Here is a 96,258-nt window from a genome sequence, read left to right as displayed (position 1 = left end):
CGGCGCGGAAGCTGGCGGTGGTCTCGAGCGTATCGAGCCGCGCCGCGCGCCAGCGGTAATACAGTTCCATGTGCGTTGTCAGGAAGGCCCCGTGCTCGCCCAATGCGGCCGTGTAGGCGGTCCACGCGGACGCGAGTGCAGCATCGACCTGCATGTCATCCTGAACCGTTACGTCCAGTTCGCTGAATGGCACCAGCGGAACCCCCGCCTCGCGCGCAGCCTGGTACATGTGCAGCAGCGGAATCTGTGACAGAAGCGCCGCCTGTTTGCCTCGTCCCTTGCCCTGATCGCCGGGAGCATAACCGCCGCCGACGTCGGAATGCACGCCGGGGTAATACACCTCCTCGATATTGCCCTGCAGCCGCGTCACCGGAAAATTCATGCGCAATTCGTGGGCCGAGATGAAGTGCCGTCCGGCGTGCACGCAATCCGGCAACGGATCGAGGAGCCGGTCCGCCCACCACCAGTGTCCGTCGAATACCGCACCGGGCAGCGGCAGGGTGCTCGCAATTGAGGCCGAGCCACCCACGCTCGCCACCGTGTCGAACACGCCCAGAAAGCTGATGCGTGCTTGGATGCCCGCAAGGCGTCCCGCCTCCAGCAGTTCGTCGAAGAGATGGCAGAACGCCACCGCCTCCGCGGCCCCGCGCGAGAAGCCGAAGACCGAAATGGTCAGCGAGGGAATTGTCGGTTTCGGCGTCGCGACGAGCGCCGCCTTGAGCCGTGCGAGGTGCGGGGCGAACCACTTCCGGTGCGTCATCACCGTCACCGGGCCTTTGCCGTTGCCCCGTTGTTCGATGCGGCCGACTTCACCGCCGTAGGACTGGGCGAATTGGCCGGCTTGGTCGTCCTTGTATAGAGGACGTTTATATACGGCACGGTGCACTGCATTAATTATCTGCAACAGTCCAAAAATTATTCTGGACTCCCCACCCGTGGCGAACCTCTTGCCGCCAGCGGTCTCGGTGAGCTCACCGATTTCCTTGAAGGGTGTCCCGACGCCGGGGATGTAGTAGGAGAAGTAACCGCTAGTCGGCTTGTCGCCGGGAAAGGCGCGAAACAGGCGTACTACATTGCTGTGACAACACTCGTCGGGCGCGAGTGGCTTGCTCGCCATCGGCGCGGGGATCTTCGTCCTCGGGTCGGGTAGACCGATCCGCTTGCCTTCCCGGTCGCGTTCCTGATTGTTGTTGGTGCCATCGAAGAACACCCCGACCTGCACCGGGATGCTGCAGGGGGCGTCGGAGGCGCTATCGCAACTCGCAAGCGCGATCGCGGAGTGCCCTTGCGCCGAAGGCTGAAGAACGGTCTCGGCGGGAAAGGGGGCGTTGGCGGGCGGCGCTGAAATCATGGTCGATCATTTGGGAGCGGTTGCGGTTGCCGGCTTTACCGGACGTGGTATCGGGTGATCGGGGTGTATTGGATCAAGGCTCGTGACCACGACACGCACACCGTCGTCCGGAAAGAAGTGCATGTAGATGCTTCCCGGTTCATCGTACTTCTCGATCTCGACAACCTTTTCCTTCACGACGTGGGTACGCCCTTCGGGCATATCCCAGCGCACCAGCACCTTCATGCCGGGAGACCAGACGCGCGGGATCGAGGTACAACAGATGTTGGCAATGCCGGCGCCCCAGGCGGGCATGTTGCCGCCGCCCGAGCCATCGACTGTCGCCGAGTAGATGTATTTGCCGGTGTGATTGACGATCCCCACCTGCGCCGTCGCGGTCGGGCTTTCCTTTTTCGCCAGCACGGCGCAAGCGTTGAGGAGCAGCGCGCACGCGAACACAAGCATCCATTTCATGTCGATTCGTCTCGTTGTTGCCGGGTTCAGGTCAGGGTTGCGTGAGCACGGCGGAAGCGGATGCCGCACCCGCCGTTGGCGTGTTCGGTCTGGGCATCCTCGGCAAGGCGGTGGCGGGCCGGTGCCTGCGTGTCCTCGTCGATGCACCAGCCGAGCCCCACTTCGGCGGGCGGGTCTCGGCGAGGCAGGCCGCGACGTCTTCGCTCCAGTGCCAGGCGGGTTGCGGCGGAGAACAATGCAGTCATGACAGGTAGAGGAGAGACCGGGCATCGATCCGGAGCGAGAAGATCCGTCCTGCGGGATCGGGCTGGCTACGGGCCGGGAGCCGCGTCGCTTGCAAAGTCCAATATCATATCAGGCGGGACCCGCTTGCAGAGTCGCAATCGTCATCCGATAACCCCATTGGCATTGCCGCGGAGTCCGGCGATGCGCAGAATCGTGCGACGGCGGGCCCTAGCGGATTGTCAGCCTGCCGATCCAGCGGCTGTCGGGAGCGATCTCGGTGCGTTCGGCGGGGACGAAGGGGGCCACGGACGCCTCGGCGGGCGGCGCGGCGATCAGATTGAGATCGACGGATTCGGCGGTGCCGACGATGCCTTCATCGGTGATCCGCATGCGGTAATAGAGTCCATTCCACAGGCGGGCGCCGAATTCCGCGGGCGTCTTGTAGAGGAACAGCAGCGCGTGTTCCAGCCACGACAGGTCGTTTTGCGTCACCGTCGCGGGATTGGCATACGGGTAGGGCACGTGGCACAGGATTTCCTCGCTGCCTTCCAGGCACTTGAACTCCTTCATCGAGAGGAAAAAATCCTTGAATGGTTTCTCGTCGAGGTGCAGAGTGAAACCGGTCCGGTCACCCTGTGGCTGGAACGTCACCGTCCCGATGGGAATCGCTTGGCCATCGCGGGTGTGAAGCGCCACGGTGCGCGTTCCCGTCATGTCCCAGGCGGACGCGGTTCCGGGCAGCGCGAGCGCGAAGCTGCTCAGGGCGATTGCGGCAAGCTTGTGCGATAGCGGATGCATGGGTGCTCCTCCAGTGCCGGGGATGATTGACCCGCGCTTCATGCACGGCCGCCGACGATCTCGAAGCGCCGCGAACGCCAGTCGAGCACGGCGGTGCGCATGTGCATGCTGGCGGCAAGGTCGGGATATTCGCGGCGGATGACGTCCGCCGCGAAGTCCGACAGGAAGCGACTCTTCAATTCCGCGCGGGCGCGGTCGACGCCGATCTCGTCGTAGGGCACCGAGGCGAGCAACAGGAAGCCGTCGCCGGGCACCCGCCCGGCAGCCATGTTGGCCTCGATGATGCCGGCGGCGCGGCCGATCGGTTCGGCAAGATTCGGACTGTAGGGGCCGATGATCAGCGCGATGTTGGGCGTGTGCAGGAAGTCGAAGCCGCGGCCCAGGCAGATCATCCATTCGCGGTGCTCGATGTCGAGCGTGCGTTCGTCGCGCCGGACCTGCGCGCGCACCGTCGCAATGTGCTCAAGGTTGCCATGCAGCAGCGGCAGCAGATCGGCACGCATCTGCGCGGGCATGTCGGGCAGCAGCGCCGCGAGCCGCGGTTCGAGCGTGGCGCGGTCGTCGCCCGACAGCGCTGCGAGGTCGAGGGTGTCGCCGTCGCGACCATGCAGGATCAGCGCGTCCTCGTCGGTTTCGAAGCCGCACACGAGCGGATACACGGTCGCATGCCCGGCGCCGAAGATGTACTCGACCTGCCTGCGGATCGCGCAGGTGTGCGCGATCGCCGCCGCCGTGTCATAGGCAAAGCCGGCACAGCCGCGCAGCGGGTCGCCCGTCGAGAAATGGTAGGTGATCAGGAAGATCACGCGCCGACCGCTGCTCACCATGCGCTGAACGTGGTGCGCGAGCACTTCGCCCAGATGCGGCCAGCCCAGGTCGAACATGCCACCGAGATTACGGAAGGGCATCAGGATGCCGACCGGGGTATTGGTCGCCACCGGGATGTTGATGCGCCCGTCCATGCACTTGAGCACCGCGATCGCGGTCGGGTGTTCGGACAGGTAGCGCTCGCGCGCGAGCCAGGCCTCGGGGCTGCGGAAATTCGCGCCGTGCCGGTCCGCCAGCTCGAACAGCCAGTCGATGCGCTGCTGGATCGGTTTGCCGTGGATATCCATCCGCCCCCCGCGACCTGCGCTGCGAACTCCGCACCCTGGTGGCACCAGCGCGTCATCGACATCCGTCGCCCGCTCGTCGCCTGCGCGCCTGTAGCGCCAGTCTAGCGGAATCGGCCCGGCGCCCACGAGGATTTCGCGACACCCCGTGCCGCCCTGGCGTTTCGCCAATCAAGTGCTAGCGTGAAGCATCGGCGACCGCCCGCGCGGTCGCGACGGCCCGCCCCCCTTGATCGGCTCGGCGGTTTTTCTACCGGGGTCCGCCCCCCGGCGACCGGACACAGAAACCGGCACGCGCTGACGGACTCCGTTTCGGCAGCGGAAATCATGAACAACCCCCAACTCGGATTGAAATGCGTCAAGGTCGTGGCACTTGCGGTGCGTGATGTCGCTCGGGCGAGCAACTTTTATGGGCAGACGCTGGGTCTCACACGGGCGAGCGGCGGCAGTGATCAGGATCAGGTGCCGGTGGAATTCGAACTCGGTGGCACCATGCTGATGCTGAAGGACAGCTGGTACGGCATACCGACCGCCGAACCGAACCCGCGCATCACGCTGGAATGCGCCGATGCGCGCGCGCTGGAAGCCGCACTGCGCAAACTCGAGGTGACGATCTCGGACGCGGTCGAGCGCTACGACGGGAGCCACTTCGTCGGCGCCTTCCTCGACAGCGAAGGCAACAAGCTGTGGTTCTGCTCGGCCGCTTAGGCCAGATCCTTTGCGGGCGTCGCGTCAGTCGTCGGCGTCGATGAAATCGAGCACGTCCTTGACGAAGCGCTCGCGCTGCCACTGGTGCGGCGCGTGGTCGACGTCCTCGTAGATGTGTAGCAGCGCGTTCGGGATGTTGTCGCGCACGTAGTGCGCGGTGCGCGTGTGATAAAAGTTGCTCGCGCCGCCGTAGACCAACAGCGACGGGATGTCGATCTTCTCCAGCACGTCACGGTAATCGGCCGCGGCGAGGCTGGTCCAGCAGTCGATCAGCGGCTGGGGAGCCATCTCGCGCAGGCGCTGGCGGGCGGTCTCCATGCTGTCGCCGTTTTCCAGGTATTTGCGGCGCGCGCGCTCGTTGAGGCTGTGGCCGACGAGCCGCAGCACGCCTTCGGCGAAATCCTGCTGCAATTCACGCACGAAGGCGGCATTGCGCCGCTCGTCGAAGTCGCCGTAGATGCCGTTGGACCAGTGCTCGTCGGTGAGAATACGCGGCGACTGGTCAATGATGACGACCTTGCGCAGACGGTCGCAGCCGAAGTCGTGGATGTACTGCCACAGCGTCAATGCACCCATCGAGTGGCCGACCACGATTGCATCACGCAGCTGCCAGTGCTCCAGCATCTGCTCCAGGTCCCGGGCCATGCGCGCGGCCGTCGGCACGGTCGCGGACTTCAGCGGATGACCGCCGTGGCCGCGTGCATCCCAGCGGAACACGCGGTGGCGCGCGGCAAAGGCATCGATGAAGGGGTTCCAGTCGCGGTGGCTGGCGGTCCATCCATGCAGCAGCACGAGAGGCGGCCCGTCGCCCTGGATCTTTACATGAATACGCTCGCCGTCGTCAGTGCGGAAATGGTCCATCGGAATGCCGGTCCGGTAGTTGTGCTGCAGCGCAGTATAAGCGGCCGCGGACCCCTTCGGCACGCGAGAGCGAGCCTTACCACCAGTGCCAGGAGCTGGGCCAACCGTGATGTGGCCACCGGGAAGGAAAGCGCGAACGGTAGGAGTACGGGTAGGCGTAGTAAGGAAATGCCGGATATCCGTACCAGCCCATCGTCCTGCCTTCATGCGGATAGACATAGGTGCGGCTGGTACGCACGACCTTGCCGTCGATGAAATGCACGTTGAACAGGGTGTAGATGCCGGGGCCGTCGTTGTAAATGTTCCAGTCCCAGACCTCCTCCCCGCTCAGCGAAAAGGTCTGTACCGAGCGATGGCGACCGAGCAGGCGCGACACTTGCTCGCGCGTCATGCCGCGTTCGACGCGCACAAGATTCTCGTAGGCCAGCGCATTTTCCTGACGCACCACGATGCCCGAGGCATCCACCGTGACCATCAGCGTGGTGTCGCCGTATGGCTGGGTCGAGTATTCGAGCGTGGTCGTACCGTCGTCGTTCTTCCAGCGCATGACCGGCTCGCCATGCACGGCCAGCGCCTCGGCCTCGTTCGCGAGCGGACGCATTTGCCGCATGCTCGCGCAACTGCCCAGCAGCACGAGCATCGCCAGCAGCGCGACGCCGCGCCCCCACTTTCCGATACCCCGTTCGAGTGCTGGCTTCACGACGCTTACCCTCGATATTCCACGTTCCGGCTGGTGCGCACCACGCGTCCGTCGTCATTGAAATGGACCGAGAAGAACACCGGATCGCCGCCCGTCGGCTGCGACGCGATGCGCCAGTTCCACACCGTTTCGCGGCTCAGTTCGAACCGCTCCCGCGATCCCGGCGCACCCAGCACGCGGCGCACTTCGTCACCATTCATACCGGCTTGGATACGCGCGAAATTCTTTTCGTTCAACACCTGCTCGACCGCACGCAGCACATTGTCGGGACCGATCGTCATCATGTAGCACTCGCTGCCCTGCGGCTGGCGCGAGTACTCCCAGGTCACCGAACCATCCTCGTTGTGCCACTCCACGGCGGGCGGGCCGAAGCGCTCGCGGACTTCCATCGCCGTGGACACACCGGGCTTGAGCTCCTGCAGATTGAAATAGTCGCAGGCATTCAGGCCGAGTGCGGCAAGCAGGTTGCAGAGCAGCGCGAACAGGCGTTTCATGGGTCGATTTCTCCTCGATGCTGGCGCCCCGCCGCATGAATTCCGAGGCACGGATTTGGCGCGCACAGCGCGTGGGCTAGAATCGCACCATTCCGGCGCGCGAAGCAATCGCGGCCCGGTGAATGTGTGCAAACATGCGGAGACTGCTAATGAAAAAGACCCTGATCGCACTGGCGCTTGCCGGTGCCAGCCTGTCGGCTGCCCACGCCCAGACCGTCGTCAAGATCGGCCATGCCGGCCCGCTCACCGGGCCGATCGCCCATATCGGCAAAGACGGCGAGAACGGCGTGCGCTTGGCACTGGAAGACGCTAACGCCAAGGGCGTGACCATCGGCGGCCAGAAAGTGCAGTTCGAACTCGTCAGCGAAGACGACCAGGCCGACCCGCGCACCGCCACCACGGTCGCGCAGCGCCTGACCGACACCGGCGTCAAGGGCGTGGTCGGTCACGTCACCTCGGGGGCGTCGATTCCGGCCTCGCGCATCTACGAACAGGCCGGCGTGCCGGTCATCACCCCGTCATCGACCAACCCGAAACTGACCCAGCAGGGCTACAAGGTCACCTTCCGCGTCATCGCCAACGACCTGCAGCAGGGTGCGGCGATGGCCAAATACGCGGTGCTGAACCTGCAGGCCAAGAAGGTCGCGATCATCGACGACCGCACGGCCTACGGCCAGGGTCTCGCCGACGCCTTCGCCGACAGCCTGAAACAGCAGGGCGTGCAGGTGGTGGGGCGCGAGTTCACCAACGACAAGGCCACCGACTTCACCGCGATCCTCACCAAGATCAAGGGTCGCACGCCCGACGCCGTGTTCTTCGGCGGGATGGACGCACAATCCGCGCCGATGCTGCGCCAGATGAAGCAGCTCGGCATCACCGCGAAGTTCCTCGGCGGCGACGGCACCTGCACCGGCGAGATGATCAAGCTCGCCGGCGAAGCGATGAGCGGCGATACCTATTGCACCCAGGCTGGCATCCCGATGGACAAGATGCCGGGCGGCGCACAGTTCAACAAACGCTTCAAGGAACGCTTCAAGGCCGACGTGCAGCTTTACGCGCCGTACAGCTACGACGCGGCGATGGCGCTGATCGAGGCGATGAAGGCGGCCGGCTCGGTGGAACCGGCGAAGTACCTGCCGGCACTGCAGAAGCTCAGCGTACCGGGCGTGACCGGCACGATCGCGTTCGACAAGAACGGCGACATCCGTGACGGCGGCATCAGCATGTATCGATTCCAGAATGGCAAGTGGGAAGCGCTCTGAGCGACTCCGCCGCCCCCTGCCCCGGATGCACCGTCCCGGGGCATCGGGGCTAAATCGGGAACTCTCATGGGGCGCAATGACGCCCCAATTTTTTGGCAAGCTGCGATGTCAGGGACTTTTTTACCCATTCACGCAAATTTTGACCTCCTATTAGGGAAATCCATTACCTGGCATGAATTGTGCAGAGCATCATTGTCACGAATGCTCGCCAATTCCGGCAAAACCCCGCATCACCTATGGGGATTTGATGTCCGCACGTCATTCGCGATACCGAATGGGTCTCTGTGACGGGGACTGCCTTGCTGCATTGCAAAAGCGGCAAATTTACGTCTCCGACGCCCAGCTCACGCACCGCGAGTGGTTTTTGGGCAGAATACGCGGACTTTTCAGCCCGGGAGCCTGCACTTTGGTCATGGCTCGCGGTGCGAATGGAAAAGCGGCATCACGTGCAGCATCCTGACGGCCCGTCGGCGCTCACAAAGACCGACGGTGGCGTCCAGGCACTCAATCGCACTCAATCGATCTCGCTGGAGGAGAAAACATGAAGAAAACCGTCGTCGCACTCGCCATCATGGGTTTTGGCCTGTCCGCTGCCCAGGCGCAGGAAATGGTCGTCAAGCTCGGCAGTGTCGCACCGCTGACTGGCACCATCTCCCACCTTGGCAAGGACAATGAAAACGGCGCCAAGCTCGCGGTGGAAGATGCCAACGCCAAGGGCATCACCATCGGCGGCAAGAAGGTCAAGTTCGAGCTGATGGGCGAAGACGACCAGGCCGACCCGCGCACCGGCACCACCGTCGCGCAGCGTCTGGTGGATGCGAGCGTCAAGGGCGTGATCGGCCACCTGAACTCCGGCACCACGATCCCCGCCTCGCGCATCTACAACCAGGCCGGCGTACCGATGATCTCGCCCTCGGCGACCAACCCGACGCTGACCCGCCAGGGCTACAAGGGCGTATTCCGCACCATCGCCAACGACGTGCAGCAAGGCGGCGTGCTCGGCAAGTTCATCGCGGGCCCGCTCGCAGCGAAGACCGTCGCGATCATCGACGACCGCACCTCCTATGGCCAGGGGCTCGCCGATGAAACCGAGAAGGCGGTGAAGGCCGCCGGCGGCAAGATCGTCGCGCGCGAATTCACCAACGACAAGGCCACCGACTTCAATGCCATCCTGACCAAGATCCGCGGCGCCAAGCCGGATGTGATCTTCTTCGGCGGCATGGACGCGCAGGCCGGCCCGATGCTGCGCCAGCTGAAGCAACTCGGTGTCGACACCAAGTTCGTCACCGGCGACGGCGGCTGCAGCCCGGAAATGATCAAACTCGCAGGCGAAGCGATCGGTGAGAACGCCTATTGCTCGATGGCCGGCCTGCCGCTGGAAAAAATGCCGGGCGGCACCGAGTTCCGCAACCGCTACAAGGCACGTTTCAACATGGACGTGCAGATCTACTCGCCCTATGCCTACGACGCCGCAATGGCGATGATCAAGGCGATGCAGGCGGCCAACTCGGTCGAACCTGCCAAGTATCTGCCGGAACTGAAGAAGAGCAACTTCCAGGGTGTGACCGGCACCGTCGCCTTCGACGACATCGGTGACATCAAGGATGGCGCGGTCACGATGTACCAGTTCAAGGGCGGCAGCTGGGCTGCGATGTAAGGCTGCAAGTCATTCGGGCTCAACGGCCCGAATGACCCCACCGGGGGTTGCGATCAGCCAACACGATCGCGCCCCCCTTTTTTGTGACCCTTGCGACACGTAACCTGATGTATCTTCCCCCTCCCTCCGACCCGGTCGCCACATACGCGCCGGGCCAGCCATGCGCGCGAACCACGCGTTCGGCACCTGCGCTTCAACTGCGGGGCGGTCCCACGACGGCCACGCCGCACAACCCGCCCCTGCGCGGCTTCGACCCGACATCCCGAGGGTAAATATGGAAATCTTTCTGCAACAGCTGGTTAATGGCCTGGTAGTGGGCAGCGTGTATGCGCTGGTCGCCCTCGGCTATACGATGGTCTACGGCATTCTCGGCCTGATCAACTTCGCCCACGGCGATCTCGTCATGGTCGGCGCACTGACGGCGCTGCAAACCATGATGTTCCTGATGGGGGTTGCGCCCGGCATGTCGCCGGTTGCCATGCTGACCCTGTCGCTGCTGGTGGCAATCCCCGTGTGCATGCTCCTCGGCTTCACGATGGAGCGCCTCGCCTACCGACGACTGCGCAATGCGCCGCGGCTGGCCCCGCTGATCACCGCGATCGGCGTGTCCTTCCTGCTGCAGACGCTGGCCATGATCATCTGGGGCCGCAACTATCACACCTTCCCGCAACTGATCTCGACGACCCCGGTCCAGCCGATCGAGGGCGTTTTCGTCACCCCGATCCAGATCACCATCGTCATCGCCTCGGCGATCATCATGGCCGCGCTGATCCTGCTGGTGACCAAGACCAAGCTCGGCCGCGCGATGCGCGCCACCGCCGAAAACCACCGCGTCGCCGCGTTGATGGGGGTCGACACCAACATGATCATCGCGCTGACCTTCGTCATCGGTGCGGCCCTGGCCGCCATCGCGGGCGTGATGTACGCCAGCAACTACGGCATTGCGCACTACGGCATGGGCTTCATGCCCGGCCTCAAGGCCTTCACAGCCGCGGTGCTGGGCGGCATCGGCAACCTCGGCGGCGCGATGCTGGGCGGGGTCGTGCTGGGCCTCGTCGAGTCCTTCGGCGCCGGTTACATCGAGCAGATGACTTTCGGCTTCCTCAACTCGTCCTACCAGGACATCTTCGCCTTCATCATTCTCGGCCTCGTGCTCATCTTCAAGCCTACCGGCCTGCTGGGTGAACGCGTGTCCGACCGGGCCTAACGCGGGAGAACCGAACCATGAACGAACTCGCACTGGCCGTCCCCTGGCTGGGCAAACGCAACCCGCAGGCGGCACGCTGGCTGGTCATCGCGCTGGCGATCGGCGCGCCGCTGATCGCCATGGCGTTCGGCCGCACCTGGGTGCGCGTGCTCGACTTCGCGCTGCTGTACATCCTGCTCGCGCTGGGCCTGAACCTCGTCGTCGGCTTCGCCGGCCTGCTCGACCTCGGCTACATCGCGTTCTACGCGGTCGGCGCCTACACCTTCGCCTTCCTCTCCTCGCCGCATTTCGATGTGCATCTGCCGATCTGGGTGGTGCTGCCGCTGGCAGCGGGTTTCGCGGCGACCGCAGGCATCATGCTGGGCTTTCCGGTGTTGCGATTACGCGGCGACTATCTCGCCATCGTGACGCTGGGCTTCGGCGAAATCGTGCGCATCTTCATGAACAACCTGAACTACCCGGTGAACATCACCAACGGGCCGCAGGGGATCAACGCGCTCGATCCGATCATCCTGTTCGGCTGGGATCTGTCGCGCAACATCCAGGTCACCGAAGAGGTGTCGATCAATTCGCTGTTCCTCTATTACTACTTCTTCCTCGCCTGCGTTGCCGGTTCAATCATGTTCATCCAGCGCCTGCAAATCTCGCGCGTGGGCCGCGCGTGGGCCGCGATGCGCGACGACGAACTCGCCGCCAAGGCGATCGGCATCAACACGCGCAACATGAAGTTGCTGGCGTTTTCCCTCGGCGCAACCTTCGGCGGCCTTTCCGGCGCGCTGTTCGGCTCGTTCCAGGGCTTCGTCTCGCCCGAATCGTTCTCGCTGATGGAATCGATCGCAGTGTTGACGATGGTGGTGTTCGGCGGCATGGGCAACGTGGCCGGTGCCATCGTCGGCGCGCTGATCCTGTCCGCGCTGCCCGAGATCCTGCGCCACCTTGCGGTGCCGGTGCAGCAGGCGCTGTTCGGCCACGTGCTGCTCGACCCCGAAGTTCTCCGCATGCTGCTTCTGTCGCTCGCCATGATCCTGATGATGCTGCTCCGCCCCGCCGGCCTGATTCCGGCCAACGCCAAGTATTCCCATATCCGGCACCTGAAGAGCAAGGGGGTCGCCCAATGATCACCCTTCTCGAAGCCCGCGGCATCGGCAAGCGCTTCGGCGGCCTGCAGGCCCTCTCCGACGTGTCGCTGACCATCGGCAAGGGCGAGATCTACGGTCTGATCGGCCCCAACGGCGCCGGCAAGACAACCTTCTTCAACGTGCTGACGGGTGCCTACACGCCGGACGGCGGCGAGTTCATCTTCAACGGCACGGTGCTGCCCTCGGGCAAGCCGCATCTGGTGGTCGCGCAGGGCATCGCGCGCACCTTCCAGAACATCCGCCTGTTCCGCGAGCTGACGGCGCTGGAAAACGTCATGGCGGGCCATCACATCCGCACCAATGCGACGGTGTGGGGCATCCTCACGCAGAACAAGCACACCGTCGAGGAAGAGCGCCTGACCACGGAGCGCGCCTACGAGCTGCTCAAGTACGTCGGCATCGAACGCTTTGCCACCGCGACCGCCAAGAACCTGTCGTACGGCGACCAGCGGCGCCTCGAAATTGCCCGTGCGCTGGCCACCGAACCCCAGCTGCTGGCGCTCGACGAACCCGCTGCCGGCATGAACGCCACCGAAACCGGCCAGCTCAAGCTGCTGATCGACCAGATCCGCCGCGACGGCATCACCGTGCTGCTGATCGAGCACGACGTGAAACTGGTGATGGGCCTGTGCGACCGCGTTGCAGTGCTCGACTTCGGCCGCAAGATTGCCGAGGATGTGCCTGCCGTGGTGCAGAAGAACGAAGCCGTGATCGGCGCCTATCTGGGCGGAGGCCACAAGAATGCACACTAATCCGCTTTCCCCGCTGCTGCAGCTCTCCGGCGTGCAGATCGCCTACGGCGGCATCCAGGCCGTCAAGGGCATCGATCTCGAACTGTACCGCGGCGAACTCGTCAGCCTGATCGGCGCCAACGGCGCCGGCAAGACCACGACACTCAACGCCATCGCCGGCAGCCTGCAACTGGCCCACGGCGAAATCCTATACGAAGGCGAGAAGGTCAAGACGCTGCCCGCGCACAAGCGGCTGCGCCGCGGCATCGCGCTGGTTCCCGAAGGGCGCGGCATCTTCACGCGCCTGACGGTCGAGGAAAATCTGCGCATGGGTGCGTATTCGCGCAACGACAAGGCCGCCATCGAGTCTGACCTGGAACGCGTCTACACGATGCTGCCGCGCATCAAGGAGCGTCTGGCGCAGGTCGCCGGCACCCTCTCCGGCGGCGAACAGCAGATGGTCGCGATCGGCCGTGCGCTGCTGTCACGACCCAAGCTGCTGCTGCTCGACGAACCATCGATGGGGCTCGCACCGCTGGTGGTGGAGAAAATCTTCGAAGTCGTGCAGTCGGTGGCGAAGGAAGGCGTGACGATCCTGCTCGTCGAGCAGAATGCCAACCTCGCGCTGGAATTCTCGCAGCGCGCCTACGTGATGGAGTCGGGCAAGATCACTCTGAGCGGAACCGGCGCGGATCTGCTGACCAATCCGAAAGTGCGCGCGGCGTATCTGGGCGAGGTCGACGAGGCCGTCTGAGCCCGTCGCAGCCATCAGCCGCTCGCCCGAGGAACGGGCGCGGGACGGACGGTCCCGCGCCCGTTTTCCGTTTACGCGTCGGCAACAATCCTCGAACGCTGTTCCCCGAGACCGGCGATGGCGAGCCGCAGGCGGTCGCCGTGGCGCAGGAAGCGCGGCGGACTGCGCAGGAAACCGCTGCCCGGCGGCGTGCCGGTGAGGATGACGTCGCCGGGCAGCAGGGTCATGAAGTCACTGACGAAGGCGACGATGTCGGCGCATGGGAACAGCATGTCGGTGGTGCTCGCCGCCTGCATGGTCTCGCCGTTGAGCGTCAAGCGCATGTCCAGCGCCTGAGGGTCGGCGATCTCGTCGTGCGTCACCAGCCAGGGCCCGAGCGGGCAGAAGGTGTCGCAGCTCTTGCCCTTGTCCCACTGCGGGCCGCGCTCGAACTGGAAGGCGCGCTCCGACACGTCGTTGGCGACGCAGTAGCCGGCGACATGCGCGAGCGCCTGCGAGGCCGGCACCCGGCGCGCACGCCGGCCGATGACCAGCGCCAGTTCCACTTCCCAATCCCCTTTCACCGCTCCGGGCGGCAGGCGGACGGGGTCACGCGGGCCACACAGCGCGCTGGGCGCCTTCATGAAGAGGATGGGTTCCGCCGGCAGCACATGGCCCGACTGGGCGTGTTCGCGGTAATTCAGGCCGACGGCGACGATCTTGCCGACGCCGGCGACCGGCACGCCCAGGCGCGGCCGGCCGGGAACCCGCGGCAGGCTCGCCGGCGCCCGGCGGCGCAGGGCCGCAAGGCGCGCAGGCGCGAGCGCCGCGCCGTCGATGTCGTCGACGTGCGCAGAGAGGTCACGCAGGCGGCCTTCTGCGTCGATCAAGCCGGGGCGTTCGCGACCGCGCGGGCCGTAGCGGACCAGCTTCATTCGGTGGCCGCGGGCCAGACATGGCTGCCGCCGGCGTTCATCGCGAGATTGCCGCCGTCGACCGGAAGCAGCACGCCATTGACCGCCCGCGCCGCCTCGGAGGCAAGGAAAATGGCCGGTCCGACGTAGTCCTCGGGATCGAGCAGACGCCCCTGCGGCAGCCCGGCGAGGATGCGCGGCAGCACGTGATCGCGGAAACGCGGCGTCTCGAGGTGCGCACGCAGGCCAGGCGTCAGCGTCTGCGCGGGCAGGATCGCATTCACGCGGATCCCCGCGCCGCCGTACTCGACCGCCAGCTCGCGCGTCAGCTGATGCACCGCCGCCTTGGTGCAACTGTACGGCAACGCGCCGCGCCCGAGCGCCGATTCGCCGGCATTCGAGCCGATGTTGATGATGCTGCCGCACCCCGCCACCAGCATGCGGCGCAGCGCGGCCTGGCAGCACAGGAAATAGCCGGTGAGATTGACCGCGAGCATGCGCTCCCAGTGTTCGAGTTCCAGTTCATGCGGGCGCACGCGCGAGGGGAAGGCGAAGGGGACGTTGACGAGGAGGTCGAGACGCCCGCAGTCGCGGTCGACGGCCGCGAACAGCGCCTCGATCTGTGCCGCGTCGGCGATGTCCGCGATCTGTGCGAGCGGCGGCGGGCCGATGGCGGCGAGTTCCGCGGCGGTGACCGCGAGCCCGTCGGCATCGACGTCGGCAATCGCGACGCGCGCGCCGGCCCGCGCGAGGCCCAGCGCGATGGCGTGGCCGATGCCGCCGTTGGCGCCCGCACCGGTCACCAGCGCGCACTGGCCGTCCAGATCAAACCGTGGCAAGACTGCGCTCGCTTTCGCGGACGGTTTCGTACTCATCGGCAATGCCCTCATGTGAAGTTTGCACCAGCGCGACCCGCCCGCTCGCGCCATCGATGACGATGCGCGCGCCGTCAGGTATGAGTCGCGTGGCGTCGCTCAGCGCGATGGCGGGAATGCCCGCCTCGCGCGCCTGGCAGGCGCTGTGTGCGAGCAGGCCGCCGACCTCGACGATGACCCCGGCGACGACGCGGAACAGTGGCGTGACGCCGAGATTGGCCGCGCGCAGCACAAGGATTTCGTCGCCGCGCCAGCCGCCGGCGGGCAGCGGCGCGCCGGCTTCGAGCACACGCGCGACGCCGGACACCCGCCCCGGCGACAGCGGTGCGCCACCCCAGCCCCGCCCCGCGCCAGCGCCGGACAGCGCGGCGGGCATGCCGATCGCGTCGAGGCGCGAGCCGAACACCACATCCGGCACGCAACGCAGCCGCGCCGCCAGCCGCGCCAGCGCATGCTCTTCGGCGCGCCGCTCGGCCCGCCGGCGCAGGCCTTGCGGATCGCGTAGCGCCGCCGGCAGTTCGCGCGGGTACAAGTGGAAGATCAGATCCTCCGGCCAGCCGAGTTCGGCCGCGACGCGCAGCACGCCGCGGCGGATCAGCGCGTAGACTGCGGTGTAGTGGTGCTTGATGGTTTCGCGCAGCGGCAGCAACTGCTGGGCGTAATGCAGCGCTTCGATAAGGTCCGCCTGCTCGTCATCCGCCATGCCGGCATCGCACAACCGCCGCGGCAGCGCCGCCTCGGTCGCCGCACGCTCGGCCCGCTGGCGCGCGAACTCGGCCGCCGGATGGCGCCCGCTCGCGGCAAGATTGTCGAGCTGCGCCGCCAACCGCGCTGGCTGTTCGGCGAAGCGCGGTTCGGATAGTTCCAGTTCGTTGTCCGCACAATGGCCATAGGCCTCGAGATACGCGGCCTGTGTGCGGCGCCCCGGCGCGACTTCTTCGAGCCACAGCGCCTGGCGCGTCACCAGGCTATCGGGCAGGCCCGACAGCAGGCGTGCGCACAGCGCCTCGCCCTCGTTAGCGCCGAGCCGGCGCACGAGTTGCGTACGCAGCTCGGCGGCGAAATGGAAGCCCAGGCGCGCCGCGACGACGAATTCGACACACGGCCCGGCGCGCAGGAAATGCATCAGCCGAGCGATGCCGCGCACGGTCGCCTGCGGATCGGCAGCGTCGCCGACATCGAGCTTGAGCTTCGCGGGAACGCCCAGGCGCGGCGCAATCTCTCCGGCGTAGCGCTGCAGGAAGTCGCGTGCCGCCGCGCGCATGCCGCCTTGGAATGTCGCCCGCGCCTGCGCCGCTTCGCCATCGAGCTCGTCCTGGCCGTAGAGGCGGATTTCCGGGTAGTTCGCGAGCGACGGGTCGGCCGCAACGCGCGCGAGGTAGTGCTGCACGTCGGGCGCGGTGCCGTCGTCGAAGGTCGCCGCGTCGGCCTCAAGGTTGAAGCAGGCCTGCCCGGCCACCCGCTCGTACAGGTGATCGACGCAGCGCGGATCGAAGCGGTAACCCAGACGCCGGCGCCCGCGCACGATCGCGCCGTGGCGGCCGGCGAAGAGGTCGCGGAACAGGCCGAAACTCATCACCGTCGGCGTCGGCAGCAGTTCGCCGATGTTGCCATTGCTGAGCACCAGTTCGCTACCGCGCAGGACGCCGCGGCGGCGCAACTCGGCGAACTTGCGCGCGAGGCGCCGCCGTTCGCCGGCGAGATAGCGTTCCAGCCCGCGCCCACCGGCCGACCGTGCCGCCACCAGCGGGCGCGACTGCAGGATCCACGCACCGCGCACATCGATGGCGAATTCGACATCCTGCGGCGCGCCGAAATGGGTTTCCGCACGCAGCGCCAGCTGCGCGATGTCGCGCGCCTGCTGCGGCGTCAGACAGGCCGCGCGGACGCGCTGCGCGCGCACCACGTGCATCCCGCCGACCGCCAGCGCGTACTCCTTGGCTACGATGCGCCGGCGCAGCAGGCGGCCGCGATGCGACAGCACGAAGCTGTCGCCGGTAACGCGCCCCGCCGCGAGCGGCTCGGCGAGCCCCCACACCGCGTCGATATGCACCTCGTGGCGGCGGTCGTCGAGCGGCGCACGCGTGTAGGCGATGCCCGCCGCGATCGCCGGCACCAGCTGCTGCACAAGGATCGCCAGCGCGCCATCGTCATGACCGAGGCGCCGGCGGTAGTCCGCCGCCGCCGGTTCCGACCACGACGCGAGACAGCGCTCCACCGCGGTCAGCAGCGCAGTCTCGCCGCTGACCGCCAGTTCGCTGGTGTAGATGCCGGCGTAGCTCGCGCCGTTGCCATCCTCCTCGACCGCGGAACTGCGCACTGCGACGCAGCCGCCGAGTTGCCGATAGGCGTCGAGCAGCGCCGCCCGTACGGCGTCGCGCAAGGCATCGCCGGCGTGCCACGCGGCAAGCGCGCGGGTCGTTAGGCAGAAGCCCGGACTCACCGGAAAGCCCGCCTGCAAGAGCAGGCCCTGACGCAGTGCCTTGTTGCCGACGAGGCCGCCCTCACCCGCCGCCACCGCGGTCAGATCGCGGATCCAGGCGCTCGCACCGTGTGCGCTCACGCCAGGACCTCCACCCGCCCGGCGCGTTCGGCACCAAGGATGCGCGCGTCGTCGCGATGCTCGCGCTCGCCGCTCCAGCGCGCCTTCAGCTCCAGCCATTCGGGCGCGAAGGCCTCGACGCGGCCTTGCCCGGCGAGCAACGAGTCGAGCACGCGGCGGTAGAAGCCGACGATGTCCGCGACGACCGCGGTGCTGCGCTCGCGCCCCGGGATCTTGAAGCGTTCGACCCCCATCGCGACGTATTCGGGCACTTCCCACAGCAGCAGCTCGGGGCTGCTCTTCAAGCGCGGCGCGTCCGGGTGGAGCTGCCCGCCGGCGGTCAGCGCCCACTGGCCACGGCAGATGCGGTAACAGCTGCCGCCGCGCGCCGCCGAGCCGAGGAACACATCGCGGTCCGCCTCGTCGCGCACATGCTTCACGTGGAAATAGCTGCTCGAATAGCAGCGCCCGGGGCAGATGCGGCCGCGATGCGGATTCTGGAACAGGAAGGCTTCGAGCTTCATCGGACTGGCGGCGCGGATCTGCGCGGCCTCTTCGACGCCCCAGCGGTACGGCAGCACCACGTAATCGGCACCCAGTTCATCGTAGAAACGCACGTCCTCGACGTTGAACACGCCCGCGGTGACGCTGACATGCACGTCGAGGCCGGGAAACTGCCGGCTCACCAGCGGGATCAGGCCGGGATCGCAGAGCATCACGCCGCCCGCGCCCATCGCCGCAAAGGCCGCGACCCGATCGAGAAAGAGGCCCACCTCGTGGGGCGCCGGCATCACGTTGATGGCGATGCGCACGTCCTTGCCGTCGCGCCCGGCCTCGGCGATCAGCTCGGCAATCTCGCCGTCGTCCAGTTCGTCGCTCGCAGGCCGGCGACTCCAGCCCCGCGGGCCGACATAGACCGAATCGGCGCCGCGCGCGAACGCGGTCACCGCCATCTCGAGGGTGCCACCGGGGGCCATGAGTACCGTCATCATTCACCTCAATCCAGAAAGCCCGCGGCGAAGATGCCGCCGGGTAGTTCAAAGCGCGCGGCGCCCGGCGCCAGGCCGGCAAGCAGGCCGGCGAGCGTGCCGAGCGTGTCGGTCATTCCCGGCGCCCACGGCGGGCCGATGCGCGCCAGCCATTTCTTGCGCAGGGCTTCCCCGACACCGTCGTCCGAGTCCCACGTGACACCGCTGACACGGCACCACAAATCCGCATCGGCGCGCAGGCGTACGGCAGCGTCCGCCACCGAACGAGCGAAGGCGCGGACGAGTTCCGGCTGCGCCGCGAGCATCGCGTCGCGGAAGACGAAGAAGGTCGACGGCGCGGCCGCGACGCCGCCGGGCAAGCCGTTCAGCAGGTCGACCAGGTCGCACACCTCGACGAAATCGCCGTTCGCCACCTGGGCCGGCACTTGGTGCCAATACAGCAGCGCAGCATCCACCTGCCCGTCCTGCAAGGCCTGCCGCAGCGCGGTTTTCGAGCCCGTCGCGACGCACTGCGCGTGCACGGCGGGATCGAAGTCGTGGTGCTGCCGGCACGCCGCGCGCAGCAGCAGCCAGTTCTTGTCCTGCGCATGCACGACGCCGATGCGCCGGCCCTTCAGGTCCGCGAGGCTGCGCAGCGCGCCGTCGCGGGGCGCCACCAGGCCGCCGAAGATCGTCCCGTAGGGGGCCGCGGCCGCGAGCGGCAAACCGGCGGCGCGATGGCGCGCGAGCGACAGCCAGTCGGTATCGATGAGATCGACCTCGCCGGCGATCAGGCGCGCCTCGGTGGCCTGCCGCCCGCCGCGCATGCGGTCGTCGCCGAGCTCCAGCGCGAGCCGATAGCCGTTGGCGCGATCGAGGCCGCCGTCGAGGATCGCGCGCATCAGCCAGCAGCCGCTGCCGGTCGTCTCGAAGGCCGCGCGCAGCGTCGGCAGTCTGCCGCGGCGATCAGGTCGCATCTCAGTTGGCATAACTCGCGGCCCGGTCCATCAGCGTATCGACGCGCCGGCTCTTCTCGCGCACCCAACGCAGGCGCAGTTCGGCGAGTTCCCCGGCGTGGTGATCGAGGTCCGTCGCACCGCCGATCACCTCGTCGATGGCCTTGCGGTAGAAGCGCACCAGGTCGCGGATCATGCCGACCGGCCGCTCGCGCCCCGAGAGCTTGAAGCAGCTCACGCCCGCGCGCACGAAAGCCGGCAGTTGCGCCAGCATCAGACGCGCATCGCGGCGCAGCTTCAGTTCGAGCGGCGCCTCGCCGGGCACGCCGAACTCCCAGCTCGCCTGGCACACGCGGTAGCATTCCTTCGCGCCGCGGTTGGCGCTGCCGTGGAAGTCGCGGCTGCCTTCGACCTCGAGCCAGTCGCGAAAGCGCAGGTAGCTGCTCATGATGCATTTGCCCGGGCACAGCTTGCCGGTCTGCACCGTCTCGAACAGGAAGGTTTCCAGACCGATGTCGCTGGTCGCGCGCACCGCCTCGATCTCCGCGACGTCCCAGCGGTAGGGCAGGATGATCACGTCGGCGCCGGCCGCGCGGTAGAACGCCGCGTCCTGCGCGTTGCTGATGCCGCTGCCGATACTCACGTGCAGCACGGTGTCCGGGAGCCTTTGGCGCAGCGCGCGCATCAGGCCGATGTCCGTGACGATGAAGCCCGATGCGCCGATGTCGGCGTAATGCTGCGCCTTGTCGACAAAGCGGCCGAAGTCGAAGGGCGTCGGAAAGGTGTTGAGCACCACGCGCAGTTCGGCTCCCCGCGCCCGCGCATAGTCGGTCGCCTCGCGGATCGCGCCATCGCTCATCTCCGACTCGTAGGGCCGGCGCGAGAAGCCGAGCGGCCCGACGTAGATGATGTCGGCCCCCTCATCGACCGCCGCGCACGCCATCTCCAGCGAGCCGGCCGGGGCAAGCATGCGGGTCATTTCCAGGCCTCCCGCCGGGCCGCCCCGAGGGGCGTAGCGGGGAATTCGCGAAGCACTGCTTCGCGCCCGCGGAGCGGGACCGGCTGTGCAAAGCCGGCCCTCCTCGAACAAAGTGAGCGTGGGGGCATCACACTCTCCCGAAGTAGCGCTGACCGGCGCCCTCGAAGTAGTAGCCGTTGCACAGGCCCTCGCGCGCGAGGCCCGCCAGGGTCGCCAGCGAAGCGGTGGGATCCTCGGCGTCCTTGCCGCAGAAGGCCCGCGTCAGCGCGTCGCGGTAGATCCCCCCGACCGCCGCCGCGTAGCCGTGCGCCTCGCCCTTGTTGTGCACGTAGAAATGCTTCAGTCCCATGCCCGCGAGCATGGCGGCGTGCTCGACCATGCACAGGTCCTTGCCCGACAGCGTCATGCGCCCGGTGTCCTTCAGCGACCAGTCGGCGCGGCTGCCGTCGCTGCGCCCGCGCTTCAACCAGTGCTCCTGGGTGCATTGGTAGGAGCACGTGCCGTCGCCGCACGCACCCGACTGGGCGCCATCCTCTTCCCCCTGCTCGCTGTGTTCGAGGATGAAGCAGGTCTCCGAGATCACCAGCGGAATCTTGCCGTGCACCGGGACGAGCACTTCGATCTCGGCGTTGTCCGCGATGTAGCGCACTTCGTCGAGCGATAGCTCCGGGTTCGGATAGACGCGCGTGACGCCGTATTCCTTCAGCACCTTCGCCGTCTCGTGGGTATACAGGTTGCCAAACACGCCCAGGTGGATCGGCAGCCGGCAGCCCTTCTCGCGCAGCATGCGCAGCAGTCCGAGGTTATGCACCTCGAAGGCGTCGAACGGCAGTTCGAGCGCGGCGTCGACGAGGTCCTCGACCCAGCCCAGATCGCTGTTGCCCGGCACCGCGTACAGCCGCAGATAGGCCTTCTGGTCGCGCGCCTTCACGAGTTCCAGGCCGGCTTCGAGCAGCTCGGGGTGGGAGCTGAAATTGTTGGGATAGTCCGGGCAGGAAAAGTCCCCGAGATACAGCGCGTCGTAGGCGGAAAAGCCCCCCTCGCGCAGTTCCTTGAGGTTGCCGACGTCGGTGGATAGTTCGAACATGTTGTGTCTCCTCACAGGGGGGTGGCGACGGTGCGCCGCGATTCGTCGATCGCCTGGCGCAGCAGGCGGTTGTCGCGTTTGCCGCGCTCGGTCATCCAGCGCCCGCGCAGCGTTTCCAGTTCCGACGCGAAGACGCTCAGGTCGGGGTGGTCGGTTTCCAGAATCGTGTCGACCGCGCGCCGATACACGCGCACGATGTCGCGCACCAGCGCCGTCGAACGGTCGCGGCCCGGCACCTTCAGGCAGTCCACGCCGGCCGCCAGATAGTCCGGCAGCTCTTCGAGCCACAGCGCCGGATTGGTCTTGATCGTCATCGGCGCGCGGAAGTCGACCTCGTCGACGTTGAAATTCCAGTCGGTCTGGCACACCCGCAGACAGTCGCCGCCGCGCGACGCGGAGCCGAAGAAGTGGTCCTTGCCCTGCGCGTCGAGCCAGCGGCGGAAGCTGAAATAGCTGCTCATATTGCATTTGCCCGGGCAGATCTTGCCGCCCGACGGCGTCTTGAACAGGAACACCTCGATGCCGACGTCGCCCGCCTGCTTGATCTGGCGGATCTCCTCGACCGACATGCGGTACGGCAGTACCACGTAGGTCGCGCCGATCTCGCGCAGGAAGCACACGTCCTCGTAATTGGTGATGCCGCAGCCGACGCTGGAGTGAATGTTCACCTGCGGCAGGCGCTCCTTCACCAGGCGCATCGCGCCGATGTCGCTGATCATGAAACCCTGCGCGCCCCAACCCGCGTAGCGCTCGACGCGCTCGACGAACATCGGCAACTCGGTGGAACTGGGCAAGGTGTTCACGACGATGCGCACCTCCTTGCCGCGCGCCAAGGCGTAGTCGATCGTGCGGTGGATCTCGTCGTCGTTGAGTTCGTCCTGCGCGCCGCGCCGGCTCCACCCGACCACGCCGACGTACACCGCATCGGCGCCCTCGTCGAGCACCGCCTGCGCCATCTCCAGCGTTCCGCCGGGGGCCATCATCATCACCATGTCACTGCTCCTTCAGGCCGGGATCGCTTCCCGGCATTCGTGGTCTTCGCGGATCAGCTCGCCCAGCGCCGCAAGAAAGCGCGCGTTCTCCGGCGGCAGCCCGACGCTGACGCGGATGTGGCCGGGCAGGCCGTAACGCGCCATGCACTTCACCGCCACCGCGCGCGCCGCAAGGCGCGCCAGCGCGTCGCGGGGGCCGCGCAGCAGCACGAAATTGGCCGCCGACGGAATGAAATCGACACCCAGACGTGCGAGCCCCGCCATCAGCGCCTCGCGTTCGCGCGCATTGGCGGCGACGCTGTCGGCGCGATGGCGCTCGTCGGCGAGCGCCGCCACCGCCGCCACCTGGGCCAGCGTGCCGACGTGGTACTGCGGGCACAGCGCCGCCAGTTCTTGCGCCATCACTGCCGGCGCGAAGCCGTAACCGACACGCAGTCCCGCAAGTCCTTCGACTTTCGAGAGCGAGCGCAGCACGATCACGCGTGCGCCGCGGCGCACGTCGGCACACGCGTCGATCAGTTCCTGGGCGCCGGCGTAGTCGCGATACGCCTCGTCGAGCAGCAGCCACGCGCCCTCGGGCAGCGCATCGCGCAGCCGCGCCCAGTCGGATGGGGACATCAGCGTGCCGGTCGGGTTGTGCGGCGAGGCCACCACCACCAAGCGGGTCGCCGGCGTCAGGCGTTCGAGAAAGGCCTCCACGCGGTAATCGGCGCCGGTCAGCGGCACCGGTATCACGTGCGCCCCGGCACGTCTGGCCGCCGATCGGTAAGCAGGAAACGCCGGATCGGGAATCAGCACCTCGCCGCCCCCTGCGGCGCAGCGGCGCAGCGTCAGGTCGATCAGCTCGCAGGCACCGTTGCCGATCACGATGTGCGAGGCCGGCAGGTCGAGTCGCTGCGCGAGCGCCTCGCGCAGCGCGTCCGCCCCAAGGTCCGGATAACGGTGCAGGCCTGCCAGCGCCTGCGTGATTGCCTGAACTGCCTGCGGCGACGGGCCGAATGGATTTTCATTGCCGGCGAGATCGGCAAACTGCACGGCGAACGGCGGGTCGCTGTCGCGGTCGGCGGCGCGATCGGTGGCGAGACGAGCGGCGTAATAGCGCCGAATCGACGCCAACAGCGCCACATCGGGCGCCGCGATCGCACGCGCCGAGCCGACCCGCGCAAACGCCTCGTCCAGCGTCAGCCCCGCGCATTCATGCAGGAAACACGCCGCCAGCGCCGGCGAACGCGAAATGCCCATCTCGCAGTGCATCAGCACGCGGTGCCCGGCCGCCGTGCGCTGCGCGAGAAAATCCACCACCTCGCGGATCGCCGCGTCGGGCAGCGCCACCCGGTCGGCCACCGCCACGCTCAGCTGCACGCCGACGTCCCGCGGCCGTGCCAGCGGCGCCAGCGACAGCAGCGTATCGACGCCCGCCGCACGCAATGCGGCACCATCCTCCGCATCGGCACGGCCGCCGATCGCCAGCAGCGGCGTCACAAAATCCATCGCATGAACCTCCGGGTTGCACTTGCCAACATGTCGATAGCCTAGGGCCACGATGGCAAGCGCAACACCGACGGATCATGAAGTGGGTGTCATGATTTTCTGCATTTCCATATCGATAACATGGTTATGGGGATTGCCGCGGCGATCACGCGGACGCAACGGGGTCCCTTCAACACGGGAGCGGCAGGACGGAGAAACCCGCTCGTCCCTCCCCTGCGACGCCTGCGCCTCAGGCCGTAAGGCCCGCCTGCGCCCGGCGCCAGCGCAAGAAGGCGAGCCCGCCGACACCCAGAAAGCCCGCCATGCCGGCCGCCAGCGTCAGCGGCGAATGCCACAACAGCGGCGCGAGCACCCCGGCCGTGACCGAATTGATGCCGACCTGCAGAAAGCTCTGACAGCTCGACGCCAGGCCGCGCCGGGCAGGGAATAGATCCAGCGCGAGCAGCGTCAGGCTGGGCATCGACAGCGACATGCCGAAGGTGTACAGCACGATCGGCGCCACCGACCAGGGCAAACCCGGCGGCAGCACCGCCGCAATCAGCACGTTGCACCCCACCGCGACGGCCATGATGGCGAAGCCGACGGCGATCGTGCGCGCCGGGCGCCAGTGCCCGGCAACCCGTCCCGACAGCGCCGAACCGCTCACCATGCCTGCCACCGCGGGGATGAACAGCCAGCCGAACTCCTGCTCCCCGAGCCCCAGATGCGTCATCAGAAAAGCGGGCGCCGACAGCACGTACAGAAAGAAGCCGTTGAAGTTGAATGCCACCGCCCCCGCCAGCAGCACGAAGGCGCCACTGCCGAGCACCCGCGCGTAGGCGCGCCACAGCAGAACCGGATGCAGCGGGTGGCGCGCCGCATGCGGCAGGGTTTCGGGCAGGAAGCGCCACGTCAGATACACCAGCAGTCCGCCGAAGGCGGCGAGAAACAGGAAAATCGCGCGCCAGCCCGCCAGCGTCAGCAGCACCCCGCCAATCAGTGGCGCAATCGCCGGCGCAATGGCAAAAATCAGCATGACACGCGACATCAGGCGCTGCGCGTGGGCACCGTCATGGAGGTCACGGATCACCGCGCGACCGACGACCATGCCGGCCCCGCCGCTTGTGCCCTGCAATGCCCGCCCAAACCACAACCACTCGATCGTCGGCGCCAGCGCGCACACCAGCGAAGCCAGCGCAAACAGCGCCATCGCACCGAGGAGCACGCGTCGGCGCCCGAAACGGTCGGCCAGTGCGCCGTGCCACAACACCATGAAGGCAAAGGTCGCCATGTAGGCCGTCAGCGTCTGCTGGATCTGCAGCGGCGTGGCCGACAAGGCCTCGCCGATGGCCTGGAAGGCCGGCAGGTAGGTGTCGATCGAAAACGGTCCGATGGCGGCGAGCGCGGCGAGGACGAACGCAAGCCAGGGGGGTGAAGCAGGCATTATCGGGGGTCTCTGGGGTTCGCTGCATCGGTATCGCGCCGCAGGCACCCGATCCGCAGCGCGCCCAAACTCCAGGCCGTGCCGCGTTAGCGTGTATCCAGACCGCGCCGATACTGGATTGCCTCGGCCAGATGCGCTGTGCCGACGCACTCTGCGCCAGCCAGGTCGGCAATCGTCCGGGCAACCTTCAGGATGCGATGATAACCCCGCGCGGAGAGGTTCAGCCGCCGGATCGCGTGATCGAGCAGCCCCTGCCCGGCGCTGTCGGGCGCGCACAGGGTATCCACGCGCCCCGGCGCGAGACGGCTGTTGGGCTCGCCCTGCCGCTCGCGCTGCCGCGCCCACGCACCGGCGACACGCTCGCGCACCACCGCGCTCGGCTCCCCGGCGGGGCGTCCCAGCATTTCGGCATGATCGAGCAGCGGCACCTCGATGACGATGTCCATGCGATCGAGAAGCGGACCGGACAAGCGGCCACGGTAGCGCGCCACCTGGTCGGGCGAACAGCGGCAGCGCCCGTTCGGATTCCCAGAGTGTCCGCAGGGGCATGGATTCATTGCCGCGATCAGCTGGAAGCGCGCCGGGAACTCGGCCCGCTGACGCGCGCGCGACACCGTCACGGTGCCGGTTTCGAGCGGCTCGCGCAGGGCTTCAAGGACGCGGCGATCGAATTCCGGCAGCTCGTCGAGGAACAGCACGCCGTGGTGCGCGAGGCTGATCTCGCCGGGCCGGGGATTCGCACCGCCCCCCACCAGCGCCGGCGCCGACGCCGAGTGATGCGGCGCGCGGTAGGGACGCCGGCCCCAGCGCGACGCGTCGAACGTGCCTTCGATCGACTGGATCGATGCGCTCTCGATTGCCTCCGCCTCGTCCATCGACGGCAACAGGCCGGGCAAGCGGCGGGCAAGCATCGACTTGCCGGTGCCGGGCGGCCCGAACATCAACAGCGAATGCTGTCCCGCCGCGGCGACCTCCAGCGCGCGGCGCGCCTGCAACTGCCCCTTCACTTCCGCGAGGTCATGTTCGTTCGCCACCGCTTCGGCTGCCGGCGGAGGCGCGCGACGCGCGAGCGGCGTGTGACCATTCAGGTGCGCGCATACCGCCAGCAGGCTGTCCGCGGGCAGCACGCTGGCCTCGCGGGCGAGTGCTGCTTCGTCCGCATTGACGGCCGGCAGCACCAGAGCGCGACCGGCCCGCACACTTGCGAGCGCCATCGCGAGCCCGCCGCGTACCGGGCGCAGGCTGCCGTTGAGCGACAATTCGCCGACGAATTCGTGTCGTACGAGCGCGGCCGCATCGACCTGGCCGGAGGCGGCAAGAATGCCCAGCGCGATCGGCAGGTCGAAGCGGCCGCCTTCCTTCGGCAAGTCGGCGGGGGCGAGGTTGACGGTGATACGACGCTGTGGAAATTCGAACTGCGAGGTTGCGATCGCTGCGCGCACGCGCTCGCGTGCCTCACGCACCTCGGTGTCGGGCAAACCGACCAGGTTGAATGCAGGCAGGCCGTTGGCGAGGTGGACTTCCACCGTCACTTCGGGTGCATTCAACCCGGCCAGCGCGCGGGTGCGTATGAGAGCCAGCGACATCGATACCTCCGGAATGGACTGAGCTCAGTCTACCGGAGGCACGTTCAATGACAAAAGACTAAATTCGGAACCGGCGGCAAGTCCGGCCGGTGTGGCCCGTCGATCGAACCCGTTCAGTCGGCGTCGCGTGCGGTGCGGGCGCGGACCAGCTCGGACTCGAGCGCGGCGACGCGCTCTTCGAGTTCGGCCAGCTTCTGGCGCGCATGGGCCAGCACTTCGCGCTGCACGTCGAATTCCTCGCGCGTCACTAGGTCGAGCTTGCCAAAGGCGCTGCCGAGCATGGCCTTGGCGTTCTTTTCAAAATCCCGGGCGGGATTGCTGTTGGCGAGCTCCGAAAGCTTCGCACCAATGTCGTCAAGGAAACGGGGACCAGCCATGGCGGCGCCTTAGAGGGACGGTGAATGACGCAGCAGTTTACCACGGGTCATTTCCCGACGACGACGCAGTGCCGGACTGCACCATATGGGGGGCACAAAGCGAGCCCCTGGGGAGCCGCGCACCAGGCTTGACAGCTTACGCACCAACTTAGTGCATCTTGCAGCATCACATCTGCTGCAGGTGCACACCCGGAAGTCTCACGGCGCGCCACCTTAAAACTCTTTCTGCTTACAAACCAATACATTACTGAAGTTTTTCAGCGCTTGGCACGGCACGTGCAATGGGGTGATTGCCAGACATATAACACTCAAGGAGCAAACCATGTACAAGCGCACCGTCGCCACCGCCGTTCTCGCAGCCCTGCCGATGCTCGCATCGGGTACCGCCCTTGCCGGCGACAGCCCCTTCGCCGCCAACGTGTCCCTCGTTTCGGACTACGCCTACCGCGGCATCAGCCAGACTGACGAGAAGCCGGCTCTGCAGGGCGGTTTCGATTACGCGCATTCGAGCGGCCTGTATGTCGGCGTGTGGGGCTCGAACGTCTCGTGGCTGAGCGATCTGGAGCGCGGCACCGACGAGAATTCCGGCAACAGCCTGGAACTCGATGTCTATGCCGGCTACAAGGGCGCGGTCGGCGATTTCGGCTACGACGTCGGCCTGCTGCAGTACGTCTATCCGGGCGAGCTCGACTCCGGCTGGCGCAATACGATCGGCCTGAAGCACCCGAACACGCTGGAAGGCTACGTCGGCCTGTCGTGGAAGTTCCTGTCCTTCAAGTACTCGAACTCGCTGACCAAGCTCTTCGGCGCCCCGGACTCGAAGGGCAGCCAGTACTTCGACCTGACGGCGGCCTACGAGGTCATCACCGGCACGACGCTGAACGCGCACTACGGTCGCCAGAGGATCACCGGGCCGGCCAAGTCGTACGCGGACTGGAAAGTCGGGGTGAGCCAGGCCGTCGCCGGCCTGACCGTCGGCCTGCACTACGTCGATACCGACATGAAGGACAAGAGCGACTTCGACGCCGACGCGCGCTACGTTGTCAGCGTCAGCAAGGCCTTCTGAGCATGCACCGCCGCGGGGCACGCGCCCCGCACGATTGAAAGGAAACCATCATGAAATTCGTCACCGCGATCATCAAGCCCTTCAAGCTCGACGAAGTGCGCGAAGCCCTTTCGGCGATCGGCGTGCAGGGCATCACCGTCACCGAGGTCAAGGGCTTCGGCCGGCAGAAGGGGCACACCGAGCTATACCGGGGCGCCGAATACGTCGTCGACTTCCTGCCCAAGGTGAAGATCGAGGCCGCCGTGCGCACCGAGTTGCTCGACCAGGTCATCGAAGCGATCGAGAAGTCCGCCGCGACCGGCAAGATCGGCGACGGCAAGATCTTCGTCTTCGACCTCGAACAGGCGATCCGCATCCGCACGGGCGAAACCGGTACCGATGCGCTGTAAGGGAGAACAAACATGAAAAAAATACTTGCAGTCTTATTCACGCTCCTGGCTCTCGGCTTTGCCGGCCTGGCCAGCGCCGAAGACGCGCCGGCGGTGACCGCGGTAGCCGACGCCGCCGCAGCCGTCGCCGAACCGGCCGCGGCGCCGGCGCCCACGGTCAACAAGGGGGATACCGCCTGGATGCTGACCGCCACCGCCCTCGTCGCCTTCATGGTGATCCCGGGCCTGGCGCTGTTCTACGGCGGCCTCGTGCGCTCGAAGAACATGCTGTCGGTGCTGATGCAGGTGTTCGTGATCTTCTCGCTGATGATCGTGCTGTGGTTCGTCTATGGCTACAGCCTCGCCTTCACGGAGGGCAACGCATTCATCGGCGGACTATCCAAGCTCTTCCTGAACGGCGTCACGGTCGACTCGATGGCCGCCACCTTCAGCAAGGGCGTTGCGATTCCCGAGTTCTCCTACATCATCTTCCAGGCGACCTTCGCGGCGATCACGCCGGCCCTGATCGTCGGCGCCTTCGCCGAGCGCATGAAGTTCTCCGCGGTGCTGCTCTTCATGGTGCTGTGGTTCACCTTCTCCTACCTGCCGATGGCCCACATGGTGTGGTACTGGGCGGGTCCGGATGCCTACACCGACGCTGCCGCGGGAGAAGCCGCCGCTGCGACCGCAGGCTTCCTGTTCCAGAAGGGTGCGCTCGACTTCGCCGGCGGTACCGTGGTGCACATCAACGCCGCCGTCGCGGGCCTGGTGGGCGCCTTCATGATCGGCAAGCGCATCGGCTACGGCCGCGAATCGATGGCCCCGCACTCGCTGACGCTGACCATGGTCGGTGCCTCGATGCTGTGGATCGGCTGGTTCGGCTTCAACGCCGGCTCCAACCTCGAAGCCAACGGCCTGACCGCGCTGGCCTTCCTCAACACCATGGTCGCCACCGGCATGGCGGCGATGTCGTGGATGACCGCGGAATGGCTGATGAAGGGCAAGCCCTCGCTGCTGGGTGCGGCTTCCGGTGCGGTGTCCGGGCTGGTCGCGATCACCCCGGCCTGCGGCTGGGTGGGTCCGATGGGCGCGATCGTGATCGGCCTGCTCGCCGGCGTGATCTGCCTGTGGGGCGTCAATGGCCTCAAGCGCATGCTCGGTGCCGACGACGCGCTCGACGTGTTCGGCGTACATGGCGTCGGTGGCATCCTCGGCGCGCTGCTGACCGGCGTGTTCGCGAATCCGGCCCTCGGCGGCGTCGGGGTGTACGACTACGTCGCCAACTCGGTCGCGGCCTTCGACACCGGCGCACAGGTCACCAGCCAGTTCTGGGGCGTGGTCGTCGCGATCGTGTGGTCGGGTGTCGTGTCGGTCGTCGCCTACAAGATCGTCGATCTGCTGGTCGGGCTGCGCGTGCCGGAAGAAGAGGAACGCGAAGGCCTGGACATCACCGCCCACGGCGAAACGGCCTACCACTACTAACAATAGGCATCACGGCCGGTCCGTCCTGCTCTTAAGGCCGGACTTGTTGCGGGCGTCCCCACGGGGGCGCCCGTTTTTTGTTCACCGCGTGCTGCATATCCGACCGGCAACCGTCTGTGACCTCGGTTCCATAGCTATTACGAATTACTTAGTAAGCTGAAAAGCTGATTGCGCAATTTTCCGTCAGCATCCAGCCGAGGTTTTTCATGATCCGCATCCTGTCCCGCATCGCCGCCGCCACGCTGCTTTCCTTCACTGCCGTTGGCGCGCACGCCATCGACAATCCTACCAGTCTCGCCGGCGCCACCGTCGTGAGCCCCGAACAGGCCCGCGACCTGCAGGCAAAGGGCGCGGTGATCATCGACGCCCGGTCAGCGGCCGAATACGCCGAAGGCCATATCGACGGCGCCATCAGCGTGCCGTACAAGGAAAAAAGCGAGAAGAAGCCGGACTTCGACCCCGCCGTCGACAGCGTAGACCTCGGCAAACTGCCGGGGGACAAGGCGACGCCCATCGTCACCTACTGCAACGGTCACGACTGCTGGAAGAGCTACAAGCTGTCGATTGCCGCCATGAAGGTTGGCCACACCAAGGTCAACTGGCTGCGCGACGGCCTGCCGGGCTGGAAGGCGAAGGGCCTGCCGGTCAAGTAATTCGCTGCACTGCCGTAACCAAGGCTGCGCCCCCACGCGCAGCCTTTTTTTTCGAGGAATACCAATGCGCCCGACATTTTCGCTGAAGGCAAAACTCTATGCCCTGGCGGCCTTTGCCCTCGTGATGATCGTCGCCATCGCGGCCATGCTCTTCTACGGCAACGCGTCCTCCACCGAGGCGCTACGCCGGGTGTATGAAGAGAACGTCATCCCCCTGCGCAAGATCCAGACGCTGAGCGACCAGCTCGGAGAGGTGCGCTTCCGCATCGCCGGCGTCATTACCGACCAGATGCCTGCGCCGGGCTCGCGCCGTCACCTCGCGGAAGTGCGCGAGGCCCTACCCCAGTTGTGGTCCGACTACCGCCGCATGACCGCGATCAGTGCAGACGAAACGGAAGAGCAGGCGCTGACCGCCACGCTCGCGGAAGGCCTCGCCGGGCTGCCCAGGCTCTTCGCCACGCTCGATACCGCCTACTCTTCAAGCAACGACAAGGAACTCCTGACCGGGATCCTCGAGGACGACTGGCCGCCTGTCATCACCAGCGTCTCCAAGCCCCTCGCGGAACTCATCGCCCTGCGCACTCAGGAGGTGGAGCAGGTATATCACGAGGCCGCGCGCATGGAGCGCGAACTGAACCGGTATGCCACGGTTCTCGTGGGCGGCGCCGTCGTGCTGCTCGCGCTCTTCACCACGCTGATCATCCGCGCCATCACGCGCCCCGTCGCGGACGTGCAGCGCGCCCTGGCGCAGGTCGCGCAGGGCGACCTGACGGCCAAGAGCACGGTGCTCAGCGGCGACGAGCTGGGCGAAATGGCACGCGCCATCAACGCCTCGCTCGAGACGCTGTGCGGTACGCTGGCGCAGGTACGGCACGGATCGGACCGCGTCGCCGACGCCTCGGACAACGTGCGCACCAGCGCGCAGGATATCCACGACCGCGCGCAGCAGCAGTCCGACGAGGTCATGAAGATGACGGCCGCGATGGAACAGCTCACCGTCTCCGTCGGCGAGATCTCGACCGGCTCGGCGCAAGTGTCCGACGCCGCCAACAGTGCCCATGCGGCGGCCGAACGCGGCAGTCAGCTGATGCGCGAGAGCCGCATGGCAACCGAACGCGCCCAGCATGCCTCGGCCGAGGCGACGCAGGCCGTGAGCGCCCTCTCCAGTTCCATCCAGCAGATCAACGCCATCTCCACGGTGATCCGCGAGATCGCGGACCAGACCAACCTGCTCGCGCTCAATGCCGCCATCGAGGCCGCGCGCGCAGGCGAAGCGGGGCGCGGCTTCGCGGTGGTGGCCGACGAGGTGCGCAAGCTCGCGGAGCGCACCGGCCATAGCACGGCCGAGATCTCGAACATCGTGCATACCGTGGAGCAGCAGGCCGCCTGCGCGGTGCAGGCGATGCGTGCGGTGGACAGCGACGTCGCCGAGGACGCCGACAAGATCGGCCAGCTCGAAGCGGCATTCACGCAGATCGTCGACGCTGCACAGCGCGTTTCGGCCCTGTCGGAAGATATCGCGCACTCGACCAAGGAGCAGCGCATCGTCGCCGAACAGACCGCCAACGGCATGGAAGCCATTTCGCAAGCGGTCGAGCATACCAGCGCGACCATTGCACAGATGGCCGCTGCGGCCGACGATTCGGCGCACACCGCAGACTCCTTGCGTCAGTTGGTGAGCAACTTCCGCACTGCCTGAGTCAAACGGTGACCGAGCGGCGGGCACCGCCGTCCGGTCACGTTCAGCGGAACACGATCGTCTTGTTGCCGTGCGTCAGCACGCGGCCTTCGAGGTGATAGCGCAGGCCGCGCGCGAGGACGGTCTTTTCGATGTCCTTGCCGTAGCGCACCATGTCCTCGACCGAATCCGAGTGGTCGATGCGGATCACGTCCTGCTCGATGATCGGCCCCTGGTCCAGCTCTTCGGTAACATAGTGGCAGGTCGCGCCGATCAGCTTGACGCCCTTCGTCCAGGCCTGGTGATACGGCTTGGCGCCGACGAAGCTCGGCAGGAAGCTGTGATGGATGTTGATGATGCGCCCGCGGTAGGCGGCACACAGCTCGGGCGACAGCACCTGCATGTAGCGCGCCAGCACGATGGTTTCACCGCGCACTTCCTCGACGATGCGCTGCACTTCGGCGTACGCCGACGCCTTGTTGTCAGCGGTGACCGGCACATGGTGAAACGGGATGCCGTGCCACTCGACGAAGCCACGGAAGGTGTCGTGGTTCGAAATCACGCACGGGATCTCGATGTCGAGTTCCTTCGACTGCCAGCGTGCGAGCAGATCGTAGAGGCAATGCTCCTGCTTCGACACCAGCAGGACGACGCGCTTCTTCACCGCCGAATCGGTGATGCTCCAGTCCATCTCGAGTTCATCGGCCAGCGGACGGAAGCGCTCGCGGAATTCGGCGAGGTGGAAAGGCAGCGACGCGGCCTTGATCTCGATGCGCATGAAGTAGCGCCCGTCGACTTCACTCTCCTTGACGTCAGCGCGCGGCGCTTCGGCGTGCAGCGAGGTTTCGAGAATCCAGCCGCGGTGCTCGGCGATGAAACCGGACACGCGCGCGACGATGCCGACGCGGTCAGGGCAGGATGCCGACAGGGTGTAGAAGCGTTCGCGATGCATGATGCCTTCCCGTTCAGGCAACGCGGGCGAAGGCCTTGTCGATCTCGCGGCGCAACTCCGCGTAGCTGCGGGTCACCGGGAACTGCGGGAATTCGCGAATGACGTTCTCCGGCGGGTGGAACAGGATGCCGCCATGCGCCTCGCCAAGCATCGCGGTGTCGTTGTAGGAATCGCCCGCGGCCACGACCTTGAGATTGATTTCCTTGAAGCGCTTGACCGCTTCGCGCTTCTGGTCGGGCATGCGCAGGCGATAGCCGACGAGCATGCCGTTGGCGTCGGCGACGAGCGAATGACAGAACAGCGTCGGCCAGCCGAGCTGCTTCATCAGCGGCTTGGCGAATTCCTCGAAGGTGTCCGACAGGATCACGACCTGATAGCTTTCTCGCAGGTCGTCGAGGAAGTCACGCGCGCCGGCCATCGGCCCCATGCTGGCGATGACGTCCTGGATGTCCGGCAGACCGAGTTTCCGTTCCGCGAGGATGTTCAGGCGGTACTTCATCAGCGTGTCGTAGTCGGGCTCGTCGCGCGTGGTGCGACGCAGTTCGGGGATGCCGGTACGCTCGGCAAATTCGATCCAGATTTCCGGGACGAGCACACCTTCAAGGTCGAGACACACGATCTGCACGGCGATATTCCTGTAACGGCGATAGGGCAAAGGCGGAATTCTAGCAGTCGCCGGGCACCCGATGTGCCGCCACCGCCTTGCATGCGCCGAATGCCAAAAATTTCACACCCGCCTGGGGGAACCAATCCGCGCAGCGAGCGGTCTGGGTTATATCGCCCTATAATGGGGCTGTAAATGCGTAACCCTTGACCCCTGATGGAGGTCATTTCCCGGGGCTGCTTCGGCAGCCCCGTTTTTCTTTCCAGGATGCCCGGTTCAGGTGGCGACCAGATTGCGCACGCGCAGGCCTTGCGCCGCAAAGTGCGTCAGCAGCTCGCGCTGATGATCGGAATCGCGCGTTTCCATCTGCAGAATCACTTCGGTCATGCCGACCGCCACGTGCAGCTCGCCGCGGCGATGTTCGACGTGGCGCACATTCATGCCGAGCTCCGCGACGGTCTTGAGCAGGGCCAGGAGCTGTCCCGGCGCGTCGGATATCATCACCGCGACGCACATCAACCGCCCGCTGGAAGCCAGACCGTAGTCGATCGAGCGCCCGACCAGGGTCATGTCCACATTGCCGCCGGAAATCACCGCAACAACGCGGTCGTCCGGGCGCAGCGCGATCTTGCGCTGCATCAGCGCCGCCAGCCCCACCACGCCGGCGCCCTCGCCGATCGTGCGGGTGCGCTCCAGCAGGGTGACGATGGCTTCGGCAATGGCGTTGTCGTCCACGGTGACGATCTCGTCGACGTAACGTGCGATCACCTGGCGCGTGAGCAGCCCGGGGCGCTTGACCTTGATGCCGTCGGCGATGGTGTGCGCGCCGGGCGGCACTTCCTCGATCGAGCCGTCACGCAGGAATGAGCGCCACGGGGCGACCGCCTCGGTCTGCACGCCGATGACGCGAATCGCCGGATTCTGCAGCTTGAGCGCCAGCGCAATGCCGGAAATCAGCCCGCCGCCGCCGAGCGGCACGATCGCGACGGTCATGTCGGGGGCGTCTTCGAGCATTTCCAGGCCACAGCTGGCCTGCCCGGCGATGACGTCCCAGTCGTCGTAGGGATGCAGGAAGGCGAGATGTTCTTCGGTCGCCAGGCGGCGCGCCTCGTCGGCCGCGACTTCGAGGTTGTCGCCGACCAGCCGCACCTCCGCCCCGAGTTTGCGGCAGGACTGGATCTTGGTGAGCGGCGCATTGGTCGGCATGACGACCACCGCGCGCAAGCCGCATAGCGCGGCCGCGCGCGCCACGCCCTGCGCGTGGTTGCCGGCGGACGCGGCGACCACGCCGGTCGGCGGCACCTCACTGTCGAGCAGGCGGGCGATCTTGTAGGTCGCCCCGCGCAGCTTGAACGAACCGGTACGTTGCAGATTCTCCAGCTTGAGACGTAGCGGCACGCCGAGTTCTTCGGACAAGGGATCGTTCTGCCATTGCACCGTGCGCAGCACCGCGTCGCTGATGCGCGCGCGCGCGGCGACGAGATCGGGCAAAGCGAGCGGCAGGGGCGCAGCGGCCATGGCATGTTCTCCGAGGGCAGGGATCGGTCGCCCGACGCGGGCAGCGCATTACTGTACGGGCAAAGCGCCGGTTCTGGTAAGCGTTGCGTCTCCGACCACCACGCACGGCCCACTGCGCGAAACCGACCGGGGGACGGCGGCCACCCACCCCGGAAAGCCCGTTCAGTCGGCCGGCATGGCCTCCAGCGCCTCGGAAATCTCCAGCCAGCGCAGCTCGGCCTCCTCCACCCAGGTCGCGAGTTCGCCTTGGCGCTTCAACAGCGTCTGCAACTGCGCGGTTTCGGCGCCGGTATACAGGGCGGGGTCGGCGAGCCGCGCGTCGAGCAGCTTCTTTTCGCCGTGCCAGGCGGCCAGCTTCTTTTCCAGCTGGTCGAGTTCCTTCACCAGCGGACGACGCGCGGAGAGGCGCGCCTGGCGTTCGGCGGCGGACTGTTCGCGGTCGGCCTTGCGCGCCGCCTTGTCGGCAGTCCGGTCGGGGCATTTCGCCGCTTCGCTCGCCTGCGCGCGGCGCTCGGCGAGCCAGTCGCGGTAGTCGTCGAGGTCACCATCGAAAGGCTGGATGCGGCCCTCGTCGACGAGCAGGAAGCGGTCGCAGGTCGCACGCAAGAGCGCCCGGTCGTGCGACACCAGCACCATGCCGCCTTCGTAGTCCTGCAAGGCCAGTGTCAGCGCATGGCGCATCTCGAGGTCGAGGTGGTTGGTCGGCTCGTCGAGCAGCATCAGGTTGGGCCGTTGCCAGATCATCAGCGCCAGCGCGAGACGCGATTTCTCGCCACCCGAGAAGTTGCCGCAGGGGGTCGCGGCGCCGGTGCCGGTGTCGTTCATCACGTCGCCGCGGAAATCGAAGCCGCCGAGGTAGTCGCGCAGTTCCTGTTCGCGCGTGCGCGGGTCGAGGCGCGTCAGGTGCTGCAGCGGCGACTCTTCCGGGCGCAGGGTTTCGAGCTGGTGCTGCGCGAAGTAACCGATCGCCAGGCCCTTGCCTTCGGTGCGACTGCCCGCCGCCAGCGGCAACTGGCCGGCGAGCAGCTTGATCAGCGTCGACTTGCCGGCGCCGTTGCGCCCGAGCAGGCCGATCCGCTCGCCGGGGCGCAGCGTCATGCGCACGCGGTCGAGCACCCGCCGTTCGCCGTAGGCCACCGCAGCGTCCTCGATCTGCAGCAGCGGATCAGGCGCTGCCGTGCCTTCGCGGAAGCTGAAGCTGAACGGGGTGTCGATGTGTGCCGCGGCGATGCGCTCCATGCGCTCCAATGCCTTGATGCGGCTCTGCGCCTGGCGCGCCTTGGTCGCCTTGGCGCGGAAGCGGCGGATGTAGTCCTCGATGTGCGCGATCTCGCGCTGCTGCTTTTCGAACATCGACTGCTGCTGCGACAGGCGCTCGGCACGCTGGCGTTCGAAGTCCGAATAACCGCCGGTGTACAGCGTCAGGCGCTGCGACTCGATATGCGCGATGTGCGTCACGCAGGCGTCGAGGAATTCGCGGTCGTGCGAGATCAGTACCAGCGTGCCGCGATAGTCGCGCAGCCACTGTTCGAGCCACAGCACGGCGTCGAGATCGAGGTGGTTGGTCGGCTCGTCGAGCAGCAGCAGGTCCGAGCGGCACATCAGCGCCTGCGCAAGGTTCAGGCGCATGCGCCAGCCGCCGGAGAAATCCGACACCGGCCGCTCCACCTCGCCGGGCAGGAACCCGAGGCCGTCGAGCAAGGCGGCCGCGCGCGAGCGTGCGGCGTAACCGCCGATCTCGTGCAGGCGCGCATGCAACTCGCCGATGTGGGCGCCATCGTGCGCCGCTTCGGCGGCCGCCAGGCGCGCTTCGACATCGCGCAGCTCGCCATCGCCGTCGAGCACGTATTCGATCGCAGGCTTCGCCAGCGCCGGCGTTTCCTGCGCAACGTGCGCGATCTGCCAGCCCGCGGGGATTTCCAGATCCCCCTGGTCCTGGTGCAAAACGCCGCGCAGCATGGCGAACAGACTGGACTTGCCGGAGCCGTTCGCCCCGGTCAAGCCGACGCGCCAGCCGGGATGGATCTGCAGCGACGCGGCGTCGACGAGAATTTTGGCGCCCCGGGCGAGGCGGAGGTTGCGGAACTGGATCACGTCAGCGCATCAATGGGTAAAGGCGTTATTCTACTCACCCCTAATCTGACAGACGCCGAACATCGTGCCCCGCCTCCTGTTACTGCTGCTCGCCCTTCTCAGCGGGCTCGCCACCGCGGCCGATTCCGCACCGGACGCCGACCCCGAACTGGAACGCGCCGCGCGCCTGCGCGATGAGGCCAAAGTGCTGCGCACACAGGCCGACGACACGCTCGCGACGAAGCTGCCGGCCTGCTACGAGCGTTTTCTGGTCAACCGCTGCATCAGCAACGAGAAGGAAGCACGCCTCGAAACGATCCGTCAGGCGCGCGAAATGGAAATCGAGGCCAGCCGCATCGAACTGGCGCAGAAGCAGCGTGCCGCCGCGGCGAGCGGGCGCACCGCCACCGACGCGCCGACCCAGCCCGCCGCGCCGACGCCGCCCGAGGCGTTTGCCATCCAGCCCGACCCGACTGCCGAGGGCACGCGGCGCCAGCGCGAAGCCGACGCTGCACGCGCCACCGCAGCGCAGCAGACCGAACGGCAGCAGAAGGACGCCGAAAAGGCCAGCGCGCGCGCGAAAGCCGAGGCCGAAGCGGCCGAGCGTGCCGCCGCCGCCGAACGCGACCGCGCACGCTACGAGGAACGGATGCGCAAGCGCGAAGCGGACAAAGCCAAGGGAACTGCCAACTGAAACGGCGCAGCCCGCTCACGCGGCGCGGGCGTCTGACGACTCAACGCAGCGCCCAGGCGAGCGCATCCTCGAGGCGGTCGTTGCCCCAGAACAGTTCCTCGCCGACACGGAAGCTCGGTGCACCGAATAGTCCCAGTTCGCTCGCCCGCTCGGTCTGACGGCGCAGCGCGAGCTTGTTTTTCTCGCTGACGGCCGCGGCCAGCAATTCCTGCGCCGGCAAGCCGAGCCCGGCGAGGATTTCGGCAATCACCACGGGTTCCCCGATCTCGCGATCCTCGGCGAAATTGGCGAGCATCACCGCGCGCGAGAACGCCGCCACCCAGCCCGGCTCGACCCCCAGCAGCGCCACCCGCGCGGCGAGCATGCCGTTGCGCGGGAAGCGGCTGGGCATGCGGAAAGGCAGGTCGTATTTGTCCGCCAACCGTGCCAGATCGCGCCACATGTAGCGTCCTTTCGGCGGGTAGATGTTGAACGGCGAATCGTTCCAGCCCATCGCCAGGAACACCGGCCCGAGCAAAAACGGGCGCCATATGACCTCGACGCCCGCCTTTTCGGCCAGCGCATCGATGCGCATCACCGACAGATAGGAATAGGAACTGGCAAATTCGTACCAGAATTCGATCTTGGGGCGTGACATGTCGCGGCACTCCAATTCGCTTGACGGTCTGTAGCACTTTAGCCGATCCGGGGCGCGCATGCGCCCCGCCCACTCACGCCACGCGATGCACGCGGACCCGGCCGGCCAGCGCGGCGCACACCCGACTGCTCGTGCGCGGATCGAACCACCCCACCAGCCGCCGCATCCAGCCCGTCTGCAATGCAGTCGTCGCAGTTCGTTGCGTCGATCGCAGGATGAATTCCGCCCCGTGCGAAGTCGTCATCACGACCCCCGAAGCATGCGACAGGGTGAAGGACTGACTCGGATTGAGCACAATGTCGCGGCTGTCGCCATCCTGGGTCAGCCACACACTGCCTTTGCAGGCGATGACTTCGACGCCGAGAGCCTGATCCAGAACCATCGTTTCGCGTGGTGCCAGCACCATCCGGGTGATTTCCGAACGCGCATCCATGATGAACTCCTTAAACGGCGATTTCGGATGCACATCGTGCATCTATCCGTACCGCCATGACTGCAGTATCGTCATAAAATACTGGTCAAACAAACGGCAAATGCGCATCCAAAGCATGCGTAAATATCATGCATACGCAACTTTCCCACCTCCCGCCGCTCGACCCGCTGCGCGGCTTCGTCGCCGCGGCGCGGCATCTGAGCTTCACGCGCGCCGCCGAAGAGCTCTTCCTGACCCAGTCGGCGATCAGCCGCCAGATACAGACGCTCGAAGCGGCACTGGGGGTGCCGCTGTTCGTGCGTGGCATCCGCCGTCTTGCGCTGACGGCCGAGGGTGCGCGTCTGGCCGCTGCGGCGGAAGGCTGGCTCGACGATTACGCCGCGCTCGCCGACACCTTTCGCCAGCGCGGCCCGCGGCCGGTGACCGTCACTGCCAGCATCGGCATCTCCGCGCTGTGGCTGGTACCGCGACTGTCGCGCTTTCAGGGGCTCCACCCGGATATCGACGTGCGCGTCGCGGCGAGCAACCGCATGCTCGATCTCGCACGCGAAGGCGTGGACCTTGCAGTTCGCTACTGCGCCGACCGCGACGCCCCGGCCGGCGCCGAACGCCTGTTCGGAGAATCGGTGGTGCCGGTGGCGAGCCCGGCACTCGCCGCACGTCCGCTCGACCGCGATACGCTACCCGAAACCGTGCTGCTCGATTTCGACGATCCCCGCTATCCGTGGTTGCGGTGGAACGACTGGCTGGCGGCGATGGGGCTGGACAAGATCCGACCGCGTGCGGTGCTGGTCTTCAACCACTATGACCAGCTGATCCAGGCAGCCGTTGGCGGCCAGGGGATCGCGATCGGCCGCGCCCAGTTGCTCGACCAGTTGATTGCCGACGGACGCTTGAAGCTCGTGGGCAGCGGCCGCCGCGAGATGACCGGCCGCGGCTTCTGGCTCGTCACCGCCCCCGGGACACCACGCCCCGAAGTCGCGCGCTTTGCGGACTGGCTGCGCACCGAGGCTGCTGCAACGGCGTGAAGCGGAGATGGCGGCGTGATTGTGTCCCCGCAGCCATTGCTGCGGCGAACCGGTCAGTTCGCGGACGGCGGGCGGTTGGCGATCCAGATACCCACGCCAACCAGCGCCAGTGCCAGATAGATCGCCGGCGTCAGCGTCTCGCCGAGCAGCAGCGCGCCGGCGAGCACGCCCATCACCGGCGTGAGAAAGGAAAACGACGACAGGCGCGTCGCGGGGTACTGCGAGATGAGCCAGAACCAGGCCACGTAGCTCGCCGAGGCGACGATCACGACCTGGAATGCGAAGCTCGCCCATACTGCCGCGGAGGGCGCGAAGACCCCCGGCTCGCCGAAGAGCAGCGACAGCGACAGCAAGGCCAGCGCCGACACGCCCAACTGATACAGCAGGGTTTTCTCGGCCGACGCGCGGGCCAGCGGGCTGACCTTCACGGTCAGCGTCGTCGCGGCCCACGCCACCGCGGCGAGCAGCATCATCAGGTCACCGATCCAGGCCTTCCCGGCCGGTCGCAACAGGCTCTCGCCGAACAGCGCCAGCACTCCGGCGAAGGCCAGCGCCATGCCCGCCCATTGCGCTCGGCGCATGTGCTCGTGGGGCAGCAGCCAGACGGCACCGAGCGCGACCATGAAGGGGGCGGTATAGAGGAAGATCACGCCGCGCGACGCGGTGGTGTATTGCAGAGCACCGAAGATCAGCGCGAACTCGGCGGCGAACAGCAGGCCGGCGAGCAGCCCCGGTGCGAGCGTGCCGTCGGCCTCGCGCAGCTTCACGCCGCGCAGCTGCGCCCACGCCAGCACCAGCAGGGTCGCGCCGAGCGAGCGCAGGCCCGCCTGCCACATCGGCGAAATGCCGGCGTTCGCGACCTTGATCGCGACCTGCTGCAGACCCCAGATCGTGCACAACACCACCATCATCACGATGGCGAGGCGGTCGAGGTGCGGACGATTCGGCGGCACGCGGGCTGCCGCCTCAATCCACCACGGTCACCGGCGCGCTGCCGGAGGGAAACTGCAGGCGCCCGCGCAGTTCGCGCGTCACCTCGATGTGCCCGTCCGCTGCGACGCGCAGCGCGTGCTCGATGCCGTAACGACGGGTGTATTCGCGCCAGTTGTCACCGGCGATGAAGGGCGGCTTGCTGGCGGCGTCCGACAGCGTGCCGGCGCCCTCGCGCGGCGTGATCAGCACCGTCAGCGACTGCGTCGCGTCGGCCGGACCGCCGCTGCGCGGATCGAGCAGATGCGAATAGCGCTTGCCGTCGAGTTCGAAATAGCGCTGATAGTCGCCGGAGGTGCCGATCGCTTCGCCGTCGTAGAGCGGCAGGGTCGCCAGCGGCTGCGGCTCGCGCGGGTGCTGCAGGCCCAGGCGCCACGGCGTGTCGCCCTTCTTGCCGAGCGCCATGACGTTGCCGCCGATATTGATCAGCGCATTTTCAATGCCCTTGCTGCGCAGGATCGCCACCGCGCGGTCCAGCGCGTAGCCCTTGGCGTAACCGCCGAGGTCGAGCTTGACGGCAGGATTGCGGCTTCCGACCTGGTTTCCCGTGATCACCAGATCCGACATGCGCGGACTTGCCTCCAGCACCGCCTGCAATGCCGCAGGGTCGGGGCGGCGCGGCACGAATTCGTCGGCATGGAATCCCCACATTTCGATCAGCGCGCCCATCGCCGGGTTGAACAGCGAATTACCCAGTTCGGACAGGCGCTGCGCGTCGGTCAGCATCGTCGCGAGTTCGCCCGACACGGTCGCAATCTCGCCGCGCGCGATCGCCGCGTTGAGCGTCGTCAGTTCGGACGGCTCCCAGGCGTGATACGTGCGATGCAGGCGATCGAACTCGCGCAGCACCGCGGCCATCGCCTCGTCGGCCAGTTCGCGCGATTCCCCATACACGGTCAGATCGACCCGCGTACCGAACACGTAGGCTTCCTGGCGGTGCAGTTCCGGGCGTGTGCAGGCCGCCATCATCACGGCTAACAAGAAGACCAGCAAAGCCGCGGCACAGCGGCCGGCGATTCCCCGCATGACCATCAGATGCAAGCCTGTTCGAGCTTGTCGACGAACAGCGCCGCAATGGAAAAACCGGTCTGCGCCTCGATCTCGACAAAGCAGGTGGGGCTCGTGACGTTGATTTCGGTCAGATGCCCGCCGATCACGTCGAGGCCCACCACCAGCAGGCCGCGCGCCCACAGAATCGGCGCGAGGCATTCGGCAATCTCGCGCTCGCGCGCGGTCAGCGCCATCGCGACGCCGCGCCCGCCGGCGGCGAGGTTGCCGCGCGTCTCACCGGCCTTGGGAATGCGCGCCAGCGAATACGGCACTACTTCGCCGCCGACGATCAGCACGCGCTTGTCGCCCTCGGCGATCGCCGGCAGGTAGCGCTGCGCCATGATGGTGCGCACGCCGTCGTGAGTCAGCGTCTCGACGATCACGTTGCGGTTGGGGTCGTCGGCGCGCACGCGGAAAATCTGGCTGCCGCCCATGCCGTCGAGCGGCTTCAGGATCACGTCACCCAGCTCGTCGATGAAGGCATGCACGTCGACCGCATCGCGGGCGACCAGCGTGGTCGCAATGAGCTGCGGAAATTCGCAGATCGCGAGCTTTTCCGAATGGTCGCGGATCGCACGCGGATCGTTGAACACGCGCGCGCCGCCGGCCACCGCGCGCTCCAGCAGCCAGGTCGCGGTGACGTACTCGAAGTCGAACGGCGGATCCTGGCGCATGATCACGGCGTCGAAGGCGGTCAGTGGCAGCACCGCCTCGTCGCCGGCGACATACCAGTCGTGATCGTCGTCGGTCGGGCTGATCGCCAGGGCGCGCGCGGCGACGACGCCGTCGCACCAGCTCAGCGCCTCGCGGCGGATCGCGAACACCGAATGTCCGCGCGCCGCCGCGGCGCGCATCATCGCGATGCTGGAATCCTTGTAGGCCTTGAGCTTGTCGAGCGGATCGAGGATGAAGGCGAGTTTCAGGCTACGCGACATGGGGCTTGCTCATGACTGGCTCAGGCCACCATATCGGCTTCGGCCGGCGCGGTTTCCTCTATCTCGACCGATGCCGCGAGCAGCGCCAGGCGCGCCACCACACCATAAGCGTAGAAGCGGTTGGGCGCGGCGTCCGGTGCCTGACGGCAGTCCGGCAACGAGCAGCAGGTCTGGAACGCGAGCGGCTTGAAGTGCATGCCCGGCGCATTGAGATTCTCGTCGCGGCCACGCTCGGTGTGCACGCGGTAGAAACCGCCGACGACGAAGCGATCCATCATGTACACGACCGGTTCGGCAACCGCGTCATCGACCGTCTCGAAGGTATGCACACCTTCCTGGATGATCACTTCCTGCACCTGCAGGCCTTCCTTGACGACGCTCATCTTGTTGCGCTGGCGGCGGTTCAGGCCCTTCACCTCGGACGCATCGCGTACCGTCATCACGCCCATGCCGTAGGTGCCGGCATCGGCCTTCACGACCACGAAAGGAGTCTCGTCGATGCCGTATTCGCGGTACTTCTCGCGGATACGCTGGAGGAGGCTGTCGACCTGCACCGCGAGGCACTCCTCGCCGGTACGCTCCTGGAAGTTGATCTGGCCGCACACGCCGAATTCCGGGTTGATGCGCCACGGGTCGATGCCGATCACGTCGGCGAACTCGCGCGCCACGCGATCGTAGGCCGCCGCATGTATCGACTTGCGCCGCACATGCCAGCCGGCGTGCAGCGGCGGGATCAGCCACTGTTCGTCGAGCCCCTTGAGGATCGGCGGGATGCCCGCCGACAAGTCATTGTTGAGCAGGATCGCGCAGGGATCGAAGCCCGCCAGCCCCACCCGTGCACCGTGCCGCTCCAGCGGCTCCAGCGTCAGCGTGCTGCCGTTGGGCAGCTCCAGCGTCATCGGCGCGGTCACTTCGGGCAGCAGCGACCCGACGCGCACGTCCAGGCCGGTGAGTTGCAGCACCGACACCAGCTTGGCGACGTTCTGCAGGTAGAACAGGTTGCGCGTGTGGTTCTCGGGAATCAGCAATAGCTGCCGCGCATCCGGGCAGATGCGCTCGATCGCGTCCTGCGCCGCCTGCACGCACAGCGGCATGAAGACGTCGTTGAGGTTGTTCCAGCCACCGGGAAACAGGTTCAGATCCACCGGCGCGAGCTTGAAGCCGGAATTGCGCAGGTCGGTCGACGCGTAGAAAGGCGGCATGTGGTCCTGCCACTGCGTGCGCATCCAGCGTTCGATCTCCGTGGCATGGCCGAGGAAGCGCTTCTCCAGTTCCAGCAAGGGGCCGGTCAGCGCAGTCGTCAGATGAGGGACCATAAGGATTTTCCCGGAAAAAACGCCGCAGACGGACGCGCTGCGGCGGATGATTTGGCACCAATATTACCTTACTCCGCGCCCACACCGCTCAGACCGCGGCGAAGGCGCGAAAGTGCTCCGGCAACGGCGCATTCTCGAGACTGCGCTGGGTGAACAGATAACGGCCATCGCAGACAAACCCCAGATCGCCCCAGTCGACGGCGTTCAGCGCGTCGCGCAAAGCTGCCAGATCGACATCCGCGCGACGCGGAAACACCGCCAGCACCGAACCGTCGTAATGCGGGCAGTCGTGCAGGAAGAACGGTCGCGCCTGACGCGTGCGGCCATTCACATAGACGCGCGGGCGCTCCGACTGGTAGTAGCCGCGCCCCCAGTGCCACCAGTTGCGCTCGTCGAAAGCCTGCACGCGGCGGGCGATCAGGCGCGATTTGTGCGGCAACAGCGCTGGCGGCGGCGCGTCCGTCGGCTCCACCCACAGCATGCGCCGGGTCTTGCCCGTCTTCACCGTCGCCGAACACACGAACTCGCGATTGCCGGCACGTTCGTCGGCATACAGGTCATCCGCACCCGACACCGCCCCGACCTTGACGAAGGCGACGTCCGACAGGCGCAGCGGATAATCGCCGTGCGCAAACATCAGGTGACCGGCGCACTCGATCAGATGGCGCGTTTCCCACGCCGGCGCCGCCAGCGCATCAGCGAGCCGGTCGCCGACGCCGATCTCCGCATAACGCATCGAGCGCTCGAAACAACCCTTCTCGAAGCGCCAGATCAGGCAGTTCGGCACCGCGTCGTCGAATACCCGCGCATCGCCCAGCTCGATCGCATCGGTGATCGTCCCGCTTGCCATCATCAGCCGGTTGAGCTTCACCGCGGACGTCACTTTCAGGAAGTCGCGCGGCGTGATGAAGATCAGCTCGCCACCTGGCGCCAGGTGGCGCAGGCATTTCTCGATGAAGAACAGGTAGAGATTGGAGCGCCCGTCGAAATGCTCGGCCTGCAACAGCACACGTGTCGCGGCCGGAATATCCTGGAAGCGCACATAGGGCGGATTGCCGATGATCGTGTCGAACCGCTCGGCTTCCCGATACGCGAAGAAGTCCTCGTTCAGCGCCCCCGGCGGGCAATGCGCGGCGTCGAACTCGATCCCGACCGCCCCCGGCAGATGACGCAGAAAAGCCCCGTCGCCGCACGACGGCTCCAGCACGCGGCCGCGATTCCTGCGCAACGCGAGCATCGCCTGCACCACCGCCTCCGGCGTGAACACCTGGCCGAGCGCGGCAACGTCGCGCAAGCCGAGCTCGATCTGCGCGCTCACGCGATGGCTCCGGCCACGCGCATCGCACGGCGAGCCTCGTAAAACGATACGCAGGGGCAGGTCATCGTGATGTATTCGTCTGGAGCGAAGGTCTGGGCCCGCGGAAGATAAACCGCGCGGGGATTGCGTGCAAACTTGGCATTTTTTCGAGGTGACGTGGTCTCGCAACTGACTATTTCGTCCATTTCCCGCGCAACCGGGGCGGGTCGGAAGGTTGTCGAAGAATTTTACAGTGCAGCAGAGAGATACATCATGCTTATTGCGGAATTGTTCCGATACAAAGGGATATATGACATGGCTTGAAATATGCTTTGTTTTCATTGACATATTTTCGAACGAGCCAGTTCCTGTATTCCTACAAGAAGAAGATCATGATGCCACAACCAAAAAGACTGACTTGCGCCGCCCTTGCGGCCATCCTCGCGGCGATCGTGCCGTCCGCCGCCCATGCACTGCTGCTGACCGACATCGAAAGCCTCGGCAGCTACGCCGGTCTTGCCACGGTGACGGTCAGTCGCAGCGGCCCCACGCCTGCCGCGACGGCGTCGGGCACGGTCGCAGCGATCAGCGGGACGACGACCTTCGTCATGGCGTGGACGGGCGGCAGCACCGATTACGCTTCCCCGTTCGCCGCCCTTTCCGGCGACCCCCTGTTCGCAATCGACTTCGGTTCGCTGCTTGCGGGAAGCGCACCAGTGAGTCTCGGGCGGCATGTATTCGAGCTTTCGCTCGACCCGGCCGACGTGGATCTGGGTGCGCTGAACCTCACCGGACCGTCCCTTGGCGATCTTGCCGGACTCCTCGCACTTGCCGAGGGCGCCAACGATCGCGCCAGTTGGACGGACGAAGTGCGCCAGGGGATCTTCAGCGCGACATACCACCTGTTCCTGTTCGACCTTGCCGGAGGGACTGGATCATCCAGCGAACTCGCACAACTCGAGCCGAACGTCTCGGTAACCGCTGTGCCGGAGCCCGGTCTGCTGGCCCTGATCGGCGTCGGGCTCGCCGGGCTCGCTGCAAGCCGTCGCCATAAGGCGGTCTGACAACTGCCACGTCGTGGGTCGTCCGGCACATGAGGTCGGGCGGTCCTCTCGTGGCGCGGCGTGCGTGCGCCGAACCTTCTGCGTCTGAATTGCGTCGAAATGCCAAAGCGGGGGCACTATAGGCATGTCGGCCGTTGCCGCGCATGACGTACCCGAGAACGGCAAGGCAAGCATGAACCTGTCAGCAATGGACGCCGCAGAACTGCGCGACGCGCGGGATCTTCTGGAAAACCCCGGACTCGCCGCGAAGATCAGCAACCTGATCGGATCGCCGATCGAGCGCGGATTTGCGATGCTACCGCAGAGCTGGAGCATGGCCGTCAACGAAGCGACCCGCCAGGCCATCGAAAAGGCGCTGGATGTCGCGCTGCGCACGCTCGCTCACGACCACCTGCAAAAGCCGTCCAATATGTGGCACAAGCTCGCCGTCGGCACGACCGGCGCAGCCGGCGGCGCTTTCGGTCTCGCGGCGCTGGCGATCGAGCTGCCGCTTTCGACCACCGTGATGCTGCGTTCGATTGCCGACATCGCGCGCAGCCAGGGCGAAGACCTGCACAGCCCCGAGGCACGACTACAATGCGTGCAGGTACTCGCCCTGGGCGGGCAGGCGCGCAGTGACGATGCCGCGGAAACGGGTTATTTCGCCGCACGCGCCGCGCTCGCGAAAGCCGTATCGGAAGCCGCGAGACACGTCGCGCAGCATGGCGCTGCCGCCACGGGCGCGCCGGCAATCGTGCAGTTGATCACGCAGATCACATCGCGCTTCTCGATCAATGTGTCGCAGAAGGTCGCCGCACAGGCCGTGCCGGTGATCGGCGCCGTCGGCGGTGCAGTGGTCAACACGCTGTTCATCGATCATTTTCAGGACATGGCCCGTGGTCACTTCGTCGTGCGCAGGCTGGAGCGCCTGTATGGCGCGGAGGAAATCAGGCGGGTTTATTCGGGCTTCTAGCCGGGGAGGAAGCAATGGTGCTGCGCATTGTGCGACTGGGCAGCGCGAGAGCCGAGCATGAGGGCCTGCGGATCGGCACCGTCCGCAGACCGCCGCGGGGCGTACCGAAGGCCGACTACGCGTCGCAGAACTGGTACGACGTCTGGTATCCGAACCTGGCGCCGAGCGTCGAAACGATGAAACTGGCGCAAGAGGCCACGACGACGCAGGAATGGCAGGCCTTCGCCAGGCGCTATCGCGTCGAGATGGGCACGCCCGAAAACAGCCGCACACTCGACGTGCTCGCGGCATTGTCGCATCACGCGGATTTTTCTGTCGGTTGCTACTGCGCCGACGAGACTCGCTGCCATCGATCCCTGCTGCGCGAGTTGCTGGTCAGCAAGGGAGCGAAGCTCGAACCTGCGGCAGTTCGCCGGGAAGACGATCGCGAGGATGCGTTCCGCTGAAACAATAAAAAACCCACCTTGCCCTGCTGCTTCGTGCAACAGGACAAGGCAGGTCTGAACGCGTGTCCGGTCTTATCCCTCGAATACCCAGAAAAGGAGATACGCAAACATCGCACCACCCAACACAAACCATGCATATACAGCTGCGGGCCAACGAATCCTGTTGAAATACGTATCGTTGATCCGCCGATGTGGGGTAGCCGCCGGATCGACAGCCAGTCGCCGGCGCTCTTCCGTCGTCAAGGGCGTGTCGTACTTGGGATAGCCTGTGGCGCTCATCCGTTTAACCTCCTTGCCTGCATCCCAGGCGACGACCGAGCGCGGAGCACACGCTCAATTCCAGTATAGGTCGTCACCCTGTTCCCGCAAGCGCGGGGGTTAGTTGAGTCCCCTGTCAGGCCACCCACCGGTCGCCAAGAGAACACGTCATGACCCACCACACCGCGGAAAACGACAGCCGCCTCCTCGCCCTGATCAGCGTCACCCTGATCGTGCTGCTGATCGTTTCGGGCATCCGGCCCTATGACCATGCGACATGGGCGCTGGAGGTGCTGCCGGTGTTCATCGCCCTGCCGGTGATGTGGGCGACCTATCGGCGCTTTCCGCTGAGCACCCTGCTCTACGTGTGCATCTTCCTTCATGCCGTGGTGCTGATCGTCGGCGGTACCTACACTTATGCACGGGTTCCGTTCGGCTTTCAGCTCGCCGAATTCTTCGACTTGAGCCGCAATCCCTACGACAAGATCGGGCACTTCTTCCAGGGCTTTGCCCCCGCGCTGATCGCGCGCGAGATCCTGATCCGCGGTGCCTACGTGCGCGGCACGCGAATGCTCGCGTTCATCGTGGTCTGCATCGTACTGGCGATCAGCGCCACGTATGAGTTCGTCGAGTGGTGGGTGGCGCTGGCGCTCGGACAGGGCGCGGACGAGTTCCTCGGCACGCAGGGAGACCCGTGGGACACGCAGTCAGACATGTTTCTCGCGCTGATCGGGGCGGTCACGGCGCTGCTGGGATTTTCGCGCCTGCAGGACCGGCAGATCCGGCGTCTGCGGGATCCCGCGCGCACCCCCTGAACCGTTCAGGGGGGCGGCCCGGCGATCCGTCAGGGCACAACTATTGCACTGCAACATATGCCCATATGATTTAATCGCAGTCGGCCGGGATGTACAGCTCGCGCATTGCATTGCCCGGCATGAGACGGCACTCACCGCAACAATCTCGAACAGGAGCAATTCATGGACTTACGCGTGGACTCCGCGCATCAGACCGCCGAGCACGCTTTCGACTCGGGCCTGTACTGCGCAGAAAGCGTCGTGCGGGCGCTGGCGCGAGCACAGGGCGAGGAGTCGGAGCTGCTGACACGGATTGCGACGGGTTTTTGCAGCGGCATGGCGCGCACCTGCGGTCCCTGCGGTGCCTTGAGTGGCGGCATCATCGGCATCGGGCTGGCGCTGGGACGCGCTCAGGCGGGTGAGCCGGTGCAATCGGCCTACTCGGCAGTGCAGACCTTCATCGGTGACTTCGAACACGCGTTTGGCGCGCGCAACTGCGACGCGCTGCTCGGATGCGATCTCGGGACCGCCGAAGGCCAGGCAATCTTCAGGGAGCGCCGACTGCACGAGCGCTGTCGTGAATTCACCGCCCGCGCGGCGGAGCTGGCCGCCGGGGCGATTGCGCGCCACGCCGCGGTGGAGAGGGCGCTGACGGCGTAGGCGCGCCCGCTCCGGCATCGGCAAACGCGCGGTTTGCGCGCCGTGCCGGCGGCCTATCGGGCCAGTTTTGCGAGTTTTGCCAGGTACGCGCGAATGCGCTTCGCATTCGCGCCGACATCGCTGAGCCCGACACGCGACACGGAGCGCACGTCGATCCGGCTGCCACTGCCCGCGGGCGTGATGCGCACCACGACGTCGTCCTTGAAGCCGAACCAGACGGTGGTCGCCGTCGCTTCGATACGGCCGGCGTCTGCATCCTGCGCAGTCAGCTCCCAACCCATCCCTTTGGCTGCCGTGACTGCCCGCGCAAACGCCGCGGGCGGTGCCAGCGGCACGATCAGCGGCTGGATGTCGGGATACGCGAGGCGCTGCGCTTCGGCGACGTCCATGTTGCGCTCGGTCACCGCATTCGCCGTCTCGCCACGCCGCGCGAGCGCCGCGACGAAGGCCGGTGGATCTCCGGCATCGGTACTGATGTCGTGAATTGCCGGCAACGTTCGCGCCTGCTGGAGCCAGTACGCGGGAATCGCCGCAACAGCGAGTCCGAGCACCAGCGCGCCAGCGAACGCTCGGGCCTGCCCGGCCCTGAGCTTCGGCACCAGCAATCCGACCAGCCCCACCGCTGCCGCGGCAAGGCCGAGGAACGCGGCCCACTTCAGCAGCTGGAAACCGACCGGGAACGGCCACAGGCCGAAACGCGTGCCGGAACCCGAGACGAACATCGCCATCGCGGCAAGCAGGGCGACGGCTAGCGTGAGATGGGACGATTTCATCAAGGCCGCTTCCCCTGTATCAGTTTCCGTTCCGGCACCGACTTACTCGATGTTCTGGACCTGTTCGCGCATTTGCTCGATCAGCACCTTCATTTCCATCGCGATGCCGGTGATCTCGGTCGCGGAGGACTTGGAGGCGAGCGTGTTGGCTTCGCGGTTGAGTTCCTGCATCAGGAAGTCCAGGCGCTTGCCCGCGGCCCCGCCGGCCTTGAGGATGCGTTCGACTTCGTCGAGGTGTGCGGTGAGGCGCGACAGTTCTTCGGCAACGTCGATGCGCTGGGCGAACAGCGCGACTTCCTGGCGAATGCGGTCTTCGTCGAGCGAGGCGACGGCGTCGCGCAGGCGCGCGGTGAGTTTGTCCTGATATTCGGCGACCAGTTCGGGCATGCGCGGCTGCGCCTGGGCGACCAGTTCGCGCATGCGCACGAGGCGCTCGCGGATCATCGCGGCGAGCTTGTCGCCTTCGCGGCGGCGCGTGGCGACGAGTTCGTCGAGCGCGGCCTGCGCGAGTTCCAGGATCGCCGGCTGCAGTTCGTCGAATTTGACGCCGTCGTCGGCGAGCATGCCCGGCCAGCGCAGCACCTCGGCCACCGACATGTGGGCCGCATCATGCATGCGGTCGCGCACGCGGGTCTCCGCCTCGCGCAGCTGCTCGAGCAGCGCGGCGTTGAGCGCCAGGCTGCGCGGCGCAGCACCGTTGGTCTGCAGATTGAGGCGACATTCGACCTTGCCGCGGGTCAGACGCGCGGCAATCCGCTCGCGGATCGCCGGCTCGGCCTGGCGCAGTTCATCGCCGATGCGGAAGAACAGGTCGAGATAGCGCGAATTGACGCTGCGCAGTTCAAGATTGAGACTGACGCGCCCCAGGTCGCGGTTCTGCACCGCGAAGCCGGTCATGCTGTGGATCATGAATAGTGGTCTCCGGGAAGCTGCCGCGATCATTTACACTGCAGGCCCCACACAAAAAAATGCCGTGGAAAGCCGGATTCCAGCCTTCCCCCTAAATGCCGCCGCAAACCAACTGCCCTCTTCCCGCCGGCTTTCAGCTGGATCAGTACCGAATCGAGCGGCAGCTGTCACTCGGCGGCTTCTCGATCGTGTATCTCGCGCACGACCAGGAAGGCACGCCGGTCGCGATCAAGGAATATCTGCCCAATTCGCTGGCGCTGCGCAAGGACGGCGAGCTTGAACCGCAGGTTCCGGAAGAGAATATGCCGGCCTTCCGCTACGGCATGAAGTGCTTTTTCGAGGAAGGCCGTTCGCTTGCGAAGCTGATGCACCCGAACGTGGTGCAGGTACTCAATTTCTTTCGCGCCAACGGCACAGTGTACATGGTGATGCAGTTCGAGCGCGGGCGCACGCTGCACGACTATATCCAGAAACACCGCGGCGAGGTGAGCGAACGCTTCATCCGTGCAGTGTTCACCCGCATGCTGAACGGGCTGCGCGAGGTGCATGCGCACAAGCTGCTGCATCTCGACATCAAGCCGTCGAACATTTACCTGCGCAACGACGGCACGCCGGTATTGCTGGATTTTGGCGCGGCGCGGCAGACGCTGGCGAGCGACCAGCCGGTTCTCAAGCCGATGTACACGCCGGGTTTCGCCTCGCCGGAGCAGTTCAGCCACCGCGACGCACTGGGGCCGTGGAGCGATATCTACAGCGTCGGCGCCAGCCTGTACGCGTGCATCGCGGGTACGGCGCCGCTGCGCTCCGACGAGCGCGCCAAGCGCGATACCCTGGCGCCGGTGGGCAAGACGCATGCGTCACAGTATTCCGAGCAGTTGCTGCAGACGGTGGACTGGTGCCTCAAGCTGGACCCGCTGTCACGCCCGCAAAGCGTGTATTCGCTGCAGAAGGCATTGATTCGCAGGGAAGAAGGCGATGCCGTGCACGCCGGTCTGTTCGCGGACCTCGGCGCACGGCTCAAATCCTTTATCGGACGCACATGAGGAAGCGGCGGTGAAGTTCACGATCTACCAGGAAAGCCGCATCGGCCGGCGCAAGACCAACCAGGACCGCCTGGCCTATTGCTATTCGCGCGACGCGTTGCTGATGGTGATTGCCGACGGCATGGGCGGGCACCTGCATGGCGACGTCGCGGCACACATCGCCGTGCAATTCATCACCGAAGCGTTCCAGCGCGAGGCGCGACCGACGCTGCACGATGCGTCGCTGTTCCTGTCGCGCGCGCTGACCAACGCCCACAACGCGATCCTCGACTACGCCTTCGACAAGAACCTCGAAGAGGCGCCGCGCACCACGGTGGTCGCGTGCATCGCCCAGGACGGTTTCGCGCACTGGGCGCACGCCGGCGATTCGCGCCTGTACGTGCTGCGTCAGGGCCAGATCGCCGTGCATACACGCGACCATTCGCGCGTACAGCTGATGATGGATCAGGGCCTGATCAACGCCGAGGAGGCCGCCCACCACCCCGGGCGCAACCGCGTGTATAGCTGTCTCGGCGGCAACCACCCGCCGCAGGTCGAATTCTCGAAGCGCCTGGCGCTGCGCGACGGCGACGTGATCGCGTTGTGCACCGACGGGGTGTGGGGCCCGGTACGCGACGCCGGCTTGCTGGAAGGCCTGGCCGGCGAGGACATCATGACGGCCGTGCCGAAACTGATGGATCGTGCCGAACAGATCGCCGGCGCAACCTGCGACAACCTTTCGATGATCGCGATGCGCTGGCACGACGACACGACGCAGCCGCACGCGGATGCGGTGTCGACCCAGACGATGGCGCTGGACAATTTCACCACCCAGCTCGAAAGCTTCGAGCGCACCCATGCGCCCGCGACCGGTTACGACATCACCGACGACGACATCGAAAAGGCGATCGACGAGATCAACGCCGCCATTCACAAGTTCAGCAAATAGGAAGTCCACATGCGCCCCAGCCAACGCCGGCCCGACGAACTCCGTCAGGTCAGGATCACCCGCAATTTCACCTGCCACGCCGAAGGCTCGGTGCTGGTCGAATTCGGCGCCACGCGCGTGCTGTGCACCGCCAGCATCGAGGACTCCGTGCCGCCCTTCCTGCGCGGCAAGGGCCAGGGCTGGCTGACCGCCGAATATGGCATGCTGCCCCGCTCCACCCACACCCGCAGCGCGCGCGAGGCGGCCAAGGGCAAACAAAGCGGACGCACGCAGGAAATCCAGCGCCTGATCGGACGCAGCCTGCGCGCAGTGGTGGATCTTTCCGCGCTGGGCGAGCGTCAGATCATCATCGACTGTGACGTGCTGCAGGCCGACGGCGGCACCCGCACCGCGGCGATCACCGGTGCCTGCGTCGCGGTGCATGATGCGATTGCGACGCTGGTGGCCAAGGGCAAGCTCGCTGCCAGCCCGCTGCGCGACTTCGTCGCCGCGGTGTCGGTCGGGATGTATCAGGGCAAGCCGGTGCTCGATCTGGACTATGCTGAAGATTCGGACTGCGACACCGACATGAACGTGGTGATGACCGGTGCCGGCGGCTTCGTCGAAGTCCAGGGCACCGCCGAAGGTACGCCGTTTTCGCGCGACGAACTGAATGCGCTGCTGGCACTCGCGGAAGCAGGCATCCGGCAGTTGATCGACGCGCAAAAGGCGGCGATTGCGGAGCAGTGACACGATGAACAAGCGTCTCGTACTCGCCAGCAACAACCCGAAAAAAGCCGTCGAAATGACGGCACTGCTGGCGCCGCTGGGCATCGAGGTGGTGCCGCAGTCGGCGTTCGACATTCCGGAAGCGGATGAACCGCACCACACTTTCGTCGAGAACGCGCTGGCGAAGGCGCGCCATGCGGCCGCGCTGAGCGGGCTGCCGGCGGTCGCCGACGACTCCGGGCTGTGCGTGACGGCGCTCGGCGGCGCACCCGGCGTGCAGTCGGCACGCTATGCCGGCGAACCGAAATCCGATGCGCGCAACAACGCGCTGCTGATCCAGCGGCTCGACGGGTTTAGCGACCGCAGTGCGTTCTTCTACTCGGTGGTGGTGTTGGTACGCCATGTCGACGACCCGCGCCCGCTGATCGCGGACGGCGAGTGGCACGGCAGGATTCTCGGCGCCCCGCGCGGCGACGCCGGCTTCGGCTACGACCCGCTGTTCTACGTGCCGCAGATGAATCAGACGGCGGCCGAGCTGGATGCGAAGCTGAAGAACACGCTGAGCCACCGCGGCGCGGCGATGCGCCATCTGCTGACGCGCCTGGAGTCGCACCCGCTGTGAGCGAGCGTCGCATCATCCCGCTCGCGGTCGCACCGGCCGCGGGCGGCAGCCCCGCCGCACTGCCCGAACGCCCGCAACTGAAGGCCTCGCCGCCGCTCGCGCTGTATGTGCATTACCCGTGGTGCGTGAAGAAGTGTCCGTACTGCGACTTCAACTCGCACGCGCTGCGCGCCGGCGGCGGCGACATCCCCGAACAGGCATATATCGACGCGCTGATCGCAGACCTCGAAACGGCACTGCCGCAGGTGTGGGGCCGCCGCGTGCACTCGGTGTTCATCGGCGGCGGCACGCCGAGCCTGATGTCGGCTGCCGGGCTGGACCGCCTGCTCACCGGCATCCGCACGCTGTTGCCGCTCGACCCGCTGGCGGAAATCACGCTCGAGGCGAATCCCGGCACCGTCGAGGCCGGCCGTTTCCGCGACTATCGCGCCGCCGGCGTGAATCGCCTGTCGCTGGGCATCCAGAGCTTCAACGACAGCCATCTCGAGCGTCTCGGCCGCATCCACGGCGGCGACGAGGCACGCCGCGCCATCGACACCGCGTTGGCGCACTTCGAGCGCGTGAACCTCGACCTGATGTACGCGCTGCCCGAACAGTCGCTCGCCGAGGCCCTCGCCGACCTCGACACCGCGCTCGCGTTCGGCGTGAGCCACCTGTCGGCCTATCACCTGACGCTGGAACCGAACACGCCGTTCGCGCACAGCCCGCCGCCGCTGCCCGATGCCGACGCCTCGGCCGACATGCAGGATGCGATCGAGGCACGCCTCGCCGCGGCCGGTTTCCGCCACTACGAGACCTCGGCCTTCGCCCGCCCGGGCCAGGAATGCCGCCACAACCTCAATTACTGGGCTTTCGGCGACTACCTCGGCATCGGCGCCGGCGCGCACGGCAAGCTCTCGAGCCACGAAGGCATCGTCCGCGAGATGCGCCACAAACACCCGGGGCGTTATCTCGAAGGCGCACAGAAGGGCGATTTCGTGCAGGAACGGCGCGACGTCGGCGTCGCCGAACTGCCCTTCGAGTTCATGATGAACGCACTGCGCCTGACCGACGGCTTCCCGCGCCGCCTGTTCGCCGACCGCACCGGCGTGCCGCTCGCCGCGATCGAGGCCGAACTGGCCGACGCGCGCCGGCGCGGCCTGATCGAGATCACCGCCGACCACATCCGCCCGACCGAACAGGGGCGGCACTTCCTCAACGATCTGTTGACGCTGTTCCTGCGCGACTGATACCTACGAAACTACGGCGCCTCGCACAGGCAATGCCCGTACAGGTGCTGCGGGTCGTTCCAGCGCAGCAGCTCGGCGGCCTGGGCCTGCACGCCGGCAAGCAGCTGCTGCAGCGGCGAATCCACTGCGGGGCTGAGCGGCGCGGCGACCGACAGCAGGCGCCGCAGCAGCAGGTGTCCGAGATTCACGTCGGACTCCGGCCACACGGTCTCGAAGCGCTCGAGTCTTGCGCGCCGCGCGGCGGCGGCGATGGCGTCGTCGAGGCCGCCGAGCTGGTCGACCAGACCGAGCTTGTCCGCCGCTTCGCCGGTCCATACGCGGCCGCGGGCGATCGGGTCGACTTCCGCGACGGGCATGCCGCGTGCGGCGGCGACCGTTTCGAGGAAGCGCCGGTAATTGTGGTCGATGCCGAGTTGCAGCGCCTTCGCGGCCTCCGGGGGAAGCGGGCGGCGCGGGTCGAAGGCGCCCGCGAGCGGGCCGGTGGCGACGCCATCGACGGTCACACCGAGCTTGTTGAGCGGTTCCGCGAGTTCGGGAAACAGCGCGAAGATGCCGATCGATCCCGTCAGGGTTTCGGGGCGCGCCCAGATCTCGTCGGCGCCGGCCGCGATCCAGTAGCCGCCGGACGCCGCCACCGAACTCATCGATGCGACCACCGGCTTGCCGGCGCGGCGCGTGAGCTCCAGCTCGCGGCGAATCACTTCGGACGCCCACGCGCTGCCGCCGGGGCTGTCGATGCGCAGCACCAGCGCCTTGATGCGCTCGTCCTCGCGCAGGGCGCGGATCTGCTGCGCCAGGCTGTCGCCGCCGACCGAATCGGCGTCGGCGCCGCCGTCGATGATCGTGCCCTGCGCCACCAGCACCGCGACACGGTCGTCTTGCTGCGGGCGCGCGGCGCGCACCGCGGCGAGATAGTCGTCGAGGTCGACGCGCAGGAAGTCCTTGCCGTCGTCGCTGGCGCCCACGCGCATCTTGAGCAGCTCGCGCCACTCGTCGCGCTGGCTGATGGTGTCGATCAGGCCCGTCTCGCGCGCCGCGCGCGCGGTGTCGCCCGCACTGGCGGCCAGCACGCCGGCGTAGTCGTCCACATAGCGCGCGAGCGTTTCCGGGGCCAGCTTGCGGCTCGCGGCGACGCGCTCGCGCAACACGTTCCACAGTGCGTCCAGCAGGTCGCGCGAGGCTTCGCGGTCCTCGTCCGACATGCCGGTGCGCGTGAACGGTTCGCTGAAGGATTTGTACTCGCCGACGCGGAACACATGCACCTTCACACCCAGCGAATCCAGCGCGCCCTTGAAATAGCTGACGTTGCGCGCGAGGCCCGGGAACAGCACGAAACCATCGGGCGCCAGATGCACTTCGTCCGCCGCGCTCGCGAGGTAATACTGGCCTTGCGTGAAGCGCTCGCCGCGCGCCAGCACCGGCTTGCCGCTGCTTCGGAACGCAGTGATCGCCTCGCGCAACTCGGAGAGTTTCGACAGCCCCGACTTGCCGAGTCTGTCGGTCTCGATCACCAGCATCTTGATGCGCGCGTCGTCGCGCGCGGCATGGATGGCTTCGAGCAGGTCGTGCAGCGCGGTCTGCGCGACGGGCACGCCGCCGGAACGGATCAGCCCGAGCGCATCGTCGAGCGTGCGCCGCTCGACCAGCGCACCGGTCGGGCGCAGCACCAGCGCCGCGCCGTCCGGGACCGACGGGGCCGGATACAGGACGAACGCCAGTATTGCCGCCAGCAGGATCAGGAAAACAAGGTTGACCACGACGCGGCGCAGCGCCTCGATGGTGCGCCCGAGTCCCGCGAAGAACCTGCCCACAGAGCTCCACATGCGTTTCACCTTGGTTCAGATCATCCTGCGCGCCGCCGGAACACCAGATCCCACACGCCGTGCCCGAGCTTGATGCCGCGGTTCTCGAACTTGGTCAGGGGCCGGTAATCCGGGCGCGGGGCAAAGCCGTCAGCGGTATTCTCCAGCGCCGACTCGGCGGAGATCACCTCCATCATCCAGTGAGCATACTCCTCCCAGTCGGTCGCGCAATGCAGGTAGCCGCCGGGCGCCAGACGCGAAGCGATCAGCGCGACGAAATCGGCCTGGATGATGCGCCGCTTGTGGTGGCGCTTCTTGTGCCACGGGTCCGGGAAGAACACATGCACACCGGCCAGCGAGCCTTCGGGAATCATGTCGCGCAGCACCTCGACGGCATCGTGCTGCATGATGCGCAGGTTTCCCAGGCCATTTTCCGCGATCAGCTTGCACAGGCTGCCAACGCCCGGGCCATGCACTTCGATGCCGAGGAAATCCTTGTCCGGCAGGGCCGCGGCGATCTTCGCGGTGGTCTCGCCCATGCCGAAGCCGATCTCGACGATCTTCGGCGCGCGGCGGCCGAATGCGGCGTCCAGGTCGAGCGGCGCGATGCGGTACGGAATGCCGACTTTCGGCAGCGTCTCTTCCATGTGGTGGTGCTGCGCCACCGTCATGCGCCCCTGGCGCAGCACGAAACTGCGAATCGAACGGCTGGAAAAGCGCGCTTCCGGGTCGGTGACCGGGGACGGGGAGGACGCTGCGGAGGGGTCGGCGGCGTCCGGCGAATTTGAGTTCGATGCAGTCATGGGTTCCGGAATGGCAGCGGCCCGCGGCGTGGCACCGCGGGCGGTCCCGCGGCAGCGGGTGAGAGGGTGGAAAATCGCGAGAAACGCCCCGTCCGCGGCGCACGGTCGCCGACGGAGGCGAACGCGGTTCAGGTACCGATCAGGCCGGAGGTCGGTGAACTCGGATCGGCGGAATAATGCTTGCGCGGCATGCGCCCGGCGAGAAAAGCCTCGCGCCCCGCCTCGACCGCCTTCTTCATCGCGCTGGCCATCAGCACCGGCTGCCTCGCGTGCGCGATCGCGGTGTTCATCAGCACGCCGTCACAGCCCAGCTCCATCGCGATCGCCGCATCCGACGCGGTGCCGACGCCGGCATCGACGAGCACCGGCACCCTGGCCTGGTCGATGATGAGACGCAGGTTCCACGGGTTCAGGATGCCCATGCCGGAGCCGATCAGCGACGCGAGCGGCATCACCGCGACGCAGCCGATCTCTTCGAGCATCTTTGCCTGGATCGGGTCGTCGGCGCAGTACACCATCACCTGGAAGCCGTCCTTCACGAGCGTTTCGGCCGCCTTGAGGGTTTCCGGCATGTTCGGGAACAGGCTCACCGGGTCGCCGAGCACTTCGAGCTTCACCAGCGCGTGGCCATCGAGCAGTTCGCGCGCGAGCCGCAGCGTGCGCACCGCGTCGTCGGCGGTATAGCAGCCGGCGGTGTTCGGCAGGATCGTGAAGCGCTCGGGTGGCAGCACGTCGAGCAGGTTCGGCTCGCCGGCGTTCTGGCCGATGTTGGTACGACGGATCGCGACGGTGACGATCTCGGCGCCGCTCGCGTCGATCGCCTCGCGCGTCTCATTGAAATCCTTGTATTTGCCCGTGCCGACGAGAAGGCGGGAGCGATAGGATTTGCCGGCAATCACCAGGGAGTCGTTCATGTTCGACCTAGAGGAATTCGGGTTGATAGATGGACAATGCGCGTCCAGGGCCATGGACAATCCGCGGGCGCCGCAGTTGCGCAAGCTCAGCAGACGCGCGCAATCGCAACACGGCTGACTCAGCCGCCGCCGACCGCGACGACGATCTCGAGGCGGTCGCCATCGGCCAGCAGCGTCTCGGCGTGCCGTCCCTTCGGAACGATCTCGCCATTGCGCTCGACCGCCAGGCGCTTGCCCGCGAGCTGACGCGATTCGAGCAGCGCATGCACCGTTAGCGCCTGCTGCAGGCGTTCCGGTTTGCCGTTGATGATGAGCTGGATCATGCTGATTCTGTCGGGGATCAGGGGATCAAAATCTTACCACGCCCCTCTGCCGCACTCGCGTATCGCCCCGCGCCCGACCGAAGACCTGCCGCCGCCACGCCGATGCGCATTGCGCAGCGCCGCCCCGATCATTAGAATGGCGCCTCTGTCGGGCCCCTGCGGCCCGCATCGCGGGCGTCGTATAATGGTAATACCCTAGCTTCCCAAGCTAGAGCCGTGGGTTCGATTCCCATCGCCCGCTCCACATCGAATTCATCCAGGCCCTTGAGCTGGAAGCAAAAAGCCAACCCCTGCGGGTTGGCTTTTTTGTTGTCGGGTCTGCATCTGGTCCTTGGCGAATCCGGCTGGATCAGGAAGCCGCCGAGGACCACGGCGCCCCGCCAGAGACCGAAACAGAGGCATTATTCCGACAGACGCAGCGCCTTGCTATGCCCTGGCGCCCTTGGCACGGCCGGCGAGCTTGCCGGCAAGAGTCACCGCTAGCAGCGCCAGTGCCCCGCCGATGATGCCGACCACCGCGTCCAGCGCCATCGCGACAAAACCGCCCACTGGCGCGGCCTGCGCGGCAAGGAGTTCGATGCCGTGATGGACGGGCGGGATGCCGTGGCTCAGGATGCCGCCGCCGACCAGGAACATCGCCGCCGTGCCGATCACGCTCAGCGCCTTCATCAAGCGGGGGGCGGCGAGCAGCAGGCCCTGGCCGATGAGGCGGGCGGTGGCATGGCCTTTCCGCAGCAGCCAGGCGCCGACATCATCCATCTTGACGATGCCGGCGACGAGGCCGTAGACGCCCACGGTGATCACCAGCGAGATGCCCACCAGCACCGCGACTTGCGAACTGAAGGGCTGGCCGGTGACGGTGCCCAGGGCAATGACGATGATTTCTGCCGAGAGCACGAAATCGGTACGGATCGCACCCTTGATCTTGTCGGCCTCGAAGGCGACCAGGTCAACCGCGGGATTGTCGACCGCGGCCAGTTCCTCGGCCTGGTGTGCGGCATCCTCGGCGGCGCTGTGCAGCCACTTGTGGGCGAGCTTCTCGACGCCCTCGAAACACAGGTAGAGGCCGCCGAGCATCAGCAGCGGCGTCACCGCCCAGGGCAGGAAGGCGCTGATCAGCAGCGCCGCCGGGACCAGGATCGCCTTGTTCTTGATCGAGCCGACCGCCACCGCCCACACCACCGGCAACTCGCGCTCGGCTCGCACCCCGGCCACCTGCTGGGCATTCAGCGCGAGATCGTCGCCGAGTACGCCGGCGGTCTTCTTGGCAGCGACCTTGGTCATCACCGCGACGTCGTCCAGCACGGTCGCAATGTCATCAATTAACGCAAGCAGGCTGGCTCCAGCCATAAATGATCCTTTCAAGTCCCGAAAATACGAAGATTTCCTCGGCCGACACTGACCGAGCGATGAATTTCTGCAGCGGCTCCGCCAGCTACCGCAAGGTGCAGGACAAAATATAACCGAAGCCCGCGCCCGCCGATTTAAAACGCATGACATGGAGACCATGGTGATTGCCTGCCACGCGCGGGCCGCCAGTTCGGTGCGCGGTTCCAGGGCGCGGCACCGGGCGACTTGCCGTCGCACCGGGCGAGCGCTTTTGGCCCTACACTCATGGCACATCGCGCCACCGCAGGCCATATTGAACGCGTCGCGCGACTCGCCCACCGCTCATGTAGAAACGAACGTGCACACAGATTTCAGCGAAACCCCCTCGGCGCTCGCGCCGCTTCGCGGGCCGGTGTTCCGCATGTTGTGGCTCGCCTGGCTGGCGGCGAACGTGACGATGTGGATGAACGAGGTCACCTCGGCGTGGCTGATGACCTCGCTGACCGACAGCGCCTTCATGGTCGCGATGGTGCAGGCGGCGTCGACGCTGCCGGTGTTCGTGCTCGGCCTGCCGAGCGGCGCGCTCGCCGACATCATCGATCGTCGGCGCTACTTCGCCGCGACGCAGCTGTGGGTGGCGCTGGTCGCGCTGGTGCTCGGGGGGCTGGCGCTCGCCGACGCGCTGACCGCGCCGCTGCTGCTGGCGCTGACGTTCGCCAACGGCATCGGCATGGCGATGCGCTGGCCGGTGTTCGCGGCGATCATCCCCGACATCGTGCCGCGCAGCGAACTGCCGGCGGCGCTGGCGCTGAACGGCATCGCGATGAACATGTCGCGCGTGATCGGGCCGGTGGTCGCCGGCGCCTTGCTGGCGAGCGCCGGCAGCCCCTACGTGTTCCTGCTCAATGCGATCCTCGCCGTGGTCGCCTTCGCGCTGATCCTGCGCTGGCGCTCCGAACCGCGGGTCAGCACGCTGCCGGGCGAGCGCTTCGTCGCCGCGATGCGGGTCGGGCTGCAGCATGTGGTGCAGTCGCCGCCGATGCGTGCAGTGCTGGTGCGCATCTTCCTGTTCTTCCTGCAATCGACTTCGCTGAGCGCGCTGTTGCCGCTGGTGGCGCGCGACGTGCACAGTGGCAAGGCCGGCACCTATACCGCGCTGATGGCCGCGATGGGCGGCGGGGCGATCGTCGCGGCGCTGCTGCTGCCGCATCTGCGCCAGCGGCTCGGGCGCGAGGAATTCGTGCGCTGGGGCACCATCGTGCATGCCGCGTGCGCGGCGGCGGTGGTGCTGGTGCCGACGCTGTGGCTGGCGCTCCCGGCGATGTTCATCGCGGGCATGGCGTGGATCGCCACCGCCAACTCGCTGACCGTCGCCGCCCAGATGGGGCTGCCGAACTGGGTGCGCGCGCGCGGCATGTCGATCTACCAGATGGCGCTGATGGGCGGCAGCGCCGCCGGCGCCGCGCTGTGGGGCTATGTCGCGAACCTGACGACGGTGACGGTGAGCATCATGGTGGCCTCGGTGGTCGGGCCGATCGTGCTGCTGATGACGCACCGCCGCGTCGCGGTGGGGGCGACCGACGAGGATCACAGCCCCGCCGCCGTCACGGGGCGGATGCCGCCGCCGGAGATCGAGATCCGGCCCGACGAGGGGCCGGTGATGGTGACCATCGAGTACCTGATCGACCCCGCGCGGGCGGCGGACTTCAACACGGTGATGCAGGACACGCGCCGCGCGCGGCTGCGCCAGGGGGCGATGTCCTGGGGCCTGTTCCGCGACACGACGCGGCCGGAGCGCTACATCGAGTATTTCCTCGACGAGAACTGGATCGAACACCAGCGGCGCATGGAACGCTTCACCGCCGCCGACGTCGGGCTGCGCGAGCGGCGGATGGCGTTTCACGTGGGCACCGAGCCGCCGCAAATCCGACGCTACGTGGGCGAACCGGTCAGCTGACGCGGCGCCGGGGGTCGGCGTCACGTCAGCGGCGGCTCGGACTATTTGGTCGACAGCCGCTTCACGCCGGCGACGAAGCGCGCGAGGGTGTCCGACAATACGCCACGCGGAATCGTCACTTCGATCAGCTGGAAGCGCCCGCGCGTCGCGATGGCCTTGGCGAGCGCGGCCTGCAGTTCGGCGCGCGTCGACACCCGGACGCCATCGCCGCCGAGGGGCCCGGCCATCTCGGCGAAACCCCAGTGGCCCAGGTCATTGAACGACGATTCGGGCTGGAACGTGCGCAGCATTTCCCAGCTGGCGTTGTTGAACAGCAGCACGATCGGATCCCAGCCGTAGCGTTTACAGTTGCCCAGCTCCCAGCCGGTCATCTGGAACGCGCCGTCGCCGACCAGGATCAGCGGGCGCTGCCCGCTGGTCGCCTGCACCCCCAGGCCGGCGGGTACGCCGAAGCCCATGGTCGCGTAATAGCCGGGGGCGACCAGTGCCGTCTGTTCGATCTCCATCGCAGTGAACAGGCAGTCGCCCATGTCGGAGGCGATCGGCAGCCGGCCGTGCTCGGCAAAGAGGTCGTTCACGGCTTTCGCGATATCGGTCGGCGTGATGCTGGCGTCGTCGGCTTCGAGGCCCTTCGGATAGTCATGGGGTGTGACGGCGAAGGTCTTGTTGCTGCTGCCGACGCGGTCGAGCATCTCATCCACCAGCGCGGCCAGCGGAATGCTCGGGTAGATGTGGTAGCCGAGGGTCACCTGGCCGTTGTGCGCCTGGATGGTCTTGCGCAGGTCGATACGGCTCTCCGACACCGCGAAATTGGTGTCGGAGATGATCTCGCCGAGCAGGAACAGGCCGTCGGAGCCCTCGACCAGCTGCGTCACTTCGGGCAGTCCGGCCACGCCCATGTAGGTGCCGACGAGCGGCGCATCGGCGTCGGTGAGCAGGCCGCGGCCCATGAAACTGGTGACGACGGGCAGGCCCAGGCGGCGCGACAGTTCGGCGACCTTGTCTTCGAGCTTGTAGCGCCGCACTTCGACGCCGGCCATCAGCACCGGATGCTTCGCGACATCCAGGCGCGCGAGGATCTCGTCGACACAGGCATCGAGCGCCTCGCGGTCGAGCGGGCGCGGGGCCTCCGCCACGACCGGCGCGCACGGTTCGCGCACCATGTCGCGCGGGATTTCGATATACACCGGCTCGGAATTGCGCAGGCAGCTCGCCAGCACGCGCGCGATGTCGGCCGGCGCGCGCGCGGCGTCGTCGAGCCGCACCTGGTCGCAGGTGATCTCGCGGTAGATCTCCAGTTGCGAGTCGAGCGTCTTCGCCTGGTGGTGCAGCAGCAGCCCGGAACTCGCCTCGCGCTTGCCCGGCCCGCCGGACAGGATCACCACCGGCGATTTCTCCGCGTAGGCCGCCGCGACCGCGTTGACCATGTTGAGCGCGCCGGCGCCGTAGGTGACCGCGGCGACCCCCAGCCCGCAGCTGACCCGCGCGGTCGCATCCGCGGCAAAGCCGATCGCGGGTTCGTGCGACAGCGTGTACAGCGGCAGGATGGCCGACTCTTCGATGATGCGGAAATACGGTAGCGCGAAGTCGCCGGGCAGTCCGAAGATTTCGCGGGCGCCGTGCGCCTTCAGTGCGTGCAGCAGGGATTCGACCAGATTCACGGGGTGCTCCTCGACTCGACAATGGATAAGATTATCGTGCTCACCCGATGCAATATGTGTTCGTTATGCGCGCATAATTGGCGCTTGTTTGCACTTTTCACGCGTAAAAACCGATTACCATGCATCAAATCGTCATCGACAAATTCGACCTGCAGATCCTCGCCGCCCTGCAGCGCCGAGGCAACGCCACGAACAGCGCGTTGAGCGAGGAAGTCCATCTGTCGTCCTCGCAGATCAGCCGCCGGGTCAATCGCCTGGAGCAGAGCGGCATCATTTCCGGTTATGCGGCGCTGCTCGACCCGGCAGCGATCGGGCTCGGCGTCTCGGCGTTCGCGCAGGTGATTCTGGAGCGGCACGGGGAAACGTCGAGCGACGCGTTCGAGCGCGCCGTGGCGGCGCTGCCCGATGTGGTCGAGTGCTTTTCGGTCAGCGGCGATGCGGACTATGTGTTGCGCATCGTCGCACCGGATCTCGCGGCGTTTTCCGAGCTGATGATGAAGCGCATCCTGCGTCTGCCGGGTCTCGCGCACATCAAGACCAACATCGCGCTGAAGCGCGTCAAGCACACCAACGTGCTGCCGCTCGAGCACGTCAGCCGCGCGTCCCAGCCCCTGCAGCGGGTGCAATACTCGGACAGTTAGCGGCCGCCGGCGCGGGATCGGCACATCGCGCCGGCGTTCGCGCGTCTTACATGGCCGAGCTGATCACCCCGCATGCCAGCCGTGCGCCGGAGTTGCCGGTGGGCTGGGTGGCGAAATCGTCCGCTGCGGCGTGCACGATCAGGCTCCGGCCGACGATCTTGTTGTCGCCTTTGCCGACGATCGTGAGGCCATTGACGATGGTGCGGAGCTTGGCGTCGCCATTGGCATCGGCAACCAGCATCGGCAGGTCGCCCAGATGGTGGTCGGCCTTGTCGGGGTGGCCGTGCGCTTTGCCGGTCGGATTGAAGTGTCCGCCGGCGCTGGTTCCGTCGGGTGCGGAGCAGTCCCCTTTTTCATGCACGTGAAAGCCGTGACCGCCCGGCGCCAGGCCGCTTACGTTCGCATCGACGAGCACGCCACCGTCAACTTCGGTCAGTTGCACCTGGCCGCTGACCTTGCTGCCCTGGGTCGGGGCGAGCGTGATCTCGACTTTGGTGGGGCCGTTAACCCCCAGGCTGCCGCATCCGGCAAGCAGCAGGGAGGCGAGCAATGTCGGGATGAGGGGTCGAATCGTCATTGTGTGCGTTCCTTTCTTGAATGGAGGATGTCACGCGGCCAGCCGCGGTGCCGGCCGGCTGCAAATTCATCATGGCTGACAAGTGCCGCGAATGAAAGCGGACTTGGTCAGCCCCCCCGTGGAAAGGTCAAGCCTGCATGGATACGGCGCCTTCCGTCGATGGCCGCGGCGAGGGCCCGGCGCTGCGGCGCGCGGCGACGAGTTCCAGGGCGGCGGCGGCGATCGCGTCGGCCTGTGGCACGAAGGCCTGCTCGAGGGGCCACGACGCGGGTGCGGGAGCGTCGGGGCCGGTGAGGCGGCGCACCGGCGCCTTCAGGGCGCCGAACGCGTGTTCGCCGACGAACGCGGCGATTTCCGCGCCGACGCCGCACAGACGGCTCGCCTCGTGCACGACGACGACGCGGCCGGTCTTGCGCGCGGAGGCGAGGATCGCGGCCTCGTCGAGCGGTTTCAGCGAGCGCAGGTCGATGACTTCGGCCGAGATGCCGCGCGCGGCGAGGGTTTCGGCGGCGGCGACGCAGTGGTGGACGGTCTTCGCGTAGCTGATCAGGCTCACGTCGCGGCCTTCGCGCAGCGTCGCCGCGCGGCCGAGCGGCACGAGCACTTCGCCCGCCGGGACTTCGCCCGCCTGGTAGCCGAGCGCGAGATCCATGAAGAACAGCACCGGGTTGTCGTCGCGGATCGCGGCCTTCAGCAGGCCCTTGAAGTCGGCGGCGGAGGATGGCATCACGACCTTGAGGCCGGGGCTGTGCACGAACCAGGCTTCGAGGTTGTGGTTGTGCTGCGCGCCGACCGTCCAGCCGGCGCCGCTCATCGCCATCACGACCATCGGGAACTTGAACTGGCCGCCGGAGAGGTAGCGCAGCTTGCCGGCGCTGTTGACGATCTCGTCCATCGCGAAGCACAGGAAGGGCGCGAACAGCAGGTCGACGATCGGGCGCAGGCCGGTCGCCGCGGCGCCGACCGCGGTGCCGGCGATGATGCCTTCGGCGAGCGGGGTGTTGCGCACGCGCGCGGCGCCGAACTCGGCGACAAGATTGGCGCGCTTGGTCGCGACGCCTTCGCCGAACATCAGCACGGCGGGATCGCGGCGCATTTCCTCGGCGAGCGCCTGCGAGATCGCTTCATTGACGGTAATCACGGACATGACGGGGATCTCCTTATGCGTAGACGTCGGTGACGAGTTCGGACAGTTCGGGGAAGGGCGAGGCCTTGGCGAAGGCGACGGCTTCGTCGATCGCGGCGTGCGTGCGCAGCGAGATGCGTGCGAAGCCGGCGTCGTCGAGGCGCCCGTCGGCGCGCAGGCGCTGCGCGAGGAGCTCGATCGGGTCGCGCGCGCGCCATGCGGCGAGTTCGGCCGGGTCGACGTAGGCCTGGTCATCGGGCTCGTAGTGGCCGCGCGTACGGTAGGTCAGCGCTTCGAGGAACACCGGCTTGCGCGTTGCGCGGATGCGGGCGACGGCGGCGCTGGCGGCGGCGTGTACCACCTCGACGTCGTTGCCATCGACAGTGTGCGCCTCGATGCCGTGCGCCGCGGCCCAGGTTCGCACGTGCTCGACCGGCATCGTCTCGCGCCGATGCACGAAGGCCTGCCACTGGTTGTTCTCGCACACGTAGAGGATCGGCAGCGACCACATCGCGGCGAGGTTCAGCGATTCGTGGAACACGCCTTCGCAGGCCGCGCCGTCGCCGAAGAAGGTCGCGACGACGCCGTCGTCACCGGGCTTCATCGTGCGCGACAGCGCGACGCCGGTGGCGAGCGAGAGTTCGCCGCCGACGATGGTCGAGGTCAGCACGACGCCGAGTTCGGCCGCCGAGATGTGCAGCGAGCCGCTCTTGCCCTTGCAGTAGCCGGTGCGCTTGCCCAGCACCTCGGCGATCAGGCGCCCGGGGTCGGCGCCGCGCGCCAGCAGGTGGCCGGCGCTGCGATGGTTGGTGAGGATCTGGTCGCGTCGCGCGAGCGCCCGCAGGACGCCGACCGCCGCGGCCTCCTGCCCGACCGAGGTACAGGTGCCGGGCGCAGTGCCGCCGGCGGCAATGCCCGCGACGGCCTCCTCGTAGGCACGGATCAGCATCATGGTCTCCAGCATCGCCAGCGGGGACGGGTCGTGTTCGGCTTGTCGCATGAGTCGCCTCCATGTGTTGAATGGATGTCCCGAAAGTGGCCGGGAGCGGCGTGCCGGCCGACGGGAATCGAGGCGGCGGGCAACGCGTGGAGGCACTCTAGGTCAGCAAGAGGCGTCCGGCGCACCGCGCGCGGCGGCTTAAGCGACTCTTAGGATTTGCTGAGCAAAGATTTAGGAAAACCGGGCCGGGAGGGGCGCGCGCCGTCCCTGGCGCGTCATCGTCGTGCTAACCGCAGGCCGGCGTCGGGCGCGGACCGCCTGCGCCCACCTCGACGAGCGTCAGCGGACGGCGCGTCGTCAGCAGCAGGCGGCCGCGTCCGGCTTTTTCGAGGCGCACGCAGGCATCGCGCTCGTTGAGTCGGCGGCGCAGCAGGATCAGGCGCGCTTCGAGGTTGTCGCTGACGTCGGGCAGGCGGATGCGCGGATCGAGCCGCAGTTCGCGATTGCTGAAGGTGCTGCGCCCCGCTTCCGCATGGTCGCGCACCAGCGCCCAGAAGATCGAGCCGGCGACGCCCTTGATCAGGTAGTCGTCGTCGAGAAAGATGCTGTCGTCCTCGGCGTAGTGGCGCACGACGAGCGGCGAACCGTCGACCGGGCGGGCCTGCGGCTCGGGAGCGATCGCCTCCTCGTTGAGTTCGCTCGCCTGTTGCAGCGACAGCATCGCGGCGCCGAGCTGGCCGGCGAGCGCGACGAGCGCGTCCTCGTCGTCGTAGCCGAAGCGCAGCTCCTGCGGGCTTTCGACGTAGAGCACGCCGAGCAGGCGGCCGCAGGCGCGGATCGGCACCGCGAGCTGGCTGCGGGATTCGGCGAGGCCCGGCAGCGGAATCTCGGTTTCGAGCGCGTCGGCGAGGCCGCTTTCCTCGGTCGCGGCGCGGATCGCGCGGCCGTAGGCGTACTCGAGCGTCATGTATCCGATGCGGATCGGGGTCGCCTCGCGCGCGGCGACGCCGATCACGCCCTGCCCCAGCGGGATCTCGGAGCCGACGCCGGAGTGTTCGTAGCCGCGGCTGGCGATCGTGTACAGGCGCGTGGCGGAACCGTCGAGCAGCAGCACCATCGTGTGGCGGATGTCGAAGTGCGTCTCGAGGCTGGCGAGCGTTTCGGTGAGCAGCGTATCGAGTTCGCGGCAGCAGGCGATGCGTGCGGCGGTCGAGCGCAGCGCGGCAAGCAGGCTCGCGCGCGGCGGCGGCGGGGCGAGCGCCGGGCCGGGCACGCGTTCGACGTCGACGACGCGGTAGATGTCCGAACCGAGCAGGCGGAACACGCCACTCATGCCGGTATGCGAGGCGATGCCGGCGAGCCGCGCCTTCATGCGTTCGAACAGCGGCCCCGCGGTTTCGGTGCGCAGGTAACGCAGCTGCAGGCGGTAGCGCTCGGCGGTGCGCGGGTGCGTGACGATCAGGCGTGCGTTGGGGTTCTCGAGGATGTTGCGCCGCGTGGTGTTGAAGAACTGCCAGGACAGCGCGACGTGGTGGCCGTCGACGTACTCGGTCTGCGACAGGTAGGCGACGTTGGGCATGCCGTCGGCCGAACAGGTGGCCATGATGCCGGGCACCGCGCCTTCGAGACATTCGCGGATCGCGTCGAGCCGCGGCCTCATCATGCACCCCCCAACGGCGCGCCGGCCTTGGGTCCGGGGGTCTGCGAGAAGGCCGCGTTCGGCGTGAAGCTCAGCGCGACGAGCTCGCCGGCACTGCTGTCGATCAGCGTCTGCACGAACAGGCCGCTGTAGCCGAGCGCGCCGAGCTCGGCGGTGAAGGCGTCGCGGTAGCGCGCGATGATCTGCCTGTCGCCGGCGGCGAGCGACTCGATGAGGGCGTCGCCGCCCTTCAACTGGACGGTGCGGTGGCTGTGCGGCTCGCTGAAAACGACCGCGACGTGACGATTCGCGCGGATGTCGTCGAGCAGCTCGCGCGACTGTTCGGCGACGACGAACACGCTGACGCGCGAGCGATCGTCGGCGATGCGGCAGCCGACGGCGCGCGTGAGGTTCGGCAGATGCCCGGCATTGCGCGAGCCGACGCTGATTGACACGCCGGCCGTCGCAAGGAAGGCCGCGAGCTCGGCGTCGATCAGTGCGCCGGAAACGGAACTGGACGGGTCGGACATCGCAACGCATCAACGATTGGAACCGCAGATCGCCCGTGGCGACACGAACGACGGGCGCCGGCCACTCCCCCGGCGCTCCAGATCAGTATAGATCGTGCCGCTGGCGGCGCTCGCCTGCCGGCGGCACGTTCAGAAGTTGTAGGTCATGCCGAATTCGATGAAACGGGCGATCCTGCCCTCTTGCGAGCCGAAGGCGTTGCCGGCGCGGAAGGCCGCGAGGGTGGTGGTGAATTCCAGGCGCGGGGATTCGCGGAACGCGACGAAGAGGTCGATTTCGCGGCCGAGATCGCGGCTGGCGCCGGTCGGGTCGCGGTCGAGCCGGCTGTCGGCGAGGCGGCTGCTGGCGCGGCGCTGGCGATAATCGTGCAGCACCAGGTCCACCGAGCTGTTCTCGAGGAATCGCAGGCTCAGGCCGAGCGAGCCAACGGTCAAGTTGGACAGTTCGGGGCGAAACAATTCGCCGTAGTAGCGGAAGCGCTTGACGCCGCCGAAGCGCGCCTTGTTCTCGTGCAGGCCGGTCTGGCGGAAGGCATGGTCGACATCGTCGTCGGGATCGCCGTCACCGGAGCCGCTGGCCCAGCCCAGCCACAGCGTCGGGCGCGCCTTGCCGGGCAGCGACCAGCGCACGCCGGCATCCCAGGCGCTGCCGGCGACGCGCTGGCGCCGGTTGCGGTCCACGAGCACCTGTTTGCTGTTCACCTCGTCGAAATCGCTGCGCCATTCGGTCCCGTGCACGCGCGCGAGATCCACCCAGTAGCCGAAGCGGTGGCCGCCGTCGCTGCGTTCCTCGCCGATTGCGCGCAGGCCGAACCAGTCGAGGTCGGCGTCGGACGCGTCGGCGCGCCGTTCGCGCAGGATGCGGCCCTGCGCCGGGCGGCCGGAGTGGTCGCGCGCGAGCAGCCAGTAGGCTTCCAGATTGTGCCGCTTGCGCCAGTTCCACGCCGCGCGGCCGAACCAGCGCGCGAGCCGTTCCTCTTCCGGGTCGATGCCGCGTTCTTCGGTGGACACCGGCATGAGTTGCTGGCCGATGCCGGTTTCGACCAGCCAGTTGCCGGATTGCCCGAAATACAGGCGCAGCGCGTCGAGGTCGTCATCCCACCACCAGCTGCGCGACTCGATCAGGCCGATGCGCCCGGCCTGCAGGTCGAGCGGCAAACCGCCCGGCTGGGCGACGAACACCCAGCTCTGGCCGCGTTCGAGCGCGCCGAAGCTTTCGTGCTTGCCGCTCTGGCGCCAGGTGTCCACCTCGCTGAGGCCGACGATTTGCAGGAACACCGACGTGTCGGGCGTCGGCGAGAAACTCGCTTCGAGCTTGAGTTCCTGGTCGAGACTCGCACGGTCGCGCCGGCGATCGCGGTCGAAATCGAAATTGCGCCGCGTCTCGTGGGTGATTTCGTGCTCGCCGCCAAAGCGCACCGTCTGGCCGAAGAGTTCGGTGGTGTATCCGCCTTCCGGACGGCGCTCGTCGGGACGTCGGGCGAGATCGGAGGCGGAACGGCGCGTGGCTTGTTCGGCGTCGGGCGCGGGGGGCGCTTCGGCCGCCGTGGCGGGGGCAGCGGCCGACAGGGCCAGCGCCGCGATCGTGAGGGCATTCAGGAGTGAGCTGCAGAGGCGGCCGCGCAATGATGGCATTCAGGCATTCCCGGCGTAGGACAGGGCCGGGCTGAAGTGCGCGCCCGGTGCGATGGCGGACTCGTCACCGGGATCATTCGCGGGCAGCAGCGCGCGCATCGGCACGCAGCGTGCCCCGGGGTGATCGCGCAGTGCCTTCAGCAGCACGTCGAGCAGCCCAAGATCGGTTTCGTCCATGACGGCATGATGCAGCATTATGCCGACACGGGAAGAGGAAACAAGGCACGCCGCGATGCGTTCGGCCAGTGCCTGCGGCGGACTGCCGGGGGGGCGCAGCTTGCACCAGTCCACCGCCACCGGCAGCTCGACGAGGGCGGGCCGGTCGAAGGGCGCCGCCGTCACGTCGCGCGACAGCGCCCGGTAGCCGAGGGCCTCGAGGCAGGCGGCGGTGTCCACACTGCAGCGATTCCACGGCGGCGTGAAAATCGGGTCCGCGAACAGGCCGAAGGCGACCTCCATGATCGCGCGGCCGGCCTTGAGGTCGACATGCTGGGCGATGCGGTCGCGCGCCGCGCCGAACTCGCACTTGCGCCCCGCACTTTCATGGTTGACGTGGGCGTAGCCATGCTGATGCACCCCCACCGGATCGCCCGCCTGCATGCGTTGCAGCAGCCGACGGGTGAGCCCGGGCGACAGCGCCGCCGGGATCACCGCCAGATCCAGCGGCACCGCGGCACGGGCGAAGCAGTCGAGCAGTGCGAAGAGTTGCGGGTCGCCCCAGCCGGCGTCGTCATCGCGGAAAAACACCGTGCAGGGCGTCAATCGTTGCGCCAGCGCGGCGCGAATCGGTGCGCACCAGTCAGGCATGCTGAAGCTCCCCGGTGGTCGCCGGGCGCGGCGCGGGCAGCATCGCCGCGAGCAGGGCCGCGCTGGTTTCGGCGCCGGCGAGCGACAGCGCGGCCGGGGTCGGCGTGAAGCGCAGTGCGGCGGCGATGCCGTCGGCGAGGCGCGCGCCATCGAGCCCGGCGGCGGGCAGATGGCACACCGCGCCCAGCGCGGCGAGCGCTGCGGCGCGCCGGCCCTGTTCGTTTTCGCCCGTGGCGGCGTAGGGCACGACTAGCGCCGGAACCCCGGCGACCACGATGTCGAGCGCGGTGTTGTAGCCGAACTGGCTCACCGACAGCCGCGCGCGGCGCATCTCGGCGACCATGTCGGGAACGTGGCGGACCAGTTCCACGCCTGCCCGGCCGGCGGCCGCACGCTGCAGGGCGGACCATTCGTCTTCCGGCAGGAAAGGGCCGGCGACGATGCGCATCGGCAGGCCGAGCGTCGGCCACAGCCGCGCCTGGGCGTCGAGCGCGGCGGCGAACAGCGGGTAGCCGACGATGCCGCCGCCGGCCGACACCAGGATGCGATCGCCGCGCGGAAGGGCAGCCGCGGCGTCGCGGGCCGGCACGACGTAGCCGGTGTAATGCACCGGGACCGTGAGCGGTTTGCTGGGGCGGAAGCTCTCTTCGATGCGCGCGAAATTCGGGTCGGCATGCACCAGTATCGCGTCGAAGTAACGGTTCGCGAGCCAGCGCGCGCGGTCGTCGTGATGCTGCTGGTCGCGCCGCGCATCGACGAGGATGTCGCGCAGGCTGCACACGACGCGTGCCGGGCTGCCTGGCTGGCGGCGGGCGGCACGGATCAGCGCGAGGATTTCGCCGGCGAACTTCTTGCGGCCGAAGGGGAACAGCTCCACCAGCACGATCGCCGGCCGTCGCGCGGCAACCGCGTCGTCGATGATGCGGCGGCGGCGCGCGCGGGCGGCCGCGACGCTGTGGCCGGCGTCGCGGCTGACCACGTTGTGGCCGTCGTCCATGCCCAGCGGCGGCAGGTCGATGATCTCTATCTCGCGCGGGATCGGCACGCCCGGCGGCACCGGGCCGCCGTTGAGGAAGAGCACGCGGAAACGCTCCGCCAGTGCCCGCGCCAGCGCAAAGGAGCGCGTCAGGTGGCCGATGCCGAGCGAATGCTGGCAGTAGAACAGCAGCAGCGGGCACGCGGGCCGGCTGGCGGGTTCATCGATCGCGGGCGTTTTCATGGCAGGCTCCTTGACAGCGGAAATTGGGTACGCGCGCGCTAGGCCCGGCGCTCGACCAGCGCGAGGTAGGTGCCGCGCGCGGCCATGAGCGCGTCGTGCGGGCCGGATTCGACGATGCGGCCGTCCTTGAGCACGAGGATGCGGTCGAAGCTCGCCATGTCGGCGTACTCGTGGGCGATCACCAGCAGGGTCTTGCCGGCATGCACGCGCGCGACGGATTCGTTCATCAGGCGTGCCGACACCGCGTCGACAGCCGAGGTCGGTTCGTCCATCACCAGGATCGCCGGCTTCTTCACCAGCGCGCGGGCGAGGCAGATGCGCTGGCGCTGGCCGCCGGACAGCGTTGCGCCGCGCTCGCCGAGTTCGCAGTCGTAGCCCGCCGGCAGGTCGACGATGAATTCGTGGGCGCGTGCCGCACGCGCCGCGGCCTGGATGTCGTCGAGGCTGGCGTCGGGGTGGCCGTAGGCGATGTTCTCGCGCACCGACACGCCGAACAGCACGTTCTCCTGCAGCACGATGCCGATCTGCCGGCGCAGGCTGTCACGGCGGTAACGGCGGATGTCGATGCCATCGACAAGGATGCGCCCGGAAGCGGGCTCGTAGAGGCGCAGCAGCAGCGACAGCAGCGTGGACTTGCCGGCGCCCGACGGCCCCACCAGCGCGACCCGCTCGCCCGCTGCGATGCGCAGCGAGACGTGGTCGAGAATCGGATGCTCGGCGCGGTAGCCGAAACTGACGTCCTCGAAGACGATTTCGCCGGCGGCCTGGCCGAGTTCGAGCGCATCGGGCGGATCCTCGATTTCGGGCTCGGCGGCGAGGATCTCGGCGATGCGCTGGGCGCTGACCGCGGCGCGCGAGAACTTCGCCGACAGCCGGCCGAGATCGCGCACCGGCTTGTACAGGCTGGAGACATAGGCGAGGAAGATCAGCAGTTCGCCCGGCGTGAGCTGCCCGGCGAGCACCTGCTGGGCGCCCACCAGCACCGTGATCGCGGTGCCGACGGCGCTGACCAGCGCGATCGCTCGCGTGATCGCGCCGGTGCTGCGCGCGGTGCGGATGCCGGAGTGGAAGTTGCCTTCGATCTCCTCGCGGAAGCGTTCTTCCTCGTAGCCCTGGCGGCCGAAGGCCTGCACCAACGCGATCGACGACAGCACTTCGTTGAGGCGCGAGGCCATCGCCCCTTCGTGGCGGCGCTGCGCGCGCACCGAGGCCTTGACCTGGCGGTTGAGGAAATAGATCACCGCCAGCAGCGGCGGCAGCGTCGTCGCGACGACGAGCGCGAGCGGCCAGTTGATGACGAACATCACCGCGAGCATCGCGACCAGCGTCACGAAGTGCGCGGCGAAGGTCAGCGCCCATTCGGCGAACACGTCGCGCAGCAGGTTGGTGTCGCTCGCGACCTTGGTGATCAGCTCGCCGCTGCGCGCCTGATGGTGATAAGCGAGCGACAGGCGCTGCAGGTGGGCGAACAGCGCGCTGCGCAGGCGGTAAGTGATGAAGTGGCCGACTTTCGCCGTCGTATAGATCTGCAGATAGGAAAAGGCCCCGGCCAGCAGCGCGATGACGGCGATGGTGAGGGCCATCGCGACGAGCGCGAACCAGGTGCCCTGCGCCAGCAGCGTGTCGAGGAAGCCGAGTGCACCGGGCAGCGGGTGGGCCAGCAGGATGTGGTCGAAGATGATCTTCAGCGGCCACGGCGCGAGCAGCTCGGCGAGCGTGACGCCGGCCAGCGCGAGCGCGGCGACCACCAGCGGCGCGCGCATCTCGCGCAGGCTGGCGAGGATCAGGCGGCGGAAGCGGTCCGAGGCGGGCTTGCTCATGAGTACACCTCCGGCCGGGTCAGCGGCAGCGCCGCGAGGCCCGCCTCGGCGTCGGCGAGCGCGCGCCGCACCCGCCCCGGCCAGCCAGCGCGGTGACGCACGAAGAAGCTGTAGGCCTTGCGCAGCAGCATCAGGCGCAGGTACCAGTCGAGTTCGCGATCATCGGGCGCGCCGCCGTTCGCGGCGCGATAGTGCGTGATGAAGCGCACGGCGATCGCCGGCCAGTCGGCGATGCCAGCACCCTCGCCCACCTCGCCCTCGCGACACAGCAGCTGGCTGACGAAATCCGCCACATCGCGGGCCGGCGCGCCGAGCGCGAAGTTGTCGTAATCGAACAGCGCGATGCGACCGTCGCACCACAGCATCTGATCCACATGAAAGTCGCCGTGGATCGGGCGCATGCGGGGGGGTGGCGCGTCCTCTTGCGCCTCGAGCCGGGCGAGGATGTGGTCGAGCGGCGCGGCGAAGCGCGGTTCCGCCTGGAGCAGTTTCTTGCGCCACTTGCGCGCGGTGTCCAAGGTTTCGCCAAGAGGCTCGGCGCGCCCCTGCAGCGGCCCGCCGGCGTGCAGGCGCGACAGCGCGACGGCAAGGGTGTGCAACAGCGCGTCCGCCGCGGGGCCGGCAAGCTCGCCGGCGAGCGCCACGCCCGTCACTTCGCGCTGCCACACCGCGTGCAGGATCGGACACGCGCCCAGCGGGCGGCCGACGATGAAGGCCTGCGGATCCGCACCGCCCTGTCGCCACAGCGCAGCGAGGCAATCGCGCGCGTCGCGCCATTCCTCGCCGCGGTAGCTTTTGCCGTAGATCGCCGCGCGCTCGTCGCCGTACCGCAGCGAAAAGCGCGCGGTGCAGTGTTCCTCGGGTTCATGACGCACGATGTGCACGGCCTCGACCTGCGCCGCCTCGCTGGCGCCGCTCGCCGCGGCCTCGGCAGCGAAGATCCGCGCGAGCGGCAGGTGGGCGCGGACCCCAACAGGGTCGAGAAAGGCAGGCAGCTGGGCCATCGCCGGGTCGTTGGGCAGGGACCACACCACCATGTCGAATTCCGGCAGGTGCATCACCGGTTCGCCAAAGCGCGGCACGATGCAATGCTGCGGCCAGGCAGCGCGGTAGGCGTCCAGGCTCGCGCCGCGCGAATAGGCCTTGGCGTACAGCGACTGTGAGCCCAGGCGGCCGGTCAGCGTGTCGCGCACCGCGAGCGCATAGCAGACCCCCAGATAGGGCGCCCCCTGCTCGCGCGTGCGGCGCGAGATGCGGCGGCGGCTCTGCGTCACGCTGCAGCCCTCGATGCGGGCGAGTCCGTCGCGAAAACCGGGCAGGCCGCGTTGCAGCAGCCCGGTCATGGCGACCTCGTCGGTGAGCAGGCGGCTGATGTCCATGATCGTTCTCACGTCGTGTAGAGGGGGCGGTCGAGAACCCCGTCGCGGGCGACGGCTTCGGCCAGCGCGAGCAACGCGGGCACCAGCGCGAAACGGCCTGGCTTGAGGTTGGCGACGCAGCGGTACGCGCGCTCGCACAGCAGCGCGCGCGCCACCGCCCACGCCAGCAGCGGGCCGGAAACCGGGTGCTGCGAGGCGGCCCGATAGGCCTGCAAGAGATGCGCGGCGGCGGCCTGTTCGGGCGCGAGCGGCATCCCGGCGAGCAGCGCCCGGTACAGGGCGTCTGCAATCCACGCGCCGAGGTCGAGCACCGCCGGGCCACGATGGGCGTCATCGAGGTCGATGAAGGCGAGCCGGCTCCGGTGCACGAGAATATTGCGCGGGTGCAAGTCGCCGTGCAGGGTCGCCTGCGGCAGCTTGCGGAGCGCGTCCGCGCCGTCCGCCAAGTGGTTCAGCAGTCGCTCCAGCTGCGGCGCCCAGCCGGGCTCGACGGCCGCCAGCAAGGCGGCGCACGCGCGCGGCCGGCCGAGCAGATCGTCGTCGCCGACACCGCGCGCGACCGGCACCGGCGTGTCATGCAGCGCCGCGAGCATGCCGCCGACCTGCGCGGTGAGTGCGGGCGGACATCGGGGGTGCAGGTCCGCCAGCGCTTCGCCGGCGACCGCTTCCTGCCAGTGCATGCCGGTGGTGGCCTGCCACAGCACCGGACGCGGCGTGACGAGGCGGCCCTCGGCTTGCGCCGGGCTCGCGTACAGCGCCTGCATCAGCGCATGGGTGACGCCCCCCGCGCGGTCGCGATCGATCTTCGCGAACAGCGTCCGCGTACCCGGCGAATCCCGCAGCGCCACGTCGAAGCGGGCGCAGGCGCGCAATTCGGGCACGTACTGGATCAGTTCCGCGCTTACCCCGGCGAGCGGCACCTCCCGGCCGAGCAGCGCCGCGACGGCTTGCGCCAGCGGCGCGCCGTGCTCGCGCATTGTCTCGCACAAGGGCATGAGCGCCGCGAGCTTGGGATCATTGGGCAGGAACCACGCAAACAGCTCCAGCCCGGGCAGCAGCAGCGAGGATTTGCCGCAGCGGGTGTCGCGCCCGACGCGCGCGCGGTTACGGGCGTGGCGCGGTGCCGCTTCCCCGGCGGCGCAAAACCGCCCTGCAACAGCTTGCCGATAGGGGCTGCCGCCACGTTCGTCCTGCACCTCGAGCACCCACGACACGGTGCAGTTGCGGCGCGGGCGGTACTTCACGCGGTCCACGCGGCAGGCGATCACGCGCTGGCCCGACGACTGTCCGCGCAGCGCGGAGTCGAAGGCCTCGCGCATCGCCGCGGCGTCCAGCGCGCGGGCAAGCTGCGGCAGCTGCGGATCCTGCGGCAGTTGCGGCCCCCGTGGCAGTTGCGGCCCCCGTGGCAGTTGCGGCCCCCGTGGCAGCGCAGCCGTGGGCGTCATGCCGGCGTGCCCGCCAGGTTGATGACGCGGCCGTCGCGTTCGAGACTTGCGGCCGCATCCGCGCTGGCACGCAGCACCTGCCCCGCCGCGTCTTCGCGCAGCCACAGCCAGCGGCCACGGAAGCGGTAATTGCCGAAGCGCCATTCGCCGGGGCTGTCATCGCGGGCGTGGAACCAGATGTCGCGGACGTCCTGCCCGGCGGCGTGCGATTCGATGCGCAGCGCCGCGGCGCGCCGTACAGCATGCGCCGCGCCGCTCTCCCCCTGCAGCGGCAAATGCGTGACGCGCAGGTCCGGGGGCGCGTCGCGCCACGGCAGCAGCACGCTGTCGAAGGCCGCGCATGCGCCCCGCGAACTGAAACACACGCGCGGCGCGGCGAGTTTCTCCCCGTAACGGTAGGCAACGAAGCTGTCCTCGACGGCGACCTCGACGCGCGCATCCTGCGCCTGGGCGATCAGCAGGCCGGGACTGCACACCCGCGGACCGTGGTCCCGCGCGACCTGCACCGCATCCTGCGCCGCCTCGCCGAGCTGGAAGCGCAGCGCGTACTCGTGTTCGCTCGGCGCGTCGAGCCAGTCGGAGACGATCCAGTAGCACGCATCGACGAAGACGATGCGCCGGCTGTGCACGGCGTCATAGACATGGCTGCGCGCAGTGCCGTGCAGCAGCGCCAGGTTCGCGGTTTCGACGCGCTCGCGCAGGGCCGCGTCCGGCGCCGGGCCGGACACCTTGTGGCGCACCGAGCCATGCGCGTGGCGCGACGGTTCCTTGATCGGGCGCGGCAGGTACAGCGTCTGGTTGAGGCCGTCGACGCACACCGTGTTGTGCGCCGCGGTGCTGCGGAAGCGGATGCGCCAGTTGATGTCGCCGGCTTCGGAATAGGTGTAGCGCCCCGGGTCGACGACCAGCGAGCGGCCATTTGCGGCGAGTTCGAAACTCAGGCAGTCGAAGTGGCCGTGATTGCCCGCGCCGAGCGGGCCGCAGTCGAAGATCAGGTAGTGCGCGTCGGCGAACGGCTGCCCGGCCTCACCCCAGTGGCTGCGCACGATGGTGTAGCCGCTGGCGGCGAAATGCGCGACGCGCTGCGCCGGTGGCGTGCCCTCGCGCCCGGCCGTCGCGGCGTAGCGGAGGTCGTCGCGCGCGTAGAGCTCGGCGCCCTGCCCCAGCAGCTCGAGAAAGCTGCGCGCATCGCCGTCGGAAAGGCTGGGGACGATGCCGTCGGGCTTGTGCGCGTGGAGGCTGAATTCCAGCGCGCGGACGATCGCGGCATCCATGTCGGCGGGCACCGGGATGTCGTTGAGCGCGGCGAGCCGGCGCACGTTGAGGTAGTTCTTCAGCACCAGCTGGTGATAGTCGGTCGACAGTTCGCATTGCACGCCATCGGGGAGCAGGTCGCTCTCGATGTTGTCGGCGATCCGCACCAGCGCAAACTCGCGCCAGAACGCGGCGCGGCGCATCTCGGGGAACACCACTGCGGCGAGGAAGATCGCGTACAGCTCGAGCGTGCGGTGGTTGCGCGCGGCGGTGAGGTTGGCGCACAGGAATTCGACCTGTTCGTGGATCGACTCGAGCAGGCGGCGGTGAAAGCCCGCCGAGACCGCGTTCCTCGGGCTGTCGGTGACGAAGTAGTGATAGCTGTAGATCCAGTTCTGCACGCGCCGGCCGGTGACGTCGGCGGCGATGAAGCCGGGCGGCGTGCGGGCGATCCAGCAGTCGATGAGCTCCATCCAGCGCCACGCGTAGCGCGGGTCGTCGCTGGCGCTGAAGGCCATGCCCAGGCCCACCGCGTAGTAGAACTTGTGCAGCAGGATGTGCCATTCGACGTCATCGCTGGGGTTGTGCAGCCAATCGACGGGGTCGGGCAGCACGCGGGTTTCGCCGTTGAACTCGAAACGCCCACTCATGAGGGCCGCGATCTTTTCGGGCCGGGTTTCGTCGAGGTCGGGCACCGGGAAGTAGAAGACCGGCCGAGGCGCGCGGAAGTGGGCGAGCAGCGTCGCGTCGTCCATGCGCGCGAAGGCGGGCAGGAAGATCTCCGGGTCACGATCGCTGACGCTATCCATGGTGGCGTACTCGGCGAGGTGGGCGGCGCGGTTCATGAGGTGGCACTCCTGATCTGGGCGAGGAACAGGTCGCGCAGCGCGAGGGTCGTGCGGCGCGAATCGAAGCGCTCGCAGATGCGGCGGCGCCCGGCGCGCGCGAGACGCTCGTGCAGCGCGGGGTCGACCAGCACCCGGTGCAGCGCGTCGGCCAGCGCGCGCGGGTCGCGCGGCGGCACCAGCAGGCCGTGCTCGCCGTCGTCGATCAGCTCGGGGATGCCGGAAATCGGCGTCGACACCACCGGCAGGCCCATCGCCATCGCCTCGGCGAGCACGTTCGGGATGCCGTCGCGGTCGCCGTCCTCCATCACCTGGCACGGCAGCGCAAAGAGTCGTGCCTGGCGGTAGATCTCGCGCAGCTCGTCCTGCGCGACGGCGCTGCGCAGCTGCACGTGGTCCTGCAGGCCGCGGGCGGCGATCTGCGCGCGCAGCGCATCGTAGGCGCTGCCGCGTTCGCCGACGATGACGCAGCCGAAGCGCACGCCGTCGTGCTTGAGCAGCGCACAGGCCTCGACCAGATGCTCGAAGCCCTTCTTCTCGACGAAGCGGCCGACCGACAACACCAGCGGCAGCGCGCCGGGCTTGGGGTCCGGACGGAAAAATTCGGTGTCGAGACCATGGTAGATGGTGTGCACGACCTTCGCGTCGGCGTGGCGGGCCTTCAGCACCGTCGCATTGGCCCCGGTGCAGGTGGCGACGAAGCGCGCCGCGGCGAGCTTGCGTTCGAGCAGGTCGCCGGGGTTGAGATCGGCCTGGTAGATGTCCTTGGCGTGCGCGGTGAAGCTGAAGGGGATGCCGGTCAGGCGACTGGCGAACCACGTGATCGTCGCGACGCCGTGGCAGAAGTGGCCGTGCAGATGGGCGACGCTGCCGTCGCGCATCACGTCCGCCGCGATGTGCGTGGCCTGCATGAACTCCTTGATGAACACCTTGCGCAACGCCAGCGGACTCCTGCGGTAGCGCCAGCTCATGCCCAGCGCGCTGCCCAGCGTGCCGAGGTAGCGCAGCGGGTGGCGCCGGGCGACGACCCACTGCGCACGGGCGAAGCGCGGCAGGTTGCCCGCCAGCCAGGCCGCCAGCGATGAACCGGACAGGCTGCTGGCCTTGGGCAAGTAGCTCAAGGGCGCACGGATGGCCCGCACCACCGGGTGCACGGTCGGCTCGTCTTCGCGCTTCACCGAGAACAGGCGCAGGCGCAGCCCCATCTGCTCGAGCAGGTAGATCTCGTTGGCGATGAAGGTTTCCGACAGCCGCGGAAAGCCGTTCATCACGTAGGCGACACAGCGCCCTTCAGCGGACGCCCGCGACGCGTCGGGCAGCGGCCGGGAGAGAGGCAGAACCTGGGGCAGAGACGGGGCATTCATCGGAGTTCTCCAGCAGTTGACGCAGCAGTCGCAGATTGCGGTCGTTGTCGAAGCCTTCGGCGACCGCCGCACGCGCGGCCTCGCCCAGGCGCGTGCGCAGCGCCGGGTCACCGGCCAGACGCCGGATCGCACGCGCCAGCGCGGTCGGGTGGTCGGGGTCGACGAGCAGCCCCGTTTCCTCGTCCCGGACCAATTCGGGGATGCCCGACACGATGGTCGAGATCACCGCCAGCTGCATCGCCATCGCTTCCAGCAACACGTTCGGGATGCCGTCGCGGTCGCCGTCCTGGCCGATGCGCGAGGGCTGCACGAACACCGTGGCGCCTGCATAGCGCGCGATCACCTCGTCACGCGGCAGTTTGCCGGCCAGCACGACCTGGCCGCGCAGGCCGGCCGCCGCGATGAGGCCGTCGAGGCGGGCATGTTCCTCGCCGTAGCCGACGATCTCGCAGCGGAACGCGAAACCGTCGTCGCGCAGGATGCGCGCGGCCTCGATCAGCGTGTCGAAGCCCTTCTTCTCGCGCAGCCGGCCGACCGCGAGGATCAGCGGCGGATCGGACGGCACTTCGCGCAGGCGCGGGCTGAAGCGTTCGAAGTCGACCCCGTGGTACATGCGGTGCAGCACCGCATCGGGCGCGTGGCGCGCCAGCGTGTGGCGGTTGTATTCGGTGCAGGTCACGGTGAAGCGCGCCTGGCGCAGCTTGCGTGCCAGGTCGGCGGGGTCCGACAGGTAGATGTCCTTGGCGTGGGCGGAGATCGAAAACGGCAGGCCGAGTTTCGACACCAGTTCGCCAATGTCCGCCGGACGCGAGATGAAATGCGTGTGCAGGTGGCCGATGCCGGCCTGCTGCAGGCGGCGCGTCAGCCACCCGGCGCGCAGGAAGTCGATGAGCCCGCCGTCGCGCGCCAGCGCCGCGCGCAGCGCCCCGAGATAACGCAGCGGTGCGGCCGCGAACAGGCGGGCGTGCGCGCACAGGAACTGCCCTGCCGTCGCCAGCGCGGGCATTGGCAGATAGCTCACCGGCGCACGCACGCGCGCCACCGCGTCGTGGTGGATCGCGTCGGTCGGCGGCGCCAGCGCGAAGATGTGCAGGCGCTGGCCGAGCCGCTCCAGCCCCAGGATCTCTTCGAGAATGAAGGTCTCGGAGAGCTTGGGGTAGATCTTTACCAGGAGGCCGATTGGGCGACCGTCGGGGCGAAATTCGTCCATGTCGGGATGCTCCGCGAAGAAGAGGGGACCGCTTGCGGCCGGCGGGGTGCAACGTCGCGACGCTTCGTGCCGATCAGGCCGAATATCGCCCGCCCGACCTGCTCGAGGCCGTCGAGCCGGATGCTGATGGGGTTCTCGCCGTTGCCGCGCAGCGCGGCCGTCTCGAGGCCCACCGCCTGCAGCAGGCCCTGCGGGGTCAGGCGATCCGGATGCACGATGCGCATCAGGCCCAGCTCCGCCATGCGTTCGGCGCGGATGCACTGCTCCTGCACCGGGCGCACGCGCGGCACCACCACCGCGCGCTTGTGCAGCGTCAGCAGTTCGCACACGGTGTTGTAACCGCCCATCGACACCACCACGTCGGCAGCATCCATCAGCGACATCATGTCGTCGGAGAAATCCTGGCGCGTCACGCAGTCCAGCGTGTCGGCCAGCCGGCAGATCGCGTCGCGCCTGTCCGCCGCCATCTCCGGACCGAAGACGATATGGCTGCGCGGCCGCGCGGGGGGCGGCAGCGAGGCGAGCCCTTCGACGTAGGCCGAAATCATCGCATCGCCGTCCTCGCCGCCACCGGCGGTGACCAGCACCAGCGGCTGCGCCGGCGTCACCGCCAGTTCGGCGCGCACGCTCGCACGGCTGCGCCGCCCCGGCTTGCGCGCGATGTAGCCGCAGAAACGCACCTTGTCCGCGGTGCACGGCGGAAACGCGTACTCGGCGCGCAGGTCGAACACCTCCGCATTGCCCACCACCAGCACGTCGTCGTAATGCTCGTCGATCGCCTCGAAGTAGCGGTTCTTGCGCCACACCCGCATCGTCGCCTCCGGGCTGTCGAGAATGTCGCGCAGCAGCAGCACGAGCTTCGGCCGCGTCATGTCGGCAGGCAGCGCTTCCAGCGCACCGGCGAGTTCCTCCTCGACACCGAAGGGTTTCTTGTCGACCAGGATCAGGTCCGGCGCGAAATCGGCGATCGTGCTGCGGATCAGGTTGGCGCGCAGGCGCACCGTGGACTGCAGGTCCATGTCCAGGTAACGCGCCCCGTAACCGCCCGCGGCGTTGCGCGACAGGCACGGCAGCTTCACGTAATCGATCCGCGGCGGAATGCGGAAGGCATGGAGCATCGGCGAGCCGGTGATGATCAGCACCGACAGGTCGGGCTCGTTATCCACCAGGTGACGGGCAATTTCCAGCATGCGGCGGATGTTGCCGAGCCCGAAAGTATCGTGCGAATAGACAAGGACGCGTTTCATTTGGACGAGCCTCCTGCGGGGTTTCCGGCCCCGTGCAGACGCGCGGTCTGGCTGTCGCGATGCGCGGGAATATGTCCCACACACGCAAGGACCAGTCCAGGCCGTAACCGTCCTGTAACGGATTGATTTAATGGATCAAATACTTGCGCAACATCCCGTTACGCGGAAAAGTGGTGGAGAACTCGCATATTTGGGTGGGGCAGATAGCCCGATTTCGCGAGTTGGGTCCCAATTCTCGCCCGCGCGGATGCAGGCCGACGCGCCGGTAATCATGGGTTGGCGACACTCATGGACGCGCGCGTACGCCCGATCGGACGACCGGGCGGCGATGTGAAACGGACGGACTTACAGCGGCGCGAGGCGCCGGTACGCACCGCCGTGGAAGATCAGCGGCGCGCGGTCTTCGCGGTCGAAACGCACGACTTCGGAGAGGAAGACGAGGTGGTCGCCGCCGTCGTGGCGGGCCGTGTTGCGGCACTCGAAACGCGCGCAGCAACCGCGCAGCAGCGGCACGCCATACAGGCCGTCGTCGATCTCGAGGCCGGCGAACTTGTCGTCCGAGCGCGTCGCGAAGAGCTGCGACAAGTGCTGCTGGTCTTCCGCCAGCACGTTCACCGCGTAGTATTCGCAGTCTTCGAACACCGGCAGGCTCTGCAGATGGCGCGCGAGGCTCCAGACGATCAGCGGCGGGTCGAGCGACACCGAGTTGAAGGAGTTCACCGTCAGCCCGATCGCTTCGCCGTTCGGCGCGCGGGTGGTGACGACCGCGATGCCGGTGGCGAACATGCCGAGCGTGTCGCGGAAGGCGCGGGTGAAATCCTGGTGGGTGACGGGCGGCTGGGACATGGGCAGGGGGACGGTGGCGGAACCGGCCATGGCGGCCGTCCGGCTGGACGTATGAGTTAGGAAACCGGCGGATTATCGCTGCGAACGCGATGGGCGTCGAGCAAAGCAAGGAAACATCCCGAGAATGAACACAAGCACGGAATTCGCACAACGCCTGATCGACTGGCACCGCGACCACGGCCGGCACGACCTGCCCTGGCAGCGCACGTGCGACCCCTACCGCATCTGGCTGTCGGAAATCATGCTGCAGCAGACCCAGGTCGACACCGTGATTCCGTATTACGCGCGCTTTCTCGCGCGCTTCCCCGACATCGCGACCCTTGCTGCGGCGCCGCTCGACGACGTGCTCGCGCTGTGGAGCGGGCTCGGCTACTACGCCCGCGCGCGCAACCTGCACAAGGCGGCGCAGGCGGTGATGGCGGTGCACGGCGGCCACTTCCCGGCGCGCGCCGAAGCGATTGCCACGCTGCCCGGCATCGGCCGCTCGACCGCGGCGGCGATCGCGGCCTTCGCCTTCGGCGAGCGCGCCGCGATCCTCGACGGCAACGTCAAGCGCGTGCTGTGCCGCGCCTTCGGCGTCGACGGCTTTCCCGGCGAACGGGCGGTCGAACAGCGACTGTGGACGCTCGCCGAGGCGCTGCTACCGGACGCGGACGTCGGCACGTACATCCAGGCGCAAATGGATCTGGGCGCGACGCTATGCACGCGCGGCAAGCCGGCCTGCGAGCGCTGCCCGATGGCCGGACTGTGCGTCGCGCGGCGCGAGGACCGCATTGCCGAATTGCCCGCGGCGCGGCCGCGCAAGGCGGTGCCGCAACGCCACGTGCGCGTCGCGGTGATCCACGCCGACGGCCGCGTGCTGCTCGAACGGCGCCCGCCGGCGGGCATCTGGGGCGGCCTGCTGGCGCTGCCGGAGATCCCCGACAGCGAAGCCGACGCCGGCCGCTGGCTGGAGACGCGCTTTGGTCTGGCGCCGCGCGCAAGCCGCGCGCTCGCGCCGTTGAACCACGCCTTCACGCATTTCCGCCTGGAAATCACGCCGATCCGCTTCGAGGTGAGCGACGCGGGGCACAGCGTCGTCGACGCCGAGCATCGCTGGCTCGCGCTGGCGGAGCTGGACTCGGCCGGCCTGCCGACGCCGGTGCGGCGGATTCTCGACGACCTCGCCGGCCAAGGCTGACTCAGACCGTCAGCAAGCCGCGCTGTTCGAGGAACTTCCGGATGATCGCGAGGCGCCCGAGCGCATCGTCCAGTTCCAGCAGACTCTGCTTCGCCAGCGCCGGAATCGGCAGCAGCTCGGCGTAACGCATGCCGACCCAGCCGGCGTCGCCGAAATCGTGCGGCGGCGGCAGGCGCACGTCGCCGGCATCCTCGACGATCGCGCGCAGCAAGGTCACGAGCGACATGCAGTCGTCGGGCACTGGCACCGGCCGCGGCTCCGCGAGCCATTCGACTTCCCCCAGCAGCAGGCCGTTGGCGCCGGCTTCGGTCTGCAGGATGCGGTAACGCCGCTCGCCGCGCGTGACGATGTTCAGCACGCCGGGCTGCGGCATGTCCCACTCGGTGATGCGCGCGCTGACGCCGACCGCATGCGGTATCGCCGTCGCACCGACTTCGGCGCCCTCGGCGATCAGATTGACGCCGAACACCGTGCCATCCTTCAGGCAGCGCGTCGCGAGATCCATGTAGCGCGCCTCGAACACGTGCAGCGGCAGGACCGAACCGGGGAACAGCACGGTCTGCAACGGAAACAGCGGCAGTCGTTCGCGCGGATCGCTCATGCCGCGGCGCCCGGCTGCGCGGGGTCGGATAAGGCGCCGTCCTCACCCCAGCGCTGCATCAGCCGGTGCGGCACGCGCAGCTGGTCGAGCACGCGCGCGACGACGAAGTCGACGAGGTCGTCGACGGTTTGCGGGTGATTGTAGAAGCCCGGACTGGGCGGCAGGATGACGACGCCGAGGCGCGCGAGCTTGAGCATGTTTTCCAGGTGGATCGCCGAGAACGGCGTCTCGCGCGGTATCAGCACAAGCTTGCGGCCTTCCTTGATCGCGACGTCGGCGGCGCGTTCGATGAGGTTCTGGCTGAGCCCGGCGGCGATCGCCGCGAGCGTGCCCATCGTGCACGGGCACACCACCATCGCGTCGGCGGGGTTCGAGCCGGAAGCGAGCGGGGCGAACCATTCCTCGCGGCCGAACACGCGCAGCCGACCCGGTGCGGCCTTGAAGCGCGCGCTCAGCGCCGCCTCGACCTCGGCCGGGCGCGACGGCAGCTCGAGCCCCATCTCCTGGCGCGCGACGATCTGCGCGACCTGCGAATACAGCAGCCACACCGTGCAGCCGGCCGCCAGCAGGCAGTCGACGAGGCGCAGCCCGTAGGGCATGCCGGAGGCCCCGGTGAAGGCGACGGCGACGGTCTGCGGCGGGACGTTCATCAAGAGGTCGGGCTCACGGTGAGATTCATTTCAGGTAGTCGGTCAGGATCACCCAGCGGCCATCCCGGATCTGCGCGAGGCGGCCGTGGCGGTTGCCGAGGTGGTCGTCACGGCTGAAACGATACTCCGGGCTGCCGAAGATGTCGCGCGGGGTGTGCAGGGACTCCAGCGCGGCGGTGAAGCGCGCCACCGTCAGCGCTGGACCGGCCTTGTCCGCGGCCTTCACGAACAGGTCGGCGACGCCGTAGCCCATCACGCTCCAGACATTGGGCGCGGCGCCGAAGCGTTCGCGGTAGCGCCGGATCCAGTCGGCGAGCGGGCGGTTGGCGCCGGCTTCGTAGGGGTGCGGCAACACGCTGACGCCATACAGGCCTTCGACGGCCTTGCCGCCGAGTTCGTGCGTTTGCGCGGAATAGCCGGAGGCGGTCACCAGCATGTCGACGTTCCAGCCCACCTTGCGCGCCTCGGCAACAGCGGCGACGGTTTCGCGCACCACCGTCGCGAGCACGACGAAATCGCACTCGGCCGCGCGCAGGCGGGCGATCTGGCTCGACAGGTCGGTTGCGCCGCGCTTGTAGCTGGTCTTCGCGACGAGCGGCTGGTTCAGTTTCGCCAGCGCGCTCTCGACCCCCTTCAGCACCTCGAGCCCGTAGTCGTCGTCCTGGTACAGCAGACAGGTGCGGCGGTAGCCCTGCGCCTGCACCATGTGGCGGGTCGCCGCGTCCATGTAGTCCTGGTAGGGCGCGAACATCTGGAATTTCAGCGGATGCAGCGGCGTGTAGGTCGATTCATGCGGCGAGAACGGAAACAGATGCGGCCGGCCGGCGTCGACGACCAGCGGCATCGTCGCCATCACCACCGGCGTGCCGAGGTTGGCGAGAAAGGCGAACACCTGGTCGCGCTGGATCAGCTTGCGCGCGGCGAGCACCGCCTTCTTCGGGTCGTAGCCCGCATCCTCGACCACCAGCCGCAGCTTGCGCCCATGCACGCCGCCGGCGGCGTTGGCGTCCTCGAAGCGCATCAGCATGCCGTCGCGCACCGGCACGCCGAGCAGCGCAATCGGCCCGGACAGATCCTGGATGCTGCCGACGACGATTTCCCTGCTGCTGACGCCGGGCGTCTGCGCACCGGCCGCACAGGCCGCGACAAGGCCCAGCACGGTGAAGATGCGGTGGATGACTTTCATGAAGCGGCCCTTGGCGACACGCGAAGGCGCTCATTATCCGGTATCCGCATCGGCTCCGGCCCAGGCTTCTCCGCCAGCAGCCGGACTCACGCCCCCAGCCGCCACAGATGGGCGGCCACCAGCGCGCGCCACGGCGAAAATGGCGCGAGCCACTGCCGCGTGGCGTCTTCACCGAGCTTTTCGTCGGCACCGAGCAGCGCCTGCAGGTTGCGGCGCACTGCGACGTCGCCGTGCAGCGAGCCGTCGAGCCACGCGAAGCCGCGCAGCAGCGCATAACTGACGGTCCACGGGCCGATGCCGCGGATCGCCAGCAGCCGCTCGCGCATGTCATCGACCGGCAGCGCGGCGCGCCAGTCGTCGAGCGGCAGTTCGCCCTGCGCGATGCGTCCGCTCAAGGCGATCAAGGTCTGCGTCTTGCCCTGCGAGAACCCGGCGGCACGCAGGGCCGCGTCGCTGAGGGCGGCGACACGCTCGGCGTCGGGGTAGCACCACAGGCCGCCCGAGTGCTGCAGACCGGCCGCCTGGATGAACTTGCGGCGCAGCGACAAGGCCGCCTTGATGCTGATCTGTTGGCCGGTGACGGCCCAGCTCAGCGCCTCGAACGGGGTCGCCGACTGCGGTACGCGCAGGCCCGGATGGCGGGCGATCAACGGGCCGAGCTGCGGATGGGCATGGTAGGCCTGCTCGAAAACCTCCACCGGCTGCGTCAGGCCCAGCATGTGCGCGACCATGCGGCGCAGCGCTCCGGTCGCGTCCGCGCCGGCTGCGCCGTCGATCGCGAGTTCGGCTTCGGCGCGTCGCGCCGCGAAACGGATCGTCAGGCAGGCCGGCAGCCCCTGCCATGCGAGTCCCTTGTGCAGCGTCGCGGCCTCGACCCGTTCGGCGAGCATCTGCGTGTCGCGGCGGTGGAAAGCGAGGATGTCTTCCACGCGGAAATCCGGTGGCAGCTCGATCGCGCAGGCGATCCGCGCCCTCCGGCCCGATGAAGGACCCCTGCCTGCTCCGCTCGCGTCGCTCATGGGTCCGTGCGCGACCCCGCCTGCGCCTCGCGTTCGAGCAGCGCACGCTTGCGCTCCACCCCCCAGCGATAACCGGACAGCGCGCCATCATTGCGCAGCACGCGATGGCACGGAATCGCCACCGCCAGCGCGTTCGCCGCACAGGCGCCGGCCACCGCGCGCACCGCCTGCGGTGCGCCGATGCGCTGCGCGAGTTCGCTGTAGCTCACCGTCGCGCCCGCCGGAATGTCGCGCAGCGCCTGCCACACGCGCTGCTGGAAGGCAGTGCCGCGCACGTCGAGGGGCAGGTCGAGACCCACGCGGGGCGCCTCGACGAAGCCGACGACGCGCGCGACCAGCTCTTCGAAGCCGGCGTCGCCGCCGACCAGATGCGCCGACGGGAAACGGTCCTGCAGGTCGCGCACCAGCGCGTCGGCATCGTCGCCCATCAGGATCGCGCAGATGCCCCGCTCGCTCTGCGCGACGAGGATCGCGCCGAGCGAGCACTCGCCGACGGCGAAGCGGATCGGCATGTCGACGGCGCCGGCGCGGTAGCGGCGCGGCGTCATGCCGAGGATGCGGCTGGATTCGGCGTAGAAGCGGCCGCTGGAGTTGTAACCGGCGTCCAGGATCGCATCGGTCACGCTGTCGCCTTGCGCCAGGCCGTCGCGCACGCGCTGCGCCCGCTGCGCCCGGGCATAGGCGCGCGGCGTCACGCCGGTGACCGCCTTGAATACGCGATGCAGGTGATAGCTGCTGAGTCCGGCGCGTTGCGCCAGCGCCGCCAGCGTCGGCAGCTCGTCGGAGACGTCGATGAAACGGCACAGTTCGGCGACGACGGCCGCATGCTGCGCCGCCAGCGACGCCGCGTCGGGCCGACAGCGCCGGCATGCGCGGAAGCCGGCGCGCTGCGCGTCGGCGGGCGTCGCGTGAAAGACCACGTTCTCGGGCCGCGCGCGACGCGACGGGCAGCTCGGCCGGCAGTACACGCCGGTCGTCGTGACCGCGTACACGAACTGCCCGTCGGCGGCCGGATCGCGTGCGAGCACCGCCGACCAGCGCGGATCGCCGGACGTTGCGCCTGCTGAAGGATCGGGTTTTCTCGCCATGATTGCTGTCACCACCTTGCCTGGTGATGCCACTCTAGGCCTTCCGCGCGGGTTCGGCACTCCGCTGCTTGCTTTCAAATTCGCAACCGGCGCAGGCGCACCAATGAATCACGAAACCTGCAGCGCAGCGTCATCGTCGGCGCACGCGCGCAGCGGCGCCATCATCGCCTCGAACTCGTGCGCCGGTGCCGGTTTGCCGAGCAGGTAACCCTGCAGGTAGTCGCAGCCCAGCGCACGCAGGAATTCGCGCTGCTCGACCGTCTCGACCCCCTCGGCGGTGACGCGCAGGTCCAGGCTGTGCGCCATGTTGATGATGGCTTCGACCAGGCTGGCGTCGTTGCGGTCGTCGGGGCAGTCGCGCACGAAACTGCGGTCGATCTTGACGATATCCACCGGGAAGCGCTTGAGGTAGGACAAGGACGAGAAGCCGGTGCCGAAGTCGTCGAGTGAATAGCCGAGCCCGTGCGCGTTGATCTCGCGCATGCGCGCCTCGGCCTCCTCGCTGCCGTCCATCAGCACCGATTCGGTGATTTCCAGCATCACGTGCTCGCGTTCGCTACCGGATTCGGGCACCAGCTCACGCACCAGTTCCGGCAGGCCGGGTTCGCGGAACTGCACGCCGGAGACATTCACCGCCAGCCGCAGCACCGGGTAGCCGGCCTTGCGCCACTGCCGCGACTGGCGCAGCGCTTCGCGCAGCACCCATTCGCCGATCGGCACGATGAGCCCGCAGTCCTCGGCCACCGGAATGAATTCGATCGGCGGCACCATGCCGCGCTGCGGGTGATGCCAGCGGATCAGCGCTTCCGCGCCGACAAGCTGTCCGCTGACGGCGTCGACGATCGGCTGGTAGTGCAGCACGAAGGCCTGCTGTTCGACCGCGACGCGCAAGTCGGCTTCGAGCCGCATGCGCGCCAGGGCGTCGGCCTGCATGTGGTGGGCGTAGAACTGCGCGCGGTTCTTGCCGGCCTGCTTGGCCTTGTACATCGCGATGTCGGCGTTGCGCAGCAGGGTCTGCACGTCTTCGCCGTCGTCCGGGAACACGGTGATGCCGACGCTCGCGGAAACGTGATGGCGCGCATTGCCGAGCAGGAAGGGCTCGCGCAGCGCGGAGACGAGCTTTTCGGAGATCGCGCGCAGATCCTCGAGGTCGTGCTGTTCGTGCAGATCATGCACGACCACGGTGAATTCGTCGCCGCCCAGCCGCGCGACCGTGTCCTCGTCGCGCACGCAGGCCTTGATCCGCCGCGCGACGTCGATCAGCAATTCGTCGCCGACATCGTGGCCGAGCGAATCGTTGATCCACTTGAAGCCGTCGAGGTCGAGGAACATCAGCCCGACCTTGCCGCCCTGGCGCCGCGCCTGCGCGAGCGCACGCTCGAGCCGGTCCTGCAGCAGGCTGCGGTTGGCCAGTCCGGTTAGCGGATCGAAATTCGCCTGGTGCCACATCGCCGCTTCCTGCTGCTTGCGCTCGGTGATGTCGCTGAACAGCGAGACGTACTCCGTGGCCCGGCCTTCCGTATCGCGCACGGCCGTGATCGTCAGCCATTGCGGATAGGTTTCGCCGTTGCGGCGACGGTTCCAGATCTCGCCCTCCCACGCACCGGTTTCGACGAGGCGCGCCCACATTGCCCGGAAGAAACCGGCATCGTGGCGCCCCGACCTGAAGATCGACGACTTGCGGCCGATGACTTCATCGACGGCGTAGCCGGTGATCGCGCAGAACGCCGGGTTGACCGAGGAGATGACGCCATCCGCGTCGGTGGTCATGATGCCCTGGCTGGATGCCTTGAACACCACCATCGCCTCGCGCATGCGCTCTTCGTAGCGCACGCGCTCGGTCATGTCGCGCACCAGCACGATGAAGCCGGCGGGCGCCGCGTCGCCGCCGATCAGCTGACTGATCGACGCGCTGAAATGATGCACGCCGGCGGGCAGATCGAGCGCGTATTCCACCTGCCGCGGCGTGCCGTCGTCGCTGATCGCCGCGAGCGCTTCATCGATCTTCGCAACGACCAGCGGCGGCAGGGTTTCGGCATAGGGACGGCCGACGAAGCGCGCGGGCGGCATCAGCAGCAGTTCCGGCGCCGGCGCGTGGAACTCGACGATGCGCCGCGCGCGGTCGATGACGAACATCATGTCGGGCAGGGACGCGATCAGGGACGCCAGCTTCGCCTCGCGTTCGCGCAGCTCGCGCTCGGCCTGCTTGTGCAGCGTGATGTCTTCCTTGACCGCGACGAAACCCGAAATCGCCCCGTCGGGCGCGCGAATCGGCGCTATCGACGCCAGCTCCCAGTAACGCGAGCCGTCCTTGCGCACGTTCTCGAACTCGCCGCGCCACACGCCGCCGGCGGTGATGGTGTTCCACAGCGCTGCGTATTCCTCCTTCGAGCGCGCTCCGGACTTGAGGATGCGCGGATTCTGTCCGATCGCCTCGGCGAACGTATAGCCGGTGCATTGCTCGAAGTGCGGATTCACATACTCGATCGTGCCGTGGCGATCGGTAATGACGATCGAGGCCGGGCTGTACTCCACCGCGGTCGACAACTGGCGCAATTGCGCCGCCGCCTCATGTGCCGCGGTGATGTCCTGCACCGTGCCGACGGCGCGCACCGGATGCCCGGCGCCGTCGAGTTCGAGTTCGGCACGTTCGCGCACCCAGCGCACCGTGCCATCGACGAGGACGCGGTGCTCGATGTCATAGGGAGCACCTGACAGCGCCGCGCTCCAGGCCGCCTCGACGCGCGGCCGGTCGTCGGGATGGACACACGCCATGAAGCGCGTGTAATCGACCGGCAGTCCTCGCTCCACGCCGAACATCCGGTACGCCTCGTCCGACCAGCGCACTTCGCCGTCGGCCGTCTCGAACAACCAGCTGCCGACATGCGCCACCGCCTGGGCGTGGTTCAGGTCGGCCTCGCGCGCCAGCACCTCGCTGGTGCGTTTGGCCACCGTCTCCTGCAAATCGGAGCGGTGCGCGCGCAGTTGCACCATCTGCTTCGCCAGCCAGCCCAGCAGCAGGCTGAACAGCAGGCCCGCAACCACGTTCAGGGACAGCAGCGCAGTGTCGCGCCAGCCGCCGAGCGGCTCGACGCTGAGGGTCCAGGTGCCGTTGGGCACGGAAAAATCATGTTCCACCGGCTCGGCGAGCGGGGCCGCGGACGATGCCGCAATCACCTGCCGCATGCCGGTGTCGGGATGGATGCGCCAAAGCTCGTAGCGAAAGCCCTGCCTGACGAGCCGGTCGAGGTAGGCCCCATCGAGCACTCTCGGAAACCGCATCAGCACCGAGACGAAGCCCCAGAACTGGCTCTCCCCGTGCGCGCCCTCGAGATACACCGGCAGTCGCCCCACCGCGCCGACGCCGCCCTGGATCAGCTCGAACGGACCGGCCAGCGTCAGCTTGCCGCTATCGCGCGCCAGAAAGGCCTCGGCGTTGCGCGCCGGATCGGCAAGCAAATCGTGCCCGATCGCCCCCCCGTTGCCGGCGAGCGGCACCACCTGCGTGATGACGCCGCCAGGCGCCAGCTGCAGCGCGGCCACCCCGGGAAAGAACGGCAGCATCGCGTGCGTCACCGCGTCGAAATCGGCGATCTCGCCCCGCCCCTGGCGCACCATCGCCGCCAGCGCATAGCTTGCCGCCAGCGCATGCTCGATCACGCTGTGAAGATCGTGTGCCTTGTCGAGCGCCTGTGCCGCCACCTCGGCACGGTGCAGGGCGACCTGACGGCGCTCGGAATGCAGCACGAGCACCGCCGCAAGCGTCGCGGCAATCATGAAAACGATGACACCGACCACCAGCGGACGCTGCCGCCGAACGCGCTGCAACCAGTGCGTCATGCGCGCCCCGCCACAGACACAAGCCGCCCGGGCGCGGGCCACGCGGCGCCCCCGTCCGTCGGCACGAAACATGGCCGGGCCGAGGTGTCAGACAACATGAATTCCTTCACTCGGACGCGCTCCCTGACAATGACGTCTGCGAATCCGCACTCTAGCGTGAAGCGGTCGAGCCTCCGTGTGACCTAGTTCATCATCTGCAACAGCCTATGTTGCACCGCGGGAACGTTCCCCTGCCAGACCCTGCGGGCGCAGCAGGATCACCGCCACGATCACCGCCCCGAACAGCATCGTTTCGAGGCCCGCCGCGCCGGCGAGATCGGGCGGCAGCAGATCGCTCGCGAGCGAGATCGCCTGCGGAATCGCCACCACCACCAGCGCCCCCCACAGCGCGCCGGATAGCTGGCGCGCGCCGCCGATGAAGGCCAGCATCAGCAGTTCGAACGACAGCGCCAATCCGAATTGTTCCGGGCTGACGAATCCGATCCAGTGCGCATACAGGGCGCCCGCCAGCCCCGACAGGCCGCCGCCGAGCACGAAGGCGAGGGTCTTCGTTCGGGCGATATCGATGCCGCAGGCGGCGGCGGCGACCTCGTCCTCGCGCAC

90 protein-coding genes and 1 tRNA gene are annotated in these 96,258 nt (G+C 67.6%); 28 read left to right on the top strand and 63 right to left on the bottom strand.

Features of this window, described 5'->3' with window-relative positions:
- The 5 genes from GPA25_RS12860 to GPA25_RS12840 all read right to left on the bottom strand — a co-directional run.
- A partial coding sequence (locus GPA25_RS12860; RefSeq protein WP_169260797.1) for a T6SS phospholipase effector Tle1-like catalytic domain-containing protein occupies positions 1–1,351 on the bottom strand: 1,351 nt, incomplete at its 3' end.
- Positions 1,352–1,357: 6 nt separating this feature from the next.
- A complete protein-coding gene (locus GPA25_RS12855; protein ID WP_169260796.1) occupies positions 1,358–1,804 on the bottom strand; it encodes a DUF3304 domain-containing protein in 447 nt (148 codons plus the stop codon).
- A 26-nt stretch (positions 1,805–1,830) separates the two neighbouring features.
- A complete protein-coding gene (locus tag GPA25_RS12850; RefSeq protein WP_169260795.1) occupies positions 1,831–2,049 on the bottom strand; it encodes a hypothetical protein in 219 nt (72 codons plus the stop codon).
- A 208-nt stretch (positions 2,050–2,257) separates the two neighbouring features.
- On the bottom strand, positions 2,258–2,827 hold the full coding sequence (locus GPA25_RS12845) for a hypothetical protein (RefSeq protein WP_169260794.1): 570 nt from the start codon (positions 2,825–2,827) through the stop codon (positions 2,258–2,260).
- A gap of 38 nt (positions 2,828–2,865) precedes the next feature.
- Positions 2,866–3,942: a carboxysome shell carbonic anhydrase domain-containg protein gene (locus tag GPA25_RS12840; RefSeq protein WP_169260793.1), complete on the bottom strand. Its 1,077-nt coding sequence runs from the start codon at positions 3,940–3,942 to the stop codon at positions 2,866–2,868.
- Positions 3,943–4,266: 324 nt separating this feature from the next.
- On the opposite strand from GPA25_RS12840, the gene GPA25_RS12835 reads away from it, so the two are divergent.
- Positions 4,267–4,647, top strand: coding sequence for a VOC family protein (locus tag GPA25_RS12835; protein ID WP_169260792.1), 381 nt, complete (start codon positions 4,267–4,269; stop codon positions 4,645–4,647).
- A 24-nt stretch (positions 4,648–4,671) separates the two neighbouring features.
- Here GPA25_RS12835 and GPA25_RS12830 read toward each other — a convergent pair whose 3' ends face one another.
- From GPA25_RS12830 to GPA25_RS12820, 3 genes are all read right to left on the bottom strand, one after another.
- Positions 4,672–5,571, bottom strand: a complete 900-nt coding sequence (locus tag GPA25_RS12830) for an alpha/beta fold hydrolase (RefSeq protein WP_343034922.1) — start codon at positions 5,569–5,571, stop codon at positions 4,672–4,674.
- 13 nt (positions 5,572–5,584) lie between these two features.
- Positions 5,585–6,148 carry an outer membrane protein assembly factor BamE gene (locus tag GPA25_RS12825; RefSeq protein WP_169260803.1) on the bottom strand — a complete coding sequence of 188 codons (564 nt, stop codon included), beginning with the start codon at positions 6,146–6,148 and terminating at the stop codon, positions 5,585–5,587.
- Positions 6,149–6,213: 65 nt separating this feature from the next.
- Entirely contained in the window at positions 6,214–6,702 is a 489-nt protein-coding gene (locus GPA25_RS12820) for a hypothetical protein (RefSeq protein ID WP_169260791.1), read from the bottom strand.
- A gap of 149 nt (positions 6,703–6,851) precedes the next feature.
- Here GPA25_RS12820 and GPA25_RS12815 point away from each other — a divergent pair, with 149 nt between their 5' ends.
- The 6 genes from GPA25_RS12815 (at position 6,852) to GPA25_RS12790 (ending at position 13,452) form a co-directional block, all read left to right on the top strand.
- Positions 6,852–7,964, top strand: coding sequence for a branched-chain amino acid ABC transporter substrate-binding protein (locus GPA25_RS12815; protein WP_169260790.1), 1,113 nt, complete (start codon positions 6,852–6,854; stop codon positions 7,962–7,964).
- Positions 7,965–8,505: 541 nt separating this feature from the next.
- Positions 8,506–9,621 (top strand): branched-chain amino acid ABC transporter substrate-binding protein, encoded by a 1,116-nt coding sequence (locus tag GPA25_RS12810; RefSeq protein ID WP_169260789.1) that lies wholly within the window; start codon positions 8,506–8,508, stop codon positions 9,619–9,621.
- 274 nt (positions 9,622–9,895) lie between these two features.
- Positions 9,896–10,828 carry a branched-chain amino acid ABC transporter permease gene (locus tag GPA25_RS12805; protein WP_169260788.1) on the top strand — a complete coding sequence of 311 codons (933 nt, stop codon included), beginning with the start codon at positions 9,896–9,898 and terminating at the stop codon, positions 10,826–10,828.
- A gap of 17 nt (positions 10,829–10,845) precedes the next feature.
- Positions 10,846–11,946, top strand: a complete 1,101-nt coding sequence (locus tag GPA25_RS12800; RefSeq protein WP_169260787.1) for an ABC transporter permease subunit — start codon at positions 10,846–10,848, stop codon at positions 11,944–11,946.
- Positions 11,943–12,719: an ABC transporter ATP-binding protein gene (locus tag GPA25_RS12795; RefSeq protein WP_169260786.1), complete on the top strand. Its 777-nt coding sequence runs from the start codon at positions 11,943–11,945 to the stop codon at positions 12,717–12,719. The genes GPA25_RS12800 and GPA25_RS12795 overlap by 4 nt, the downstream gene beginning before the upstream one ends.
- Positions 12,709–13,452, top strand: a complete 744-nt coding sequence (locus GPA25_RS12790) for an ABC transporter ATP-binding protein (RefSeq protein ID WP_169260785.1) — start codon at positions 12,709–12,711, stop codon at positions 13,450–13,452. Before GPA25_RS12795 ends, GPA25_RS12790 begins: the two co-directional genes overlap by 11 nt.
- Positions 13,453–13,523: 71 nt before the next feature.
- Here the strand turns inward: GPA25_RS12790 and GPA25_RS12785 are convergent, their stop codons facing one another.
- From GPA25_RS12785 to GPA25_RS12730, 12 genes are all read right to left on the bottom strand, one after another.
- Complete coding sequence (locus GPA25_RS12785) at positions 13,524–14,366, bottom strand: fumarylacetoacetate hydrolase family protein (protein WP_169260784.1); 843 nt, start codon at positions 14,364–14,366, stop codon at positions 13,524–13,526.
- A complete protein-coding gene (locus GPA25_RS12780; RefSeq protein ID WP_169260783.1) occupies positions 14,363–15,220 on the bottom strand; it encodes an SDR family NAD(P)-dependent oxidoreductase in 858 nt (285 codons plus the stop codon). Before GPA25_RS12780 ends, GPA25_RS12785 begins: the two co-directional genes overlap by 4 nt.
- A complete protein-coding gene (locus GPA25_RS12775) occupies positions 15,171–17,783 on the bottom strand; it encodes a PEP/pyruvate-binding domain-containing protein (RefSeq protein ID WP_343034921.1) in 2,613 nt (870 codons plus the stop codon). The genes GPA25_RS12780 and GPA25_RS12775 overlap by 50 nt, the downstream gene beginning before the upstream one ends.
- Entirely contained in the window at positions 17,780–18,754 is a 975-nt protein-coding gene (locus GPA25_RS12770; protein WP_169260781.1) for a peptidase U32 family protein, read from the bottom strand. The genes GPA25_RS12775 and GPA25_RS12770 overlap by 4 nt, the downstream gene beginning before the upstream one ends.
- Before the next feature lie 5 nt (positions 18,755–18,759).
- Entirely contained in the window at positions 18,760–19,707 is a 948-nt protein-coding gene (locus GPA25_RS12765) for an ABC transporter substrate-binding protein (protein ID WP_169260780.1), read from the bottom strand.
- Position 19,708: 1 nt separating this feature from the next.
- Positions 19,709–20,665, bottom strand: coding sequence for a peptidase U32 family protein (locus GPA25_RS12760; protein ID WP_169260779.1), 957 nt, complete (start codon positions 20,663–20,665; stop codon positions 19,709–19,711).
- A 127-nt stretch (positions 20,666–20,792) separates the two neighbouring features.
- Positions 20,793–21,752, bottom strand: coding sequence for a peptidase U32 family protein (locus GPA25_RS12755; protein ID WP_169260778.1), 960 nt, complete (start codon positions 21,750–21,752; stop codon positions 20,793–20,795).
- A gap of 11 nt (positions 21,753–21,763) precedes the next feature.
- Positions 21,764–22,744: a peptidase U32 family protein gene (locus GPA25_RS12750; protein ID WP_169260777.1), complete on the bottom strand. Its 981-nt coding sequence runs from the start codon at positions 22,742–22,744 to the stop codon at positions 21,764–21,766.
- A gap of 12 nt (positions 22,745–22,756) precedes the next feature.
- Positions 22,757–24,235, bottom strand: coding sequence for an aminotransferase class I/II-fold pyridoxal phosphate-dependent enzyme (locus tag GPA25_RS12745; protein WP_169260776.1), 1,479 nt, complete (start codon positions 24,233–24,235; stop codon positions 22,757–22,759).
- A 229-nt stretch (positions 24,236–24,464) separates the two neighbouring features.
- The gene (locus tag GPA25_RS12740) at positions 24,465–25,658 is read right to left on the bottom strand and encodes a multidrug effflux MFS transporter (RefSeq protein WP_169260775.1); all 1,194 of its coding nucleotides are present in this window, start codon (positions 25,656–25,658) and stop codon (positions 24,465–24,467) included.
- Between the two features lie 86 nt (positions 25,659–25,744).
- On the bottom strand, positions 25,745–27,244 hold the full coding sequence (locus GPA25_RS12735; RefSeq protein ID WP_169260774.1) for a YifB family Mg chelatase-like AAA ATPase: 1,500 nt from the start codon (positions 27,242–27,244) through the stop codon (positions 25,745–25,747).
- Between the two features lie 113 nt (positions 27,245–27,357).
- Positions 27,358–27,621 carry an accessory factor UbiK family protein gene (locus GPA25_RS12730; protein ID WP_169260773.1) on the bottom strand — a complete coding sequence of 88 codons (264 nt, stop codon included), beginning with the start codon at positions 27,619–27,621 and terminating at the stop codon, positions 27,358–27,360.
- Positions 27,622–27,943: 322 nt separating this feature from the next.
- On the opposite strand from GPA25_RS12730, the gene GPA25_RS12725 reads away from it, so the two are divergent.
- The 5 genes from GPA25_RS12725 (at position 27,944) to GPA25_RS12705 (ending at position 32,889) form a co-directional block, all read left to right on the top strand.
- On the top strand, positions 27,944–28,687 hold the full coding sequence (locus tag GPA25_RS12725) for a TorF family putative porin (protein ID WP_169260772.1): 744 nt from the start codon (positions 27,944–27,946) through the stop codon (positions 28,685–28,687).
- 50 nt (positions 28,688–28,737) lie between these two features.
- Positions 28,738–29,076: a P-II family nitrogen regulator gene (gene glnK, locus GPA25_RS12720; protein ID WP_169260771.1), complete on the top strand. Its 339-nt coding sequence runs from the start codon at positions 28,738–28,740 to the stop codon at positions 29,074–29,076.
- A 12-nt stretch (positions 29,077–29,088) separates the two neighbouring features.
- On the top strand, positions 29,089–30,537 hold the full coding sequence (locus GPA25_RS12715; RefSeq protein WP_169260770.1) for an ammonium transporter: 1,449 nt from the start codon (positions 29,089–29,091) through the stop codon (positions 30,535–30,537).
- Between the two features lie 206 nt (positions 30,538–30,743).
- Positions 30,744–31,190 carry a rhodanese-like domain-containing protein gene (locus GPA25_RS12710; protein WP_169260769.1) on the top strand — a complete coding sequence of 149 codons (447 nt, stop codon included), beginning with the start codon at positions 30,744–30,746 and terminating at the stop codon, positions 31,188–31,190.
- Between the two features lie 64 nt (positions 31,191–31,254).
- On the top strand, positions 31,255–32,889 hold the full coding sequence (locus GPA25_RS12705) for a methyl-accepting chemotaxis protein (protein WP_169260768.1): 1,635 nt from the start codon (positions 31,255–31,257) through the stop codon (positions 32,887–32,889).
- Between the two features lie 43 nt (positions 32,890–32,932).
- On the opposite strand, the gene purU is transcribed toward GPA25_RS12705, so the two are convergent.
- The 4 genes from purU to GPA25_RS12685 all read right to left on the bottom strand — a co-directional run bounded on the left by purU (position 32,933) and on the right by GPA25_RS12685 (position 38,036).
- Positions 32,933–33,820, bottom strand: coding sequence for a formyltetrahydrofolate deformylase (gene purU, locus GPA25_RS12700; RefSeq protein ID WP_169260767.1), 888 nt, complete (start codon positions 33,818–33,820; stop codon positions 32,933–32,935).
- Positions 33,821–33,833: 13 nt separating this feature from the next.
- On the bottom strand, positions 33,834–34,445 hold the full coding sequence (thrH, locus tag GPA25_RS12695; RefSeq protein WP_169260766.1) for a bifunctional phosphoserine phosphatase/homoserine phosphotransferase ThrH: 612 nt from the start codon (positions 34,443–34,445) through the stop codon (positions 33,834–33,836).
- A gap of 255 nt (positions 34,446–34,700) precedes the next feature.
- Positions 34,701–35,942: a threonine ammonia-lyase gene (ilvA, locus tag GPA25_RS12690; RefSeq protein ID WP_169260765.1), complete on the bottom strand. Its 1,242-nt coding sequence runs from the start codon at positions 35,940–35,942 to the stop codon at positions 34,701–34,703.
- Between the two features lie 162 nt (positions 35,943–36,104).
- Positions 36,105–38,036 carry an ATP-binding cassette domain-containing protein gene (locus GPA25_RS12685; RefSeq protein WP_169260764.1) on the bottom strand — a complete coding sequence of 644 codons (1,932 nt, stop codon included), beginning with the start codon at positions 38,034–38,036 and terminating at the stop codon, positions 36,105–36,107.
- A 64-nt stretch (positions 38,037–38,100) separates the two neighbouring features.
- Here GPA25_RS12685 and GPA25_RS12680 point away from each other — a divergent pair, with 64 nt between their 5' ends.
- Positions 38,101–38,709: a hypothetical protein gene (locus GPA25_RS12680; RefSeq protein ID WP_343034920.1), complete on the top strand. Its 609-nt coding sequence runs from the start codon at positions 38,101–38,103 to the stop codon at positions 38,707–38,709.
- Positions 38,710–38,749: 40 nt separating this feature from the next.
- Here GPA25_RS12680 and GPA25_RS12675 read toward each other — a convergent pair whose 3' ends face one another.
- Together GPA25_RS12675 and GPA25_RS12670 are read right to left on the bottom strand one after the other, a co-directional pair.
- On the bottom strand, positions 38,750–39,346 hold the full coding sequence (locus GPA25_RS12675; RefSeq protein WP_169260763.1) for a 2-hydroxychromene-2-carboxylate isomerase: 597 nt from the start codon (positions 39,344–39,346) through the stop codon (positions 38,750–38,752).
- A 73-nt stretch (positions 39,347–39,419) separates the two neighbouring features.
- Entirely contained in the window at positions 39,420–39,779 is a 360-nt protein-coding gene (locus tag GPA25_RS12670; RefSeq protein ID WP_169260762.1) for a DUF2917 domain-containing protein, read from the bottom strand.
- A 128-nt stretch (positions 39,780–39,907) separates the two neighbouring features.
- On the opposite strand from GPA25_RS12670, the gene GPA25_RS12665 reads away from it, so the two are divergent.
- Positions 39,908–40,807, top strand: coding sequence for a LysR substrate-binding domain-containing protein (locus GPA25_RS12665; protein ID WP_169260761.1), 900 nt, complete (start codon positions 39,908–39,910; stop codon positions 40,805–40,807).
- Between the two features lie 53 nt (positions 40,808–40,860).
- Here the strand turns inward: GPA25_RS12665 and GPA25_RS12660 are convergent, their stop codons facing one another.
- The 5 genes from GPA25_RS12660 to GPA25_RS12640 form a co-directional block, all read right to left on the bottom strand.
- The gene (locus GPA25_RS12660; RefSeq protein WP_169260801.1) at positions 40,861–41,718 is read right to left on the bottom strand and encodes a DMT family transporter; all 858 of its coding nucleotides are present in this window, start codon (positions 41,716–41,718) and stop codon (positions 40,861–40,863) included.
- Positions 41,719–41,773: 55 nt separating this feature from the next.
- Positions 41,774–42,823 carry an FAD:protein FMN transferase gene (locus tag GPA25_RS12655; RefSeq protein WP_425486389.1) on the bottom strand — a complete coding sequence of 350 codons (1,050 nt, stop codon included), beginning with the start codon at positions 42,821–42,823 and terminating at the stop codon, positions 41,774–41,776.
- Positions 42,824–42,828: 5 nt separating this feature from the next.
- On the bottom strand, positions 42,829–43,782 hold the full coding sequence (gene gshB, locus GPA25_RS12650) for a glutathione synthase (protein WP_169260759.1): 954 nt from the start codon (positions 43,780–43,782) through the stop codon (positions 42,829–42,831).
- Positions 43,783–43,802: 20 nt separating this feature from the next.
- A complete protein-coding gene (gene gshA, locus GPA25_RS12645) occupies positions 43,803–45,098 on the bottom strand; it encodes a glutamate--cysteine ligase (RefSeq protein WP_169260758.1) in 1,296 nt (431 codons plus the stop codon).
- An 88-nt stretch (positions 45,099–45,186) separates the two neighbouring features.
- The gene (locus GPA25_RS12640) at positions 45,187–46,416 is read right to left on the bottom strand and encodes an Eco57I restriction-modification methylase domain-containing protein (RefSeq protein ID WP_169260757.1); all 1,230 of its coding nucleotides are present in this window, start codon (positions 46,414–46,416) and stop codon (positions 45,187–45,189) included.
- Positions 46,417–46,787: 371 nt separating this feature from the next.
- Between GPA25_RS12640 and GPA25_RS12635 the strand changes: the two genes are divergently transcribed.
- The 3 genes from GPA25_RS12635 (at position 46,788) to GPA25_RS12625 (ending at position 48,857) form a co-directional block, all read left to right on the top strand.
- Positions 46,788–47,459 (top strand): PEP-CTERM sorting domain-containing protein, encoded by a 672-nt coding sequence (locus tag GPA25_RS12635; protein WP_169260756.1) that lies wholly within the window; start codon positions 46,788–46,790, stop codon positions 47,457–47,459.
- A gap of 172 nt (positions 47,460–47,631) precedes the next feature.
- Positions 47,632–48,411 (top strand): EcsC family protein, encoded by a 780-nt coding sequence (locus tag GPA25_RS12630; RefSeq protein WP_169260800.1) that lies wholly within the window; start codon positions 47,632–47,634, stop codon positions 48,409–48,411.
- A 14-nt stretch (positions 48,412–48,425) separates the two neighbouring features.
- On the top strand, positions 48,426–48,857 hold the full coding sequence (locus tag GPA25_RS12625; protein ID WP_169260755.1) for a DUF488 domain-containing protein: 432 nt from the start codon (positions 48,426–48,428) through the stop codon (positions 48,855–48,857).
- 72 nt (positions 48,858–48,929) lie between these two features.
- On the opposite strand, the gene GPA25_RS12620 is transcribed toward GPA25_RS12625, so the two are convergent.
- A complete protein-coding gene (locus GPA25_RS12620; RefSeq protein WP_169260754.1) occupies positions 48,930–49,136 on the bottom strand; it encodes a hypothetical protein in 207 nt (68 codons plus the stop codon).
- A 149-nt stretch (positions 49,137–49,285) separates the two neighbouring features.
- On the opposite strand from GPA25_RS12620, the gene GPA25_RS12615 reads away from it, so the two are divergent.
- Together GPA25_RS12615 and GPA25_RS12610 are read left to right on the top strand one after the other, a co-directional pair.
- Positions 49,286–49,930: a DUF2238 domain-containing protein gene (locus GPA25_RS12615; protein WP_169260753.1), complete on the top strand. Its 645-nt coding sequence runs from the start codon at positions 49,286–49,288 to the stop codon at positions 49,928–49,930.
- Positions 49,931–50,092: 162 nt separating this feature from the next.
- Positions 50,093–50,569 (top strand): C-GCAxxG-C-C family protein, encoded by a 477-nt coding sequence (locus tag GPA25_RS12610; protein ID WP_169260752.1) that lies wholly within the window; start codon positions 50,093–50,095, stop codon positions 50,567–50,569.
- 53 nt (positions 50,570–50,622) lie between these two features.
- Here GPA25_RS12610 and GPA25_RS12605 read toward each other — a convergent pair whose 3' ends face one another.
- Together GPA25_RS12605 and GPA25_RS12600 are read right to left on the bottom strand one after the other, a co-directional pair.
- Positions 50,623–51,342 (bottom strand): DUF1499 domain-containing protein, encoded by a 720-nt coding sequence (locus tag GPA25_RS12605; protein ID WP_169260751.1) that lies wholly within the window; start codon positions 51,340–51,342, stop codon positions 50,623–50,625.
- Between the two features lie 42 nt (positions 51,343–51,384).
- Positions 51,385–52,251, bottom strand: coding sequence for a YicC/YloC family endoribonuclease (locus GPA25_RS12600; RefSeq protein WP_169260750.1), 867 nt, complete (start codon positions 52,249–52,251; stop codon positions 51,385–51,387).
- Positions 52,252–52,346: 95 nt separating this feature from the next.
- On the opposite strand from GPA25_RS12600, the gene GPA25_RS12595 reads away from it, so the two are divergent.
- Genes GPA25_RS12595 through hemW form a run of 5 tightly spaced genes read left to right on the top strand, consistent with a single transcriptional unit; the run spans position 52,347 to position 56,781 of the window.
- On the top strand, positions 52,347–53,294 hold the full coding sequence (locus GPA25_RS12595) for a serine/threonine protein kinase (RefSeq protein ID WP_169260749.1): 948 nt from the start codon (positions 52,347–52,349) through the stop codon (positions 53,292–53,294).
- Between the two features lie 10 nt (positions 53,295–53,304).
- Positions 53,305–54,222 carry a protein phosphatase 2C domain-containing protein gene (locus GPA25_RS12590; RefSeq protein ID WP_169260748.1) on the top strand — a complete coding sequence of 306 codons (918 nt, stop codon included), beginning with the start codon at positions 53,305–53,307 and terminating at the stop codon, positions 54,220–54,222.
- Between the two features lie 9 nt (positions 54,223–54,231).
- Complete coding sequence (gene rph / locus GPA25_RS12585; RefSeq protein ID WP_169260747.1) at positions 54,232–54,951, top strand: ribonuclease PH; 720 nt, start codon at positions 54,232–54,234, stop codon at positions 54,949–54,951.
- Between the two features lie 4 nt (positions 54,952–54,955).
- On the top strand, positions 54,956–55,552 hold the full coding sequence (gene rdgB, locus GPA25_RS12580) for an RdgB/HAM1 family non-canonical purine NTP pyrophosphatase (protein WP_169260746.1): 597 nt from the start codon (positions 54,956–54,958) through the stop codon (positions 55,550–55,552).
- On the top strand, positions 55,549–56,781 hold the full coding sequence (gene hemW / locus GPA25_RS12575) for a radical SAM family heme chaperone HemW (protein WP_169260745.1): 1,233 nt from the start codon (positions 55,549–55,551) through the stop codon (positions 56,779–56,781). The genes rdgB and hemW overlap by 4 nt, the downstream gene beginning before the upstream one ends.
- 11 nt (positions 56,782–56,792) lie before the next feature.
- On the opposite strand, the gene sppA is transcribed toward hemW, so the two are convergent.
- The 4 genes from sppA to thiS all read right to left on the bottom strand — a co-directional run bounded on the left by sppA (position 56,793) and on the right by thiS (position 60,623).
- Complete coding sequence (gene sppA, locus GPA25_RS12570) at positions 56,793–58,604, bottom strand: signal peptide peptidase SppA (RefSeq protein WP_169260744.1); 1,812 nt, start codon at positions 58,602–58,604, stop codon at positions 56,793–56,795.
- Between the two features lie 20 nt (positions 58,605–58,624).
- Positions 58,625–59,386: a tRNA (guanosine(46)-N7)-methyltransferase TrmB gene (gene trmB, locus GPA25_RS12565; RefSeq protein ID WP_169260743.1), complete on the bottom strand. Its 762-nt coding sequence runs from the start codon at positions 59,384–59,386 to the stop codon at positions 58,625–58,627.
- Positions 59,387–59,514: 128 nt separating this feature from the next.
- The gene (locus tag GPA25_RS12560) at positions 59,515–60,300 is read right to left on the bottom strand and encodes a thiazole synthase (RefSeq protein ID WP_169260742.1); all 786 of its coding nucleotides are present in this window, start codon (positions 60,298–60,300) and stop codon (positions 59,515–59,517) included.
- 119 nt (positions 60,301–60,419) lie between these two features.
- Entirely contained in the window at positions 60,420–60,623 is a 204-nt protein-coding gene (thiS, locus tag GPA25_RS12555) for a sulfur carrier protein ThiS (protein ID WP_169260741.1), read from the bottom strand.
- A gap of 170 nt (positions 60,624–60,793) precedes the next feature.
- Here thiS and GPA25_RS12550 point away from each other — a divergent pair.
- Positions 60,794–60,867: transfer RNA gene (locus tag GPA25_RS12550), tRNA-Gly, on the top strand.
- A gap of 182 nt (positions 60,868–61,049) precedes the next feature.
- On the opposite strand, the gene GPA25_RS12545 is transcribed toward GPA25_RS12550, so the two are convergent.
- Positions 61,050–61,973 (bottom strand): DUF808 domain-containing protein, encoded by a 924-nt coding sequence (locus GPA25_RS12545; RefSeq protein WP_169260740.1) that lies wholly within the window; start codon positions 61,971–61,973, stop codon positions 61,050–61,052.
- 337 nt (positions 61,974–62,310) lie between these two features.
- On the opposite strand from GPA25_RS12545, the gene GPA25_RS12540 reads away from it, so the two are divergent.
- Positions 62,311–63,909, top strand: a complete 1,599-nt coding sequence (locus GPA25_RS12540) for an MFS transporter (protein ID WP_169260739.1) — start codon at positions 62,311–62,313, stop codon at positions 63,907–63,909.
- A gap of 41 nt (positions 63,910–63,950) precedes the next feature.
- Here GPA25_RS12540 and ipdC read toward each other — a convergent pair whose 3' ends face one another.
- Entirely contained in the window at positions 63,951–65,570 is a 1,620-nt protein-coding gene (gene ipdC, locus GPA25_RS12535; protein WP_169260738.1) for an indolepyruvate/phenylpyruvate decarboxylase, read from the bottom strand.
- A 119-nt stretch (positions 65,571–65,689) separates the two neighbouring features.
- Here ipdC and GPA25_RS12530 point away from each other — a divergent pair, with 119 nt between their 5' ends.
- Positions 65,690–66,211 (top strand): Lrp/AsnC family transcriptional regulator, encoded by a 522-nt coding sequence (locus GPA25_RS12530; protein ID WP_169260737.1) that lies wholly within the window; start codon positions 65,690–65,692, stop codon positions 66,209–66,211.
- 46 nt (positions 66,212–66,257) lie between these two features.
- Here GPA25_RS12530 and GPA25_RS12525 read toward each other — a convergent pair whose 3' ends face one another.
- The 16 genes from GPA25_RS12525 to GPA25_RS12450 form a co-directional block, all read right to left on the bottom strand.
- Complete coding sequence (locus GPA25_RS12525; RefSeq protein WP_169260736.1) at positions 66,258–66,788, bottom strand: superoxide dismutase family protein; 531 nt, start codon at positions 66,786–66,788, stop codon at positions 66,258–66,260.
- A 127-nt stretch (positions 66,789–66,915) separates the two neighbouring features.
- Entirely contained in the window at positions 66,916–67,935 is a 1,020-nt protein-coding gene (locus tag GPA25_RS12520) for an alpha-ketoacid dehydrogenase subunit beta (protein WP_169260735.1), read from the bottom strand.
- A 13-nt stretch (positions 67,936–67,948) separates the two neighbouring features.
- A complete protein-coding gene (locus GPA25_RS12515) occupies positions 67,949–68,914 on the bottom strand; it encodes a thiamine pyrophosphate-dependent dehydrogenase E1 component subunit alpha (RefSeq protein WP_169260734.1) in 966 nt (321 codons plus the stop codon).
- 226 nt (positions 68,915–69,140) lie between these two features.
- Entirely contained in the window at positions 69,141–70,517 is a 1,377-nt protein-coding gene (locus tag GPA25_RS12510; protein ID WP_246265649.1) for a GAF domain-containing protein, read from the bottom strand.
- Positions 70,514–71,023 (bottom strand): pyridoxamine 5'-phosphate oxidase family protein, encoded by a 510-nt coding sequence (locus GPA25_RS12505; protein WP_169260733.1) that lies wholly within the window; start codon positions 71,021–71,023, stop codon positions 70,514–70,516. Before GPA25_RS12505 ends, GPA25_RS12510 begins: the two co-directional genes overlap by 4 nt.
- 129 nt (positions 71,024–71,152) lie before the next feature.
- The gene (locus GPA25_RS12500; protein ID WP_169260732.1) at positions 71,153–72,655 is read right to left on the bottom strand and encodes an alginate export family protein; all 1,503 of its coding nucleotides are present in this window, start codon (positions 72,653–72,655) and stop codon (positions 71,153–71,155) included.
- Positions 72,656–73,462, bottom strand: a complete 807-nt coding sequence (locus tag GPA25_RS12495) for a polysaccharide deacetylase family protein (RefSeq protein WP_169260731.1) — start codon at positions 73,460–73,462, stop codon at positions 72,656–72,658.
- Positions 73,455–74,681, bottom strand: coding sequence for a glycosyltransferase family protein (locus tag GPA25_RS12490; RefSeq protein WP_169260730.1), 1,227 nt, complete (start codon positions 74,679–74,681; stop codon positions 73,455–73,457). Before GPA25_RS12490 ends, GPA25_RS12495 begins: the two co-directional genes overlap by 8 nt.
- A gap of 38 nt (positions 74,682–74,719) precedes the next feature.
- Positions 74,720–76,501, bottom strand: a complete 1,782-nt coding sequence (locus GPA25_RS12485) for an ABC transporter ATP-binding protein (protein ID WP_169260729.1) — start codon at positions 76,499–76,501, stop codon at positions 74,720–74,722.
- Positions 76,498–77,880 carry a hypothetical protein gene (locus tag GPA25_RS12480; RefSeq protein ID WP_169260728.1) on the bottom strand — a complete coding sequence of 461 codons (1,383 nt, stop codon included), beginning with the start codon at positions 77,878–77,880 and terminating at the stop codon, positions 76,498–76,500. Before GPA25_RS12480 ends, GPA25_RS12485 begins: the two co-directional genes overlap by 4 nt.
- An 8-nt stretch (positions 77,881–77,888) precedes the next feature.
- Complete coding sequence (locus tag GPA25_RS12475) at positions 77,889–79,325, bottom strand: phosphotransferase enzyme family protein (RefSeq protein ID WP_169260727.1); 1,437 nt, start codon at positions 79,323–79,325, stop codon at positions 77,889–77,891.
- Complete coding sequence (locus tag GPA25_RS12470) at positions 79,322–81,424, bottom strand: alginate lyase family protein (protein ID WP_169260726.1); 2,103 nt, start codon at positions 81,422–81,424, stop codon at positions 79,322–79,324. Before GPA25_RS12470 ends, GPA25_RS12475 begins: the two co-directional genes overlap by 4 nt.
- Complete coding sequence (locus tag GPA25_RS12465) at positions 81,421–82,788, bottom strand: glycosyltransferase family 4 protein (protein ID WP_169260725.1); 1,368 nt, start codon at positions 82,786–82,788, stop codon at positions 81,421–81,423. The genes GPA25_RS12470 and GPA25_RS12465 overlap by 4 nt, the downstream gene beginning before the upstream one ends.
- The gene (locus GPA25_RS12460; protein ID WP_169260724.1) at positions 82,715–83,998 is read right to left on the bottom strand and encodes a glycosyltransferase; all 1,284 of its coding nucleotides are present in this window, start codon (positions 83,996–83,998) and stop codon (positions 82,715–82,717) included. The genes GPA25_RS12465 and GPA25_RS12460 overlap by 74 nt, the downstream gene beginning before the upstream one ends.
- The gene (locus tag GPA25_RS12455) at positions 83,953–85,245 is read right to left on the bottom strand and encodes a glycosyltransferase family protein (protein ID WP_169260723.1); all 1,293 of its coding nucleotides are present in this window, start codon (positions 85,243–85,245) and stop codon (positions 83,953–83,955) included. Before GPA25_RS12455 ends, GPA25_RS12460 begins: the two co-directional genes overlap by 46 nt.
- Before the next feature lie 345 nt (positions 85,246–85,590).
- Positions 85,591–86,091 (bottom strand): flavin reductase family protein, encoded by a 501-nt coding sequence (locus GPA25_RS12450; RefSeq protein WP_169260798.1) that lies wholly within the window; start codon positions 86,089–86,091, stop codon positions 85,591–85,593.
- A 124-nt stretch (positions 86,092–86,215) separates the two neighbouring features.
- Between GPA25_RS12450 and mutY the strand changes: the two genes are divergently transcribed.
- Positions 86,216–87,271: an A/G-specific adenine glycosylase gene (mutY, locus tag GPA25_RS12445; protein WP_169260722.1), complete on the top strand. Its 1,056-nt coding sequence runs from the start codon at positions 86,216–86,218 to the stop codon at positions 87,269–87,271.
- Between the two features lies 1 nt (position 87,272).
- Here the strand turns inward: mutY and GPA25_RS12440 are convergent, their stop codons facing one another.
- From GPA25_RS12440 to GPA25_RS12410, 7 genes are all read right to left on the bottom strand, one after another.
- Complete coding sequence (locus GPA25_RS12440; RefSeq protein ID WP_169260721.1) at positions 87,273–87,872, bottom strand: LON peptidase substrate-binding domain-containing protein; 600 nt, start codon at positions 87,870–87,872, stop codon at positions 87,273–87,275.
- A complete protein-coding gene (locus tag GPA25_RS12435; protein ID WP_169260720.1) occupies positions 87,869–88,522 on the bottom strand; it encodes a flavin prenyltransferase UbiX in 654 nt (217 codons plus the stop codon). Before GPA25_RS12435 ends, GPA25_RS12440 begins: the two co-directional genes overlap by 4 nt.
- A gap of 25 nt (positions 88,523–88,547) precedes the next feature.
- Positions 88,548–89,708, bottom strand: coding sequence for an ABC transporter substrate-binding protein (locus GPA25_RS12430; RefSeq protein WP_169260719.1), 1,161 nt, complete (start codon positions 89,706–89,708; stop codon positions 88,548–88,550).
- Between the two features lie 86 nt (positions 89,709–89,794).
- Positions 89,795–90,637 (bottom strand): DNA-3-methyladenine glycosylase 2, encoded by an 843-nt coding sequence (locus tag GPA25_RS12425; protein WP_343034917.1) that lies wholly within the window; start codon positions 90,635–90,637, stop codon positions 89,795–89,797.
- An 86-nt stretch (positions 90,638–90,723) separates the two neighbouring features.
- Positions 90,724–91,815 (bottom strand): bifunctional DNA-binding transcriptional regulator/O6-methylguanine-DNA methyltransferase Ada, encoded by a 1,092-nt coding sequence (gene ada / locus GPA25_RS12420; RefSeq protein WP_169260717.1) that lies wholly within the window; start codon positions 91,813–91,815, stop codon positions 90,724–90,726.
- Positions 91,816–91,923: 108 nt separating this feature from the next.
- A complete protein-coding gene (locus tag GPA25_RS12415; RefSeq protein WP_169260716.1) occupies positions 91,924–95,655 on the bottom strand; it encodes a bifunctional diguanylate cyclase/phosphodiesterase in 3,732 nt (1,243 codons plus the stop codon).
- 204 nt (positions 95,656–95,859) lie between these two features.
- The coding region (locus GPA25_RS12410; RefSeq protein ID WP_169260715.1) for a branched-chain amino acid ABC transporter permease at positions 95,860–96,258 on the bottom strand (399 nt) is incomplete at its 5' end.

The sequence above is a fragment of the Aromatoleum diolicum genome (assembly GCF_012910955.1).
Classification (GTDB): domain Bacteria; phylum Pseudomonadota; class Gammaproteobacteria; order Burkholderiales; family Rhodocyclaceae; genus Aromatoleum; species Aromatoleum diolicum.
This window is presented reverse-complemented; position numbering and strand designations above follow the sequence as displayed.

Coding starts and splice junctions, on each gene's coding strand:
- GPA25_RS12725 (WP_169260772.1), top strand. CDS start 27,944: ATGTACAAGCGCACCGTCGCCACCGCCGTTCTCGCAGCCCTGCCGATG.
- GPA25_RS12765 (WP_169260780.1), bottom strand. CDS start 19,707: ATGCGACCTGATCGCCGCGGCAGACTGCCGACGCTGCGCGCGGCCTTC.
- GPA25_RS12825 (WP_169260803.1), bottom strand. CDS start 6,148: ATGCTCGTGCTGCTGGGCAGTTGCGCGAGCATGCGGCAAATGCGTCCG.
- thiS (WP_169260741.1), bottom strand. CDS start 60,623: ATGATCCAGCTCATCATCAACGGCAAACCGGAACGCCTGCAGCAGGCG.
- ilvA (WP_169260765.1), bottom strand. CDS start 35,942: ATGGCCGCTGCGCCCCTGCCGCTCGCTTTGCCCGATCTCGTCGCCGCG.
- GPA25_RS12450 (WP_169260798.1), bottom strand. CDS start 86,091: ATGTCCCAGCCGCCCGTCACCCACCAGGATTTCACCCGCGCCTTCCGC.
- GPA25_RS12750 (WP_169260777.1), bottom strand. CDS start 22,744: ATGGTGATGATGATGGCCCCCGGCGGAACGCTGGAGATGGCGCAGGCG.
- rdgB (WP_169260746.1), top strand. CDS start 54,956: ATGAACAAGCGTCTCGTACTCGCCAGCAACAACCCGAAAAAAGCCGTC.
- GPA25_RS12635 (WP_169260756.1), top strand. CDS start 46,788: ATGATGCCACAACCAAAAAGACTGACTTGCGCCGCCCTTGCGGCCATC.
- GPA25_RS12490 (WP_169260730.1), bottom strand. CDS start 74,681: ATGAAAACGCCCGCGATCGATGAACCCGCCAGCCGGCCCGCGTGCCCG.
- GPA25_RS12815 (WP_169260790.1), top strand. CDS start 6,852: ATGAAAAAGACCCTGATCGCACTGGCGCTTGCCGGTGCCAGCCTGTCG.
- glnK (WP_169260771.1), top strand. CDS start 28,738: ATGAAATTCGTCACCGCGATCATCAAGCCCTTCAAGCTCGACGAAGTG.
- GPA25_RS12475 (WP_169260727.1), bottom strand. CDS start 79,325: ATGACGCCCACGGCTGCGCTGCCACGGGGGCCGCAACTGCCACGGGGG.
- GPA25_RS12785 (WP_169260784.1), bottom strand. CDS start 14,366: ATGAAGCTGGTCCGCTACGGCCCGCGCGGTCGCGAACGCCCCGGCTTG.
- GPA25_RS12835 (WP_169260792.1), top strand. CDS start 4,267: ATGAACAACCCCCAACTCGGATTGAAATGCGTCAAGGTCGTGGCACTT.
- GPA25_RS12735 (WP_169260774.1), bottom strand. CDS start 27,244: ATGTCGCTGGCTCTCATACGCACCCGCGCGCTGGCCGGGTTGAATGCA.
- mutY (WP_169260722.1), top strand. CDS start 86,216: ATGAACACAAGCACGGAATTCGCACAACGCCTGATCGACTGGCACCGC.
- GPA25_RS12415 (WP_169260716.1), bottom strand. CDS start 95,655: ATGACGCACTGGTTGCAGCGCGTTCGGCGGCAGCGTCCGCTGGTGGTC.
- GPA25_RS12705 (WP_169260768.1), top strand. CDS start 31,255: ATGCGCCCGACATTTTCGCTGAAGGCAAAACTCTATGCCCTGGCGGCC.
- GPA25_RS12525 (WP_169260736.1), bottom strand. CDS start 66,788: ATGACGATTCGACCCCTCATCCCGACATTGCTCGCCTCCCTGCTGCTT.
- GPA25_RS12655 (WP_425486389.1), bottom strand. CDS start 42,823: ATGCGGGGAATCGCCGGCCGCTGTGCCGCGGCTTTGCTGGTCTTCTTG.
- sppA (WP_169260744.1), bottom strand. CDS start 58,604: ATGTGGAGCTCTGTGGGCAGGTTCTTCGCGGGACTCGGGCGCACCATC.
- GPA25_RS12755 (WP_169260778.1), bottom strand. CDS start 21,752: ATGTTCGAACTATCCACCGACGTCGGCAACCTCAAGGAACTGCGCGAG.
- gshA (WP_169260758.1), bottom strand. CDS start 45,098: ATGGTCCCTCATCTGACGACTGCGCTGACCGGCCCCTTGCTGGAACTG.
- GPA25_RS12495 (WP_169260731.1), bottom strand. CDS start 73,462: ATGCCTGACTGGTGCGCACCGATTCGCGCCGCGCTGGCGCAACGATTG.
- GPA25_RS12850 (WP_169260795.1), bottom strand. CDS start 2,049: ATGACTGCATTGTTCTCCGCCGCAACCCGCCTGGCACTGGAGCGAAGA.
- GPA25_RS12820 (WP_169260791.1), bottom strand. CDS start 6,702: ATGAAACGCCTGTTCGCGCTGCTCTGCAACCTGCTTGCCGCACTCGGC.
- GPA25_RS12745 (WP_169260776.1), bottom strand. CDS start 24,235: ATGGATTTTGTGACGCCGCTGCTGGCGATCGGCGGCCGTGCCGATGCG.
- GPA25_RS12515 (WP_169260734.1), bottom strand. CDS start 68,914: ATGCGACAAGCCGAACACGACCCGTCCCCGCTGGCGATGCTGGAGACC.
- GPA25_RS12520 (WP_169260735.1), bottom strand. CDS start 67,935: ATGTCCGTGATTACCGTCAATGAAGCGATCTCGCAGGCGCTCGCCGAG.
- GPA25_RS12595 (WP_169260749.1), top strand. CDS start 52,347: ATGCCGCCGCAAACCAACTGCCCTCTTCCCGCCGGCTTTCAGCTGGAT.
- GPA25_RS12530 (WP_169260737.1), top strand. CDS start 65,690: ATGCATCAAATCGTCATCGACAAATTCGACCTGCAGATCCTCGCCGCC.
- GPA25_RS12665 (WP_169260761.1), top strand. CDS start 39,908: ATGCATACGCAACTTTCCCACCTCCCGCCGCTCGACCCGCTGCGCGGC.
- GPA25_RS12460 (WP_169260724.1), bottom strand. CDS start 83,998: ATGGACGAATTTCGCCCCGACGGTCGCCCAATCGGCCTCCTGGTAAAG.
- GPA25_RS12430 (WP_169260719.1), bottom strand. CDS start 89,708: ATGAAAGTCATCCACCGCATCTTCACCGTGCTGGGCCTTGTCGCGGCC.
- ada (WP_169260717.1), bottom strand. CDS start 91,815: ATGGCGAGAAAACCCGATCCTTCAGCAGGCGCAACGTCCGGCGATCCG.
- GPA25_RS12510 (WP_246265649.1), bottom strand. CDS start 70,517: ATGATGAGGCCGCGGCTCGACGCGATCCGCGAATGTCTCGAAGGCGCG.
- GPA25_RS12790 (WP_169260785.1), top strand. CDS start 12,709: ATGCACACTAATCCGCTTTCCCCGCTGCTGCAGCTCTCCGGCGTGCAG.
- GPA25_RS12840 (WP_169260793.1), bottom strand. CDS start 3,942: ATGGATATCCACGGCAAACCGATCCAGCAGCGCATCGACTGGCTGTTC.
- GPA25_RS12715 (WP_169260770.1), top strand. CDS start 29,089: ATGAAAAAAATACTTGCAGTCTTATTCACGCTCCTGGCTCTCGGCTTT.
- GPA25_RS12465 (WP_169260725.1), bottom strand. CDS start 82,788: ATGAATGCCCCGTCTCTGCCCCAGGTTCTGCCTCTCTCCCGGCCGCTG.
- GPA25_RS12560 (WP_169260742.1), bottom strand. CDS start 60,300: ATGAACGACTCCCTGGTGATTGCCGGCAAATCCTATCGCTCCCGCCTT.
- GPA25_RS12600 (WP_169260750.1), bottom strand. CDS start 52,251: ATGATCCACAGCATGACCGGCTTCGCGGTGCAGAACCGCGACCTGGGG.
- GPA25_RS12770 (WP_169260781.1), bottom strand. CDS start 18,754: ATGATGACGGTACTCATGGCCCCCGGTGGCACCCTCGAGATGGCGGTG.
- GPA25_RS12760 (WP_169260779.1), bottom strand. CDS start 20,665: ATGACCCGCATGCTTGCCCCGGCCGGCTCGCTGGAGATGGCGTGCGCG.
- GPA25_RS12440 (WP_169260721.1), bottom strand. CDS start 87,872: ATGAGCGATCCGCGCGAACGACTGCCGCTGTTTCCGTTGCAGACCGTG.
- GPA25_RS12605 (WP_169260751.1), bottom strand. CDS start 51,342: ATGAAATCGTCCCATCTCACGCTAGCCGTCGCCCTGCTTGCCGCGATG.
- GPA25_RS12740 (WP_169260775.1), bottom strand. CDS start 25,658: ATGCCTGCTTCACCCCCCTGGCTTGCGTTCGTCCTCGCCGCGCTCGCC.
- GPA25_RS12810 (WP_169260789.1), top strand. CDS start 8,506: ATGAAGAAAACCGTCGTCGCACTCGCCATCATGGGTTTTGGCCTGTCC.
- GPA25_RS12675 (WP_169260763.1), bottom strand. CDS start 39,346: ATGTCACGCCCCAAGATCGAATTCTGGTACGAATTTGCCAGTTCCTAT.
- GPA25_RS12800 (WP_169260787.1), top strand. CDS start 10,846: ATGAACGAACTCGCACTGGCCGTCCCCTGGCTGGGCAAACGCAACCCG.
- GPA25_RS12500 (WP_169260732.1), bottom strand. CDS start 72,655: ATGCCATCATTGCGCGGCCGCCTCTGCAGCTCACTCCTGAATGCCCTC.
- purU (WP_169260767.1), bottom strand. CDS start 33,820: ATGCATCGCGAACGCTTCTACACCCTGTCGGCATCCTGCCCTGACCGC.
- GPA25_RS12855 (WP_169260796.1), bottom strand. CDS start 1,804: ATGAAATGGATGCTTGTGTTCGCGTGCGCGCTGCTCCTCAACGCTTGC.
- GPA25_RS12805 (WP_169260788.1), top strand. CDS start 9,896: ATGGAAATCTTTCTGCAACAGCTGGTTAATGGCCTGGTAGTGGGCAGC.
- GPA25_RS12795 (WP_169260786.1), top strand. CDS start 11,943: ATGATCACCCTTCTCGAAGCCCGCGGCATCGGCAAGCGCTTCGGCGGC.
- GPA25_RS12455 (WP_169260723.1), bottom strand. CDS start 85,245: ATGAAACGCGTCCTTGTCTATTCGCACGATACTTTCGGGCTCGGCAAC.
- GPA25_RS12485 (WP_169260729.1), bottom strand. CDS start 76,501: ATGAGCAAGCCCGCCTCGGACCGCTTCCGCCGCCTGATCCTCGCCAGC.
- GPA25_RS12435 (WP_169260720.1), bottom strand. CDS start 88,522: ATGAACGTCCCGCCGCAGACCGTCGCCGTCGCCTTCACCGGGGCCTCC.
- GPA25_RS12660 (WP_169260801.1), bottom strand. CDS start 41,718: ATGATGGTGGTGTTGTGCACGATCTGGGGTCTGCAGCAGGTCGCGATC.
- GPA25_RS12710 (WP_169260769.1), top strand. CDS start 30,744: ATGATCCGCATCCTGTCCCGCATCGCCGCCGCCACGCTGCTTTCCTTC.
- GPA25_RS12470 (WP_169260726.1), bottom strand. CDS start 81,424: ATGAACCGCGCCGCCCACCTCGCCGAGTACGCCACCATGGATAGCGTC.
- GPA25_RS12630 (WP_169260800.1), top strand. CDS start 47,632: ATGAACCTGTCAGCAATGGACGCCGCAGAACTGCGCGACGCGCGGGAT.
- gshB (WP_169260759.1), bottom strand. CDS start 43,782: ATGTCGCGTAGCCTGAAACTCGCCTTCATCCTCGATCCGCTCGACAAG.
- GPA25_RS12780 (WP_169260783.1), bottom strand. CDS start 15,220: ATGAGTACGAAACCGTCCGCGAAAGCGAGCGCAGTCTTGCCACGGTTT.
- GPA25_RS12625 (WP_169260755.1), top strand. CDS start 48,426: ATGGTGCTGCGCATTGTGCGACTGGGCAGCGCGAGAGCCGAGCATGAG.
- GPA25_RS12730 (WP_169260773.1), bottom strand. CDS start 27,621: ATGGCTGGTCCCCGTTTCCTTGACGACATTGGTGCGAAGCTTTCGGAG.
- GPA25_RS12670 (WP_169260762.1), bottom strand. CDS start 39,779: ATGGATGCGCGTTCGGAAATCACCCGGATGGTGCTGGCACCACGCGAA.
- GPA25_RS12480 (WP_169260728.1), bottom strand. CDS start 77,880: ATGGACATCAGCCGCCTGCTCACCGACGAGGTCGCCATGACCGGGCTG.
- GPA25_RS12615 (WP_169260753.1), top strand. CDS start 49,286: ATGACCCACCACACCGCGGAAAACGACAGCCGCCTCCTCGCCCTGATC.
- rph (WP_169260747.1), top strand. CDS start 54,232: ATGCGCCCCAGCCAACGCCGGCCCGACGAACTCCGTCAGGTCAGGATC.
- trmB (WP_169260743.1), bottom strand. CDS start 59,386: ATGACTGCATCGAACTCAAATTCGCCGGACGCCGCCGACCCCTCCGCA.
- GPA25_RS12545 (WP_169260740.1), bottom strand. CDS start 61,973: ATGGCTGGAGCCAGCCTGCTTGCGTTAATTGATGACATTGCGACCGTG.
- GPA25_RS12845 (WP_169260794.1), bottom strand. CDS start 2,827: ATGCATCCGCTATCGCACAAGCTTGCCGCAATCGCCCTGAGCAGCTTC.
- GPA25_RS12620 (WP_169260754.1), bottom strand. CDS start 49,136: ATGAGCGCCACAGGCTATCCCAAGTACGACACGCCCTTGACGACGGAA.
- GPA25_RS12610 (WP_169260752.1), top strand. CDS start 50,093: ATGGACTTACGCGTGGACTCCGCGCATCAGACCGCCGAGCACGCTTTC.
- GPA25_RS12505 (WP_169260733.1), bottom strand. CDS start 71,023: ATGTCCGACCCGTCCAGTTCCGTTTCCGGCGCACTGATCGACGCCGAG.